Below are 109,678 nucleotides of genomic sequence, written 5' to 3'. Positions count from 1 at the left end.
AATCGGTGACCGGATCAGATTGGAATGGGTGACCGGATCAAATCGGAATCCCCGACCGGATCACCCCGGAACGCGCAGTCCACACCGCGCATCGCCCCGACGACGTCATTCCCGTCGATGTCGGGTGGGCTGCCGAGCATCAATGTCCGGATCGGACCGCCGATCTCGGTAAGGGCCAGATAGAGGATGTAGAGCGCGATGCCGATGGTGATCGCCGGGTCGACCCACCGCAAGTCGTAGAGGATGATCAGCGTGCCGCCCGCGACCACGGCGACCGAGGCGGCGGCGTCCGACAGGTTGTGCAGGAACAGCGCCCGGATGTTCACGCTGCCCTTCTGCATCGAGTAGGTGAGCATCGCCGTCAAGGTGTCGATCACCAGCGCCACCCCGCCCAGGATCACGACCGTCCAGCCCTGTACCTCGGGCGGGTCGATCATCCGCATGCCGCCCTCGTAGATCAGGTAGAAGCCGATCAGGACCAAGGTTGTATAGTTGATCAGCGCCGCGACGATCTCGACCCTTCCGTAGCCGAATGTCATGCGCTCGTCGGCGGGTCGCCGGGCGATCTTGCGCGCGGCGAAAGCGATGACCAGCGACGCCATGTCAGAGAAGTTGTGCAGGGCATCCGCGATCAGCGCGAGACTGCCGGACAGGATCCCGCCGACGACCTGCGCGACGGTCAGAAGGCCGTTGGCCCAGATGGCGATGGAGACGCGGCGGTCGCCGGACTCGGGGTCGATATGGGCGTGGCCGTGATCATGCGGCATTTCTGCTTCCTTTCATTGAATTCGGGGTCTCACATCACCTCTTCGAGCGAGAGGAGCAGAAGGAAACTGACGAAGAACATCGCCGCGGCGAAGACGACCCCGGCGGCGAGGTGCTGAATGGCGCTGACGAGGCGGGTAGCGCCGGGCCGCAAGTTGACCGCAACCAAGGTTCCCGGAATTGCAACCGCGACCGGTAAGAGCGTACGGACCCCGGGCAGCGGTCATTCGCCCTCATCATGCACCGCCTTGTGATGCTCGCCATGGGCATCGCGGAGAATCTTGACCCCGCCCCAGACGAACAGCCCCGCGACCGCAATGCCGACGGCCAGGTCCGGCCAGTTGCTGTCCAGCCACCAGACCAGCCCACCGGCGATGAGAATACCGCCGTTCGCGGCGAAATCGTTCCAGCTGAATGTGTTTGCGGCACGGACGTTGACATCGGGATTCTCGATTCTGGCCAGGAGCCAGACGCAGATCACGTTCACGACGGCCGCGATCAATGACATGGTGATCATCAGGCCGCCCAGCGGCTCCGACCCGGCGTAGTAGCGCCGCACCGCATCGACCAGAACGCCCGCCGCAAACAGCAGCAGCATCCCGCCCGAGACGTTCGCGGCCGCCCGTTTCCATTTATCCGCCCGCGACAGCGCAAAGAGGCTGATGGCATAGACGACCGTGTCGGAGGTGTTGTCGAGCCCGTTGGCGATCAACCCGCTGGAATCCCCGATCGTGCCGGTCACGAAAAAGCCGATGGCGATCGCCAGGTTCAGCAGCAGTACGATCCACAACGCGCGTCTCTGTTCTGCGGTTTCCGCTTCAATGGTCTCGGACAATATCCTGTTCCTCTGCTGTTGATCGCGCGATCCGGAAAGGGATCGCGGGAGTTGACCGAAATTCAGGGCAACAAATGCGCGCCTGGAAGATGCCGGGTAATGTCGCCGGAAACGATCGCCGCAGCGCGCCTCCACGTAGCGGTGCGGGAGAGCGCAAGAAGGCCGATGCCAAAGACGAAACTGTCCGACAGATTGTCGAGGCCATTGGCGATAAGCGCGCTGGAATCGCCGAAGGCACCGGATGTGAAGAAAGCGATTGCCAGCCCGACGTTGAGGCACAGAACGATCCAGAGCGTGCGTTTTTCCGAGGCGTTCTGCTGCTCTGCCATAAACTATTGCCAAACCTAGGTCCGTGCCGAAGCGGAACCACGAGCGACAAGATTTCGTTCCGGTCTCTTGCGTGAAGGACGGGCAACCGAATTCACTTGAGGCGGACAAGTCCACGCGTATTTCCTAACTTCCACGCGGCGCGGCAAGAATGATCGTTGCCCCCAACAGACAAACGGCTGTGCCCAGAAGATCCCATCTATCGGGCTTGTGCCCTTCGGCCAGCCACATCCACAGAACCGCGGCCGCAATATAGACGCCACCATAGGCGGCGAATGCGCGGCCCGCGGCGACGGTCTCCACCTGCGCCAGGAGCCAGCCGAACGCCACGAGGGCAGCAATGCCCGGCACGATCCAGAGTGTGGAAGCGCCCAGACGCCACCAGGCCCGGATGGCGAAACACCCTGCAATCTCGGCCAGCGCCGCAAGCGGATACGCTATCGCCGCAGGCAACTCAGGCGCCGATCTCTTCATGCTCGGTCAGGCATTCGGAATGATCACGCAAGACATCCAGCACTCGGCAATCGGACGTCTGCCCGCCGCTGCACTCGTGCACCATCCGCTCCAGTTCCATGCGGAGTGCCTCCAGCCGGGCCAATCGTTGCTCGACCTGTCTGAGCTGCCGACGGGCGATTGCATCCGCCTCCGCGCAGGGCTTGTCCGGGCGTTCGCTGAGATCGAGGAGTTCGCGGATCGAATCCAGCGAGAAACCCAGCTGCCGCGCGTGCCGGACGAATGACAGGCGGTCCAGTTCGGCGTCGCCATAGCGGCGCTGGCCGCCCTCGGTCCTGCCCGGCTCCGGCAACAGCCCGATCTGCTCGTAATACCGGATTGTCTGTACTTTCGTTCCGGTCTTCTTCGCCAGCGTCCCGATCGACAGCATTCCCGCTCTCCGCATTGTCTACAGTGTATGTAGCTTTAGGCCGTGCGGACCACAAGACACCAGCTGTCTTCACAGACAGGTGATCGCTGGGCGATCCGCTACGATGACGCTTGAATCTACAGCAGCTAGAGGATGTAAACGCGCAAAAAATGTGGAATCAGAATGGGGCGGAGCGGTGTGAGGCTTTCAGGTCTTCAGAAGGTATTGTGGGTGCTGGCGGGCGTGGCGGTGCTCGCTTTCATCTGGTTGTTGCTGTGGTCAGACGACCGTGTCGACCGCACCGGCGCCGAGAATGAACCACCGTTCTACGCTGACTTCGAACTGACCGATCATCAAGGCATGGTCCGCACGGAGGAAGACTTCGCTGGGCGCTGGATGCTGGTCTTCTTCGGCTTCACCAACTGCCCCGATGTCTGCCCGACGACACTGGCGGAGGTTGCGGCCGTGATGGAGGATCTGGGAGACGAGGCGGCAAAGGTGCAACCGATTTTCATCACGATCGATCCCGAACGGGATACGCCGGCGGCACTTTCCGAGTATGTGCCGCTGTTCGACGCCGGGATCATCGGGCTTACCGGCACTCCGGAACAGATCGCCGAGACCTCCGAGACCTTTCCGATCTTCTATGAACGGATCGAGGAGGCCGCGGCGCCGGGCGGATATTTCATGGCGCACACGTCACACCTGTTCCTGTTCGACCCGCAAGCAGGCTTCGCGGACTCCTGGTCCTACGGCACGCCCGCCGAGGAGATCCTCGCCGATCTGAGAGCGCGGATCTGATCGCCATGACCCGACTTTCCGGAGAGCGGGCTCCGGCCTGGATCATCGGGCTCACCGCGTCGCTTGCCGTGCTCTTCATGGCGAGGTGCTGGGGCAGGATCGCGCGAGCGGGGCGACTACACGATGAACCATACTGCGAGCGTTTTCCTGTTCGATGCCGAGGGGCATCTCGTCACCATGATCGATTATCACCAGCCGCGGGAGTTGGCAGTGCCGAAGATCCGCCGCGCACTACGAGAAGATGCTGAGGGAACAACATGAGGATCAAGCGCAAAGCAGCGGCAGCAGCGATCGCGGGCACGTTTTCGGTGACCGCCATCACTGTCTCTGACGGTCTGTCCAAGGAACCGGTGCCGCCTGCGCTTGCAGGAGCGAGCCTTTGGGCCCCTGATCCTCTTGCGCCGCCCCGGATTGTCGAAACCGGTTCGGTCCGCCCTGCGCCGGTCCAGGATGTGACGCCCGCGTTCAGACCGGCGCCTCTGCGGCCTGTTTCTCTCGCGGACGCCTTCGTGCCATCGTTCGAGCCTTCCTTGACCACCTGGTCGCGGGAGATCGCGTCGGGCGAAACACTTGATGCGGTTCTGGCCGATGCGGGGCTGCGTGCCGCGGACCGTGTGGAAATCGCCCTGGCGCTCGGCGCGGAATACGACCTGCGTCGTCTGCGTCCGGGGCACGTCATTACCGTGGTTACAAAAACGGACGGCAACCCGCGCCGGGTCGAGCTCGCAGTCGAAGACGGCATCCGGATCGAGGCGGTCTTCGGCGAGCAGCTTGCCACCCGCGTATTGGAGCCGGACCCGGACACGGTGACTTTCGCCGGCGAGACGGTGATCGAAAGCTCGATCTTCGCAGCACTCGACAAGGCAGACATCCCCGCCCGATTTGCGGTCGACCTGGCGCAGATGCTTGGCGGCACGGTTGATTTCCGGCGCGAACTTGCGGGCGGCGAGACGTTGCGTCTGCTGTGGCGCGAGGCGCGCGTCGGGGAGCAGGTGATCGGCGAGCCGGAACTTGCTTTCGCCGCTCTGGATCTCGGCGGTTCGGTCTATGAGATCATCTGGCCGGACGACGGCAGCGGACGGGCGACGATCTATGTCGACGGAGAGGTCTTGCGCGTCTTTGCACAGCCGGTCGAGGGCGCAAGGATAAGCTCGGTTTTCGGACGCAGGCGGCATCCCGTCTATGGAAATACACGCATGCATACGGGCGTCGACTTTGCCGCCGCACACGGCACGCCGGTTCGCGCGACCGCACCGGGCCGCGTCAGTTTCATCGGGTGGCGCGGCGGCTATGGCCGCGTGATCGAGATCGCGCATGGCTCCGGCACCCTGACCCGCTATTCACATCTGAGCGGCGTGACCGACGGGCTGGCGAAGGGCGATCGCGTCGCAGCGGGTGATGTCATCGGTCGTGTGGGGGCGACAGGCACCACCACAGGCCCGAACATGCACTATGAGGTCCGGGTAAACGGTCGTCCGACCGATCCTCTCACGGACGACAGGCTGGCCGAGGTGACCGAGCGCAAAACCGACGACGCGGCGGCGCTGACGCGACTGAGCGAGGCACGCTCGCTTCTGGCCAAACGGCTCGCCAGCGAATTCGCCCGTACGGCAACGGAAAGGCTGTGATCCATGAAACGGCATGCGTCCGATTGCGCGATCGCCTTTTTTTGGCTTCCCGTGGCACAAGACGTCGCCGGGGACGTTTGTACAGAGGTCCGCACAAGCTCCGCCGGCACCTGACCGACGTATCCGCAAGGCAGTAGACATTGGAACCTCTCTCCCCCATCGCCCTCGGCTTTCTCGGAAGCCTGGCCGCCGGATCGCTGACCGCCTTCGGCGCGCTGCCCGTGCTGGGAGGGCGTTTGCCCTCGCGGGCCACGCGCGACCTGCTGCTCGGTTTCGCGGCGGGGGTCATGCTCGCGGCCTCGTTCTTTTCATTGATCATCCCGGCGCTCGACGCTGCGGAAGTGCGCTTCGACAATGGCGCGACCCCGGCCGCCATCGTCTGCATCGCGATCCTCCTGGGCATGGGCGCGGTTCACCTGATGAACGAAAAGCTGCCGCACGAGCACTTCAAGTCGGGGCGGGAAGGGCCCGATGCGGCCTCGCTGCGGCGCGTCTGGCTCTTCATCATCGCGATCACGATCCACAACTTTCCCGAGGGGCTGGCGGTCGGCGTCGGGTTCGGGGCCGATGGCCTGTCGGGCGGGCTGCCGCTCGCGATCGGCATAGGCTTGCAGAACGCGCCCGAGGGCCTCGCGGTGGCGGTCTCGCTGCTTGGCGAGGGCTACTCGAAGGGCCGCGCCTGGGGCATCGCGGCCATGACCGGGCTCGTCGAGCCGGTCGGCGGCCTGCTGGGCGCCGGGATCATCAGCATCTCGCAACCGATCCTCCCGTGGGGCCTTGCCTTCGCGGCGGGGGCGATGCTCTACGTCATCAGCCACGAGATCATCCCGGAGACCCACCGTTCCGGCCATCAGAACAGGGCGACACTCGGCCTTGCGGTCGGACTGGTGATCATGCTGTTCCTCGACGTCTGGCTGGGGTGACCCGATGCGACAGATGAAACCGTTACTTCTCACCGGTGTGTTTGCGGCCCTGATAGCCTTTCTTGCAGATCAGGTGACGAAAGCGATCGTCGTCGCCAACGCGGCTGTCCTGAGCACCGGCGTGCCGGTGTTTCCCGGCTTCAATCTCGTCTACCTGCGCAACGACGGCGTCTCCTTCGGGCTTCTCGGCGGCGTGCCGTGGTGGAGCCTCGCGGTGCTGGCTCTCGCCATCTGCGTCTGGATGGCGGTCTTGCTGACCCGCGCCACAAGCCGGATCGAGGCGCTTGCCTATGGCGCGATTATCGGCGGTGCGCTCGGCAACGTCATGGATCGCGCGCGCTATCGTGCGGTGACCGATTTCCTCGATTTCTATGTCGGGGCCTCGCACTGGCCCGCCTTCAACCTGGCGGACGTGTTCGTGGTCGGCGGCGTGGGGCTGCTCCTTGCCGCGCCCTGGCTGAGTTCGATCCGCCGATACAGCCCGTGACCGCAATCCCGAACTTTCGTTCCGTCCCGGCTCCGTCTCCGGTCTGCTCCGGCCGGGAACGGATACCGGCTATCCGCCCATGATCGGGTATCTCATTCTCTACGATCCGCTTGGCTATGCGGTTTCGCCGGTATCGCTGGTCCTGGTCGGCATGGCCGCATGGGTCTACATGCGTGGCCTTGCGCGATCCGTTCGCATTCTCGGAAAGGTTGCCGCCTGGCGGCAGTTGCTGTTCTTCGCCGGTCTCGCCTGCGTCCTTGCCGCCACGAACGCGCCACTGGCCCCGACGGGGCACAGTCTCTTTCTTGCCCATCAGATGGAGCACCTGCTTCTCCGGCTTGTCGGCCCGTTGCTTGTTGCAGTGTCCCAGCCCTGGGCGATACTGCTGTGCGGGTTTGGGCAACGCGGGCGGCGGCAGCTCGGCGGCCTCGGGAAGTCCGGCAGTGTGCGGTTCCTGGCGCACCCGGCAATCGCCACCGCCTTGGTGGTGGCGGCGCTTTTTCTGTGGCAGATACCGGTTCTCTACGGGCTTGCGCAGCGCGTGGCGGCGGTCGAAGCCCTTGCGCATCTGTCCATGGTCCTGGCGGGGACCTGGTATTTCGCCATGCTGTTCGATCGCCGGGATCCGCCCGAGGGCGCGCGCCGCGGAGCGCGCCTGATCTCCGGTTTCGTGGTGATCGTTTCCAACATCTTGCTCGGCTCCCTGACGACGCTCAAGGAGATCGAGCTTTATGCGTCCTACCAAATGGCAACGAACAGGACCGGGCTCAGCGCCCTGGCCGACGAAACCATCGGCGGCTACACGATCTGGGTGCCCTCTTCGATGGTTCTGATCGTGGCCATCATCCTCGTACTGAACGGCTGGAACGCTTCGGAAAATCGGCGGTGGAACAGCCGATACGACCTGATGCGCGGCGCGAATTCGGCGGCGCTCGAATTTCCGGAAACGGCGCAAGAGCTGCGCCTCAAGGTCGAGAAGCCGAACCGCGATATGGGCCGGACGCTTGCGCTGGGCGCTGTTGCGATGTTCTCGGTCGTCACGATCACGGTCATGACGATCGTGTACGCGCTTTGAAAACGCCACCGACACCTACCGATGCGCAGGTCCTGGGCATGACCCGAAAGACAAGATATTCAGCAATCACGGGTTTGGTGACCGGGTTGCTTTCGGCGGCTTTGCCCGGCATCGCCCGGGCACATGGTGGACGCGATCTCGACGCGGGTGCTGTCTGGGCGGCGTGGAACCAGACACTCGCGGTCAGCGGTCCGCTTGTTCTGCTGGGCGTGATCTATCTTCGTGGCGCGATCCGACGGTCGAGGGCGCGCACGCGGGTCTCCACCGCGCGCCACATCGCCTTTGCCACGGGTCTGGCGGCGGTATTCCTGTCGCTGCAATCCCCCATCGACCCGATGGGCGAGAGGTTGTTCGTCGCGCATCAGATCCAGCACCTTCTCCTGCGTATGCTCGGCCCGATGCTGCTGATGCTGTCGCGCCCGGCGGCGATCATGACGGTCGGCCTTCCAAGGGGCCTTCGGACCGGCGCACTGTCGCCGCTGGCCTCGAGCGGCTTCGTCGGAGGCGCCTTTCGCTATCTGCAGCGCCCGTGGGTTGCCACGTTCCTGTTCGTGCTTTCGCTGTACGTCTGGCAGGTGCCGGCGATCCACAATGCCGCCATCGTCAACGATCTCGTTCACTGGGCGATGCACCTGACGATGCTGGTTGCCGGGCTTGTCTTCTTCGCGATGATATTCACCGAACGTGACCGACCGGACGCGCCATCGCACTTCCTGCGCATCGTCATCCTGTTCGTCACGATACTCTCCAACATTTTCCTCGGCGCCCTGACGACATTCAAGACGAGCGTTCTCTACACGGCCTACGACATCGACGGGCGGCTCTTCGGCATTTCACCGCTCGCGGACGAGACCGGAGGCGGCTTTGTCCTTTGGGTTCCCGGAAGCATGATGGCGATCATCGCCCTGCTGATCGTCATACATGACCGGAACCGTATCGAAGAGAAACACATCGGTCGCGGCCTGGATCAAAGCGGCGCGCGGCAGCAGACGTCCGGAACGCGCGTGGCCTCGGATCACGGCGCTCGAAATCGGCGCGTGGGCCTGGCCCTTGCGATGATCGTGCCGACAATCATCGCATTGATCCTTGGTGTGGCCTCGTTCGTGACAGTGGTTTCCTGAAGGACGCAACCCGAAACGCCGCCATGTGCCGCTTGCGGATTGCCGAAGCGGGGCCGGTGGTTACGATTTGAGATGCAGCGTCACCAGAACCGTAGCCCCAGATCCGGTCGCGAAGTCGGCGCGCAACCGCAACCAGTTTCCGAAATGGGAAATCCGGGCCATGGCGATGCCGCCCTCGGTTTCCGGCAACGCCAGCGCAGTTCCCTCCGGCAGCCAGTGCATGCCGTCTGGCGACATCTCGACAATGGCCCGGGGCTGCGGTCCGGTCGGCTCTTTCAGCGCCCGGACGAAGATCACGGCCTCTCGGGCCCAGCCGGCCTCGTAGGGTTCGGTCGCGGCGGTTCCGGTCCAGTCCTCGTTCCGCGCCAGGATTGCGGTGGTGCTTTCAGCGAGCATCAGAAATCACCTGAAACGCAGACGGAATCGACGTAGAGAAAGGCGCGCTTGGCGGCGTCGGTTTCGGCGAACAGGCAGAAATTCAGCATGCACCAGAGGTTTTTCATCGCCGGTATCCGGATCGGCTCGAATGCGGATACATCGAACTCGCGATCGTTGCATCGGAACGAGAGCGCCTGCATCGCGCGCAGATCGAAGTCGAACCGAATATAGCTCCAGTTCACCTTGGTGGCGATCTCGTTGTAGCACAGCCGCTGCTCGCCGCCGGGCAGGTCCTGCCAGTCATCGGGGGCCAGGTGGTAGTGGCTGGCGGTCTTGTTGCTGTCGCCGATTGCCTTGAAGTCGGTCGATTTCGACTTGAACTGCCACTTCTGCACATGGCTGCCGCCCATGGCATTGAGAAACCGCATGTGCGGCATGACCCGGTCGATCGGGCCGTCGCCGTCGCCGCCCTGCAGGTCGAACAGGAAGCCGAACGAGCGCACGTCTGTCTCGCTCAGCCTCAGCTCGGTGGCCTCGGGCTTGAAGGTGACGTAGGCCTCGAACCGGATCGGGCAGCGCTCGCGCATGGTCAGGCGCTTGATCGCCACGTTCTGTGCGCCGGGGCGCGGCCGCGTGGCGATCTTCAGCGCGTAGGAACTGTCGATGCCGCCGTGCGATCCGGCGTCCCAGTGACCGAGCGTCGAGAGCATGGCGCTGGTGTGCTGGGCATAGCCGGGCAGCATGGTGTCCAGCGTGTCCTCGTAGTTGCCGACAAGTTGCGACCAGCCGCAATGTCCGCGCGAGAAATCGTCATGCGAGATGATCCGCCGCATCGGGTCGAAACGGCTGAGCGCCGGATCAGCCAGGCGCAGCGCGCGCAGCATGGCGGATTCAAGGTCCGCTTGGGCGGAGGTCTGGTTCACGGCTTCTCGCTCCTTGCTTCGGTCACTCGGGGCTGCGCAGGCGGCGAACCGCGTCCCAGTCGATCGTCAGTCCCAGACCTGGGCCGGTGGGGACATCCAGCCGCCCGCCTTGCTGCCGCAGGCAGCCCGGAGCGAGATCGGCCAGCTCGGTCTTGAACGGGCTGCGGTCGCCCTCGCATTCCATCACCCGGAAGTTCGGCGCCGCGGCGGACAGATGCACCGATGCGGTTTCACAGACGATCCCGGACATGCCGACATGAGGGGCATAGGCCACGTCGTGGGCGTGGGCGAAATCCGCCATCCGCCGGGTCTCGGTGATCCCGCCGGCCCGGGCGACGTCCGGCTGCAGCACCGACAGCGTGCGGTTGGCGACCAGCCGCCTCGCCTGATCGACGGTGAAGTTGCTCTCCCCGGCGGCCAACGGCACGTCGCAGCGGCGGCGGAGCTCTTCGTAGCCCTGCTCATTCTCCGGCTCCAGCGGCTCTTCGAACCAGACATAGCCGTTGGCGGCCAGGGCGCGCCCCACCTCGACGGCCTCGTCCAGCCCGTACGCCCAGTTGGCATCGACGCACAGCTCGACATCGTCGCCGGCACGCTTGCGCATCAGCTCGATGCGGCGGCAGGCGTCGGCGACCGGCCTGGCCATCTTGACCTTGATCCGGGGGAAGCCTTGCGCCAGCAGCGCCGCCAGCTCGGCCTCCATGTCCGCGTCGTCGCCCCAGTTGACGGCGGCGGCATAGACGTCGATCTCGGAGCGCCCCATGCCGCCGAGCAATGTCGCGATGGGCAGGCCGGCGGCCTTGCCGTGAATGTCCCACAGGGCGATGTCGACGCCCGCGATGGCCTCGATCAGCATGCCGCCTGCCCGCCCCGACAAGGCGCGGCGCAGGGCGTGCCAGTGCGCGGCGATGGAGCCGGCCGGCTGGCCGACCAGACGTGGCTTCAGCGCGGTCTCGATCAGGTTGCAATAGGCGCGCGGGGCGAACCGCGCCAGGGTCTCGCCGACGCCGGTGATCCCGGCGTCCGTGCGGACCTCGACAAGGACAATGGACACCTGCTCGTACCGGCCCCACGAAGTGACGGTGGGTTTCGGCAGCCGCTGGGTCAGCGGGTGGGCGATGACGTCCGTTATGCGGATGTCGTGAGCTTTCGGCGGCACGGGAGCAGACGCGTGGGTCACGCCACATCCTTCCTTGCCAGGAATTCCATCGACGCCACCGCGTCCCAGTCGATCGACAGGCCCAGCCCCGGTTCCTGCGGCACCGCCAGGTTTCCGTTTGCCGCCCGCGCCGCGCCCGGCGCAAGATCGGCGAGCTCCGATTTGAACCGGTTGGCCGAGACCGGGCATTCCATGACCCGGGCGTTGGGCAGGGCGGCGGCGAGATGCAGGCTCGCCGCCTCGCAGATGATCCCCGACATGCCGACATGCGGCGCATAGGCGACGTCGTGCTGCGCCGCCAGCCGTGCCATCCGCAGCGTTTCCGAGATCCCTCCGGCGCGGGTGACGTTCGGCTGCAGGCACGACAGCGTCCGGTCCCGCACCAGCGGCGCGGCCTGATCGGCGGTATAGTTGCTTTCTCCGGCCGCCAGCGGCACCGGACAGCGGGCGCGCAGCATGCGGTAGCCGTCCTCGTCCTCGGGGCGCAGCGGTTCCTCGAACCAGGTATAGCCATTGTCGGCCAGCGCGCGGCCCACGGTCGCGGCGTCGTCCAGCACATAGGCCCAGTTGGCGTCCGCGGTCAGCTCGACGTCGTCGCCGGCCAGTTTCCGGACCAGGGCGATCCGCGCGCAGGCGGCGCGGACCGGTGTGCCGATCTTGATCTTCATCCGGCCGAAACCACGCTCGGCGAACCTTGCGACCGTCTCGGCGACCGCCTCGTCATCGCCGCCCCAGTTCACCGAGGCGGCATAGACCGGCACTTCGGGACGCGCCTCGCCGTGCAGCAGGCGCCAGATCGGCAGGTTGGCGGCCTTGCCCGCGATGTCCCACAGGGCGATGTCCACCCCGGCGATCGCCTCGATCAGCATCCCGCCGGCGCGGCCGGACAAGGCCCGGCGCATCCGGGCCCAGTTTGCGCCAATGGCCAGCGGGTCCTGTCCCAGCAGCCGCGGCGCCAGGGCGGCTTCAACCAGCTCGGCATAGGCGACCGGCGCGAACCGGGCGAGCGATTCGCCGACGCCGACCAGACCGGTGTCCGTCCGCACCTCGACCAACAGGATCGACACGGCATCATATCGGCCCCACGAGGTTTGCGTCGGTGCCGGAAGCCGCTGGGTCAGCGGATGCGCGATGACCTCGATGATTCTGTGCCGGCCGTTCTCGGGCAATGCAACGATCCTCTGCAGCTTGGGGCGCGACCGCCCCCGTTGTAGCGACAGCCCATCCTCTTGGCAACTAACAAACTTAGTTGCTAAGTTGCGAGGGGACTGCTAGACCAATTTCGAGCGAAGGGTGCGCGAATGAACGATTCCGCCGACGAACCGCTGTTTTCTGCCAAGCCGAGCGCGCCGCAGCGCCTGGCCGACACGGTGTCCGAGGCCATCGCCAAGGCGCTGTTCGACGGCCGGTTCGCGCCGGGCGATCCGCTGCCGTCCGAGGGCGACATCGCCAGGGAATTCGGCGTCAGCAAACCGGTCGCGCGCGAGGCGCTGCGCCAGCTGTCCGGGGTCGGGCTGATCCACACCCAGCAAGGCAAGGTCGCCCGCGCCAAGGCGCTGACCGGAGAGCCGCTGGACCGCATCTACGGCTACGCCATCCGCTCCAGCCTGACGCGGCTGCGCGAGGCGAACGAGATGCGCCGTGTGGTCGAAGCCGGGATCGCGAGACTCGCGGCGGAGCGGCGCTGCGCCGAGGGCGTCGCCGCGCTGGAGCGTGCGGTGCAAAGCATGCACGACACCTTCGGCCAGCCCGACCGGTTCACCGAGGCGGACATCGCGTTTCATCTCGGCATGGCGATGGCGACCGGCAATGCGATGATCCGGATGCAGGTCGAGGGCATGCGCTCGGTGCAGCGCGAAGTCTCGGAGCTGTTCTCGCGGCGCTCCAACCGCACCCCCGAGGACTGGCGCGATACCATCCGGCGGCACGAGGCGCTGTTCGAGGCGATCCGCGACGGCGACCCGGACCGGGCTGTGCACCTGGTCGCGCGGCACTACGAAGCGGCCGACATTGCCTCGCTCGAGGTTGCAGGCGACCTGGAAGATACCGATGACTGATGCCGCGCAACCGCTTTCCGGCCGCCGGGCGCTGGTGACTGGGGCCGACCGGGGGATCGGCAGGGCGGTGGCGCGCGGCCTGGCGGGGCAGGGCGCGACCATCGTCCTGCACCACCTTGGCAACGCCGAGGGCGCCCGCGAGACCGTCGCAGGGGCGGAGATATTCGAGGCCGATTTCACCCGGCCGGACGCCGCTGCGCATCTGGCCCGCGCCGCGCTGTCGGGCGGGCCGGTCGACATCCTGATCGCCAACGCCGCGATCGAGCGGCGCGGCCCGTGGGTCGAGATCGGCGCCGAGACGGTCGCCGACCATGTCGCGGCGAATTTCACCTCGCTCCTGACGCTGTGCCAGCAACTGGTGCCGCCGATGGCGGCCCGTGGCTGGGGCCGGGTGGTCGCAGTGGGAAGCGTCATGGCGGCGCGTCCGCGGTCGGAAACCCTGGTCTACGCGGCGCTGAAGTCGGCCCAGCTGACGGCGCTGCGCGCGATCGCCCGAGATGTGGCGGCGCGCGGCGTCACGCTGAACGCCGTCGCTCCCGGCGCGATCGAAACCGAGCGCATGGTGGAGCGCTACGCGGATCCGGTGTTTCGCGCCGCGGTCGAGGCCAAGATTCCGGCCGGCCGCCCCGGGCTGCCCGAGGATTGCGTGCCGCCGGTGCTGATGCTGTGCGGCGACGGCGCATCCTACATCACCGGGGCCGAGATCCCCGTCGATGGCGGCTGGACCATCGGCGACGCCCCCGGCGCACTGCCGGCCGCGTCATGATTGCGGGCTGGGGCGCCCGAACCGGAATGCCGCGACACGACACGGATGACGACTGCTTGACAACAGGGAGAGACCCAGTGACCAGACCGACCACGATAGCCTCAGCGGTTGCGGCGCTTGCGCTGCTGTCCGCGCCTCTGGCAGCGCAGGAATTGCGCTTCACCGTTTGGACAGGCAACGACGCCCATCTCGAGATGCTGAACGGCATTGCCGCCAGCTTCGCCGAGAAGCGTCCGGGCGTGACCGTCAACTACGAGACCATCCCGGCCGGCGAGTACGTCCAGAAGCTGACCTTCCAGCTTGCCGGCGGCAACCCGCCGGATCTCGGCTGGATGTTCGAGGATGCCATGCCGACGTTCGTCGGCGCCGGCGCGGTGCGCGAACTCACGCCGGCACTGGAAAGCGCCGAGGGCTACGATCTGGCGGACTTCTCCGAGCCGGCGATGGGCCTTTGGAAAAAGGACGACGCCATCTACGGCGTGCCGTTCTCGACCTCGCCGTTCATGATCTACTACAACAAGGACATGTTCGACGCCGCCGGTCTTGAAGACCCGCTGACCCTGGCTGGCAGGGGCGAGTGGGACATGGACAAGTTCCGCGAGGTCGCCAAGGCGCTGAGCGAAGCGAACGACGCCTACGGCTTCGAGTTCAAGGACGGTCAGGGCTACGACACCCGCATCATGCACGCCCTCATGCCGCCGATCCGCGCGTTCGGCGGCTTTGCCTGGCGCGACGGCGAATGCGGCTTCAACAAGCCCGAGGCGGTGGCGGCGATCACCATGCTGCACGAGATGGTGTTCGAGGACGGCTCGATCGTGCCGCCGGGAGAGCAGGGCGACTACTTCTCGGGTGGCTCGGCGATGACGATCAACCAGATCTCGCGCGCCTCGAAGATGCCCGAGGCCGGGTTCAACTGGGGTATCGCCCCGCTGCCGACCGGCCCCGCCGGCGCCTCGCCGATCATCGGGCAGGCCGGGCTAGTGGTGTTCTCGGAAAGCGAGTATCCGGAACTGGCGGCGGAGTTCATCGCCCACATGACCAAAAAGGAGAACGTCGCCGTGATGGCGCAGTTCTTCCCGCCGGCGCGCAAGTCGGTGCTGGAAAGCGATGCCTTCACCGACGCCAATGCCCTGATCCCGGCCGAGCAGATGCAGAACGTCAGCGCCGCCATCACCGAAGGCACGGTGCTGCCCAGCCACGAGCGCTCGCCGCAGATCAACGCCGCGATGAAGCCGCGCGTCGATGCCCTCTGGCGCGCCGAGGCCGATGTCCAGGCGTCGCTGGACGCGGTCTGCGAAGCCATTCAGGGCGATCTGTGAGCGCATGGTCGCGCTGAACGACACCGAGGCCACGGCGCGCAGGAACAGCGTGCCGTGGCTGACGCTTCGCCGGCGCGAGGCGATCGAGGGATGGCTCTTCGTGAGCCCGACCCTGATCGGATTCCTCATCTTCTTTCTCGGTCCGCTGATTGCGGTGGTGTTCTACTCGCTGTCCGAATGGAACCTGCTCAGCCAACGCGCCACCTATGTCGGCCTCGACAACTACGCCGATGCGCTGACCGCGAACCGGGATTTCTGGCACGTCATCCGCAACTCGATCTTCTTCGCCGCCGGCCTGGTGCCACTGAACATGGCGCTGGCGCTGGCGCTTGCAATCGCACTGTGCCGCCCGGGGCCTGGCGTCGTGTTCTTCCGCACCGTGTTCTTCGCGCCGGTCGTCACCTCGGCCGTGGCCTGGGCCATCGTGTGGCGGTTCCTGCTGCAAGGCGAAGCGGGCGCGGTCAACCAGCTTCTGGCCCATGTCGGGATCGACGGCCCGAACTGGCTGCGCGAGCCGAACTGGGCGATGGTCGCGGTGATCGTCACCCGGGTCATCAAGATGGTCGGGCTGAACATGATCCTCTACATCGCGGCGCTTCAGGCGATCCCGCGCGACTATGAACAGGCCGCCCGGCTGGAAGGCGCGTCCGGCTGGCAGATCTTCCGGATGGTGACCTGGCCGTTGCTGGCGCCGACCACGCTGATCATCATGGTCATCACCACCATCGGCTCGTTCAAGGTCTTCGACCACATCTACCTGATGACCGGCGGCGGCCCCGAGAACGGCACCCTGGTCTTGGCCTACTACATCTACGAGCAGGCGTTCGAGTTCTTCGACATCGGCTATGCCTCGGCGCTGGCGATGATCATGTTCGTCATCGTCCTCGCGCTGACGATCGTGCAGTTGCTGCTGCGCCAGAAAGGATCGGCGTGATGCAGCTGACCCGCCGGCAGACGCGCGTCGTCACCCGCATCTGCTGGGTCCTGTCGCTGAGCCTGGTGGCGGTGCCCTTCGTGTTTCCGTTCCTTTGGATGATCTCGTCGGGCTTCAAGAGCGCCACCGAGATCTTCGGCCAGCCGAGCCTGATCCCGAACGTCTGGCGCTGGAACAACTTCCTGGAGGTCTTCGACTATCAGCCCTTCGCCCGGCAGTACTTCAACTCGATCTACATCGCCTGCGCGGTGACCGGGATCACGCTGATCCTGTCGTCGCTGGCCGGATATGCCCTGGCGCGAATGCGCTTTGCCGGCGCCGGGCTGCTGATGCTGTTCCTGATCTCGGCGCTGATGGTGCCCGAAGAGGTGACGATCGTCCCGAACTTCTTCCTGATGCGTTGGCTCGGGGTGATGGACACCCATGTGCCGCTGATCCTGCTGCCGGTGTTCGGGCCGCACGGGGTGATGGCGACCTTCCTGATGCGGCAGTACTTCGTCGCCCTGCCGAAGGAACTGGAAGAGGCAGGCAAGATGGACGGCCTGTCGCGGCTGGGGATCTGGTGGAAAGTCGCGCTGCCGATGTCCCGGCCGGCGCTGGCGGCGGTGGCGATCATCACGTTCCTGTTCTCGTGGAACCTGTTCCTCGAGCCGCTGGTCTTCCTCTCCAGCCTCGAGAACTTCACCCTGCCGCTGGCGCTGTCGAACTTCACCGATCCCTACGGCGCGCCGCTGTGGCATCTGCAGCTGGCGGCGACCAGCCTTGCCGTGGTGCCGATCCTGGTCGTTTACCTGATCGCGCAGCGGCAGATCATCGAAAGCTTTGCAATGTCCGGGGTCAAGGGCTGACGCTCTGCCGGTCGGGAAGGGCATGACATGAGTGGTTTGAAACTCAGCAACCTCAGCAAGTGCTTCGGCAAGGCCGAAGTCATCCGCGGCGTGGACCTGGAGATCGAGGACGGCGAGTTCGTCGTGTTCGTCGGCCCGTCCGGCTGCGGCAAGTCGACCCTGCTCCGGATGATCTCGGGGCTCGAGGACATCACCGGCGGCGACCTGTGGATCGGCGACCGCCGGATGAACGAGGTCCAGGCCGCCCGGCGCGGCGTGGCGATGGTGTTCCAGTCCTACGCGCTGTACCCGCACCTGACGGTGAAGCAGAACATGGGGTTCGGCCTGAAGGTGCGGAAGGAAAAACCGGCCGAGATCGCGCGGCGGGTCGAGGACGCGGCGCGGACGCTGCAGCTTGGGTCGCTGCTGGACCGCTATCCGCGCGAGCTTTCCGGCGGGCAGCGCCAGCGGGTCGCCATCGGCCGCGCCATCGTCGGCCACCCCGATGTCTTCCTGTTCGACGAGCCGCTATCGAACCTCGACGCGGAACTCCGGGTGCACATGCGGGCCGAGATCGCCGCGCTGCACAAGCGGCTGCGCAACACCATGGTCTATGTGACCCACGACCAGATAGAGGCGATGACCCTGGCCGACCGGATCGTCGTGCTGCGCGACGGCCGGATCGAGCAGGTCGGATCGCCGCGGCAGCTTTACTCCCGGCCTGACAACATCTTCGTCGCTCAGTTCATCGGCAGTCCGAAGATGAACATCTGCGCCGCCAGCGATCTTGCCGGCCCGCTGTCCCGCGCCGGCGTCGACACGAGCGGTGCGGTGCAGGTCGGTCTGCGGCCGGAGCATCTGCGCCTCGTGCCGGAGCAGCAGGGACTAATGACCGGCCAGGTCGTGATCAGCGAGTACACCGGCAGCGGTTCGCTGCTGCACGTGGAGGTGGCGGGGGTGGGCACGATGCTGGTTCTGAGCGAGGGGCAGGAGGGACCCCGTCCCGATGATACGGTGTATCTGGCCATCGACCCGGGCAACGTTCACATGTTCGATGCGGATGGACTGGCCCGCCGGGCCGAGGATGCCGGGGTTTCGGCCTCGGGGGCCATGGTCGCGGAGCGGTAGGCGGCGCCCCCGGCGCTGACGCTAGTCGTTCCTTCGGGTCGCCTCGCGGTACCAGGCGACGATGGCTGCGCGGTTTTCCTCGGTCATGGTCGAGACCGCGTTCGGCGGCGGCATGGCGCGGCTCGCCCCCGCCTGGAGGAAGATCTGTTCCGCGTAGCGTGCGACGTCCTGCTCGGTCTCCAGCACCACGCCCTTCGGAGGCCACCGCATGCTGTCGGAATAGGATGGCTCGCGCGCATGGCACATGGAGCAGTTTCCAAGCACCACGCCGTACGCCTCCTCGAAGCCCGCGGCCGCGGCGAACCGCTGTTCGTGGGGCGTCAGCTCGCGGGCCTCGGTGGCAGCGTAGCTGTTGCGCATCGGCGCGACCGAAAGCCAGGCGATGAGGATCATCAGGATCACGGTCACCGCCCAGGTCCAGTGCGGTCCCGCGCCGGTGGCGTGCATGGTGTTGAAATAATGGCGGATGGTGACGCCGGTCAGGAAGATCAGGCTGGCGATGATCCAGGAATACTCGGTGGCGAAGGCCAGCGGATAGTGGTTCGACAGCATCAGGAACACGACCGGCAGGGTCAGATAGTTGTTGTGGGTCGACCGGAGCTTGGCGATCTTGCCGTATTTCGGGTCCGGCTTGCGGCCCGCCTTCAGGTCTTCGACCACGATGCGCTGGTTGGGCATGATCTGGAAGAACACGTTGGCGGTCATGATCGTGGCGGTGAACGCGCCGAGGTGCAGCAGCGCGGCCCGCCCGGTGAAGATCTGGCTGTAGCCCCAGGACATCGCCACCAGGATGGCGAACAGAAGCAGCATCAGCACGGTGGGCCGTCCGCCAAGCGGCGATTTGCAGAGGAAGTCGTAGGCCAGCCACCCGATCGCCAGCGACCCGCCGGAGATCAGGATGCCCTGCCAGAGCGCCAGATCGGCCTTGGTGGGATCCAGAAGGAAGATCTCGCCGCCGATCCAGTAGATGATCATCAGCAGCGCCGCGCCGGAAAGCCATGTCGCGTAGCTTTGCCATTTGTGCCAGGTCAGGTGCTCGGGCATGCGTTCCGGCGCCACGAGGTATTTGGTCGTGTGATAGAACCCGCCGCCGTGCACCTCCCATTCCTCGCCATGGGCACCTTCCGGCATGTCGGCCGCAGGTTTCAGCATGAGGTCCAGCGCGATGAAGTAGAAGGACGCACCGATCCACGCCATCGCGGTGATCACGTGCAGCCAGCGGACCGAGAAGCCCACCCAGTCCCAGATTGATGCCAGGTCGTACATGGCACGCCTCCCTTGATGTCGATTGCGGGAAGACTAGGCGGAACGGCATTGTTCTGGTATCGAGGCCAAAGGCCAAGCAGCATCAAAAAACCCGGAACAATGTCTTATCTCGACAACATCCGGACCTTCGTGCGCGTCTACGAGCTGGGCAGCATGTCCGCCGCAGGCCGCGATCTCAGGGTCTCGCCGGCGGTCACGTCCTCGCGGATCTCGCAGCTCGAGGAGCATCTGAGCGTCCGCCTGTTCCAGCGCACGACACGGAGCCTGACGCCGACCGAACAGGGCAAGGCGTTCTACACCGGCGCTTGCGAGATCCTCGAGGCCGTCGAGAACGCCGAAGCCCAGGTGGTGAACATCACCGAGAATCCGAAGGGCTCGCTCTACGTTGCCGCGCCGCTCGGGGTCGGCAGGCGGCTGATCGCGCCGCAGGTTCCGGAGTTCCTGAAGCTGTACCCGGAGGTGAACGTGCGGTTGCGGCTGACCGACCGCAAGGTCGATCTGACCACCGAGGGGCTTGATCTGGCGTTCTTCCTCGGCCAGCCCGAGGACAGCAACCTGCGCATTCGCAAGATCGCCGATGTCGAACGCGTCCTGTGCGCCGCGCCGGACTACGTCAAGGCGCGCGGCAACCCCGCGAACGGGGATGAACTGATCTCCGGCGGCCATGAATGCCTTAACCTGCGCTTTCCGGGCGCGACCGAATTCCAGTGGCGGCTGATGACCGAGGAAGGCCCGAAACGGTTCCGGGCGTCGGGGCGATACGAGTCCGATGATGGCGACGTGCTGACGGACTGGGCGCTCGGCGGGCACGGGATCGCGCTGAAGCCGATCTTCGAGATCGCCGAGCACCTGAAGGCCCGCCGTCTGGTCCCGGTCGCCACCCGGACGCCGCCCGAACCGATCCAGATGGCCTGTCTCTTCACCCATCGCAAGCGGCAGGATCCGAAGACGCGGCTGTTCATGGAGTTCATCATCGAGCGGATCAGCGCCGTCGTCCGCGACGCCGAGAAACGCGGTCAGCTGCCCCGATAGGTCGCGTAGCTGTACGGAGACAGCAGGAGCGGCACGTGATAGTGCGTCGCCTCCGACATGCCGAACCGCAGCGGGATCACGTCGAGGAAGCGCGGGTTCTCACGCGGAACGTTCGTGCCGTCGAGATAGGCGCCGGCGTGAAACACCAGTTCGTAGATGCCGGTCGCGAACCGGTCCGCCGGAAGGATCCGTTCGTCCGTACGCCCGTCGCTGTTGGTCGTCAGCGTCTTGAGATGCGTGCGCCTGTCCCCCTCGATCCGGAACAGCTCGATCTTCATTCCTTCCGCCGGGCGGCCGCGCGCGGTGTCGAGGACATGGGTGGTAAGATAGCCGGACATGTGGGCCCCTCCAAAACTCGAGTCGTTATAGCGGCGGCCACCGGGCTGCGGCAAAGCATGCCCGGCAGAAGGCTCCTTTCGATTTATTTTGAAAAAAACGGCGATTGTTTCGGATTACAAGGTATCAAATCCAACAGGGGTCCATCCGTGATGCGTTATCCGCGTGACTTGACCGGTTACGGCGCGACGCCGCCCGTCGCCAACTGGCCGAACGGCGCCAAGATCGCCGTGCAGATCGTTTTGAACTACGAAGAAGGCGGCGAGAACTGCGTGCTGCATGGCGATGCGGCGTCCGAGGCGTTCCTGTCCGAGATCACCGGCGCTCAGCCGTGGCCGGGCCAGCGGCACTGGAACATGGAGTCGATCTACGAGTATGGCGCGCGGGCCGGGTTCTGGCGCGTCCACCGCATCCTGAAGGATCTTCCGGTCACGGTCTACGGCGTGGCCACCGCGCTGGCCCGCGCGCCCGAGCAGCTTGCCGCGATGAAGGCCGCAGGCTGGGAGATCGCCAGCCACGGGCTGAAGTGGATCGAGCACAAGGACATGTCGCCGGACGATGAGCGGGCGCAGGTCCGCGAGGCGATCCGGCTCCACACCGAGGTCACCGGCGCGGCGCCGCGCGGCTGGTATACCGGCCGCTGCTCGATGAACACGGTCGGTCTGGCGGCGGAGGAAGGCGACTTCGCCTACATCGCCGACAGCTACGCCGACGATCTGCCCTACTGGACCCGCGCCGGCGGCAAGGACCAGCTGATCGTGCCCTATACGATGGATTGCAACGACATGCGTTTCGCGATCCAGGCCGGTTTCGTCACCGGCGAGCACTTCGAGACGATGCTGAGGGACGCCTTCGACGTGCTCTACGAAGAGGGCGAGGCGGGCGCGCCGAAGATGCTGTCGATCGGCCTGCATTGCCGCCTGATCGGGCGACCCAGCCGGGCCGCCGCGCTGCGGCGCGCGATCGAGTATTTCCAGAGCCATGACGACGTCTGGTTCGCGACCCGGCTCGCGATCGCCGAGCATTGGGCGGCAGAGCATCCGCCCGCCCGGCCGTCCCGCCCGTCGGAGATGGACCGCGGCACCTTCGTCGCGGAATTCGGCGGTGTCTTCGAGCATTCGCCGTGGATCGCGGAGGGTGCCCATGCACTCGAGCTTGGCCCGACGCACGACACCGCGACCGGCGTTCACGCCGCACTTGCACGCGTCTTCCGCGCTGCGCCGGAGGACAGGCGCCTCGGCGTGCTGACTGCACACCCCGACCTTGCCGGCAAGCTGGCCGAGGCCAGGCGCCTGACCGCCGAATCCTCCGCCGAGCAGGCCTCGGTCGGCCTCGACGCCCTGACCGACGAGGAGCGCGCCACCTTCACCGAACTGAACGACGCCTACGTCTCCAAGTTCGGCTTCCCCTTCATCATCGCGGTCCGCGACAACACCAAGGCGTCGATCATGGAGGCATTCCGGCGGCGTCTCGGCAGCGAACGCGTCACCGAGTTCGCGGAAGCCTGCCGCCAGGTCGAGCGGATCGCCGAACTCCGTCTGCGGGAAAAGCTTCCGGCATGACCCGTTCCATTGTCGCGCAGCCGTTGACGGCGGACGCGTTCGCACCCTTCGGCGACATCCTCGAAGCGACCGGGACGCCCGACAAGATCATCAATCGCGGTTTCTGCGCCCGGTTTCATGACCGGGCGCAGCTGGATTTCGGGTCAGGCGGGCGGGCGGGGATAAGCGTCTTTCGCGGCGCGCCGGTCGCCTGGCCGGTCGAGGTCGCGCTGGTCGAACGGCACCCGGGCGGAAGCCAGGCGTTCGTCTCGATGACCGGGCATCCGTTCCTGGTGGTCGTAGCGCCGGACGAGGACGGCACGCCCGGAACCCCCCGCGCCTTCGTCGCCGCACCGGGGCAAGGCATCAATTTTCACCGCGGCACATGGCACGGCGTGCTGACGCCGCTTCATGCGCCGGGGCTTTTCGCGGTGGTGGATCGGATTGGCGACACTCCGAACCTGGAAGAACATTGGTTCGACACCCCTTTCGTGGTCGAACCGGGAGAAGACTGCGCCAGTGCGGGGCTGGCCCAGGCATCAAGACAGGGAGAAAACTGATGACTGATGCATCCATCGGGACGCCGGAACAGCTCCGCGACCCGGATTATACACCTCCGCTTGCCAAGGCCGTACCGCTTGGCATCCAGCATGTGCTGGCGATGTTCGTCTCGAACGTCACGCCGGCAATCATCATCAGCGGCGCGGCGGGTTTCGGCTTTGGCTCGAATTCGCCCGATTTTCCGCAGATGATCTACATGATCCAGATGTCGATGTTCTTTGCGGGTGTGGCGACGCTGTTGCAGACCGTGACGCTGGGGCCGGTGGGCGCCCGCCTGCCGATCGTGCAGGGCACGTCGTTTGCCTTTATCCCGATCATGATCCCGCTGGTCGTCGGCAAGGGGGTCGAAGCCATCGCCGTGGTGATGGGCGGGGTGATCGTGGGGGGCATATTCCACGCGTGCCTTGGCCTGTTCATCGGCAAGATACGGTTTGCGCTGCCGCCGCTGGTCACCGGCCTGGTGGTGACCATGATCGGTCTCGCACTGGTGAAGGTGGGCATTCAGTACGCCGCCGGCGGCGTGCCCGCGATCGGGACCGAGCAATACGGGACAATGACCAACTGGTTCATGGCGCTGGTCGTGATCGTGGTGACACTGGGCCTGAAGTTCTTTGCCCGCGGCATGTTGTCGGTGTCCGCCGTGCTGATCGGCCTGCTGGTCGGCTACGCGGTGGCCTTTGCGATGGGTGAAGTCAGCCTGGGCAACGTTGGCAATGCTGCGTCCTTTGCGCTGCCGAACCCGTTTCATTTCGGTGTCGAGTTCACCGCAGCCGCGATCATCGGCTTCTGCCTGATGGCCTTCGTTTCGGCGGTCGAGACCGTGGGCGACGTCTCCGGCATCACCAAGGGCGGTGCCGGGCGCGAGGCGACCGACAAGGAAATCCAGGGCGCGACCTATGCCGACGGTATCGGCTCCGCCGTGTCGGGCGTCTTCGGCGCGCTGCCGAACACATCGTTCAGCCAGAACGTCGGCCTGATCGCCATGACCGGCGTGATGAGCCGCCACGTGGTGACCATCGGGGCGCTCTTCCTGATCGCGGCGGGCCTGATCCCCAAGATCGGGGCGCTGATTTCCTCTATCCCGATCGAAGTGCTGGGCGGCGGCGTGATCGTCATGTTCGGCATGGTGGTGGCGGCGGGTATCTCGATGCTGTCGGACGTCACCTGGAACCGCCGCAACATGGTGATCTTCGCGATCTCCCTGTCCATCGGCCTGGGCCTGCAACAGGAACCGGGTGCACTGCAATACGTCGAAGGCACTCTGAAGGTCCTGCTGACTTCGGGGCTGCTGCCGGCGGCGCTGATCGCCATCGTGCTGAACCTGATCCTTCCCGAGGAGCTTTCGGACGAAGCGACGGAAGAAGTGTCCGGCGGCATGTCGGGCCACGCCAAGGGCGCGCTGGTCAAGGACGACCACGCCTGATGCAACCGACTGCGGCATCCCGCTTGGGGTGCCGCGGCGCTTTTTCAGGTAATGCGCCAGTCCCCCCCTTGCCGGTACGATGCAAGATTTGCTCAAAAGTAGTGTGCCATGATTGGCGAGGCACTTTTCCTGGCCGCCGCAGCCTTTGCGGCGGGGGCGTTGAACACGGTTGCTGGCGGCGGCACCTTTCTGACCCTGCCCGCGCTTGTGACAGTCGGCGTGCCGCCCGTGGCCGCCGATGCCACCAGCGCGGTCGCCGTCTTTCCCGGATACATTGGCGGCGCGATGGGCTTCCTGCCGGAAATGCGGTCCTTCGACCGGCCCTTGTTGCTGCGACTGACCGGGGTGACACTGCTGGGCGGGTAGGCGGGCTCGCTGCTGCTGGTGTCCTCGGATGCGGCATTCTCCGTCATCGTGCCGTTTTTGCTGCTGCTGGCGACGGGCACGTTTTTCTTCGGGGACCGGCTGCGCGCAATCGCGGCACGTCACAGTCGCGGGGTTACGCCCTACGCGGCGCCGGGGCTTTTCGCGGTCAGCCTTTACGGCGGCTATTTCAATGGCGGTCTCGGCATCGTGCTGCTGGCGCTGTTTTCGCTTTGGGGCATGACGGATCTGCACCGGGTGAACCGACTGAAGAACCTGTTGTCCTTTGCCCTGTCCGGCATTTCGGTCGCGACCTTCGCCATCGCGGGGCTGGTGGAATGGCGCCAGGCGGTGGTCATGATGGTGGCCGCGACCCTTGGCAGATACCTGGGCGCGCCGCTGGCCCGGCGGATGCCCGCACGGATGCTGAGGCTGCTGATCGCCTGCATCGGCCTGGGCATGAGCGCGGTATTCTTCCTGCGACCTTTCTGAACCTGCATGGTGGCGGATCAGACAAATCCGCCGCCGCCGCTCAGAAATCGACCTCGATCGCAATGCCCTTTTCTACGGCGAGATCGACCACGGCCGCGGCCACCGCGAGGTCCTGAAGGCCCACGCCGGTGCCGTCGAACAGGGTGACTTCCGCCGCTGACGTCCGGCCCGGATGGGTGCCGTTGATCACCGCGCCGACTTGGTTGATGTCGGCTTCGGAAAGCAATCCCTGTGCCACGGCATGTTGCGCCTCGCCGATGCTGATCGACTGGGCGACCTCGTCGGTGAAGACCGTGGCCCTTGCCAGAAGGGCGGCCTCGACCTCCTGCTTGCCCTTCGTATCGGTGCCCATGCAGGCGACATGGGTGCCGGCGGCGACGTGATCGGACATCAGCGACGGTGCGAAGGCCGAGGTGATGGAGATGATCACGTCCGCCTCGCGCATCCCTTCCAGTTGCACTGCCTCGAAGGCAACGCCGGCGTCGGTCGCGACCTTTTCGATGTTGGGCAGCATGTCCGGGTGATAGTTCCAGCCGACGACCTTCTCGAATTCGCGCTGCTCGAGCGCGGCGCGGAGCTGGAATGCGGCCTGGTGTCCCGCGCCGATCATGCCGATGACCTTCGCGTCGGGGCGGGCCAGGTGCTTGATCGAGACGGACGACGCCGCGGCCGTGCGCAGCGCGGTGAGGTAGTTGCCGCCGACCATCGCCTTCGCCTTGCCGGTGTCGGCATCGAACAGGAACACCGTCGACTGGTGGTTGATGAGGTCGCGCCTTTCCAGGTTGTTCGGCCAGTAGCCGCCGGCCTTGAGACCGAGTGTCAGGCTTGTGCGGTCGAAGCCGCCCTTGAAACCGTAGAGCGCGTCTTCGTGCCCGATCGCCTCGCGAACCACCGGGAAGTTGTAGGCGTCTCCGGCCGCCATCGCGGCGAAGACCTTCTCCACCGCATCAAACGCGGCTTTCCGCGTGATGAGGTCGGCAATGTCGCGTTCCGGTACGATCAGCATGATGTTCTCCCACAAGTCATCGTGCGCCCGCGTGCCCTGCCGCAAGCGCGGCGCGCACACGGGCGGAATACCGGACGGATCCGGCCCGGCTGGAATGTCCCGTCATGAATGGTTGGTTCAGTACGCCTTGCCGCGCGCCGAGACCGGCCAGAGCGTTTCGACCTTTCCGTTCCGGACGCCGACATACCAGTCGTGCACGTTGGCGGTCGGGTCGCAGTGACCGGGGACCAGGCGCAGTTTCTCTCCGACCTTCAGGACGCCGTCGGGATCTTCGATCACGCCGTGCTCGTCCGAGCACTTGACGTACTTCACGTCATCGCGGCCGTGGATCACCGGCAGGCCGCTGTCGACGGATTGCGCCTTGAGGCCGGCGTCGCAGATCGCCTTGTCGGCCTTCGCATGGCTCATCACCTGGGTGAGGATGAAGAAGGCATTCTCCCACTCGCCCTGATCGATCCGCTTGCCGTCCTTGTCGAGGATGCGGCCGTAGTCCGCGTCCATGAAGGCGTAGGAACCGCACTGCAGCTCGTTGTAGACGCCCGAGTTCGACTCGAAGTAGTACGAGCCGGTGCCGCCGCCCGAGACCAGTTCGCAGTCGATGCCTTCGGCTTTCAGACCGTCGACGGCGTCCCTGACCATGGCGATGGCCACGTCGAGCTTGGCCTTGCGGTCGGAATAGCTGTCCATGTGCTGCATCGCGCCCTGGTAGGCCTGGATGCCCCTGAAGCTCAGCCCGGGGGCCTTCTGAACCGCCTTCGCGATCTCGACCACGGCCGAGGTGCTGGTCACGCCGCAGCGGCCGGCGCCGCAGTCGATCTCGACGAAGGCACCCAGGTTCGTGCCGTGCCTTTGCGCCGCCGCCGAAAGTTCCGCCACGTTGTCGACGTCATCGACGCAGACGATGATGCCGGATCCCAGGTTGGGCAGCTGCGCCAGACGGTCGATCTTGGCCGGATCGCGGACCTGGTTCGAGACCAGGATGTCGTCGATGCCGCCGCGGGCGAAGACCTCGGCTTCCGATACCTTCTGGCAGCAGACGCCGATGGCGCCGCCCAGCCGCTCCTGCAGTTTCGCGATATCGACGGACTTGTGCATCTTGCCGTGCACGCGATGGCGCATTCCGTGCGCCCGGGCGTAGTCGCCCATCTTCCTGATGTTCCGCTCGAGCGCGTCGAGGTCGAGCACGAGGCAGGGCGTCTGGATGTCGGACTCGTCCATGCCCGGCAGCGCCGGAACGTCGTAGCCGACCTGGAGGTCGTCGAGATTGAATTGCTTGTTCATTGCTGTGGCTTCCTTCACTGGATCCAGGGCAGCTTGTCGAGATCGACATTGCCGCCCGTGACGATGACGCCGACGCGCTTGCCCCTGAACGCCCCGGGATGCTTGAGGATGGTGGCCAGCGGCACCGCGCTGGACGGTTCCATGACCACCCGAAGATGCTTCCAGGTCAGTTTCATCGCGTCGATGATCTCGTCCTCGGACGCGGTGAAGATTTCCGAGACGTGGCTCGACACGAAGTGCCAGGTCAGATCCTTCAGCGGCACCAGCAGACCGTCCGCGATGGTCTTCGGCGCGTCGTCGGCGATGATGTGACCGGCCCTGAAGCTGCGACAGGCATCGTCGGCCTGTTCGGGCTCGGCGGCGATCACTTTCGTCTCCGGCGCCAGCGTCGACAGTGTCAGGCAGGTGCCCGAGATCATGCCGCCGCCGCCGATCGGCGCGACGACGATGTCGAGGCCGTCCGTTTGTTCCATGAACTCCCTCGAGCAGGTCCCCTGGCCGGCGATCACCCGCGGATCGTTGTAGGGGTGCACGAAATCGCCGCCGGTTTCTGCCTGCACCCTGGCGAAGGTCGCTTCGCGCGACGAGGTCGAGGGCGCGCATTCGGTGATGTTGCCGCCATAGCGGCGCACGGTGTCCTTCTTCGCCTGCGGCGCGGTGCGCGGCATGACCACGTTGCAGGGAATGCCGCGCAACATGGCGGCGTAGCTCAGGCATGACGCATGATTGCCCGAGGAATGCGTGGCGACGCCCTTGCGCGCCTTTTCTTCGTCCAGTCCGAACACCGCGTTGGCGGCGCCGCGCACCTTGAAGGCGCCCGGCTCCTGGAAATTCTCGCACTTGAAGAACAGCTCGGCGCCCGCCAGCTCGTTCAGATGGCAGGAGGTCCTGATCGGCGTGCGCCGTATGTGCGGCTTGATGCGCTCGTGCGCCGCCAGCATGTCGTCGTAGGTCGGGATGTACATCTCTGCGTCCCTCATCACGCGGCTATCAACGCCGAGACCGAAGGATTTGACCGGTAGTATTCCTGAGCCGCGGCAACGCCCGAGCCGAGCGTCACGTCCAGCCCGAGATCGGCCATGCACATCTCGGCGGTGGCGAGACCTGACAGCATCATCACGTCGGTCAGACTGCCGAGGTGACCGATCCGGAACACCTTCCCGGCGACCTCGCCGAGACCGACGCCGAAGGCGACGCCATAGGTGTTCGCCGCGTGCGTCACGATATCGGTGGCGTTGAAGCCCGTGGGTGTGCGGATCGCGCTGACCGTGTCCGAGTACACGTCCGGCGAAACCGCGCACAGCTCCAGCCCCCAGGCGTCGACAGCGGCGCGTACGCCCTCGGCGATCCGGTGGTGACGCGCGAAGACGTTCTCCAGCCCTTCCTCAAGCAGCATGTCGGAGGCCAGCTTCAGCCCGTTCATCAGGCCGACCGGCGGCGTGTAGGGAAACGCGTTCGCTGCATAGCCCTTGGTCATGTCCGCGATGTCGAAGAAGGTGCGCGGAAGCTTGGCGGTGGCGGCCGCATCGATCGCCTTGTCGGAGAAGCCGAGGATCGCGAGACCCGGCGGAAGCATGAAGCCCTTCTGCGAGCCGGTCACCGCAACGTCGACGCCCCATTCGTCAAAGCGGAAATCCATCGACGCGATCGAGCTGACGCCATCGACGAAAAGCAGGGCGGGGTGCCCGGCGTCGTCCAGCGCCTTCCGGACCGCGCCGATATCCGAGCGGACACCGGTCGCGGTCTCGTTGTGCGTCGCGAGCACCACCTTGATCTCGTGGCCGGTGTCGGCGGCGAGGATCTCTGCGTAGCGATCGGCGGGCAGGCCGGCTCCCCAGGGCGTCTCGACGATGTGCACGTCGAGCCCGTGGCGCTGGCACATGTCGATCCAGCGATGGCTGAACATGCCGTTCCGGGCCGCCAGCACCTTGTCGCCGGCCGACAGCGTGTTGGTCAGCGCGGTTTCCCACCCGCCGGTGCCGGTCGACGGGAAGATGAAGACCTGCGCACTGACCGACTTCAGGATCTTGCGCACGTTCTCCAGGCAGGGGGTCAGGATCCCGCCGAAGGTCGGCGACCGGTGGTCGATGGTCGGCATGTCGCAGGCCTTGCGGATTTGCTCCGGCATGTTCGTCGGGCCGGGGATGAAGACAGGATTCTGGAAGCTCATGGCCGTCTCCTTTTTCGTGCTGCCCCTGTCTACGGCACCTGACCTTTGCGCGATACTTTTGCATGGTGGCGGCTGTTTCACGTCCCGGACTGAAAAGAATTACCGTTGTCAGGGAGTTACATTTTTCATATCATGAATTCATATTTCATTGAATGCGAAAGGGATTTGATGGAATCTGCGAAGAATGCCGGCCGCAAGGCCCGTGGGCGGCCACGCGGATGGAACGACTCGACGGCTCAGAACACGATCAAGTCCCTCGACCGGGCGATGGAGATCTTCGAGCACCTCAGCGAGGATTCGGGTCAGACCCTCACCGCTCTTGCCACGAACCTCGGGCAGGCGCCGGCGACGGTCTATCGGGTTCTGGTGACACTGGAGAGCCGCGGTCTGGTCGAATTCGATCCTGTCGAGCAGCTCTGGCACATCGGTCCGCGGGCGTTCGTGATCGGCGCGCGTTTCCTGCGGCGAACGAGCCTGGTCGAGCGCGCCCGGCCGATCCTGCGCCGGCTGATGGAGACCACGGGCGAAACCGCCAATCTCGGCATCGTTCAGGAATCGTCGGTGCTGTTCGTCAGCCAGGTCGAAACGCACGCCAGCATTCGTGCCTTCTTTCCGCCGGGGACACTGTCGCCGCTGCATGCCTCGGGCATCGGCAAAGCCCTGCTTGCGGAAATGTCCAGCGATCGCTTCGAGCGGATCGTGAGGACCGGCGGCCTTCCGCGGTTCACCCAAAAGACGCTGACCGATCCGGAACAGCTGGTCGCCGATCTGTCTGCGACCCGGGAACGGGGCCATGCGATCGACGACGAGGAAAAGAACCTCGGCATGCGGTGCATCGCCGCCCCTGTCTTCGACGTTCATGATGAGGCCGCCGCCGGCATTTCCGTTTCGGGCCCGGCGAGCAGGATGGGGCCGGACAGGATTCCGGCCCTCGCGACCGAGGTGATGGAGGCGGCAGCGGCCCTGACCGCTGCCATAGGGGGCGTGCCGCCTACTCGGCCGCCGTCCTGAGAGCAGCCTGCGGTACGGACACACTTCCGAATGCAGGCCGAAGCGCCATGTGCCGGTTGACGTCCTTGTACAGAAGATACCTGAACCGGCCGGGACCGCCGGCGTAGCAGGCCTGCGGGCAAAAGGCCCTGAGCCACATGTAATCGCCTGCCTCGACCTCGACCCAATCCCGGTTCAGGCGGTATACGGCCTTGCCTTCAAGCACATAGAGGCCGTGCTCCATGACATGGGTCTCGGCGAACGGGATCACCGCGCCGGGCTGAAAGGTCACCACCGTCACATGCATGTCGTGCCGCAGGTCGGCCGGATCGACGAAGCGCGTGGTGGCCCACTTGCCATCCGTTCCCGGCATCGGCGTCGGCGGGACATCCTGTTCGGCGGTGACGATCACGTCCGGGTGGGGAAGCCCGTCGACGGCTTCGTACGCCTTGCGGATCCAGTGGAACCGGACCGCTGCGGCGGTGTCGTTCTCGAACGTCCACGTCGTCCGTGGCGGCAGATAGACGAAGCTTCCCGGGCGCAGGGCATGCCTCTCCCCGCTGATGACGATCGTCGCGGAGCCGTCGACGACGAACAGAACGCCCTCGGCGTTCGGATCGGTTTCGGGCTTCACGGACCCGCCGCCCGGCGCGACTTCCATGATGTATTGCGAGAAGGTCTCGGCGAAGCCGCTGAGGGGCCGGGACAGTACCCAGAGACGGGTGTCGGTCCAGAACGGCAGAAAGCTGGTGACGATATCCTGCATCGTCCCCTTCGGGATGACCGCGTAGGCGTCGGTGAACATGGCCCGATCCGTCAGCAACTGCTCTTGCGGCGGATGCCCTCCCGTGGGGGCGAAGTAGCGTGCGGTCATGACGGCTCCATTGATGGCGAGTGGCGTACAAATTGGGGCGTGCTGCCGTCCGGGACCAGCCGAAACCTGGCGACAGCACCTTTCGGAAAATCCGGCAAATCGCGTGGTTTTATCCAGAAATGCAAGAGCGCCGCGGCAGCCGCTCACATGCGGCCCCGATGCGACGCTTGCCGGATCGCCGGTACCGGCGGTCACGCCACCGCAATTCGGCGCCCGGCGCAAGCTTCACGGTCGCGGTGTTTGCACGCACGTCCGTTGACGTAGACCTCGTCGATGGCCCGGTCGTCGCCCATGATCTGCAGCACGAACAGCTCTTCGGCGAGGCTTTGGCACCGGTCCATCCGCAGGGCCATCGCTTCGGTCGCGTTGGAGTCCAGCACGACGACGTCGGCATGCGTTCCTTCGTCCAGGGTGCCGATGCGGTCCTCCATGCCCAGCACCGCGGCGTTGCCGCGGGTGGCCCAGTCGAATGCCTGCAATGGGTGCAGGGCCTGTCCCTGAAGCTGAAGCACCTTGTAACCCTCGCTGAGGGTCTGGAGCATGGAGTAGCTTGTGCCCGCACCGACATCGGAGGCAATCCCGCTCCGGATACCCCGCCGCTCCAGACGTGCACGATCGAACAGCCCCGAGCCGAGAAACAGGTTCGAGGTCGGGCAGAAGACCGGATGCGCGCCGGTGGCCGCCAGCGCATCCACTTCGCGCGGTTTCAGATGGATGGCATGACCCAGCAAGGTGTTGGCGCGCAGCAGCCCATGGCTTTCGTAGACGTCGAGGTAGTCGCGCGCCTGCGGATAGAGGCTTGCGGTATAGGCGATCTCGTCGTGGTTCTCGGACAGATGCGTCTGGATGTGGCAATCGGGATTTTCCCGGGCCAGCACCTGCGCCATCTGCATCTGTTCCGGCGTCGAGGTGATGGCGAAGCGCGGCGAGATGACATAGCGGCTGCGTCCGCGCGCGTGCCATTCGCCGATCAGCGCGGTGGTGTCGTCATATCCCGATTGCGGCGTGTCGAGCAGCGCCTCGGGGGCGTTGCGATCCATCAGGACCTTGCCGCCGAGCATGGCCATGTCGCGGCGCGCCGCCTCGGCGAAGAAGGCGTCGACAGACGCGCGATGCACCGAGCAGAAGGCCACCGCCGTCGTCGTGCCGTGGGCGATGAGCTGATCGAAGAACGCTGCCGCCATACGGTCGGCGTGCCCGCGATCGGCGAAGCGGGTCTCTTCCGGGAAGGTATAGGTGTTCAGCCAGTCGAGCAGCTGCGCGCCCCAGGACGCGATGACCTGAACCTGCGGGAAATGGATGTGGGTGTCGATGAACCCGGCCATCATCAGCTTCGGACGGTGATCGGTGACGGGCGCATCGGGCGCCGCGCGCGTGATCTCGGCAAAAGTTCCGCGTTTCGCGATCATTCCGTCGCGGATCAGCAGGGCGCCGTCTTCGTGATATGTGTAGGCGCTTTCATCGTTGCCGTCCGCCGGGGCGCGGTGAAACGTCAGAAGGCGGCCGCGTAGCACGGTCTCGGTCATGTTCGGCTTCTCTCGGTCGGAAGGGAACCGGGGCGGCGAAGGCACCGCCCCGGCAATCGGTCAGGCCTGCTGTGCGGGCGCGCCGGTGTCGAGCAGGTCGGGCTCGTCGGGAACGATCACGCGTTCTTCCAGGTCCTCCTTCGGCGCCACCATCGGGTAGAGCCAGAGGAACGCACCGATGATCAGGTAGCCGACCGTGATCCCGTCGAACTGCGGCAGTTGCAGCGTATGGGCGTGGATGATGCCGAGCGACGACATCGCCGCGGCCGCCATCGCGAAACCGCCCGCCGTCCTGAAACGTCCGTCGATCACGTCCGCCACGATGGCGCCCCAGATCAGGCCGGTGATGATCGCGCCCTGACTGAGCGCCAGATGCCCCTCGTAATGCGCGCCCTCCATCAGCAGCGCCGCGGTCAGGTCGGCATCGCCGAGCGACGGCAGTCCCTCGACGCCCGAGCTGCGCAGTGCGTTCATCAGCGATCCCCACTTGACCATCAGGAACTCGGAAATGTGGGGTAGGATCGCGAACGACACCGCTGCCATGTGCGTCGGCTTCACCGCCCATGCCGTGTTGGTGATCAGGCTTACCGACACGAACACCAGCACCGGCGCAGCGGCGGCGATCCGGATCAGGCCGGCGAGAAAGGACAGGAACCCCAGGAAGGCGGCGGCGGCGATCACCACCGCCACCCCGACGATGTAGCCGGCATGGGCGTCCAGCCGCTTGTAGGCGGGGTGGCCGATGTAGACCGTCGTCGGGAAGGGCGAGCCGAACACCGCGCCGATCATCGTGCCCGCGCCGTCGGTCACCTGGCACAGGCCGACCGGATAGCTGTCGCCCGCGGCCTCGGCGCTTTCGACGTTGTTCATCGTTTCGATGAAGTTGTAGATCTGCACCGGGATCAGCACGAGGAAAAGCTCGGGGTTCGCGAACAGGTACTGCACGCCGGCCACGAGATCGCCGAGATAGGGCACCGGCGGGTAGAAGCCGACGCCGCTGACATCGAGCTTCGATTCGCCAAGGATGATCGCGATGATCGTCCCGGCGCCGATGGCGACGAGGCCGGCGGGCACGTTCCCCGGCAGCCGGAAGCGGCCGATCAGGCCCCAAAGGATGAACAGCAGCGAGGTGAAGCCGATCACCGGGTTTTCGAAGATCTCGGCCAGCGGCACGGCCCCGATGAACACCAGCGCGATGCCGCAGAGCGTTCCCAACATGCCGGCGCGCGGCGTGATGCGCTTCAGAAACGGGCCGACGAGGGCGCCGAGCGCGGCGACGATGCCGCCCATGAAGCCCGCACCGATGCCGACTTGCCAGGCCAGCAGCGGATCCTGCGTCGCCCAGTAGATCGGCCCGATCACGCCGAACAGATAGACGAACATCACCGGCGTCGAGATGCCGTAGGGCAGGGCGGTCACATCCCGGCCCTGCCGCTGGGCGGCCCATTTGGCGAGGTTGGTATACACCACGACCCCCGCGAGGATGGCGACCGCCGCGCCGGGCACGATGCGGCCATAGACGATCTCGGCCGGCATCTGAAAGACGAACTGGCAGACCCCTGACAGGATCAGCAGATTGACCAGGTTGTCGGTGAACAACGCCCAGAAGGCGCTGAAATCGCTGCGCGAGAACAGCCTGTAGTTATATGTCGAGCCGTCCATGACAGTCTCCTCCTCCGTTGGGCCGCGGCGCGGCGCGGTCTTTCAAGCCGGCACTTCCAACCGGTCTTCTTGTTGGCCCGTCGCGGGCGCCCGCATCGCCCGCGCGGGGGCGGTAGCGGCAGTTTCAGAAGTCAGTTCAGCCAGAACCTCGGCCACCACGAAGGCAGCGATGAGGCTGGGGCGCTTGTCGCGGCTGCCGCTTGCCCCGATGGGACAGACCAGTTTGTCGAACGCGGAAACATCGCAGTGCTGGCGCATCCAGTGGTATAGTTTCGCCCGCTTGGTGGCAGAGCCGATCATGCCGACATACGCCGCGTCGCCCCGCTCGAGCGCGGCGGCGGTCAGCAGGAAATCCAGGCCGTGATCATGGGTCAGGACGATGAAGGCGCTGCCTTTCGGGGCGTTCATCACGTCGACTTCGGGTATGGCGCTGACACGGGTCTCGACGGCCGCGTCGCAAAGCGCGATTTCGTCCTGCCGCGGGTCGACGAGGATGCAGCGCACCGGCATGTGCTGAAACACGTCCGCCAGCGCACGGCCCACATGGCCCGCGCCCATGACATAGACGTGCGGCAGGTTTCTCGAGGCCTCGGCCGCCCGGGCAAGTGCCGCTCGCCTGTCGGACGCGCGCATCCGGGTCAGGGAAATCTCGACCCGCCCGCCGCAGCACTGACCGATCTCGGGGCCGAGTGGCAGATCGAGCGTCTGGCTCAGGGTGCCGTCGCGCAACATCCTGCGGGCCGCTTCGATGGCCCGGAACTCCAGCTGGCCACCTCCGACGGTGCCGCAAAGCGCGGCGGTCGAGACGAACATCTCCGTGCCCTCGTCGCGCGGCGAGGAGCCGCGGACGCGAGTGAGTTGGACACGGATCACACCCCGGTTCGCGTCGAGAAACTCGCACAACAAGGACGCAAGAGCGGCCATCACTCAGGTTCCCGCCTGAAGCCGGGAGACGGCCATCAGCACCCGCTCGGGGGTCGCGGGCGCGTCGAGACGGGGACACACCCGGTAATCGGCGACCGACGCGACCGCCATCGACAATGCCTCGAACACCGAGACCCCTAGCATGAAGGGCGGCTCGCCGACGGCCTTCGAGCGCTTGATCGTCAACTCGCGGTTCTCGGACCAGTCCGCCAGGTTCACGTTGAAGATGCGCGGGCGGTCGGAGGCCAGCGGGATCTTGTAGGTCGAGGGCGCGTGCGTGCGCAGCCGGCCCTCGGCGTCCCACCAGAGTTCCTCGGTGGTCAGCCAGCCCATGCCCTGCACGAAGGCGCCCTCGACCTGCCCCTTGTCCAGCGCCGGGTTCAGCGATCGTCCCACGTCGTGCAGGATGTCGGTGCGGTCGACCCGGTACTCGCCGGTCAGCGTGTCGATGGTGACCTCGGAGCACGCCGCGCCGTAGGCGAAATAGTAGAACGGCCGCCCACAGCCCTTCTGCCGGTCCCAGTGGATCTTCGGGGTCTTGTAGAACCCGGCAGCGGAAAGCTGCACGCGGGCCATGTAGGCTTGCCGGATGAAGGCGTCGAACGACAGGACGACGTCGCCGATCCGGACCTCGTTCGGAAGGAACTCGACCGCATCGGGCTCGACCTCCCACTTCCGGGCCGCGAACGCGACCAGCCGCGCCTTGATCTGCTCGACCGCGTTCAACGCCGCCATGCCGTTCAGATCGGAGCCGGACGAGGCTGCAGTCGCCGAGGTGTTCGGCACCTTCTCGGTCGTGGTTCTGGTGATCTTGATCCGCTCGAAATCGATCTGGAAGGCGTCCGCCACGACCTGCGCGACCTTGGTGTTCAGGCCCTGGCCCATCTCGGTGCCGCCGTGATTCAGGTGAACCGATCCGTCGTTGTAGACATGCACCAGCGCACCGGCCTGATTGTACCAGGTCGCGGTGAACGAGATGCCGAACTTGACCGGGGTCAGCGCGATGCCCCGCTTCAGCACCGGCGAGTTCGCGTTGTCGGCGATGATCGCCTTGCGCCGCGCCCGGTAGTCCGCACCCGTCTCCAGCTCGCCCACCAGGCGGTCGAGGATGTTGTCCTCGACCTGTTGGTGATAGGGCGTCACATCGCGACCGTCCTGCCCGTAGAAATTGGCCTTGCGCACGTCCAGCGGATCCTGGCCGGTGGCGAAGGCGATCTCCTCGATCATGCGCTCGGCGACGATCACGCCCTGCGGGCCGCCGAAGCCGCGAAACGCGGTGTTGGAGACTGTATTGGTCTTCATCGGGTGCGATTCCAGTCGCACGTTCGGGTAGAAATAGGCGTTGTCGGCATGAAACAGCGCCCGGTCGGTCACCGGACCGGACAGATCGGCGGAAAAGCCGCAGCGGGCGGCGAAGCTGGCATCGACCGCATGGATGCGCCCGGCCTCGTCAAAGCCGATATCGTAGTCGACCACGAAATCGTGCCGCTTCCCGGTGGCAGTCATGTCCTGATCGCGGTCCGGGCGGATCTTCACCGCGCGGTTCCATTTCTTCGCGGCGATGGCGGCCACCGCGCAGAACAGGTTCATCTGGCTTTCCTTGCCGCCGAACCCGCCGCCCATCCGGCGCACGTTGACCGTCACCGCGTTCGACGGAACGCCGAGTACATGCGCCACCATATGCTGGGCCTCGGACGGGTGCTGCGTGGAGCAATGCACGACCACGTCGTCATCTTCGCCCGGGATCGCGAAGGCGATATGGCCCTCGAGATACATGTGGTCCTGGCCACCGATCCGCATGCGCGCGGTTATCCGGTGCGGCGCGGCGGCAAGGGCGGGGGCCACGTCGCCGCGCGCCAGCTTCAACGGCGCCGTCACGTAGGGATAGCCCGCCGCGCGGGCCGCAACGGGGTCGAGGGCGCAAGGAAGCGCCTCGCAGTCGACTCTGGCCAGCGCCGCCGCGCGGCGTGCGGCATCGCGGGTTTCGGCAACGACGGCGAACAGGGGCTGACCGTGAAACTGGATCTTGTCCGTGGGAAAGACGGGCTCGTCGTTTAGGCCCGTCGGGCTGATGTCGTTGATCCCCGGAATATCGGCGGCGGTCAGGACGCCGACGACGCCGGGCGCCCGCCGGACGGCCGCAAGATCGAGCCCGAGCAGCCTGGCATGGGCCACCTGCGAGACGCCGAGGTAGGCGTGCAGCGTCCCCTCCGGCATGGCGATGTCATCGGTGTAGTCCGCTGAACCGGACACGTGCTTTGCGGCGCTGTCGTGGATGCGGTCGTGATGCACCGCGCCCGAGATGATCGACATGTCCTTCATCGGCTTGTCCTTTCTCGTTCGGTTACGCGCGCGCCAGTTGCGCGGGCGCGGTCTCGGCCGCGTCGTGCTCCAGGAAGAAGCGCCGAAGCAGGTTTCCTGCGGCCAGCATCCGGTAGTCCGCCGAGGCGCGCCAATCGCTGAGCGGCGTGAAGTCCTGGCGAAGGGCCTCTGCCGCTGCGGCGAAAGCGGCCCCGGACCAGGGTTGCGACAGGAGCGCGGCTTCTGCGGCCTTCGCGCGTTTCGGCGTGCCGGCCATGCCGCCGAACGCGATCCGGCAGGCGGTGATCCTGTCGTTCGTGACGGTCACGCTGATCCCGGCGGCCACGGAAGAGATGTCCTCGTCGCGGCGCTTGGAGATCTTGTAGGCCGCATCGCGCTGGCCGGGGCGGGGCAGGGGAATGCCGATCTGCTCGACGAATTCGCCCGGTGCGCGGTCCTGCTTGCCGTACTCGATGAAGAACGATTCCAGCGGCAGCATCCGGCGCGCGGCGCCGCGCCGCAGGGTGATCTCCGCGCCAAGCGCGATCAGGACCGGCGGGGTGTCTCCGATCGGCGAGCCGTTGGCGATGTTGCCCCCGACGGTGCCCATGTTGCGCACCTGCCAGCCGGCGATGCGGTCCCAGTAGGCGGCCAGGTGCGGGAAATGCCGGATCAGCTGGTCTTGGCACTCGGTGTAGCTGGCGCCGGCGCCGATCGTCAGGGTGTCGCCCGCGACGGTCACGGTCTTCAGCTCGTCCAGGTGGCCAGTGAAGATCGCCGGTCCGATGGGGCGCAGCAATTTCGTCACCCAGAGCCCGACATCGGTGGCTCCGGCGACGATGGTCGCGCCGGGATTTTCGACCAGGCACTCCGCCAGATCGTCGGTGTCCGCGGGCAGGATGCTCTGGTTGTCGGTAGGTCCCGTGACGACGCGGCAGCCATCGTGCAGGGCCTTGAGCCGGGCGGTGATGTCATCGCGCTCCCGGTTGATCGGGTCGGCCGCCGGCGAGCCGTAGCGGCTTATGGCGATCGCGGCGCGGATGATGGGGGAATAGCCGGTGCAGCGGCATAGGTTGCCCTGCAGGGCGGTTTCCACCTGAGCCTCGCTCGGCTCCGGCACCTCCATCCAGAGGGCGTAAAGCGACATGACGAACCCCGGAGTGCAGAAGCCGCACTGCGTTCCGTGGTGGTCCACAAGTGCCTGCTGCACCGGGTGCAGCTGCCCGTCACGACCTGCCAGATGCTCCACGGTGACGACATGGCAGCCGTCGACCGAGGCCAGGAACCGGATGCAGGCGTTGACCGGGGCGTGGACGAGGCGACCTTGCGTCAGGCGTCCGACAAGTACCGTGCAGGCCCCGCAGTCGCCTTCGGCGCAGCCTTCCTTGGTTCCGGTCAGGCGCCGATCGAGTCGAAGGAAATCGAGAAGGGTCCGATCGGCGCCGACATCGGCAAGGGCCACGTCGCGCCCGTTCAGAACAAATCGAATCTCGGAACGCAGTGTCATCCTCGTCTCCCGCTGAACGTGGTCGGAATGCTGATCTGACGAAGACCTTAGGCGAAATGATTACCTCTCAGAACATCCGGAAACGGCAAATTCTTTCAACGCTTCGTTGAAACTGAACCGGCGCTCTGCAAAGCTGGCGCCAGGCAGTCAGAGAGGGCGGACATGTCCTACGTCGAGAGTCTGCGCGTTTTCGTCCGGGTCGTGGAACTCGGCAGCATCACGTCCGGAGGGCGTGCCCTGCGGCTGACCCCGGCCGTGGCGAGCAAGCGCATCAAGGAACTGGAGAACCGGCTGGGCGTGCGGCTTTTCAATCGCACCACCAGGTCGATCACCACAACCGAGGTCGGCCGGGTGTTCTACGAGGATGCGCAGGCGGTCCTGGCGGCGCTGGAATCCGCGGAGGCTCGGGTCGCCAGCTTTTCCGAAAATCCCCGGGGCGCGGTGCGCGTCACCGCACCCCTGGGCGTGGGCCGGCGCATCGTCGCGCCGTTCGTGCCGAGCTTCAACGAGAAATACCCGGAGATAGAGGTGCGGATGCGGTTGTCCGACCGGCGGGTCGACATCCTCGCCGATGGTCAGGATCTGGCGTTCTTTGTCGGGGCGCCGCAGGACAGCAACATGAAGCTTCGGAAGATCGCCGACTGCGCCCGCGTGCTGTGCGCGGCGCCGCGCTACCTTTCGACTTTCGGGACACCGGCGCAGCCCGAGGACCTGCTCGACCAGAACCACAACTGCCTGTTGCTGCGCTACCCGCGCTCGCCGGAGTATTTCTGGACCCTCAACTCTGCCGGCGGTCCGATCAAGCTGGAGGTGCGCGGCAAGTTCGACGCCGATGACGGCGACGTTCTGACGGATTGGGCACTGGCGGGTTGCGGGATCGTCAACAAGCCCCGGTTCGACGTCGCGGAATACCTTGCGAACGGAAGTCTCGTGGAAGTGCTGCCGGACACCCCTCCGCTGCCGAGCATCTTCGGGTGCCTGTACCCGCACAAGAAGCTGCAGGACCCCAAGGTTCGACTGTTCGTCGAGCATATCATTTCCCGCAGCAAGGCGGTGCTTTCAGCCGGGAAGGTCGCGCCCGACAAGCGCGCCGAGCGCGGGGTCCACTCCGGCTGAAACCGGTGCGTCAGCCGGTCCCGCCTTTCCGCGCCAGAAGCTGACTTCGAAGGCTCGAGGATGACGGCTTCGCTTCCGAGAAACTGACCCCGGCCTCGAGATGTCGAAGATGTGCGTCCATGGCGGCGACGAGGCCTTCGGCATCGCCGCTTTCAAGGGCATCGACGATCGGGCTGTGATCGTCGTCCGCGCAGCTCGATCCCGGTCCGGTCCCGTACAGGCCGATGATCAGCGTCGTGCGCATCGTGAGCTCGGCGAGCATGCGCTCCAGCACCTCGTTGCCCGCGATGCGCGCGATATCGATATGGAACGCGCGGGACAACCGAAGCTCCTCAGGTTGATGCCCGTCCTCGTGGGCCCGCACCTCGGCGGCGATGTTGCATCGCAGCCGGGTGATATCCTGCGCGCTCGCGCGGCCGGCCGCCTTGCGCGCGATCGTCCGCTCGATGGCGCGCCGCGCCTCGAACACGTCCTTCGCCTCCTCCGGCGTCGGTGAGCTCACGAAGGCCCCGCGGTTCGGCCGCAGTTCCACGACATGCAGGGCGGCAAGCGAGGCGAGCGCGCGGCGGACGTTGGCCCGGTTGCACGCGAACACCTCGCTCAGGTCCTGCTCGCCGAGCTTGGTGCCTGCCGGCAGGCGTTGCTCCGAGATCGCGTCGATAACCGACGCGACGATCCTGTCTTCGGGCGATTCGCTCATCTCTGGTCCGTGTTTGCGCTCAGACCATGATTTAGGTCGCGCTCAATCTGTTGACAATCCTGAGAAAATAAAAAGCTTGCTTCGTGTCGTTCAGGATTGTTAACAATTTTGGATAACGAAGGAGTAGCCATGAACATTCTCGTCGTCAATCCGAACTCGACCGTGGCGATGACGCGCAAGATCGTCGCCGCGGCGCAGAAGGCCGCCGGAACCGGCGTCACCATCACCGGGGCGACCGCGTCGGGCACCCCCGCCAGCATCGAGGGCCACTACGACGAGGCGATGTCGGTGCCGGGCCTTCTCGCCTGCGTCGAGAACGCCGAGGCCCAGGGCGTCGACGGCATCGTGGTCGCCTGTTTCGACGATCCCGGCATCGGCGCCTGCCGCGAGATCGCCACCGGACCCGTGCTGGGCCTCTGTGAGGCGGCGGTGAAGGCGGCCAGCATGCTCGCGACCTCGTTCACGGTGGTGACCACGCTGCCCCGTTCCGTGCCCGTGATCGAACGGCTGGTTCACGGCTACGGCCTGTCGCATCAATGCCGGCGGGTCCGGTCGGCGCAGATCCCGGTGCTGGCGCTGGAGGACCCCGGATCGAACGCTCGCGACAAGGTTCGCGCCGAGATCCTGCGCGCCGTCGAGGAAGACCGCTGTGAGGCGGTGGTTCTCGGCTGCGCCGGAATGGCCGACCTGGCCCAGTGGCTCAGCGCGGAGACCGGCGTGCCGGTCATCGACGGCGTCGGCGTGGCAACCCGCATGGTCGAGGCGCTTGTCGCGTGCGGTCTGAAGACCAGCAAGATCAACGGCTATTCCCGCCCAAACACAAAATAACTTGACCCAGGAGGAAACCATGACGGCAACTGAACCGCATCCGGAGACGGCATTCGCCCCGCTCGGGGATCACGTGAGCCATATCGAAACGAAGGCCATCGGCGAGGAAAGCCTGGCGCCCCAGGAAACACGGATCATGGACCCGTGGTCCTATCTGTTCGCCTGGCTCGGCGGTTGCGTCTCGATCGGGACGTTCACCATCGGTTCGGGGCTGGTCGGAACGCTGAACCTGCTGCAGACCGTCGTGGCCATCGCGATCGGCTGCGCGGTGATCGGCGTCGCGCTGATGATCAACGGGCAGGCCGGGCACAAGTACGGCATCCCGTTCATGGTGCAGGCGCGGTCGGCGTTCGGATTCGCCGGAACCCGCATCCCGGCGCTGGTGCGCTCGGTGCCGGCGATCGTCTGGTTCGGTTTCCAAAGCTGGATCGGCGCCGGGGCGCTGAACCTCGTCTCGGCGACGCTCTTCGGCTACGACAACATGGTCGTCTTCTTCATCGGCTTCCAGTTCCTGCAGATCGGCCTGTCGGTCCTCGGCTTCCACGGCATCAAGTGGCTCGAGAACATCGGCTCGGTGTTCATCATCGGCTCGCTCGTCTATATGTTCTTCAGCGTGATCGGCAAATACGGCGACGAGATCATGACCAACCTCGTCAATGTCGAGGGGACCTGGGGCGCACCGTTCTGGGGCGCGACGATGCTGTTCCTGGGCATCTACTCCACGATGATGCTGAACGTATCCGACTATTCGCGCGAGCTGCGCCGCAACGTCGGCCCGTTCCGCCAGGTGGTGATCTACGCCAACTCGATCCTGCCGGCGACGCTTTTCATGGGCCTGATCGGCCTGATGGTGTCGGGCGCAACCGGAGAGGTGGATCCGATCAAGGTATTCTCGAGCGCCGTGGACAACAAGCCGCTGCTGGTCGCCACGCTCCTGTTCATCGCCTTCGCGCAGGTCACCACCAATATCCTCAACAATGTGGTGCCGCCGGCCTACGCGCTGATGGACGTGTTCAAGATCAACTTCAAGACCGCGGCCGTGATCGTCGGCCTTCTGGCCTTCGCGACCTTTCCGTGGGAGCTGGTCAAGGACGAATCCGCGGCAGGTCTGGGCCTGTTCATCCAGACCTACTCGGCCTTCCTGGGTCCGATCTTCGCGATCCTCGTCGTCGATTACTTCGTGCTGCGCAGGCAGACGCTGGACATCGACAAGCTCTACGACGCGGACGGCCCCTACCGGGGCGTGAACTGGGCGGCGGTCATCGCCATGGCGATCGGTGTCGGAGCCGCGCTGACCTTCTCGGCCCTCTCGTGGTACGCCAGCCTCCTGCCCGCAGGCATCGCGTACTTCCTGCTGATGAAGCACCTGCCGAGCGCCAGGCGCTTTCTAGACGCCTGAACGCTACGTCTCGAGGCCGAGCCTGCCAGGGCGGTGGGCTCGGCCATTCTTTTGTGCCGGGGCAGCCGTCCGATCAATCCGGCACGCCCGCACCGGGTTCGGCAGACCGGCTCAAGTTCCGGACAGTTGCCTGGCCCTACATCCCGGCCTTGTTGCGCGCCTTCCTCAATTCTGAAGCAAGGAAGCGATGATGACATCAGCATGTTCCGCGAAGTTACAAGCCGCGAAGCGGTCGCGAAGGTCATCGCCCGAAGGTACTTCGCCAAAAGATCGGGATAAGCTCGAGGTCGGCCAACACTCACTCTGCGGGTGGGAAGGGGATTTTTCGAAGGGCGATCGGAAAGCCAGGATCAATTTCCAAGCGCGGCGCTGACGATACCGGCAGACCTGATGGACTGATGGCGTTTTGCTCGCATCCGGAAGGAACGTACCCGTTGTATTTGTGAGCAAATTTGGTGTACGGTCCTCATTGCCGCAGTTGCAAGATTGAGAGCCCGAATGATCCGCCCCACGATCCACGATGTCGCCAGAACCGCCGGTGTCAGTTTGTCGACCGTCGACCGGGTCCTGAATGGCCGGCCCGGAGTGCGCTCGTCCACGCTTGCGCGCGTAGCCGAAGCGATGCGCGAACTGGGCTATGAGCGGGACATCGCTGCCGCGAACCTGTCCAAGCAGCGCATCTATCGGTTCAGCTTCATCATTCCTGAGGGTCCCAATACCTTCATGCGGGGGCTGCAATCCGAGATCGAGGGGTTCAGCGCGGAAGCGGCACGCAATCGCGTCGAGATCCGGGTGGAGACGGTGCCGCCGTTCGATGGCGCCGCGTTGGTCTCGCGGCTCGAGGCACTGAATCCGGCCGAGGTAGACGGCGTGGCAGTGGTCGCGACCGACGACGCCAGGGTGGCCGATGCCTTTGCGCGTGCGGTGCGCCGGGGAATACAGGTCATCACCCTTGTCTCTGATCTGCCGGCTTCGGATCGGCGTTATTTTGTGGGGGTCGACAATGTCGTCGCCGGCCGGACCGCCGCCGGCCTTCTCGGTCGTTTCTGCCGCGACCGTCCGGGAAGGATTGCGGTCGTTGCCGGCTCGATGGTCGTGCGCGACCATGCGGAGCGGCGGCTCGGATTCGAGCAGGTCATGCGCGGCGAATTCTCCCGGCTTGAGGTGCATCCCACGATAGAGGGGCGCGATGACGCGGATATCGTGGCGCGCGAGCTCGGCTCGGTGCTCGAAAGGCATCCGGACGTGGTGGGGATCTACAGCCTTGGCGCCGGAAATCGCGGGATCATTCGCGCGGTTTCGGCTGTGACGCCCGATATCCGGCCGGCAATCGTCGTCCACGAACTGACCCCTCACACCCGGGAGGCGCTGCTGTCCGGTCTGTTCGACGCCGCGATCAACCAGAACGCGGCGCGCGAGGTTCGCAGTGCGGTCCGTATCCTGCGCGCGCTGATCGACGGCGCTGCCATCGATCGGTCTCAGGAAAACATCGGCGTCGAGATCTTCCTGCGCGACAATCTTCCCTGACGTTGCCCGAACCGACAGGCCTCAAGAAAGGGGATTTTGTTTTGACTATTTTTGACGTACGTTGCTCAAAGTTGATTCCATGCGGTCGCCGCACTGGGTGCAGGCGGACCGCGACATCCGAGGGAGGAAAGCATGAAGAGGACTATGAGCCTGGCAGCGGTGTTCGCCGCCGCCGTCGGAGCCTGTTCCGCCGCAGCGCAAACCGAAGTGACGGTTCTGCGAGTTCAGCCCGGCGATCAGGAGGAGGCCTTCTACCGGCGCGTCGCGCAGGACTACGAGGCACAGAACCCCGGCGTGAAGGTGGTCTTCGAGTTCATTGCGAACGAAGCCTACAAGTCGAAGCTGCCGACTTTGCTGCAATCCGATGCGCGGCCCGACATCTTCTACAGCTGGGGCGGCGAGACGCTGGTCGACCAGGCCAATGCCGGATTTCTGGCCGATATCACCGAGCAGGTGCCGGCCGAGATCAAGGCCACCTTTCCGGAAGCGGCGCTCGAGGCCTATACGGTCGACGGCCAGCTGCGCGGCCTGCCGCTCTATGCGACCGAGGTCGTCTTCTGGGTGAATACCGACCTGACCGAACAGGCAGGCGTCGATCACACGGCAATCGAGACGTGGCAGGACTTCCTCGATGCGGTGACCGTCCTGAAGGAGGCGGGCGTCACGCCGATCATCGCCGGCGGTCAGGACAAGTGGCCGCTTCATTTCTACTGGAGCTATCTGGCGCTGCGCGAAGGCGGGCCGAATGTCGTGACCACCGCAATGTCCGGTGAAGAAGGCGGCTTCGAGAACGAAGCTTTCGTCGAGGCCGGCGCAGAGTTCCAGAAGCTGGCCGAGTTGGATCCGTTCCAGCCTGGCTTCATGGGGACCACCTATGAGACTGCGAGCGGCATGTTCGCCGACGGCAAGGGCGCGTTCCATTTGATGGGCGACTGGGATTACCTGCCCATGCGCGCTCGGTCCACCAGTGGCGAAGGCCTTTCGGACGAACAGCTTGCCATCATCCAGTTCCCTGTCGTCGAGGGCCCGGTTGCCGAAGGTGGTGACAAGGCCACGCTCGGCGGGATCAACGGCTGGGCGGTGTCGCACTCAGCCGAACCCGAGGCTGTCGACTTCCTGACTTTCCTTCTGAACGGAGAGCATCAGCGCGAGATTGCCGAGAAAGGCATCTTCATTCCGATCGTGAAGGGGGCCGGCGAGGCGCTGGAGAACCCGTTCTTCCAGAAGGTCGCGCAGGACATTGCAGAATCGAGCTACCATCAGGTGTTCCTCGACCAGTTCCTGGGTGCCTCTGTCGGCGCAACCGTGAACGATATCTCTGCGGACCTTGCGCAGGGCGCCATCACTCCCGATGAGGCTGCTGCCCAGGTCCAGGAGGCGTGGGACTTCCGCTAATCGCAAAGCGGCGCGCGCTGCCCTCGGCGGCGCGCGCTTCGTGCAACCACCTATGCAAGTGAGGATGGGCATGGCGGCTTCCGCCCCCAGTCAAGTCTACTCTGCACCCGGTCGGCGCCTGTCGTTGACCGAGCGCCTGCGCCTCGGGCTCAACAACGGCCGGATATCGGCAACGCTGATCCTGTTGCCGCCCGCGCTCATCCTGTTCACTCTGTTCGTGATGCTGCCGCTGGGCGAGTCGTTCTACTATTCCTTCTTCAACTGGAACGGCTATGGCGTGCCGACCGACTTCGTCGGGCTGCAGAACTACCAGCGGATCGCCGATCATTCTGTCTTCCATGTCGCGGTCGGCAACACCGTGAAGATCGTCGCCGTCTCACTTTTCCTGCAGATGCCGCTGGCGTTGCTGCTGGCACTGCTGATCTACCGCAAGACCCCGACCAACGCCTTTTTCCGGCTCGTGTTCTTCCTGCCCTATATCCTGGCCGAGGTCGCGGCCGGACTGATCTGGAGTTTCGTTTTCGACGGCAACTACGGGGTCAGCGCCTCGCTTGCGCAGTCTCTCGGCACCGAGCCGTTCTTCATCCTCGCCGATCGCGATTGGGCGTTCGTCGCCGTCATGACGGTCATCGTGTGGAAGTACTTCGGCTTTCACATGATGATCTACATCGCCGCCCTTCAGGGTGTGCCCGAGGATCTGGTCGAAGCCGCACGCATCGAGGGGGCGAAGCGACCGCAGATCGTCCGGTACGTGCTGGTGCCGCAGATCAAGCCGGCCATCATCGTCAGCGCCTTCTTCGCGATCATCGGCGCGCTGCAGGTGTTCGACCTCATCATCCCGCTGACCAATGGCGGCCCGTCGAACCAGACCCACACGATTGTCACCTATCTCTACACCTTCGGACTGACCCGGCTGAACATCGGCTTCGGCAGCGCCGTCGGCGTGATCCTGTTCATCGTGGCGATCACCGTGGCCGTGTTCTACCAGCGCTTCTTCATGAAACGGGGGCAATCGTGACCCGCGCCAACATCACCCGAAACATCCTGCGCGTGGCGTTCCTGTGCTTCGTGGCGAGCTTCGTGCTCGCGCCCATGCTCGCCACCGTCTTCGGCGGCTTCAAGACAAATGCCGAGATCCGTACCAGCGCGTTCGCTCTTCCCGACAGCTGGAACTGGGAATTCTACGGCGCAATCGTGAGCGACCCGGCCTTCTGGCGCTATCTCGGCAACTCGCTGATGATCTCGTCGCTGGCAGTGGTGTTGACGCTGATCGTGGGCGCGGCCGCCGCGTATGTGTTCGCCCAGATCCGCTTCTTCGGCTCACGGATGCTGTTCTCCTACCTTCTACTGGGGCTGATGTTTCCGTTTGCGACGGCAATCCTGCCGCTGTTCGTCAAGGTGCGCGACATCGGCCTGCTCGATACCTACTGGGCGGTGATCCTGCCGCAGGCGGCGTTCAGCCTTTCGCTGGCCATTCTGCTGTTCCGAACGTTCTTCGAGCAGTTGCCGAAGGAGCTGTTCGAGGCCGCCTATATCGACGGTTGCGGCTATGTGAGATTTTTCTTCCGCTTCACGCTGCCGCTGTCGACGCCGATCCTCGCGACCGTCGGGGTGTTCGTCTTCGTGCAGAGCTGGAACAACTTCCTGCTTCCGCTGGTGGTGCTGAATTCCCGCGAAGTGTTCACCTGGCCGCTCGGGATGATGCAGTTCCGCGGCGAATACGTGACCGAGTGGAACCAGACGCTCGCCTTCGTCACGCTGACCATCGTGCCGGCGATCATCTTCTTTCTGGCAGCGCAGAAGTACATCGTCGCGGGCCTGACCGGCGGCGCCGTGAAGGGATAAGGCCATGACCTCCATCGAAAATCCCATATTGCCGGGGTTCAACCCGGACCCCTCGATCGTTCGCGCGGGCGATGACTACTACATCGCCACATCCACCTTCGAATGGTTCCCGGGGGTCCAGATCCATCACTCGCGCGATCTCGTGAACTGGCGGGTGATTTCCCGCCCGCTCGATCGCGCCAGCCAGCTCGACATGCGCGGCGACCCGGATTCGGGCGGAGTATGGGCGCCCTGCCTGAGCCATGCCGACGGGCAGTTCTGGCTGATCTATACAGACGTGAAGCGGCGCGACGGCGCCTGGAAGGACTCCCACAACTATCTTGTCACCGCGCCCGCGATCGAAGGACCGTGGTCGGATCCGATCTATCTGAACTCGTCCGGTTTCGATCCGTCGCTGTTTCATGACGAAGACGGCCGGAAATGGCTGCTCAACATGATCTGGGATCACAACCGGACCGGCGGCGACCGTTTCGGCGGGATCGTGATGCAGGAGTACGCCCCTGCCGAGCGGCGGTTGGTCGGGCCGGTGACGAACATCTACTGCGGCACCGAACTCAGGCTGACCGAGGGGCCGCATCTCTACCGCCGCGACGGATGGTACTATCTGCTGACGGCGGAAGGCGGCACCGGCTACGATCACGCGGTGACGATGGCGCGGTCGCGCAACTTGACGGGCCCCTACGAGACCGATCCGGCCGGGCACGTCCTGACCGCGAAGGACGCGCCGGACGCGTTGCTGCAGCGTGCGGGCCATGCCGACATCGTCGAGACGCAGACCGGCGAGTTCTACATGGTACACCTGTGTTCGCGACCGCTGGACGAGACGCGCCGCAAGCCTGCGGGCCCTGGCGCGGGGATCCATGCCGACGACGTGCGGCGTTCGCCGCTCGGTCGCGAGACGGCAATTCAGAAACTCGTGTGGGAGGAAGGGGCCTTTCCGCGTCTCGCCCACGGCGGCAACGTTCCGGCGGCGCGCGTCGATGCCCCCGACCTGCCGGAGCACCGTTTCGACGCTGAGCCGACGTTGACCCGGTTCGCGCCCGGGCCGCTGCCGGACGGGTTCCAGTGGCTGCGCACGCCCGAACCCGCGCGCCTCTTTTCGCTCACGGACCGACCCGGCGCGCTGCGCCTGTTCGGCCGCGAGTCGCCTGGCTCGCAGTTCGAGCACGCGCTGGTGGCCAGACGTCAGACCGACCTGGCCTTCCGCGCAGAGACCGAGGTCGACGTCCAGCCCGGCGACTATCAGCACTTTGCAGGACTGATCGCATGGTATGGCCGCTTCAAGTTCCACTACCTTGCTGTTACGGCGGACCGCGCTGGCGACCGGGTTCTGACGGTCTACAGCTGCCCTGCCGACTGGCCGGACGCGCGGGTTGAGTACCCGGTCCAGCCGATCCCACTTCCGGCGGACGGGCCGGTGCGGCTGGGCTGCGACGTCGATGGCAGCGAACTCCGGTTCCGCTTCGCCGCGGGCGGCGACTGGCGGGATCTTGGCATCGTGCTGGACCAGTCCGCGATCTCGGACGAGGCCGGCAACGGGCCCGGCAACAACTTCACCGGAGCGTTCGTGGGCATGTGCGCCCACGATACCTCGGGCCGTGGTCGACCGGCCGATTTCCTCCACTTCCTCTACGAGGCCCGGTGATGTCCGGCGCAAGGAGTCGTCTATATGGCTGAAGTCCGCCTCCAGAACGTCAACAAGTCGTTCGGCAATGTTACCGTGATCCCGGATCTGAACCTGACGGTTCCGGACGGATCCTTTACCGTTCTGGTCGGCCCGTCCGGCTGCGGCAAGAGCACTCTGCTGCGCACCATAGCCGGTCTCGAAATGCCCACGTCAGGGCAGGTTCTGATCGGCGGCGAGGACGTGACTCTGCAGGAGCCGTCGAACCGGGGCATCTCGATGGTGTTCCAGTCCTATGCGCTCTACCCGCACATGACCGTCGAGCAGAACATTGATTTCGGCCTGCGCCTCGCGAAGATCCCGGCCGCCGAGCGGAAGGAGCGCGTGGCCGAGGCCGCCCGGATCCTGGCCCTGCAGGACCATCTGGATCGCAGACCGGGCCAGCTTTCGGGGGGGCAGCGCCAGCGCGTCGCCATCGGCCGCTCGATCGTGCGCCACCCCAAGGTGTTCCTCTTTGACGAGCCGCTGTCCAACCTCGATGCCGCACTGCGCACGCAGATGCGTGTGGAACTGGCGCAATTGCACCAGTCGATAGACGCCACGATGATCTACGTCACCCATGACCAGGTCGAGGCAATGACCCTCGCCGATCAGATCGTGGTGATGAACGCCGGTCGGATCGAACAGGTCGGCCCGCCTATGGAACTGTATGAAGCGCCGCAAACCGAGTTCGTCGCCAGCTTCATCGGCTCGCCGAAAATGAACCTGCTGCCGGGCTCGGCCATCGCGCGCGACGACGTGCGTACCGTCGGGATCCGGCCGGAACACATCCTGGTCGACCGGACCGGCGGCGACTGGGCGGCCAGGACACAGGTCGTCGAAACGCTGGGCGCGGATACGATCGCCTATATGGTCGCTGACGGTCTGGGCGACGTGACGGTGCGCCTGCCCGGACATGTACGCCTGAAAGCGGGCGAGCAACTTTATCTCACACCAGAACGGCAGAACCTGCATCTGTTCGGGCAGGACGGACGGCGAATGAAGGAGGCGGCATGAAACCCCTTGGAGTAGGGATCGTCGGCTGCGGCGTGATCAGCGACATCTATCTCGCCAACGCTGCGCTGTTCCCGCAGATTGCGCTTCGCGCCGTTGCCGATCTGCGCCCCGAAGCCGCGGCAGAAAAGGCCGCCGCCCACGGTGTCGACGCTGTGTCGGTCGCGCAACTCATGGCGCGCGACGACATCGACATTGTGCTCAATCTCACCATACCGGCCGCGCATGTCGAAATCGGCCTTGCCGCGCTGGAAGCGGGCAAACACGTCTACTCGGAAAAGCCGCTGGCGGGCAGCGTGAGCGAGGCGCGGCGCCTGCTCGACGCGGCCGAGGCACGCGGCCTTCGCGTCGGCTGTGCGCCGGATACGTTTCTCGGCGGCGGCCACCAGACCGCCCGCGCGCTGTTGGACGGCGGTCTGATTGGCGCCCCGACCGCCGGAACCGCGACACTGATGCTTCCCGGGCATGAGCGCTGGCATCCGAACCCGGATTTCTACTACGCCGGTCCTGGTGCCGGGCCGCTTTTCGACATGGGCCCATACTACATCACCGGCATGGTCAACCTTCTCGGGCCGGCGCGGCGCGTTGCGGCCTTTGGCGTGCGCGCACGCGATCGTCGGACGATCGCGACCGGCCCACGGGCGGGCGCAACCGTTCCGGTCGATGTTGCGACCCATGTCGCCGGCGTGATGGAGTTCGCGTCGGGTGCCGTGGTTCAGATCGCGACCAGCTTCGATGTTCCGGCGCACCAGCACAAACCGCTCGAGCTGTACGGAACCGAAGGATCGCTGCTGATCCCCGATCCGAACCGGTTCGACGGCGACGTCGAAATGTTCGACGGCGCCTGGGCGGTACAGCCGATGACCCATGGTCATGGCGACGGAAACTATCGCGGCCTGGGCCTTGCGGACATGGCGGCGGCAATTGCGGAGAACCGACCGCACGCTGCCAGCGGCGCGCTGGCGCTGCACGTTCTCGAGGCGATGGAGGCGCTTCTGGCTTCGTCGGACTCCGGCCGGGCGATTGAACTCTCGACAACCTGCGATCGGCCGGCAGCCCTCGCGCCCGGCGCAGCGGTCGGCGTAATTCGAACTGTGGAGACGATATGAGCAATCGACAGGCCCTTATCTTCTGGGGCGGATGGGAAGGCCATGAACCCGAGGCCTGCTCTCGGATAGTGGACGAAATGCTGACCGAGAGCGGCTTCCAGGTCCGTCGCGAGCAGGGCACGGACGTGCTTGGCGAGGGCGATCTTGGCCGGTACGACCTTATCGTGCCGATGATCACCCAGGTGCAGGTCGAAAAGGAGCCGCTGCAGAACCTCATCGCGGCGGTCGAAGCGGGCACCGGTCTGGGCGGGCACCACGGCGGTATGGCCGACGCGTTCCGGATGGAGCCGGCCTACCAGTTCATGGTCGGCGGCCAGTGGGTCGCGCACCCCGGCGACATCATCGACTATCGCGTCGACATCAACAGGCCGGACGACCCCATCGTTGCCGGTATCGCAGACTTCGACTACCGGTCGGAACAGTACTTCATGCACGTCGACCCCGGCATCGAAGTGCTGGCGAGCACGACCTTCTCGGGCGAACATGCTCCCTGGACCTCGGGGGTGGTGATGCCGGTGGTCTGGAAGCATCGCTACGGCGCCGGACGGGTCTTCTATTCGGCGCTCGGCCATGTCGCTGCCGAGTTCGACGTGCCGCCAATGAAGGAGATTCTGCGCCGCGGTCTGCTCTGGGCTGCGCGCTGATCCATGGCGAGGGTGCGTCCTCGATTCAGCGTCTCGTACACAAGGTAAACACCATGACCGACTTTTTCGCCGGCATCGCCCCCGTCGCCTACGAGGGAACCGAGAGCGGCAACGAACTTGCCTACCGTCACTATGATCCGAATGCGACGATCGGCGGCAAGCGTCTCGAGGACCACCTGCGCTTTTCGGTTGCCTGGTGGCACAGCTTCGCCTGGCAGGGCGGTGATCCCTTCGGCGGGCAGACCCTGCAACGGCCGTGGTTCGGCGACACGCTGGAACTTGCGAAAATGAAGGCTGACGCGGCGTTCGAGCTGTTCGCCATTCTGGGCCAGCCCTACTTCGCGTTTCACGATGCCGATATCCGCCCTGAAGGCGCCGATCTGGCCGAAAACACCCGTAACCTCGAAGAGATGGTCGACCACATCGGCCAGAAGATGCAGGCGGGCGGACCGCGCCTTTTATGGGGGACCGCGAACCTGTTCTCGCACCGTCGCTACATGGCCGGCGCCGCGACGAACCCCGACCCGGAGGTGTTTGCCTTCGCCGCCGCGACAGTGAAGACCTGCATAGATGCAACCCACAGCCTTGGAGGCGAGAACTACGTACTTTGGGGCGGGCGCGAGGGTTACGAGACGTTGCTGAACACCGACCTCGCGCGCGAGCGTGCTCAGGCCGGTCGGTTCCTTGCCATGGTCGTCGAATATGCCGAGAAGATCGGTTTCAAGGGGCAGATCCTGATCGAGCCGAAGCCGCAGGAGCCCACCAAGCACCAGTACGACTACGATGTCGCCACGGTCTACGGCTTCCTGAAGGAATTTGGTCTCGAAGACGTGGTCAAGATGAACATCGAGCAGGGCCACGCGATCCTCGCCGGGCACAGCTTCGAGCACGAGCTGGCGCTGGCCGGGGCGCTGGGTATCCTGGGCTCGATCGACATGAACCGCAACGACTACCAGTCCGGCTGGGACACCGACCAGTTCCCCAACAACGTGCCCGAGGTGGCGCTGGCCTACTACGAGGTGCTGAAGGCCGGCGGCTTCACCACCGGCGGCACCAACTTCGACTCGAGATTGCGTCGGCAGAGCCTCGACCCGGTGGACCTCGTCGCCGCGCATGTGGGCGCAATGGACGTCTGCGCGGCTGGTCTGAAGGCTGCCCATGCGATGCTGGAAGATGGCACGCTGGAGGCCATGCGCGCCGAGCGCTACGCGGCCTGGGACGATCCTGCCGCGCGGGCGATGTTGTCTTCGGACCTCGAGGAGATTGCCGCGCGCGTGGCTGCCGAAGGTATCAATCCCGCCCCCCGGTCGGGTCGGCAGGAGCGGCTGGAAAACATCGTCAACCGGTTCGTGAGCTGAGGCGGCGGGCAATTTCGATTGCCTGTCATGATTGGCGCTGCCGCGGCCTGCCGCGGTCAGCAATGGAGGTGCGGAAAATGGCATTGTCAACTCGACCCTTCGGGAGAACCGGCTGGAGTACGACAGCTATCGGTTTTGGCGCGTGGGCCATCGGCGGATCCTGGGGCGTCGTCAGCGAAACGGATGCGAAAGCGACACTTCATGAGGTGCTCGACGGTGGTATCGGTTTTATCGACACGGCAGACGTCTATGGCGACGGCCGCTCCGAACGGCTGATCGGCGATGTGCTTTCTGAGCGCGGTGGCGACCGGCCGCTCGTGGCGACCAAGGCCGGTCGCAGGCTCACGCCCCATGTCGCGGACGGCCACACTGCCGCGGCGCTGGAAGGATTTGTCGACCGCAGCCTGTCAAACCTTGGCGTTGACCGTCTGGACCTGTTGCAGCTTCACTGCCCGCCGACCGAGGTCCTCTACCGCCCCGAGGTCTTCGGCGCGCTCGACGACCTGGTCGTCAAGGGCAAGATCGCGCATTACGGGGCCTCGGTTGAGAAGGTCGAGGAGGGGCTGAAAGCGATCGAGTATCCGAACCTTGCTTCGGTGCAGATCATCTACAATATTTTTCGCCAGCGACCGGCCGGGCTGTTCTTTCCTCAGGCTTTGGCGAAAGGGGTTGCAGTCATCGTCCGCGTCCCGTTGGCCAGCGGGATGCTGACCGGAAAGATGCACAGGGACACCGCCTTCGCCGCCGATGATCATCGATCCTTCAACCGGGCGGGGAATGCATTCGATGTGGGCGAGACATTTGCCGGCGTTCCCTACGAGGTGGCGCTGGAGGCTGCCGAAGAAATCCGAGCCCATGTCGGGGCGGACGTGACCATGGCTCAGTTCGCCCTGCGGTGGATCCTTATGGAGGAGGCCGTTTCCGTCGTCATTCCCGGCGGGCGCAGCCCCGAGCAAGCGCGCGGAAATGCCGGAGCTGACGCGTTGCCGCCGCTATCCGCGGATGCAATGTCCGCCATGCGGGAAATTTATGCAGAGCGCATCGCCCCGCATGTTCATCAACGATGGTGATCAAGTGGTAGCGATCAGCTCAAACGGCCAAAGGAACCGAGGCCGGACCATGTGCGGTATGCTCTCGGCGCAGCGGGGCGGAGGGCCTGCTGTCCGACGGCAGGGCAATGCCTGATCGAGTCGGTGAAGATCATCGCATGCTGGAAGGAGGCCCGGTCGTTCCACGTACGATAAGCTCGGCAGGGATAACATGCTTGCGTGCCGGCGCTTCGTTGGTGACGGGGTTCTGCAGGATTTCCATGACGGCATCGACCATGGCTGGAACGTCGTGGCGGAGCGTCATGAGCTGTATACTTGGCCCACCTGCCTGGCTTGCGGCAGTGCGGGGCGGTGGCTCCTCCGTCGGGGGCCGTTCAGGCAGATGAACTGATCAGCTTGGCCCGCCAGCGATCGCCCGCGGGCATTGGTGCATGCCGCGCCGGCACGTTCGCCCTTGTATGCACCGTTATATTTTGATCTGATCGCTTTGCCGTTCGGCGACGTCGTGGCTGACAGACCATTGCCACAGTGGAAGATTTGGCGCGGGCGGATCACCACCGGCTCCTCCAAACGATTGGCGAAGCTTTTATTTTCAACCAACGTAAGCATTTTTTCCTTTGAATAGCCGAAAGGTGAGAACGGAGGCCATGGTGTCGTCCGGACGCGCAGGAGCCCATTTTGCGAAGCGGTGACGGTGCTGCCAGCAGGTAGGTTGCAGCATGGCGGCCACCGAATACCATGTTGACAGCTAAAAATCTTGCATACAAGATTGCTCCAGTTGCGCGCATAGATCAGCGTGCGGCTTACTGGGTGCGGATCTCCGGCGGGCGGCAGTGCCGTCGCGCGAAAGGCCACCGCTCGAGGTGGTGCCGCAACCGCCAAAGGATAAATGAGGGAGGTGCAAGACCGATGATGATGAGGAAACCGTTCAGGTGCCTTACGGCACTTCTGCTCGGCACAGCGTTCGTAGCCGGGCAAGCTCCGGCGCCAGCCGCAGCACAGGATGACCCGATCGCCGGCGAAATCCGCTTCAGCTGGTGGGGTGGGCAATCGCGGAACGAAAAGACCGACCGGATCCTGCAGCTTTTCGAGGAGGAGTATCCGGACGTCACCGTGGTGCGCGAAAATTCCGATTGGATGCCGCACTGGGACAAGCTGACCATCCAGTCGGCCGGCGGCAACCAGCCCTGCACGATCCAGATGCAGACCCGCTGGTTGGCGACTTACGCCAAGCCGAACATACTCAGGCCCCTCGACGACCTTTATGAGGCTGGCAAGCTGGATACCCGCGGCATCGCCGAGTCCGTGATCGAGTCCAGCCGCGGCGACGACGGCCAACTCTACATGATCCCGTCCGGGGTGTTCTTCTTCGGCATGATGTACAACAGGACGATGGCCGAAGAGGCCGGGATGCCTGTTCCCGAAACCTGGACCTGGAGCGAGTTCCGAGACTATCTGGAGGCTCTCGCGCCGAAGCTGCCCGATGGGGTCAACCCGACTCACAACATGGGACGAGAGGCCAATACCTTCGTCGCCTGGATACAATCCAACGGCTACGAGGTTTTCGACCAGGGCGAAATCGGGTTTCCGGTGGAGGTCGTCGTCGACTGGTTCAACTACTGGGAAGACATGCGCAAGGCCGGGTTGACCGATAGCGCCGAGGTGATGGTCGCGGATCTGGGCAGTCTGATCGAGGAGTCGAACATTGCCAACGGCCGGACGTTCATCACCGAGCGTCCGCCGAACCGGCTGGACTCGCACCAGGTCGTGCTCGACGCCGTCAAGCCGGGGCAGGAACTGGGTATCGCAACCTATCCGACCGGTGAGGACGGCACCACCGGAATGGATCTCGGGGCAAACGGCATCGCGATCGGCGCAACCTGTCCGGAGGAACTTTTGCCGGCGTCGGTCGCCTGGATCAACTTCTTCACCCAAGATGACCGAGCGGCGCAGATCTATGAATCCGACAACGGCGTAGTCGCCATCGATCGGTTTATGGAGGCGCAGAAGAACGCAGAAGATACCAGCCGCGGTCAGCGTGAGCAGATCGAGGTCTTTCAGCGCGTCGTTCCCGACGCGAAGCCGGTGAGCTGGCCGTCTGGCGGCTATGCGGCGCTGACGGAAGCCATCAATCGTGGATACGACGCAGTCGCCTTCGAGCTGATGACCCCGGAGGAGGCCGCCGAGCAGTTCATGACCGAGCTGGCCGACATGCTCGGCTAGATAGCCGGCGGCACCCGGCGCGGCAACTGCCGCGCCGGGACATATCCAGGCCGAGAAGCCGATCACCGATCAGACAGCAGGGCCTCGACGACAATGAAACCAGGACCCGGTCCCGAGAAATCCGCGGTGACGCCCGCGCCGCAAGGCGCAGCCGTGTTGCCGTCTGGCAGAGCCGTTCCCGCCGGCCGGGCCGGTACGAACATCCGGCGGTTGGAAAACCGCGCCGCCTATATGTTCCTGATCCCGTGGCTGGCGGGTCTGTTCGGTATCACGATCATCCCGGTGACGGTGTCGCTGTACCTGTCCTTTACCGATTACAACGTCCTCAGCGCGCCCACCTGGGTCGGCCTGGAGAATTACGAGAAGCTGATTTCCGGCGACCGGCGCTACGAGAACTCGCTCTGGGTGACGCTGAAGTTCGTGGGGTATTCGGTCCCGCTGGTGCTGGTGTTCTCGCTGACCGTAGCGGTGGTGCTCAACCGTGGGCTCGCCGGCCTGGCGATATACCGGTCGCTGTTCTACGTCCCCTCTCTGATCGGTGCCAGCGTCGGTATCGGCCTGCTCTGGTACCAGGTGTTCGGCGAACGCGGCGTCTTCAACGATCTGCTCGGACTGTTCGGCTTCGAAGGGCGCAGTTGGGTGACCAACCCGAGATATGCGCTGTCCACGGTCATCGCGCTCAATGTCTGGACCTTCGGTGCGTCAATGGTGATCTTCCTGGCCGCCCTGCGGCAGATCCCGGACAGCTACTATGAGGCTGCCTCGATCGACGGCGCGAACGGGTGGCAGAAATTCCGGCGGATCACGCTGCCGCTGCTGACCCCGGTGATCTTCTTCAACATGGTGCTGCTGACGATCCAGTCGTTCCAGTCGTTCACGCAGGCCTTCGTCATCTCGCGCGGGACCGGCGGGCCGGTGGACTCGACGTTGCTCTACACCGTGTACCTGTATCAGCGCGCGTTCCAGCACCTGGAAATGGGATACGCCTCGGCGATGGCCTGGGTGCTGCTGATCGCGATCGCGCTGTTTACGGCGCTGATCTTCTGGTCCGCTAAATACTGGGTGTTCTATGGCGACAAGTAAGACCACCGATGCCGTCGCCGCCCCCGTGTTCGAGCGCAGCTACGACACCGAAGCGCTGGCCGCAAACCGCCGCCGGCGGCGCAACAAGGCGCGCGCGAAGAAGCTCGGCCTTCACCTGATCCTGCTCGGGCTGCTGTTCGTCATGCTCTATCCGGTGATCTGGATGGTGTTCTCGTCCCTGAGGCCGGAGAACGAGATATTCGCCGATCTCGGACTGATCCCCGACACCTGGACGTTGCAGAACTATATCACCGGCTGGAACCTGTTCGGCGACAAGACCTTCGGCGTGTTCTTCGTCAACTCGTTCATCATCTGCGCCCTCGCCATCATCGGAAACCTTGTGGCCTGCTCGATGGCGGCCTACGCGTTCGCCCGCCTCAACTTCCGGTTCAAGTGGTTCTGGTTCGCGTTGATGCTGGGCACGATCATGCTGCCGATCCACGCGCAACTGATCCCGCAGTATGTATTCTTCCTGAAGATCGGCTGGGTGAATACGATCCTGCCACTGGTGGTTCCCAAGTTCCTGGCGACCGACGCGTTCTTCATTTTCCTGATGGTGCAGTTCATGCGCTCGCTGCCACGCGAGCTGGAAGAAGCCGCCACCATTGACGGCGCCACCTACTGGCAACGCTACTGGCGGATCATCCTGCCGCTGACAATGCCGGCACTCGCCACAACCGCGGTGTTCACCTTCATCAACACCTACAACGACTTCTTCGGTCAGCTGATCTACCTGACCGAAATCGACAAGATGACCGTGCCGGTGGCCCTGCGGCTGTTTCTCGACCCCTCGGGCGGCACTTCATCCTACGGCGGAATGTTCGCCATGGTGCTGGTCTCGATCGGCCCGGTGCTGGGGTTCTTCCTGGCTTCGCAGCGGCTGCTGGTCCGCGGCATCGCCACCACCGGCTTCAAATGATCTCGACGATGCGGAAGGAAAATCGCTAGATGGCACGCGTTTCGCTTCAGAATCTCACCAAAACCTACGCCGGTGGTTATCTGCGCGCGGTCGACGGGCTGAATGTCGACATCGCCGATGGCGAATTCCTGGTGCTGGTCGGCCCGTCGGGCTGTGGCAAGTCCACCGCACTTCGGATGATCGCCGGGCTTGAGGATATCACTGACGGTGCGGTGTGGATTGGCGACCAGTTCGTCAACGACGTCCATCCGAAGGACCGGGACATCGCCATGGTGTTCCAGAACTACGCGCTCTACCCGCACATGTCGGTATTCGACAACATTGCCTTCGCGCTGCAGATCTCGCAGATGCCGAGGTCCGAGATCGACGCCCGCGTGCGCGAGGCCGCGCGGATTCTGGAACTGACAGATTATCTGAAGCGGCGCCCGGGCCATCTGTCCGGCGGCCAGCGCCAGCGCGTCGCCATGGGCCGGGCAATCGTGCGCAATCCGTCGGTCTTCCTGATGGACGAGCCGCTCTCGAACCTCGACGCGAAGCTGCGGGTGCAGATGCGGGCCGAGATCCATTCGTTGCAGCACCGGCTTGGCGTGACCACGATCTACGTCACCCACGACCAGACCGAGGCGATGACCATGGGCGACCGCGTGGCACTGCTGAAGGACGGGGTGCTGCAACAGGTCGACCGGCCGACCGACATCTACAACCGGCCGGCAAACACATTCGTCGCGGCCTTCATCGGCTCGCCGACGATGAACCTCTACCATGCGGCCATAGACGGTGGTCCGACGCTGAAGCTCGGCAGCAGCGATATCCGGATCCCGCAATCCGTTTTTGACGCCCGCCCCGGTCTGTCCCGCTACAAGGGCAAGCCGCTGATCGCCGGGATCCGCCCCGAGGACATCGGCGACGCCGCCACCGCGCCGCAGCGGGATCCGAGCCGCGAGCTGACCGCCAAAGTGGAGCTTTTCGAGGATCTCGGATCCGATACCCTCGTGCACCTAGGTGTCGATGCCCAGGCTGCCGAGGTGCGCAGTTCCGACTCGCTCGACGAGATCAAGTCGAACGACGCCAAGGGCCGCTGCATCGCGCGCTTCACCGCCAAGAGCGAAGTTGCCATCGACCAGACAGTGACCGTGCAGCTTGACACCGAGCGGTTGCATTTCTTCGACGCCGAGACCGGCGAGGCGATCTGGACCTGAATTCCCAACCCAAGCAATCGAGGACAGAAATGGCCATCAGCCAAGACACCCTTGCGATCCTGCGCAAGGTTCGTACTTCCGACGTCACCGACGCGCTCGACTCGCTCGGCATGATGAACAGCTACGAGATGGATCCGCGCATCCGGCCGCTGTTTCCGGGCATCCGCTTTGCCGGCATCGCCACGACGGCGGCGTTCAACCTGATTGACGTGACCATCCCGCGGATGTCCTACGACGAGTTCGACGACCGGCAGTACAAGCGCAATCCTGACGGCAGCACCCATTCCGACGCGCTCTGGCCGGCGGGTCACAAGTTCGGCGCGCCGGACGAAGTGCATGTGATCGACTGCAAGCAGTCGCGCTGCGGGCTGCTGGGGTCGAACAATGTCCTGGATGCCGCCGTGAAAGGCACGGTGGGCCTGATCATCGATGGGGCATGCCGCGATTCCGACGAATGCATCCTGCAGAAATCGCCGGTGTTCTGCTCGGTCCGCTCGATGCGGCACATGGCCGGCCGGCTGGAGCTTGCCTCGACAAACCAGCCGATCACCTGCGGTGGCGTGATGGTGCGCCCCGGGGACGGCATCGTCGCCGACGGGGACGGGGTGATTGTCATCCCCCAGGCCGAGGCCGATGACGTCGCCAAGCGCGCCTGGAAGGTGCAGGACAAGGACCGGCGCATGCGCCGCGCGTTCTACGAGAAGCTCGGCATGCCCATGGACGAGACCGTCGCGCTGGAAGAGCGCCCCTGGTAGCGCCGCCAGCGACCGCCTGGACGGGGGCGACCGACGCCGCCCCCGTCATCCAGCCTGGCGCCGCGGTCGCACATCAGAGGGCGACCGCCTCCAGCATCAGTCCCCAATCCCGATGGTCCGGACGCGACGGCAATACGAGTTTGCCGTCCCGGCCAGCGGCTCCTGCCTCGAACCCGTCTCCCCACTTCCCGGAGCGCGGGTCAAACCATTGCCCGCGAAAAGCGGTGCCGTCGGTCAGCGACCGCAGATAGACGGGTTCTTCGCCTTCGGGCTCGAAATAGATCAGCACAAGATCCCGTTCCGGCGTTGCCGCCGCAAAGCGCCAGCCGGTGTAGCCGATCGCCTGCCCGGTCTGGCTCGGCACCACGAGGTTCGCATCGGGCACCAGTTCCCGATAGCGCGAGCCCCGCGCCTCGGCGAAGGTCTTGAGGTGCCGCACCTGGTCGCCCGAGCGCCACAGGAACGACTTCCACATCGGGTAGAGCGCCTCGTCCTCGGTATCCGCCTGCCAGATGCCCTCGGCACCATAGATCACTCCGCCGAAGCCGCCCGACAGGAAGCTGCCGTACAGACCCGACCGCACCTGCGCCAGATCGGTCTCGCTGTCCGGCTCTGCACGCAACGGATAAGGGTCACCCAGCTGATGCAGCCCGGCATAGTAGGGCTCGCCGTTGATCGCGGGCTTCGGCGGATGCTGGTTGAACATCTCGGTAAGGTGCCAGTACGAATGATGCTCGCGCATGTTGCCGATCTGGTGCAAGTCCAGCCAGCGGCACTCATTAGGGCCGCCGAAATTCGCCAGCGTCGAGGGGTTCGGGTTCGCCGACAGCAGCGTGCCGAACGGTGGCCGACCCCAGCGCTCCACCACCATGTTGCAGGGGGCATTGTAGTCCCGCCCGGGGATCGTCTGCTGGTAAGAGTCATAGTGGATCGGGCTGAGGATCGCGATGTTCGCCTGGTAGCGCGCGAAGATGTACTGGACGTATCGCGCATAGCTCTCCGGCCAGTCGTGGAACCTGCGCCACGCCTCGCCGGTATCGCGCCGCGCGGCCTCGATGAACGGCACGAAGCCCAGACTGTTCAGGTAGTCGACCTTCGCGTCGAGCACCTTGAAATACTTGGGATTGATCCGGTCGACGTCCGGAAAGACGTCCTCGAGTCCTGGAACCTTGCCCGGGAATTCAAACGGCCGGCCGCCGTCGTTGTGCATGTCCTTGGCCGACTGGGTGCCCGGCTGCCGCCAGGCCGCGCGGATCCAGGTGCCGTCTTCCATCTGGATGCGCGGCGGGTGGCCGTCGTTCGCCCAGCCCGGCTGCGCTGCAAGGATGGCGATGCAGTTGAACCCCTGCGTCCGGCGGTGATGTGCCAGATCGTTCAGTGTGGCGCCGGGCGCGACAGGTTTCGGGTTGTCCGGCATCCGCAACGGGAACCGGAAACTTGGCAGCGCCCACCAGGTATCGCCAAGCAGGAAGAACGGTGTTCCGTCGGCATACTGCAGGCCGCGCCCGTCCGGCGTCGCTTGCACCATGCCGCGGCGATTGGGATTTTCGGCCAGTTCCGCCTCGGACCAGGCGCTGGCGCTGAATGCGCCCGACTTGCCGGACAGCCCCGCATCCTCGGGCGCGCTGCCGCTCCGCCAGCGCCATTTCCCGGGCGCCGTCGCCAGCACTCTCACGACGAACTCCCGCCCGCCGTTCCAGAAACCCCGGATTCGGCCCGAGAATCCCGGACCCTCGAGGTCGACCCATACGCCGACTTTGGAATAGGGGTTGTCGTACTCGCATTCCGCGGTCAGCACGATCTCGTGCTTCTGCCAAAGCTTCAGATCGGTCATCGCGAGATCGCCTTTCTGGTCGTCGTTGCTCATTCACCTACTAGGTCCGTTGGCGCAGGCGCTGGGACGGACGGGCGCGGCCCCGCCCGCAGGTCTCGGGCTGGCACTGTCGTCCGTCGCGGGCCGGAAAGCCCCGACTTACCGGCCGGACCAGTCGGGCGGTTCCTTGTTCACGAAGGCCGCAACACCGTGCCGGAAATCATCGCTGCCATACGTCTCGGCGATCAGGTCGGCGCCGTCGCCGTCTTCGCCGGTTTGGATGCGGCGGATCGCCTCCTTGGTCACGCGCAGCGTTATCGGCGCGTTTCCAAGCAATCGATCCACGATTGCCTCTATTTCCCGGTCAAGCTCGTCGGGTTTGACCACCCGCACCAGAAATCCGGAGGCCAGCGCCTCCTCCGCGGTCAGGAATTCGCCCAGCATCAGCATGCGCTTGGAACTTGCGGCGCCGATGCCGTCGACCAGCCGCCGATAGCTGGCCATCGACAGGCAGTTGCCCACCGTGCGCGCGATGGGAATTCCCAGCTTCGTGCCGCGTGTGGCAACGCGCAGATCGCAGCAGGCCGCGATGCTCAGTCCACCACCCACCGCCCAACCCTCGATCGCCGCCACCGTCGGCACCGGTATCGCCAGCAGCCGAGCCATGTGCCTGTCCATGCTTCGTTCGTATTCCAGCCCGTCCTCACCGCAGGTGAAGTCGCGGAATTGCGCGATGTCCGACCCGGCGACGAACGACCGTCCGCCTGCGCCGCGGAAAACCACGGCGCGCAGATCCCGGTCCGCCGCCAGATCCGTGCAGATCTCGTCCAGCTGGCCGTACATCGCCCATGTCATGGCGTTGCGCGCCGCCGGTCGGTCGAAGGTCACATGCGCGACAGGCCCCTCGCGCTGCAGCGTGACCTCGCCGTCACCGCTCATGATCCGAAAGCCCCCGCCGCTGCCAGTTCGCCCTGCGCACTCTCCAGGCCAAGTTCGGCCAGCAGCTCGTCGCGGTGCTGATCCAGAAGCGGCGGCGCGCAATGGACCTGCGCCGGGGTATCGGAAAGCTTGGCAGCGAAGCCAAGCGCATTGAACTCGCCTTCGACCGGATGGGGGATACGGATCGCGGCCTCGCGCGCCTGCGCGTGGTCCGAACCCAGCGCGCGGTGATAGTCATTGATCGGCCCGGCTGGCACGCCGATGTCGAGCAGTGCGCTGACCCAATGATCCGCGGGCTTCTGAACGAATATCCGTTGCAGCACCTCGGCCAGTTCTTCCCGGTTGTTCATCCGGTCGACATTCTCCAGAAATCGCGGGTCGTCCCGGATGTCTGGCCGGTCGAGCAGCCCGCACAGTTTCAGCCACAATCTCTGGTTCGCCGCGCCAATCACGAAATATCCGTCGGCGCCGCGGAACGCCTGATACGGCGCGCTCATCCGGTTTGCGGTGCCCAACGGTTGTGGCGAGTTGCCGGTCGCCCAGTATTCCGTGGACTCCCATACCGACAGCGCGACGGCGGCGTCGAACAGCGAGGTGTCGATGTACTGGCCGCGGCCCGAGCGCTCGCGCCCGACCACGGCGCTGAGAATTCCATAGGCGGCGAACATTCCCGCCCCGAGATCGGCCACCGGAAGGCCGCACTTCACCGGATCGCCGCCCAGCGTGCCGGTCGCGCTCAGCACGCCGCTCATGGCTTGCGCGATCAGATCGAAGCCGGGACGCGTCGCCCATGGTCCGGTCTGTCCGAAACCGGAAATCGACGCATAGATCAGCCTCGGATTGATCTTCGAGACGGTGTCGTAGTCCGCGTGCAACCGCTTCATCACACCTGGTCGGGCATTTTCGACCAGGATGTCGGCGGTCTCGACCAGGCGATGGAGCACGAGGCGACCGGCCTCGGACTTGAGATCGAGCGCGATCGACCGCTTGTTCCGGTTGAGGGCGAGAAATCCCGGGCTGTCCTCGCCCTTCATCCGGAAGCCCATCGACTTGCGGGTCTGATCGCCCACCCCCGGAGGCTCGACCTTGATCACGTCGGCACCCATGTCGCCAAGGAGCATGCAGCAGAACGGGCCTGCCATGACCTGGCTCAGGTCGAGTACCCGCAGCCCGTCAAGCGGAGAAGCATCGGCGGGATGTCTGGATGAGGTGCTATCTGGCGGCAACGGCATGGGACCTTTCGGTGACGGTCGTCGGTCGCGCGCGGTTTCACCTGGACTGGATTCGCCGGCGCAGTTAAGGTATCTTGCATACAAGACTGAAGCCGGGGGAAAATCAAGTGTCGATCGCGACCGCGTTGATTCCTGTCGGGCAATACGACTAGGTTGATCCATGGAAGATGCCACTGGACCAAAGCACGACGGACCGGAGAGCGGCGGGCAGATCGACCGTCGCAAAGGGCGTATGGCGACAGACGTGGCGTCCCTGCTGCGGGAGCGGATCAGCACTGGCGAAATGCCACCAGGCGAGCGGCTGCGCGAGGTTCAGCTCTGCGAGGAATTCGGCGTGTCGCGGACGCCGGTCCGCGAAGCCTTTCGCACGCTGGCTGCTGAGGGTCTTGTGGACCTTCTGCCGAACCGCAGCGTGGTCGTGTCCAAGCTGCAGGCTGATGATGTCAGGCACCTCATCGTGGTCTTCGCAGAGGTTGAGGCACTGGCTGCACGCCTCGCATGCGAGCGCATCACGGATGATGAAATTAAAGAAATCGGAAGGCTCCTGAACGAGATGGTGGACTGCCACGGTCAGCGGGAGCGGGCCGCCTATCTCAAGCTGAACCAGAAGATTCATCGCCGGACGATCGAAATTTCAGGCAATCCCGTACTGCTGGCTGTCTGGCAGTCCCTGGCGCCGCAGATCGAACGCGCGCGGGCACTGCCGAACCTCGACTCCAGCCGCTGGACCGACGCGCTTTTCGAGCATTCCAAGATGTTCACCGCGCTGGCGACCCGCGACGGTGCACAGCTGGCCGAATTGACGCGCCAGCACTTTCTGAACGCTCTGCCGTACATCAATGAGTCGATCGCCGAGTCGGCCTGAGCCGCGGGGTTCGCTGCGCCTGCCGAACCGGCAGACGGCGCAGAGAAATCGTGACTGGGGCCACTGCCAGCGTCGCGTAGGCAGTTGACAGCCGCGAAACTTGCATACAAGAATGCTCTGAAGTGGCGACCATCGCGCACCGCCACGTCAGGCGTCCGCCTGCTATTCTGCCAATCGAACCCAGGGAACCCGCCATGACCACGCAGACCTTCACCGACCGGACCGGCCAGAGCTACGATCCGTTCGACCTTCGCAAGCACTACGAACCGCTACGCGTCGTCGACGTCTGCGACGCGCTCGACGGTATCGGTTATTTCAACATCGGCCTGGTGTCCGAGGAGATCCGTCCGCTCTGGCCGGGCATGAAGTTCTGGGGTGTCGCCTACACCCTGCGCTGCGTGCCTGCGAACAAGCCGATGTGGACGCTGGAGAGCACCGAGGACATCGTCGCCGCGCACGCCCGCTGGTTCGATACGGTCGGCCGCGGCGCGCTGGGCTTCAACGATCAACTGAAACCGGGCCACGTGGTGGTCACCGATGTCGGCGGCGCCGACAACGTGGGCCTCTGGGGGTCGGAAAATGCGATGGGCGTGCTGGAAAAGGGCGGCGTCGGAATCATCACGAACGGTCAGTGCCGGGATACGGGCGAGGTGACGCTGCAGAAGACGCCGATGGTCTGCAAGAGCCGTGGCCGCACGATCATCCCCGGCCGCATCGAGGCAGTCGAGACACAGGTCCCGGTCGGAATCGGCGGCGCGCAGGTGCGGCCGGGCGACATTGTCGGGGTCGATGACGACGGCGTTGTGGTCGTGCCATACGAGGTGGCGCCAGAAGTGGCGCGCCACGCCAAGGAGATCCTTCTTGCCGACATGCGTGCCCGCGGCAAGCGCTACGAGACGCTGGGGATGGAGCGCGACGAAACCGTGGATGCGGAGGCGATCGAGCGGTACTACGCCGGCCTGGCCGCCTGATCCCGACACGCCCTACGCGCCCGCCCTTGCCGGTGCTTTTGCCGCGGGCGGGCGTGATCCCCTCATTCCGACGGTAGTTCCGCATGAAGATCATCGACGCGCATCACCATTTCTGGGACCTCGACGCCAACTACCTGCCGTGGCTGAAGGACAAACCGGTAAAGTTCCGCTATGGCGACTATCAGGCGCTCAAGCGCAACTACCTGCCGAAGGATTATCGCGCCGACGTGGCGCCGTTCGAACTCGGCGGTTCGGTATTCATCGAAACGGAGTGGGACCCGATGGATCCCCTCGGCGAAGTCGCCTGGGTGGCTGGTGTGCGCGCTGCCTCCGGTCTGCCCTCGGTGATGGTGGCGCAGGCATGGCTTGACCGCGAAGATGCGGAGGAAGTGCTCGCCGCGCATGGCGCCACGGATTTCGTGCGGGGTATCCGCCACAAGCCGGCTGCGGCCCCGTCCCCGGACAAGTTCGATCCCGGTGCGCCAGGTTCGATGGCCGACCCGGCCTGGCGCCGCGGTTATGCGATGCTGGCGTCGAACGGTCTGACATTCGATCTGCAGACGCCATGGTGGCATCTGGTCGAGGCACGCGATCTGGCCGAGGCGTTTCCCGACACGCGTATCCACCTCAATCATACTGGTCTGCCGGCCGACCGGTCGCCCGAAGGCCTCGCCGGCTGGCGCAAGGCGATGAAATTGTTTGCCGCCGCGCCCAACGTGGCAGTGAAGATATCCGGCATTGGTGTTCCCGGCCACCGCTGGTCGGTCGAGGACAACCGGGCGGTGGTGCTGGACACGATCGACATCTTTGGCCCGGACCGCTGCATGTTTGCGTCGAACTTTCCGGTCGACAGTCTTGTGGGCAGCTTCCAGACGATCTTTTCGGGCTTTCTCGAGATCACTTCGGAATTTTCCGAGGCCGACCGCCGCAAGATGTTCCACGACAATGCCGCGAACTATTATCGCATGACTGCCGACGAACCGGTCTGAGGGAAAAATCCAATGTCTGACCGTCACGACAAATCCACCCGTATCGGCATGGTCGGGCTGGGCATCATGGGCGCGCCATTGGTGCGGCGGTTTCGCGAGATGGGCGCGCCGGTCACCGTATGGAACCTCGAGCCGGAGCGCTTCGACGAGGTGAAGGCGTCGGGCGCCGAATGGGCCGACTCGCCGGCCGAGGTCTGGTCGTCCAGCGATGTGGCCTGCGTCTGCGTGCTTGGGGACGACGCCATCGAAAGCGTGTGCCTGGGCGACAGGGGCTTCGCGACAGCACTCGGCGCGCAGGTTCTGGTCGACTTCTCCACCACCTCGCCCGAAGCCACCGCGCGGGTCGCCCCGGCGCTGAAGGATGCGACCGGCGCCGAATGGGTCGACGCGCCGATGTCGGGCGGACCGGGGGCGGCAGAAGAGGGCGACGTGACGCTGATGATCGGCGGCGACGAAAAGACCTGCGACAAGGTTATGCCGCTTCTCGATCTCGTCGCCGGTAACGTGACACGGATGGGCGATCTCGGCGCCGGGCAGAAGACCAAGGTGTTGAACCAGGCGATCGTCGGCGTCAACTATGTGCTGATGGCCGAACTTCTGGCCATCGCCAAAGCGGCCGGTATCGATCCGACCCTGCTGCCGGGCAGCCTGAAAGGTGGCATGGCGGACAGCACCATTTTGCAACGCATCTATACCCAGATGGCTCATGACGATTTCGACCCGCCGCGCAGCTATGCCCGCCAGCTGAACAAGGACCTGAAGGCGGTCAGGAGCTTCGTCGAAACGCTCAGGCTGGAGCTACCGGTGTTGGCGCGCGCCATCGAGCAGTATCGCGCATACACCGAAGCCGGCAACGAGATGCAGGACGGTGCGTCGGTCTCGCGCCTCTATGAAAGCTGATGCAAGGAACGCGCCCATGCTCTTTATCATTGCCGGTCGTGACCACCCGAACGGCATCGACAAACGGCTTGAATTCCGTCCGCAGCACCGGGCGCATTACGAGGCCCTCGGCGACGACCTGATCCTGTCCGGCCCGTTCCTCGACGCGGATGGCGAGCCCATCGGCTCGATGATCATCATGCGTCGGGACAGCCAGGCAGCGGCCGACGCACATGTCGCCGTCGATCCCTATGTTACCGAAAATGTCTTCAAGACTGTTCGCGTCGACCGTTGGGAATGGTTCATGAACCGGCCGGACGGCCTTCAGGACTGACGTGCCTGGTTGGCTCGCGCTGCGGTTACCCGGTGATGAAGATAGTGCCTCGGGGCATGGTGTAGCTGGCTCTGATCGTCACCGTGATGTTCGGCACGGCCCTGCTTGATCAGGTTGCAACGCGGGCAGGCTGATGACGGGATCATCGCCCATCGGCGCGATGGTTTCCAGTGCCCTGTAGCGGGCGCGCTGGGTGGTGTTCCCTGGGAAAAGACATGAGGTCAGCACGTCGCGCTCGGCGTGGTCCATCCTCGCCGCAAGCTTCGGAACCCTGGGCCGGATCTGGTCGGCGACGCCGCGCCATCGGATGCTGGCGGCTTCCGCCGCGTCCTGGGCAAAGGCTGTGGCGATGAAGGCGGGGACGACGCGTCGCCCGCTCCTGCCGGCATGGGCCGCGATACCAGGGCCAGGTGGTCGAGGAGGGGCCGATGTTGGAGGTTTTCCGCCGTTCCGAAGCACCCTACACGGTGGCCCTGCTGTCGGCGGTGCCTGTGCCCGACCTGAAACTGCGCGCGCGAGGTCATCGTGCTGGAAGGCGAGGTACCGAACCCGGTCACCCCGCCGGCGGCTGGCCGTTCCATCCGCGCTGCGCGTACGCCACCGACATCTGCCGGCGCTTTGAACCGGCCGTGCAGCAGAACGGGCCGGCCCGGGTGCAGTGCCCCACGTCGACCGGATCGAGCGGGGGGCATCAGCTGAAACGCCTGTCGGGATAGCGGCGCGGGGCACGGGTGGTGCCGGCACGGCAGCCCGCACATCAATGAACCGGCCGGATCCGCGCGGATCCGGCCGGTTCAGGCAAAGCTTTCCCGGCGGCTCAGGCCGCCTTTTCCAGCGAACCGTGGCCCGCGGCACCGATCAGCGCCTCGTGAAGCACCGCGACCGCCCGGTCGGCAGCTTCGCGCGACACCGCGAACTGGGCATCGACATTGCGCGGCGTCTGGTGCGCGGCGATCACCTCGATGTCCGCCGTCTCCAGCGCCACGAGACCGCGGCTGAGCACCCGCAGGCCGGACAGATCGCTGCCGATGGCCGAGACGATCGACACCGCCCGCGCGCTCAGATGCGCCGACGGGTAGATGGCTTCCAGATCGGAAATGACCCGGCGCACGGTCTTCAGCGACGCCTCGACATAGTGGGTGATCGTGTTCGCGTTCGAGGTCTTGGACACGATGCGGACGTTGTGGCGCTTGAGCACTTCCAGCGTCGTCGCGTCGTAGCCCTTCACCCCGACCATGTCCTGTTCGAACAGCTCCAGCGCGACCACGTTCAGGCCGGTCACGATCTCGACCGCGGGCGTGTTCGCCGGCTTGTCGTCGATCAGCGTGCCCGGATCGCCCGGATCGAAGGCGTTCGTCACCCGCAGCGGGATGTCCGACTGGCGCAGGATCTTGGCGGCGTTCGGGTGGATCGCCTCCATCCCCATGTTGGCCAGCTGGTCGGCCACGTCGTAGTTGGTGTGGCCCAGCTTGCGCACCGCGTCCGCGCCGACCAGCCTGGGGTCGGCCGAGGACAGGTGGAATTCCTTGTGGATGATCGCCTGCGCGGCGCCGGTCCAGGCGGCGATGTTCGAGAACGTGACTTCGGAATAGCCGCGGTCGTACTCGCGCATCAGCCCCTCGGCGCACTGTGCGTAGCCGGTGACGATCGGCAACTCGCGCGCCAGATCGACGTCGCGCAGGGCCGCGGCGATGCGCTGCTCCAGCGTGTACTCGTCCTCGTCGCGCCAGCCGCTCAGATCGACGAAGCGCGCGTTGACGCCGGCCCGCTGCAGCAGCAGGCTGGTGACGAAGGCGGAATGCGCCTCGCCCAGGCCCGACAGCAGCTCGCGCACCACCATCATGTGGCTCGACAGCCGGAAGTGCCCGTAGGAGCACAACCGCTGCAGGTCGAACAGGCAGCTGCGGGCGCCCTCGATCCGGTCGCGCACGAAATCGTCGGCAAGCGCCAGATCGCCGGCATCCGACAGCACGGCATGGTGCGCCGCGTTCATGGCTTCGGCCACCCGCGACAGCGCCGAAAGCCATCCGTGGTCGTCGTCGTCGTTGGCGAACAGGGCATAGACCCCGGGGGTGCCGCTTTTCTTGTGTTCCAGCAGCAGGTCGGTGATGCCGCCGAAGGCCGAGACCACGAAGATGCGGTGGTACAGATCGCCGCCCCTGCGGCCGCCAATGAACAGCGTGTCCACAAGCTCGTGGATGCGGCTCATGGAGGTGCCGCCGATCTTCTCGACTGTGTGTTCGGGAAATGTCACGTGTACTCTCCACCCAGCCGTGCGGCCGGGCCCTCTGTCAGCTGTGTTCGAGCGCATACGAGCCGTCGGCCTGGTGGACCTCGCGGCCGGTCACCGGCGGGTTGAAGCAGCAGGCCATCACCAGCTCCTCCTCGGCGCGCAGGACATGGCGGTCGTTCAGGTTCAGCGCGTACATCACGCCCGGCCGGATCTGGTGCGTCTCGCCGGTGGCGACATCGGTGATCGAGCCGGTGCCGCTCATGCAGTAAACGCTCTCGAAGTGGTTCTTGTACTCGAACTCGTGCTCCGATCCGGGCTGCAGCGTGGTGATGTGGAACGAGAAGCCCATGCCGTCGTCGGCCAGCAGCATGCGGACCGAGGTCCAGTGCGCATCCGAGACCACGCGGTTCGGCTCGTTCTTACGGATCTGGTTCAGGTCGCGTACGATCATCGGCTCACTCCGCGGCGATGGTGGCGTCGGACGCGGTGATCTCGCGCGCGGATTCGAGCAGGATCTCCAGACCCCTGGCAAAGGTCGCGTCAGGCGTGGTCAGCGGCGCCAGCACCTTCACCACCTGGTCGTCCGGACCCGAGGTCTCGATGATCAGGCCCTTCTCGAAGGCGCGGCCGCAGATGGCGGCGGCCAGCTCGCCGCTGCCGACGTCGACACCCTGCATCAGCCCGCGGCCCTTGAGGAACGCACCCGGCACCATGTCGGCCAGCTTGCGCAGCGCGCCGGTCAGCACCTCGGCCTTGGTGGCGAGCCCGTTCTGGAACGTCTTGTCGGCCCAGAACTTCTCGATCGCCACGCGAGCGGTGACGAAGGCGTGGGTATTTCCGCGGAAGGTGCCGTTGTGCTCGGCCGGTCCGAACACGTCCTGCTCGGGGCGGACCAGCACCATCGCGAACGGCAGGCCGAAGCCCGATGCCGATTTCGCCATGGTCACGACGTCCGGGGTGACGCCCATCTCCTCGAACGAGAAGAAGGTGCCGGTGCGGCCGCAGCCGGCCTGGATGTCGTCGACGATCAGCAGCGCGCCGTGGTCCTTGGCGATCTGGGCGACGCGGCGCACCCATTCGGGGCTGGCGGCGGTCAGTCCGCCTTCGCCCTGCACCGTCTCGAGCAGGATCGCGGCCGGCGCGTCGATGCCGCTGGAGGCGTCGTTCAGCATCGTCTCCAGCAGCGCGGCGGTGTCGGCCTCGCCCATGTAGCCGTCGTAGGGCAGGCGGGTGACGCCGTTCAGCGGCATCGCCGCGCCGCCGCGGTGATAGCCGTTGCCGGTCGCCGCCAGCGCCCCCATGGTCACGCCATGAAAGCCGTTGGTGAAGGCGACGATGTTGCTGCGGCCGGTGACCTTGCGGGCGATCTTCATCGCCGCCTCGACGGCGTTGGCGCCGGTCGGGCCGGTGAACATCACCCGGTGGTCCATGTCGCGCGGCTTCAGGATGTGACGCTCGAACGCCTCCAGAAAGCCGGCCTTGGTGTTCGTGTGCATGTCGAGGCCGTGGGCGATGCCGTCGGCGCTGATGTGCTCGATCAGGGCGGCCTTCATGTCCGGATCGTTGTGCCCGTAGTTCAGCGACGAGCAGCCGGCCAGAAAGTCGATGTAATCGCGGCCGCCGGCGTCGGTCATGATCGCGCCGCTGGCGGATGTGAAGACGGTATCGAAGCCCCGGCAGTAGCTGCGGGCTTCGGATTCGCGTCGCTCAAAGATGGTCTTATCGGCTGACGAGTCAGTCGGCATGGGTATGTCCTTTGTCGGATGGATTCGCTGCGCGGCGGTGGCGCAGGCGGGTCAGGCGGCCTTGCGCGCCTGTACCCGCAGGTCGATGGTGACCATGTTCTCGGTATCGTGCTTGCCCTGGAAGTGATCTTCCTCGGTGAAGTGGGGCGCGGACTTCAGCGTGCCGCCCTGCTTCTCGGCAAAACGGCGGAACAGCGCCCAGGAGGCGGCGTTGTCGCCGGTGATGGTGGTCTGCAGCCGCTCGATCCCGGCGCAGGCGTCGCGGTCCTTCAGGTGGGCCAGCATCTTCTGGCCCAGACCCATGCCGCGTGCCTTCGGCGAAACCGCGACCTGCCACACGAACAGCGTGCCGCTGTCGTCCGGCAGCATGTAGCCCGAAACCCAGCCGACGACCTGGCCGTCGGCTTCGGCGACGACGCAGGTGTCGCGGAAATGGTCGCACTGGATCAGGTTGCAGTACATGGAGTTCTCGTCCAGCGGCTTGCAGGCCTTCACCAGGTTCCAGATCGCGGCGCCGTCCTCGGCACGGGGCTTGCGCAGCGTCGCCTGAGGCTGCGCCGGCTTCCGAAGAAGTTCGAGCGATTTGACCATGTGGGGATGCCCTCCAAATTGCTTTGGTAGGCTAAATAGCATCGCCCCAACTTCCTTTCAATGGCTAAGGAAAATTTTGTGCGTTTGTCGGCGGATATGCGCATATTGCAGTGAAATCCGTTGGTTGGGCGTGAAAAATGCTTAGAAATACGAAAGTTTTCGCTTAGTCAATCTTGTTGATTTTCGACCGGCCATCTGCCAAGGTATGCGGTCTGTCGCAAAAGGGGATGGAATGAACCGGGCGGATGCCAGTCTGATCGCGATTCGGCGCATCCTGCGCGCGACCGAGCAGTTCGGCCGGGAACTGGCGCAGTCTGCCGGTCTGACCCCGGTCCAGTTCCGCGTGCTGCAGATTGTGGCCGAGCGCGGCGACAGCACCGCGACGGCGATCGCCCAGCGGATGCATGTGTCGCAGGCCACCGTGACGTCGCTGGTCGACCGGCTGGTGCGGCAGGGCATGGTGGTGCGCGAGAAATCCCGCACCGACCGCAGGCAGACGAACATCCTGATCACCGACAAGGGCCGGCGGACGATCGAGGACGCCCCCGACCCGCTGCACCAGCGCTACGTCGACGAGTTTCTGGCGATGGAGGACTGGGAGCAGGCGATGATCGTCGCCGCGCTGGAGCGGGTCGCCGCCATGCTGGACGCCAAGGACATGGACGCATCGCCGGTGCTCGACGCCCGCGACATCCGTCACGAGATCCGCGACGAGCCCGCCGAGGAGCCGCACGCGGCAGGCTGAACGACAACCGGGCTGCCGCGCTCGAATTCGTCTGCACCGTACGCCGAGCCGGCTCCTCCGCATGTACCGATCCAGCACCGACCACGGTAGTGCAACGTCACTCGCCGCCCTTGCGCCGCAGCGCGCCGCCGGTTAGCGAGAGGCCCTGTCCCGCCGTGCGGACCGCGCCGGGACATCGGGGGAGCGGCGGCCATGACCATATTCAACGTCGGATCGATCAACTGGGACCGCGTGCTGCGGGTGCCGCGCTTTCCCGCCCCGGGCGAGACGCTGAGCGCGGTATCGGTCTCCACCGGCCTCGGCGGCAAGGGGCTGAACCAGTCCGTCGCCATCTCCGCGGCGCAGGGCAGCGTCGTGCATGTCGGCGCGGTCGGCGCCGGCGACGAGAAGGTGCTGCGGATGATCGCCGCGTCGGGCGTGGACTGCGGCGCCATCGCCGAGGTGGACGGGGTCGAGACCGGTAGCGCGACGATCCTGGTCGACGCCAGCGGCGAGAATCTCATCGTCCTCGACGTGGGGGCGAACGCGCACCTGTCCGACGGCGCGGTCGCGGCCGCGTTGGCGGGGGCCGGCGCCGGCGACTGGCTGCTGTTCCAGAACGAGACCAACCAGGCGCGGTTCTGTGCCGCCGAAGCGCGGCGCCGGGGGCTGAAGGTGGCGTTTTCCGCCGCACCCTTCGTTGCCGGCACCGTCGCGGAACTGCTGGATCACGTCGATCTGCTGTCCGTCAACGAGGTCGAGTTGCGGCAGCTCGAGGACGCGGTCGGTGGCGCGGACCGGTTGCCGGCGGGCGTCGATCTGCTGGTCACCAGGGGGGCGCAGGGGGCCGAATATCGCGCTGCCGGGGGGCAGGTGGTCTCGGTGGCGGCGCATGACGTGACGCCGGTGGACACCACCGGCGCGGGGGATACCTTTCTCGGCTATTTCCTCGCCGCGCTCGACGCCGGAGATGACGTGCGCGCGGCGCTCGAGCTGGCCGGCGCGGCGGCGGCGCTGCAGATCGGCAGGGCAGGGGCCGCCGCGGCGATCCCGACACGGGCCGAGGTGGCGCGGTTCCTGGACGCCGCCGCCCGCGCGGTCTGAGGCAGGCCGCGGGGCCGCGTTTCACGATAGCTTCACTTGCCGGCGCCGCCATCCGCCCTTCCTTGAGTCACATGGAAAAGGTGTTGGAGGAACGAATGAGCGAGACAAAGGACTTCAGCCGGCTGGAGGCCAAGTTGCGCGACATCGAGAAGCAGATTTCGGAGATGGAGCAACACCCGTTTCCCGATCCGGTGGTGCTGGACCAGCTGAAGCACGAGAGGTCGGTGCTGAAGGACGAGATCGGACGGCTCGGCGGCCGATAGTCTTCCGTCCCGGCGGCAGGTCGCCCGTCCCGGTGGCGCCGGGGGCCCGTGCCGCAGTCAGGCCGTCCGGGCCCGCCACTGCGCCGCATAGCGCCGCCATGCGGCGTTCGGCTTGACCGGCCGCGACGGGGCCGGGGCGGCGTGCGTGCTGCTGCCGCAGGACAGCAGGGCGGCGCCGGCGCTGGTGCCGGTGGACTCGCCGGCGCTGAACACGTTGCGCCCGGTCGCCGTCGCCAGCATGTCCAGGTAGGATGCGTTGCGCCCGAACGGCCCTTCGACGACGATCTCGCCGCTGCCGCCGACCAGATCGAGACAGGTCGCCGTCATCAGCGCCAGATAGAACGATGCCGCCGCCGCACGCTGCCCCTCGGGCAGACCGGCCGGCGCGTTGCGCCATTCGGCGGCGCGGTGCGGGAAGGGACCGGAGCCGTGCTCGACGCCCGGCAGCAGCATCACCTCGGCGCCGATCACCGCATCGATGTCCCGCGCGCCGGGCACGACCTCGCGCCGGTTCAGGATCCGCTCGAATTCGCGCCCGCCCATGAACCGCGCCGAAGGCACCGGTTCGCCGGTGGCGGCGACGTTGATCAGCGTGTCGCGGGCCGGGTCCAGCGTCACCCGGCGGCCGCCGACGGCCATGCACACCACCCAGGTTCCCGTCGACACGATCGAGAACGGCGGCGTCCGCGCCAGCAGGTGCGGATACAGCGATGCGTTGCTGTCGTGGATGCCGCAGGCGACCGGCGTGTCTGCCGGCAGCCCGGTGCGGGCCGCGACCTGCGGCAGCAGCGGACCCAGCTGCGCATCGGCGCGGGCGATCGGCGCCATCCGGTCGGCCAGCCCCAGCGCGGCGACGAGTGCGCTGTAGCGGTTTGCGCCGGGCTCCCACAGGTCGGTGTGACAGCCGAGCGAGGTCAGCTCGCAGCGGAAGTCGCCGGTCAGCCGGCCGCTCCAGTATTGCGGGTAGGTGACCACCCGGTGCAGCCGTTCGTCGATCCCGGGAACGGTCTGCAGCAGCCAGTGCAGCTGCGCGCCCAGGTTCAGCCCGCCCGGAAGCCGGGGCGAGCCGGTGCGCGCGAACGGCGGGCGGATCGCGTCATAGCCTTTGGCCAGCCGGTCCGGGCCGTCGTGCTCGTAGTCCAGCATCGGCGCAGCAATGCCGCCCTCGGCGTCCAGCAGAACCGCCGATGCGCCGTGCGTGGTGACGCTGATCGCGTCGATCCCGTGCGCGGCGTGCAGCCGGGCCAGCGCGTCCAGCACGAAGCTCCAGAGCGCGTCCAGGTCGAAATGCGGGTAGGGCGGCCCGGGCCGCACCCGGTTGGCGGCGGTGCGCACCGCCACCTGCGCCAGGGTGCCGGTGTCGACCAGCGCGACCTTGGCGTTGGTCTTGCCGATGTCGATGACGGCGACGTGGCTCATCGCATGTGGAACACGGTGGTCAGCGGCACCGCCACGGGCTCGTTGTCGGCGCCGGTCTGCATGATGTCGGCCATGTGCGCCCACCAGCGCTGCATCACGGCGTGCTGCGGCAGTGCATCCATGCGGTGATCCGCGGTGCGCCACAGGACCGCGAACAGGGTGTCCGTCTCCTCGTCGAGGTGGATGGAATAGTCCGATATGCCGGCGTCGCGCAGCAGGTCGACCAGTTCCGGCCAGATCGCGTCGTGGCGGCGGCGATACTCGTCGCGGCAGCCCGGCAGCAGCCGCATCCTGAAGGCGTATTTCTCCGTCATCGCGTCCTCATCGCCCACAGGCGCGGCAGCGCGATCACGCCGATCAGCAGCAGGCCGATGAAGATCGACATCACGATCCCCGGCACGTTCAGCAGGCCCAGACCGAAGGTCACCAGCCCCATCACGAAGGCGGCGATCACCACCCCCGGGATCGAGCCGGAGCCGCCCAGGATGCTGACGCCGCCCAGCACCACCATGGTCACGACCTCCAGCTCCCAGCCGAAGGCGATCGACGGCCGGGTCGAGCCCAGCCGCGAGGTCAGGCAGATCGCGGCGATGCCCGACATCGCCCCGGTCAGCAGGAACAGGATGAACTTCACCCGCCGCACCTGGATCCCCGAGAACAGCGCGCCGGTGGGGTTGTTGCCGATGGCGAAGATCGCGCGGCCGAAGTTCGTCCTGTGCAGCACCACGCCGTAGACCAGCGCCAGCACGGCGAACAGCACGAACTCGAACGAGATCACCCAGGCGACGTAGCCCTGCCCGAAGAAGGCGAACTCCGGCGGATAGCCGCGGTAGGCCTGGTCGCCCAGCACGATGTACGAGATGCCGCGGAACAGGCTCATCGTGCCGATGGTCACCACGATCGACGGCAGGCCAAGCCCGGTCACCAGCGCGCCGTTGAACGCGCCGCACGCCAGACCGGTCGCCAGCCCGATCAGCACCAGCGCCGGCGCGCCAAGCCCCAGCTGCGCGGCCGCGCCCATCGCGGTCGAGGCCAGTGCGATGATCGAGGCGACCGACAGGTCGATCTCGCCCGAGATGATCAGCAGCGCCATCGCGAAGGCGATCATCGCCTTCTCGGTGAAGTTGAACGTGGCGTCGCTGAGGTTCCAGGCGTTCAGGAAATACGGCGAAGCGAAGCTGTTGGCCACGAAGATCGCCACCGCCACGGCCAGCAGCAGCACCTCCCAGCTTTTCAGCAGGCGCGCGGCGGCCGAGTGCAGCCGGTCCGGGATGTGGCGGGCGGAGGTGTCGGTCATGCGTGGCCCTCGGCGCGTTTCAGGATGATCCGTCCGCGGCGGCGGTTCTGCCGGACGTTGAAGGTCACCGCGACGATGATCGCGCTGCCCGAGATGGCAAGCTGCCAGAACGGCGAGATGTCGACCACCGGCAGCGCGTTCTTGACGATGCCCAGGAACAGCGCGCCAAGGATGGTGCCGACCAGCGTACCGGCGCCGCCGGCGATCGAGATGCCGCCGATCACGCAGGCGGCGACGACCTCCAGCTCGAAGCCGGCGGCGATGTCGACATAGGCCACCGCGTAGCGTGCCACCCAAAGATAGCCGGTCAGCCCCGCCAGCGCGCCGGACAGCACGAACGCCCAGAACTGCGTCCGCCCGACGACGATGCCGGTGTAGACCGCGGCGTGCGGGTTGCCGCCGACGGCGTAGAACGCCCGGCCCAGCGGCGTGCGGAATACCAGCAGCAGGAACAGCGCGGCGATGCCCAGCGCGATCCAGCTGAGCATCGGCAGGCCCAGCACCACCGAGCGGGGAAAGCCGGTGAACGCGGCGCTCATCTCGTGCGCGTTGACCCATTCGCCGCCCGAGATCACGAAGATCAGGCCGCGGAACACCGTCATCGTGCCCAGCGTCACCACGATCGGCGGGATCGACAGCTTCCAGACCAGAACGCCGTTGATCGCCCCCAGGATCGCACCCAGCGACACTGCCAGGACCAGGATCACCGCGATCGGCACACCCGGAGCGGCCGCGTTGAGCATCGCCACGACCATCCCGGTCAGCGCCAGGTTCGCCGCCACCGACAGATCGATGCAGCGGGTCAGGATCACCACGGTCTGGCCCAGCGCCAGGATGATCAGCGGCGCGGTGTCGTTGAACACGTTGAGCAGGTTGCCCGGGCTCACGAAGGCGGGAAAGCGCGTCGCGATCATCGCCAGCAGCGCCAGGATGGCGCCCAGCAGGATCGCCTCGCGCGACTTCAGATACTGGGTCATGCGGTCCCTCCGATCCCGGCGGCGTGGCGGACCAGCGACTCCGGCGTCAGCGCCGCGCCCTCGAGTTCCGCGGCGATCAGCCCCTCGCGCATGACGATCACCCGGTCCGACATGCCGAGGATCTCGGGGATCTCGGAGCTGACCATGATCACCGACAGCCCCTGCGCGGCCAGCTCGGCCATGAAGGCGTGCACCGCGGCCTTCGAGCCGATGTCGACGCCCTTGGTCGGCTCGTCGAGGATGATCACCCGCGGCCGCGTCGCCAGCCACTTGGCGATCACCACCTTCTGCTGGTTGCCGCCCGACAGCTGCCCCACGTCCTGGTCCAGCGCGGCGGCGCGCAGGTCCAGCCGCTCGGTGTATTCGCGGGCCAGGCGGAATTCCTCGGCCAGCCGCAGAAAGCCGCGGCGCGAGGTCTGCGACAGCGACGGCAGGGTGATGTTCTGGAAGATCGGCAAGCCGATCACCGCCCCCTGCTTGCCGCGGTCCTCGGGGACGTAGACGATGCCGGCGCGGATCGCCTCGGCGGGCGAGCGGATCGCGCGGATCTGGCCGTCGATCCGGACCACGCCCTTCGACGGGCGGGTGACGCCGAACAGCGCCTGCATCACCTCGGAGCGCCCGGCGCCGACCAGGCCGTAGAAGCCGAGGATCTCGCCCTTGCGCAGGCTGAAGCTGATGTCGTCGAACTCGGTCGGATGGGCATAGCCGACGACCTTCAGGCATTCCGCGCCGATCTGGTGCGCGCGGGCGGGGAAGATCTGGTCGACCGAACGGCCGACCATCAGCCGCACCAGCTCGCCCTCGTCGATCTCGGACATCCGGCCCGAGCCGACGTGCTGGCCGTCGCGGAACACGGTGTAGCGGTCGGCGATGCGGAAGATCTCGTCGAACTTGTGGCTGATGAACAGGATCGCGCGGCCCTCGGCCTTCAGGCGCTCGACCAGCTGGTACAGCTCTTCGATCTCCTTGTGCGACAGCGCGGCGGTCGGCTCGTCCATGATCACCACCCGCGCATCGACCGACAGCGCGCGGGCGATAGCCACCAGGTGCTTGCTGGCGATGCCCAGCTCGCGCAGCGGCATCCGGGGATCCAGATCGGCGTCGATGCGCCCGAGGATCTCGGTCGCCCGGGCGCGCAGCGCCGGCCAGTCGATCAGCCCCCAGCGGGTCCGCGGCGCATGGCCGATGAAGATGTTCTCGGCCACGGACAGATCGTCGAACAGCACGGTTTCCTGATGGATCGCGGTGATCCCGGCGTCGGTGGCGTGCTGCGCGGTCGGGAACTGCACCGGTTTCCCCGCCAGCGTGATCGCGCCGGCATCGGGCTGGTAGATCCCGGTCAGGATCTTCACGATCGTCGACTTGCCGGCGCCGTTCTCGCCGACCAGCGCGGTGACCTCGCCCGGGTACAGGGCAAGCGCGACGTCGGACAGCGCCTTCACCCCGGGGAACGTCTTGGTGATCCCGTCGAGGCTGAGAATCGGCACGGCGGTGGCGGCCCCGGCAGCGGGGGCCCGGACGCTGATCTGCATCTTCGGCCTCTGAGCGTTCTGGTTCGTCGGACGCCCCGGCGCGAACTGGTGTCCGCGCCGGGGTGGTCGATCAGAAGATGTCCTTGAAATCCGCGATGTTCGAGGCGTCGTAGACGAACGGGTCGGCCATCGCGCCCTCGCTGTTCTCGTCCAGGGTCAGCGTGCCCATCCGGCCCATCGGGACCTCGGCGCCCGGCCCGGCCTCGGCCTGGTCGGTGGCCAGCATGTACGCCAGATAGGTCGCCGAGTAGCCCAGGTCGATCGGGTTCCAGATCGCGAACGATTTCGAGGCGCCGCTTTCGATCGCGCCCGCCATTTCCGACGGCAGGCCCAGGCCGGTGACGTTGACCTGGCCGATCTTTCCGGCGTCCTCGACCGCGCGCGCGGCGGCGACGATCCCGACCGAGGTCGGGGCGATGATCGCGTCCAGATCCGGGTGGCTCTGCATCAGGCCCTGCGCCTCGCGGTAGGACTTGTCGGCAAGGTCGTCGCCGTAGACCGTCGAGACCACCTCGATGCCGGGATAGTTGTCCATCACCTTTTCCATCTCGGCGATCCAGGTGTTCTGGTTCGTCGCGGTGGTGGTGGCCGACAGCACCGCGACCTGGCCGCCATCGGGCAGGTGATCGGCGGCCAGCTTGATGATCATGTTGCCGATCAGCGGATTGCTCGACGGGTTGAGGTGCAACTCGCGGCCCTCGGGCGCGACGCCGGAATCCCAGCTGATCACGGTGATGCCGCGCTGCATGGCGCGCTTCAGTGCCGGCACCAGCGCGTCGGTGTCGTTCGCCGACACGGCGATGGCGTCGACCTGCTGCGCGATCAGCGAGTTGATCACCTCGATCTGGCCCTCGGCGGTGGTGTCGGTGGGGCCGGTGTAGATCACCTCGACATTGCCCAGTTCCTCGGCGGCCTGCTCGGCGCCTTCCGCGGCCGCCTCGAAGAAGCCGATGCCGAGCGCCTTGACCACCAGCGCGATGCGCACCGGATCGTCCTGGGCCAGCGCCGAGGTGCCCAGCAGGCTTGCCGCCAGCCCGAGGCCGGCCGCCAGGCCGGTGAAGTTCCGTCGTCTCATCATGGTCTTCCTCCCTTGCGATTTCCGGCCTGCCGTCCCGGGGCCGTTCCGGTGTCCTTGCCGTCTGCCCGGCCTATCCCGTCTTTCTTGCCCGGCTCGCCTCGGCCACGATCAGCCGCACTTCGGCCGCCTCGATCATCGCCGCGGCCCGGTCGGGGACGGCGTCGTCGGTGATCACCACGTCGATGCGCTCCAGCGGGCACAGGATCAGGCTGGAGCGGTTGTCGAATTTCGAGCTGTCCACCAGCAGCACAAGCTCGTCGGCCTGTCCGATCAGCTTCTCCTCGGCCTGGATCAGCAGCGGGTCGGCCTCCATCAGCCCCAGCGCCGACAGCCCGTGGGCGCCGAGGAACATGCGCCGCGCGTGGTAGTGGCGCGTCATGTCGTTCTCGAACGGGCTGAGGATGATGTTCTGCTCGCGGTAGATGGCGCCGCCCGGCACCATCACGGTGTTCTTCGAGTTCTTCAGAAGATGCTCGGCGATCGGGAAGCTGTTGGTCAGGATCTGCAGCTGCCGGCTGGCCAGCGGATGTACCATCTGGAACGTGGTCGTGCCGCCGTTGATGATGATCGGCTCGCCGTCGTCGCACAGCGCCACCGCCTCGCGGGCGATCGCCTGCTTCTGGTCGATGTTGATGGTCTGGTTGTACGAGAACGGCCGCCCGGCCAGCCCCGGCAGCGGCGGCGGCGATACCGCCTCGGCGCCGCCGCGGACGCGGCGCAGGCGCTTCTGCTGGTGCAGCGTGGCGATGTCGCGCCGGATCGTCGCCTCGGAGGTGCCGGTCAGCGACACCAGTTCCGAGACCGTGGCGATCGGCCGGTCCTGCACCGCGGACAGGATCACCTTGTGGCGCTCGGTCTCGTGCATCTGTGTCCTCCCCGTCCCGTAGCTTGGCCGATTCCCGGTTCAAGTCAATCAGAAAAATTCAAATTCAATCATGATGCGCCGCAATATGACTGATGATGATCGTTTGTGGTTGACTTGGGAACGCGGTTGGATCAGCCTCCACGGCGGGAATGCGGCTTTGCCGAACCGGACAGCTGGAGGATCACGATGCTGACGCGCGCCGAGGACGGCCTTGAAAACCTTTGGGATTCCAGGCGGGCCGCCGGCATGAGCGAGCCCGAAAAGCTGCTCTGCCGGTCGAATCTTCTCGGGTCCGACAAGCGCATCACCAACTACGGCGGCGGCAACACCTCGGCCAAGGTGATGGAGACCGATCCGCTGACCGGCGCGCAGGTCGAGGTGCTGTGGGTCAAGGGCTCTGGCGGGGACGTCGGCTCGATCCGCATGGACGGGTTCGCGACGCTCTACATGGACAAGCTGCGCGCGCTCAAGGGGGTCTATCGCGGGCCCGAGCACGAGGACGAGATGGTCGGCTATCTGCCGCACTGCACCTTCAACCTGAACCCGCGCGCGGCGTCGATCGACACGCCGCTGCATGCCTATGTCCCGCACCGGCACGTCGATCACATGCACCCCGACGCGATCATCGCCATCGCCGCGTCCCGCGACTCCCGCGCCCTGACCGCCGAGATCTTCGGCGACGAGATCGGGTGGCTGCCGTGGAAGCGGCCGGGCTACGAGCTGGGCCTGTGGCTGGAGCAATTCTGCCGCGACAACCCCGAAGCGAAGGGCGTCGTGCTGGAATCGCACGGATTGTTCACCTGGGCCGACGACGCCGGGGACTGCTATGCCCTGACGCTGGACGTCATCAACCGCGCGATGGCCTGGTTCGGGCAGAAGACCCACGGCACGGAGGCCTTCGGCGGCCCGGTCCGCACCAGCCTGGAGCCGCGCGCGCGCGCCGCGGTCGCGGCACGGCTGATGCCGGCGATCCGCGGCTTCGTTTCGGGCGGGCAGCACATGGTCGGGCACTTCACCGATGCGCCGGAAGTGCTGGAATTCGTCAACGCCCGCGACATGGCGCGGCTGGCGGCGCTGGGAACCTCGTGCCCCGACCATTTCCTGCGGACCAAGATCCGGCCGCTGGTGGTGGATTTCGATCCCGCCGCCCCCGACGTCGACGCGGTGCTGGGCGGGCTGAAGGCGTCGGTCGAGGCGTATCGCGACGACTACGCGGCCTACTACGGGCGCTGCAGGCGCGCCGTCAGCCCGCCGATGCGCGATCCGAACGCAGTGGTGTACCTGGTGCCGGGCGTGGGCATGATCACTTTCGCCAGGGACAAGGCGACGGCGCGGATCTCGGGCGAGTTCTACGTCAACGCGATCAACGTGATGCGCGGTGCCGATGCGGTCAGCGAATACCGCGGCCTGCCCGAGCAGGAAGCCTTCGACATCGAGTACTGGCTGCTGGAGGAGGCAAAGCTGCAGCGCATGCCGAAGCCGAAGTCGCTGGCCGGGCGGGTCGCGCTGGTGACCGGCGGCGCGGGCGGCATCGGCGCCGCCACCGCCGAGCGGCTGCTGCGCGAGGGCGCCTGCGTGGTGCTGGCGGATATCGACGGCGACGCGGTCGCCGAGGTCGGCAAGGGCCTCGCCGCCGGCCATTCCGCCGACGTCGTGCGCACGGTGACGATGGACGTGACCGACGAGGACGCCGTCGCCGCCGCCTTCGACCGTGCCGCGGTCGCGTTCGGCGGCATCGACATCCTGGTGTCGAACGCCGGCATCGCCTCGTCCGCGCCGGTCGAAGAGACCACGCTGGCGATGTGGAACCGGAACATGGACATCCTCTCGACCGGCTATTTCATCGCCTCGCGCGAGGCGTTCAGGCTGCTGCAGCGGCAGGGCATGGGCGGCGCGGTGGTGTTCGTCGGATCGAAGAACGCGCTGGCGGCCAGCCCCAATGCCGCCGCCTACTGCACCGCCAAGGCGAGCGAGCTGCACCTGGCGCGCTGCCTTGCGCTGGAGGGCGCCGAGAAGGGCATCCGGGTGAACGTGGTGAACCCCGACGCGGTGCTGCGCGGCTCGCGCATCTGGTCCGGCGAGTGGCTCGATCAGCGCGCCTCGACCTATGGCACCGACAAGGAGGGGCTGGAGGAGATGTACCGCAACCGCTCGATGCTGAAGCGGTCGGTGTTTCCCGAGGACATCGCCGAGGCGATCTATTTCCTGGCCTCCGACCTGTCGGCGAAATCGACCGGCAACATCATCAACGTCGACGCCGGCAACAAGGACGCGTTCACCCGCTGAGCCGAAACACCGGGCGCAGGCCCTGGGAGGACATCATGATCGACACCGACCTGATCGCGACCGAAAACCGGCGGCGCGCCGAGGACCTGCGCCGCGACTACGACGCGCTTGGCCAGCAGCTGGACCGGCGCGGCGTCGACATCGAGGCGGTGAAGGCGAAGGTCGCCGGCTACGGCGTCGCGATCCCGTCCTGGGGCGTGGGCACCGGCGGCACGCGTTTCGCCCGCTTTCCCGGGCCGGGCGAGCCGCGCGACGTGTTCGACAAGTTGGACGACTGCGGCGTGATCCACCAGCTGACCGGGGCGACGCCGTCGGTGTCGCTGCATATCCCCTGGGACAAGGCGGATCCGGCGCGCCTGCGCGACAAGGCAGCGGCGGTCGGGCTGCGGTTCGATGCGATGAACTCGAACACCTTCCAGGACCACGCCGGGCAGGCGCTCAGCTACAGGCACGGATCGCTGTCGCACACCGACGCGGCGGTGCGCCGGCAGGCGGTCGAGCACAACCTCGAATGCATCGAGATCGGCCGGGCGATCGGCTCGCGAGCGCTGACCGTCTGGGTCGGCGACGGCTCGAACTTTCCCGGCCAGACCGACCTGTCGGCGCAGTTCGAGCGCTATCTCGACGCGATGGGCGCGATCTACGACGGGCTGCCCTCGGACTGGCGGCTGTTCACCGAGCACAAGATGTACGAGCCCGCGTTCTATTCGACGGTGGTGCAGGACTGGGGCAGCAACCTGATGATCGCCCAGCATCTGGGCGAACGCGCATACTGCCTGGTGGACCTGGGCCATCACGCGCCGAACGCGAACATCGAGATGATCGTCGCGCGGCTGATCCACGCCGGCAAGCTGGGCGGGTTCCATTTCAACGACAGCAAGTACGGCGACGACGACCTGGACACCGGCGCGATCGACCCGTACCGCCTGTTCCTGGTGTTCAACGAACTGGTGATCGCCGAGGGCCGCGCCGACTTCGCCCCCGCGCACATGCTGGATCAGAGCCACAACGTCACCGATCCGATCGAAAGCCTGATGCTGTCGGCGATCGAGGTGCAGCGTGCCTATGCCCAGGCCCTGCTGGTCGACCGGCAGGCGCTGGCCGGCTATCAGCAGGACAATGACGCGCTGATGGCGACGGCGACGCTGAAGCAGGCGTTCCGCACCGATGTCGACCCGATCCTGGCGATGGCCCGCACCGAGCGCGGCGCCGCCGTCGATCCGGTGGCTGCGTACCGCGCGTCCGGCTACCGCGCCGCGGTGGCCGAAACGCGGCCGGCGGTCTCGGGGGCGGGCGGCGGCATCGTCTGACCGCGCCGCGGCGGTGCCGTCCTGCGCAAGGCAGTACAGACCGGTAAAGCGGTTGCCGCCGGCGATGCCTTCCGGCGTCGTGATCCGCCGCCTCAGGCGTGGCGGATCACCTTCTCGTCGGTGCCGAAGATGTGGAACTTGCCGCCCTCGAACGCCAGGTTCAGCCGGTCGCCGGCCGCAATCTTCGCCTGTCCCTTGATCTCGACCGTGACGGTGCCGCCATCGGGCAGGGCGACATAGACATAGGTCTCGCCGCCGAGTTGCTCGGCGATCTGGACCTCGCCCGTCAGCACGCCCTCGCCTTCGCCAACGGGGGTCAGATCCTCGGGGCGGATGCCCAGGGTGACCTCCTCGCCCGTCGTCGGCGGCGCGGGGAAATCGGTGGTCAGGCGCTGGCCGCCCGCAAGCTCGATATCCGCGTGGTGGCCGTCGACGCCGGTCACCCGGCCCTTCAGGAAGTTCATCCGCGGCGAGCCCAGGAAGCCGGCGACGAAGATGTTCGCCGGCTTGTTGTACAGCTCCAGCGGCGTGCCCACCTGCTCGATCCGCCCGGCGCGCAGCACCACGATCTTGTCGGCCAGGGTCATCGCCTCGACCTGGTCGTGGGTCACGAAGATCATCGTCGAGCGCAGCCGCTGGTGCAGGCGGTTGATCTCGACCCGCATCTGCATCCGCAACTCGGCGTCCAGGTTGGACAGCGGCTCGTCGAACAGGAAGATCCGCGGCTCGCGCACGATCGCGCGGCCGATGGCGACGCGCTGGCGCTGGCCGCCGGACAGCTGGCCCGGCTTGCGCTCCAGCAACTCGTTGATCTGCAGGATGTCGGCGGCCTGCTGGATCTTCTGAGCGATCTCGGCCTTGGGCGCGCCCATCGTCTCCAGCCCGAAGGCCAGGTTCTTGCGCACGCTCATGTGCGGGTACAGCGCGTAGGACTGGAACACCATCGCCAGTTCGCGCTTGGCCGCCGACAGGTCGTTGACGACGTCGCCGTCGATCATCACGTCGCCGTCCGAGATTTCCTCCAGCCCGGCGATCATCCGCAGCAGCGTGGACTTGCCGCAGCCGGATGGGCCGACGAAGACGACGAACTCGCCGTCCCTGATCTGCAGGTCGATGCCGTGGATCACCCGCAGGTTGCCGAATTCCTTGACCACCTTGTTGAGGACGAGTTCAGCCATGTGCGGTGTCTTCCTTCATGGTTTCCAGCCAGCCGGCATAGAAGGGATGTTCGGGGCCAAGGGGCAGGCGCACCGCTTCGCCGGTGCGGGCCGACCAGTAGGCCGCGGTCAGAAGCTCGATCGAGCGGCGGGCATCCTGCAGCGTCACCGGCAGCGCGGTGCCTTCGGTCATCGCGGTGTGCATGCGCAGGAACTGGCCCGGGAACCGCTCGGGCAGGGGGGCGAAATCGCCCAGCGCCTCCTCGACCGCGGCGGCGCGTGCGGCGTCGTCGTTCGGGAAGGTCCACGGCTCGTGCCCGGGGTTGTAGGGCGACAGGCCGCTTTCCGCGACCAGCCCGTCGAAGCAGAACCGCAGCCGCGACATTTCGTGCCGCGAGCCCAGCGTCACCGACGAGGACGCCAGCGCGCCGCTCTCGAACTCCAGGCTCAGCAGGCCCATGTCTTCGGTCTCGTTGCCGTTCAGGCGGTTCGACGCGCGCGCGTGAACCGACACCGGCGGGCCCAGCACCTCGCAGATCAGATCGTGGATGTGGATCGCGTGCGTGGTGAAACAGCCGCCAGTCTCGCCCTCCCAGGTGCCGCGCCAGGGCCCGGCCTGGTAGTAGGCCGGCCCGCGGTACCAGTGGGTTTCGGCGGTGGCGACCGACGGACGGCCCGCCACGCCCTTGGCGATCAGGTGGTGCAGCTTCTGTATGCCGTGGCCGAAGCGGTACTGGAAGACCGGGCAGGCGCGCCTGCCGCTTCTGGCCTCGACCTCGATCAGTGCGTCGACCTCGGCCAGCGAGCGCGCGACCGGCTTTTCGATCACCACGTCGAACCCGGCCTCGAGCACCTGCGTGGCCTGCGCGAAATGCATCCCCGACGGGGTGCAGATGTCGATGATGTCCAGATCCAGGTCGAACAGCGCCTCCAGCCGGTCGACCTGGGCGGCGATGCCGTAGCGCGCCGCGACCTTGCCGCGACGCTCGGGCTCGATGTCGCAGATCGCGGCGACCTCGTAGCACTCCGGCAGCGCCTGGAATCCCTCGATGTGCGACGCGCCGATGCCCGATCCGACGACGCCAACCTTCAGCTTGCTCATGCCGCTTCTCCCGCCGGGCGCTGACCGCCCAGCCTGATTGCCTGCTCGTGCGCCTGCAGCGCGAGATCCATCGCCAGGAAGCCGTGCGCCTGGCGCATGGCGGTTTCGGTGCGGTTGCGCACGTCGTCGCGCAGCCGCGCGCCGTAGGGCAGTTCGGTGTCGGCGCAGTCGATGTAGCGGGTGCCGCTGCCGTCGGTCAGGAACAGGTGATCGCCGCCCGGGCGGCCTTCGATGTCCATGTACTTGCGCAGCTCGATGGTGCCGTCGGTGCCCATCAGGAACATCCGCCCGTCGCCCCAGGTCGGGGCGCCCTGCGGCGTGAACCAGTCGACGCGCACATATCCCGTGGCGTGGTCCGAGGCGACGACCGCGTGGCCGTAGTCGCGGAACTCCGGGTGCCCGGGGTTGTCGAAATTCTCTTCGACGCTGTTCAGGATGCGCGCCTCGGTCGCGCCGGTGAAGGCGAGAAACTGCTCGAACTGGTGCGCGGCGATGTCGGTCAGGACCGAGCCGTTGCGGGCCGGGTCCCAGAACCAGTCGGGCCGCGGCGACAGCCCGATGCGGTGCGGCCCCAGGCCGACCGTGTGGAACACGCGGCCGATCGCGCCCTGGCGGACCAGATCCATCGCCCGCACCGTGGATTTCTGCCGGTAATGCTCGGAATAGAGGATCGAGCAGATGCGCCCGGTCTCGGCCTGCGCCGCGGTCAGGTCGCGGAACTGCGCGCGGGACACGCAGCCGGGCTTGTCCAGCATCACGTCCTTGCCGGCGCGCATGGCGCGGACGGCCATGGGCGCGCGGTCGGCGGGAATGCCGGCGCCGACGACCAGCAGGATGGCGTCGTCCTCGAGGATGCGGCGCTCGTCGCCGACGCGTTCCGCCTGCGGGTAGCGCGCGGCGAAGTCGGCCGCCAGATCGTCCTCGGGGGCGAGGAACCTGGTCAGGCGGCAGCCGGCATCGAGCATTGCATCCACCTGGCCGTAGATGTGGCCGTGGTTGATGCCGATGACGGCGAAGTCGAAGGGTTCGGTTGTCATGGATTATCTCTTCAGGGCGCCCAGGGCGACGCCGCGGATGATCAGCCGCTGGAAGGCCAGGAACACGATGAACACCGGCACCAGCGACAGCGTCGACATCGCGAACAGCTCGCCATACAGCGACTCTCCGCCCGAGCTGTCGACGAAGGCGCGCAGCGCCAGCGGCACGGTGTAGCTGTCGATGTCGTTCAGGTAGATCAGCGGGCCCAGGAAGTCGTCGTAGGTCCAGATGAACGAGAAGATCGCCGCCGTCGCCATCACCGGGGTCGAGAGCGGCAGCATGATCTTCCAGTAGATCCGCCACGGCCCGCAGCCGTCCATGATCGCCGCCTCGTCGATCTCGCGCGGGATACCGCGGAAGAACTGCACCATCAGGAAGATGAAGAAGGCGTCGACGGCCAGGAACTTCGGCACGATCAGCGGCAGGAAGGTGTTCACCCAGCCGAATTTCAGGAACAGCACGTACTGCGGCACCAGGGTCACGTGATAGGGCAGCATCAGCGTGCCCAGCATCAGCGCGAACCAGATCTTGCGGCCCTTGAACTCCAGCCGCGCGAATGCGTAGGCGGTCAGCGAGCACGCCATCAGGTTGCCGATCACCGCCAGCGCGGCGATGATGAACGAGTTCATGTAGAACGTGGTGAACGAGGTGCGCAGCGCGGTCCAGCCCTCGAAATAGCTCGACAGGTCGAGCGAGGTCGGCAGCGCCGCCGGCTCCGAGAAGATCAGCTCGTCCGGCTTGAACGAGGACATGATCATCCACAGCAGCGGGTACAGCATCAGCACGGCGGCACAGCTCAGCAGGATGTGGCGCAGCACCTGGGTGCGGGTGTGTCGGGCGCGTCTGCTCATCGCGACTCGTCCTCGTAATAGACCCAGTACTTCGAGGTGCCGAAGGCGATCGCGGTGAAGATCGCGATGATCACCAGCAGCAGCCAGGCCAGCGCCGAGGCATAGCCCATGCGGAAGTTGGCGAACGCCTCTTCATACAGGTACAGCGAATAGAACAGGGTCGAGTCGACCGGGCCGCCGGTCCCGCCCGAGACGATGTAGGCCTGGGTGAAGGCCTTGAACGCCTCGATCGTCTGCAGCACCAGGTTGAAGAAGATCACCGGCGCCAGCAGCGGCAGGGTGATCTTGCGGAACTGCCGCCAGCCGCTGGCGCCGTCCATCGACGCGGCCTCGTACAGGTCCTGCGGCACCTGCCGCAGACCGGCGAGAAAGATGATCATCGGCGAGCCGAACTGCCAGATCGCCAGCACGATCAGCGTCGACAGCGCGTAATCGGGGTGCGTGACCCACGCCGGCCCCTGAATGCCGGTCACCATGAACAGCAGCTGGTTGACCAGCCCGTCGGCGCCGAACAGCTGCCGCCACAGCACCGCGATGGCGACCGAGGCGCCCAGCAGCGACGGCAGGTAGAAGGTCGCGCGGTAGAAGGACACGCCGCGCACCGACCGGTCCAGCACCATCGCCAGACCCAGCGCGACCGCCAGCTTCAGCGGCACCGACCACAGCACATAGGTGAAGGTGACCTCGATCGCATTGCCAAGCCGGCGATCATAGAGGAACGCGTACTCGTAGTTCTTCAGACCGGACCAGCGTGGCGAGGTGAGCAGGTCGTAGTCCGTGAACGACAGGTAGAACGACGCCAGGGTCGGCCCCAGCGTCAGCCCCAGAAAGCCGATGAGCCACGGCAGCAGGAACATGTATCCCGCGCCGTTCTTCTGCCAGAACCTGGACAGTCTGCCAGAGGCGGTGGACGGCATGCGCCGCCCACCGATGGTTTCGTTCGCGCTGACCACTGTTGCCTCAGCTTCGCTCGAGGATCCGCTTGGCGTTCTCGTAGAACTCGGTCGCGCCGGTCTTGGCGTCGACCTGCCCGAAGGCGACCGACTCCCACGCCGGCCGCAGCGCGCGGTCGATCTCGCCGGCGTTCTGCGGCGGCGGCGGGGGCAGGGGGCCGACCCAGGTGGACACGAGGTCGAGGTACTTGATGATCTTCTGCTCGGTCTCGGTCAGGCCCGGCAGGATCCGCTCGCGGATCGAGGCGTCGCCGGTCACGCCGCGCTCGATCAGCAGGATGTCGTTCGCGTCCGGGTTGGTGATGAAATAGTTCAGCAGCTGCGCCGCGGCCGACTTGTCCGACGCGTTCTCGGACATCGACAGGAACATCGACGGCTTCAGGTACTGGCCCGGCTGATCGCCGGCGTTCGGGATCATCACGATCTCGATCTCGTCTTCCATCAGGTTCTGGTTGGCGACCAGCTGGTTGGAGTGGATGAAGCCGAACAGCGACCGTCCGATGACGTGCATCCGCTCTTCCATCTTGCCCGAGTCCTGGGCCTGCAGGTCGGCGGGCGGGGTCAGGCCCTCGTCCTGCATCATCTTCCAGTACTCGAAGTAGTCGACCATGTCCTCGACGTCGAAGGCCAGCTGGCCGTCGGCATTGTAGAGATCCTTGCCGCGCGAGCGGACCCAGGTCTGAAGCCGCGGCTCCTGAATGCCCATGTTCTCGGAGAAATAGACCCCCTCGGGCAGCTGGTCCTTCAACTCGCGGCCGATGGCGACGTAGTCGTCGGCGGTCCACTTGGTGCTGTCGGGCAGCTCGAAGCCGATCTTGTCCAGCATCGTCTTGTTGTAGACGTGGGTCATCGAGTTGGCGCCCATCGACACGCCATAAAGCTTGCCGTCGACGCGGCCCGATTCCATCTGGTTGGGGTCGAAATCGTCCAGTTCCAGCTCGTTGCCGACGAATTCGTCCAGCGCGGCAAGCTGGCCGCGGCGGGCGTACTCGAAGATGAAGCGGTAATCCATCTGGATCACGTCGGGCAGGTTTCCGCCGGCGGCCTGCGTGGCCAGCTTCTGCCAATAGTCGCCCCAGGCATAGGTTTCGGGCGTCACCTTGGCGCCTGTGGCGGCGATGTACTGATCGACCACGGCATTGGTGCGCTTGTCGCGCTCCGGGTTGCCCCACCAGATCAGCCGCACGTTGCCGCCGGACTGCGCGAACGCACGGTGCCCGGCCAGCGCCGAGGCCGCGATCGTGCTGCCGAGAAGGCCGCCGAACGCACGCCGATTAAGCTTGATCGTCATGTTTCTCTCCCTGTTTTGCAGTCTTTGCCGCGCGCGCGGGGCGTCGCGGGTGTGCTGTTGGTCGGTTCGAGCACCGGCTGATCGGAAAAGTAACTTGTTGGTTATTTGCTGGCAAGCGGTTTTGAGCAGAGGAAGCTCATCACCACGTCGATCGCATGCGCGCGGCGGTCCGCACGACCCTGTTCCGACTTGATGTCATCGTTGAAGGCGACCGAAAGCGTGTACATGTTGGAAAAATAGAAATAGCTCACCCCCGCGATCGTTATGTAAAGCTGCAGCGGGTCCACGCCGGTTCTGAAATCACCGGCCGCCTCGCCCGCTTCCAGGACTTCGCGTATCTGCATGATGATCGGGGAGTGCAGGTCCTTTATTTCCGGAACCTCGGCCAGATAGCGCGCGCGGAGCATGTTTTCCGTGGACAGCAGGCGGATGAACCACGGGTTCGCCTGGAAGTGGTCGAAGGTAAAACCGACCAGCCGTTCCATCGCGTCCCTCGGCTGCAGCCTGCCGAGATGCAGCTGGCGCTCACCCTTGCGGATATCCTTGTACGCCTCCAGCAGCACGCGCGCATACAGCGCGTCCTTGTTGCCGACGTAGTGATACAGCATCCGCTTGTTGGAGCCGGCGCGTTCGGCGATTCGATCGATTCGCGCGCCCTGATAACCATATTCGACAAATTCCTCGCGCGCCGCGATCAGAATGTTGCGTTCGGTGCGCTCGGGGTCGCGGGTCCGGGCCTTTCCGGAGGCGTTCGCGGCGTTCTTCTGATCCATGCGGCCGGTTCCCTCGCCCATCTGCGGGGCCCTCCGCCAGGCGCCTTGACACTCAGATCCCCGCGTACATAGTAACCGGAGAGTTACTTCTCCGGCAATGGATATTCCGATATGGGCACCAACAAGCGCCGCGTGGCGATCGTGGGCACAGGACACCGCGGGGTGGGGACGTGGGGCAGGGACGCGCCGGCGACCTGCGCCGACGAGATCGAGCTGGTTGGCCTGAGCGACACGAACCCGGCGCGGCTGGCCGTGGCGCGGGACAGGCTGGGCGGAAACCTTGCCGTCTCCACCGACCTCGACCGGATGCTCGCCGAGGCGCGGCCGCACACGCTGCTGGTCTGCACCCGCGACGACACCCACGCCGACATCATCGTCAAGGCGCTGGAGGCGGGGATCGACGTGGTGTCGGAAAAGCCGATGGCCACCACCGCCGCGGACTGCCGGCGGATTCTCGAGGCCGAGCGGCGCACCGGCCGCAAGGTGAACGTGGCGTTCAACTACCGGTTCGCGCCGACCTCGCGCAAGATCCGCGAGCTGCTTGCCGGCGGCCGGATCGGCACCGTCACCTCCTGCGATTTCCACTGGTATCTCGATACCGTCCACGGCGCCGACTACTTTCGCCGCTGGCATGCCTACAAGCGCCATTCCGGCAGCCTGTTCGTGCACAAGGCGACGCATCACTTCGACCTGCTGAACTGGTGGATCGACGCCGACCCGGTCCAGGTTTTCGCGCAGGGCGCGCTGCGCAAGTACGGCGCCAACGGCCCGTTCCGGGGCGCGCGGTGCAAGACCTGCCCGCACGCCGGCGAGTGCGAGTTCTACTTCGACATGGGCAAGAGCGAATGGCTCGAGTCGCTGTACGAGGCGCCCGCGGCCGAGGACGGCTATGTCCGCGACGCCTGCGTCTACCGCGAGGACATCGACATCTACGACACGATGAGCGCGACGATCCGCTATGCCAACGACGTCCAGGTGTCGTACTCGCTTAATGCCTATCTGCCGGTCGAGGGGTACCATCTGGCGTTCAACGGCACCCACGGGCGGCTGGAAGTGCGGATGTTCGAGCGGCAGGCGTTCGACGCCCCCTCGGGCCGGGACGAGATCCTGCTGCTGGGCACGGACCGCTCGGTCGAGCGGATCACCGTCGACCACGGGCCGGGCGGGCATTTCGGCGGCGACCCGCTGCTGCACCGGTCGCTGTTCGAGCCCCAGGCCGAGGATCCGGCCGGACAGCGTGCCGGCGCGCGGGCGGGCGCGCTGTCTGTCCTGACCGGCGTCGCCGCGACGCGCAGCGCCGAGACCGGCAAGGCGGTGGATATCCTGCCGCTGCTCGACAGCGACGCCTGATGCGTCACAAGACGGGGCCGGGCGATGGTCCGGCGCCGTCTACCAGCCTAGTGCGTACATCCTGAACGGCATCCACAGGCCCATCAGCACCATCATCACGTTCCCGGTCAGCGACACGAAGCCCAGCCGCACGTTGCTGCTGCCGCCGGCGCAGGTGCATCTCGACTCGCGCTTGTCGATGCAGACCGCCTTGAACATGTCCGCCGCGCCCTTCAGCCGCGCGGGCAGGCGGAGGCGTCGGCGGGCGTTGCCGGATACCCGGGACATTCGGCGTCCCGCAGCAGATCCGGCACCACGATAGCGCCGCCGACGAATGTCACGGTCGCGGTCTCTGTCCCAAGATTCCCCGAAACGTCGATCAGGTCGGGTGCCGCCGCCAGTACCTTGTCGACGCGCCCGACGATTGCCGGGCCAAGACCGGCCTGAACTGCCCCCCCTCGCTTTGCCGGATCTTCGCGGCGATGACCGGATCGCCAATTTGAGGCGCCTGTCAGCGCGAAGTCTCGGCCGCAATGGACGCGCTCGGTGTCGCGGTGCGTCCGACACCGGTATCGGCGCTTCGCGCTCACGCCACAAGGCGGGCGATCCAGTCGGCCGACCGCTGCGCCGCACGCGCGATGCTCGCGGCATGATCCTCGCCTGTCACGCGCTTGCGCGGTTTCAGGTCGTGGTCGCCGTCCTCCAGCCAGAAGATCTCGACCCGCCCGGACAGGCCGTAGGTGGCGAATTCCGAGCGCGTGCCGAACTTGTCCCTGGTGCCCTGGCAGATCAGTGTCGGCGTCCCGATCGTTTCCAGATGCGCGATCCGGAGTTTTTCGGGCTTGCCGGGCGGATGGAACGGGTAGCCAAGGCAGAGCACGCCGGCGATCCGGCCGGTTCGGTGAAGCTGATCGGCCACCAGGCTCGCCACGCGGCCGCCCATCGACTTGCCGCCGATGACCAGGGGCCCGGCGCGATCCAGGGCGGCCACCGCGGCGCGATATTCGTCGCACAGCGCCTCCGCCTTCGGCGGCGGGCGCCTGGCGCCACCGGCGCGGCGCGCGGCCATGTAGGCGAACTCGAATCGCGCCACGCGCACCCCCTTCGCGGCGATTCCGGAGGCGATCCGCTGCATGAAATCGGCATTCATCGGCACGCCCGCACCGTGGGCAAGCAGCAGTGTGCGCCGGCCGGGGATGTCACCGTCGAACAGGAATTCCATCACGCACCTCCGGCGGCCGGGTTGCCGTCATTCTACCCCTCTCGCTCGTGGGCGCAAAGCGAGGCCGGTCCGCGCGCCGCTTGCCATCCCCCACATCATCTGCGGCTTGCCGGGTTGCCCATGCGCATTTGATGACGCTGAACGCGGACGGCAGCTTCACCTATGATCCGAACGGCCAGTTCGAGGATCTCGACCCCGGCCAGCGCATCAACGACGGCGCGGTCTACACGATCTCGGATCCGTCCGGCCTTCGGGCCTTCGGCACGCTAGTGGTCACCGTCGAGGGGGCCTTCGAGCGGCAGGACGGGACGGACGGCAACGATGTCCTTACCGTCCGGCCGCGAGACCTGCAGGTGATCCAGGTCTTCGACGGCGGCCCCGGTATCGACTCCGTCGACTTCAGCCAGATCCTCGAGGACGTCGCGGTGGATGGCGCCGGAGAGGCCACCGGGCCGGGCATACGCCGCCTGTTCTTCGACGCCGAGCGTGTGCTGGGTGGTTTCGGCAATGATACGATGACGGTCGTCGAGCGCGGTCGCCAGGTGGTGCAGCAGTTCGACGGCGGCGCCGGCAGCGACAGCGTCGACTTCGGCGGCGTGTCGGGCGGCGTGGTCGTGCGCGGGCACGGCCTGGCGGTCGGCAGCGGCATAGCCCCGCTCGCCTTCGATGCCGAGCGCGTGGCGGGCAGCGGCCAGGACGACACGCTGACGGTCGTCGCGCGCGGCCGCCAGGTGGTGCAGCAGTTCGACGGCGGCGGCGGCGACGACAGCGTCGACTTCAGCGAGGTTGCGGGTGGCGTCGTGGTGCGCGGCCAGGGCTCGGCGGTCGGCAGCGGCATCGCCCCGCTCAGCTTCGACGCGGAGAAGGCGGTCGGCAGCCTCGACGACGACACGCTGGTGGTTGCCTCGCGCGGCCGCCAAGTGGTGCAACAGTTCGACGGCGGCGACGGCATCGACACCGTCACCTTCTCCAGCATCGCCAGTTCGGTGGCCGTCGGCGGTCAGGGTCTGGCGACCGGAAGCGACATCGCCCCGCTGACGTTCAACGGCGAACGCGTGGAGGGCAGCGCCCAGGACGACACGCTGACGGTCGTCGCGCGCGGCCGCCAGGTGGTGCAGCAGTTCGACGGCGGGAACGGCTTCGACACCGTGGATTTCGGCGGCGTGTCGGGCGGCGTCGTGGTGCGCGGCCAGGGCTCGGCCGTCGGCAGCGGTATCGCTCCGCTCGGCTTCGATGCCGAACGTATCGAGGGCAGTGCCCAGGACGACACGCTGACCGTCGTCGCGCGCGGCCGGCAGGTGGTGCAGCGCTTCGACGGCGGCGACGGCGTCGATTCCGTGGACTTCAGCGAAGCGCCGGGCGGCGTCGTCGTCCGCGGCCAGGGCACGGCGGTCGGCAGTGGCATCGCCCCGCTCAGATTCGACGCCGAGATGGTGGTCGGCAGCCTCGACGACGACACGCTGGTGGTCGCTTCGCGCGGTCGCCAGGTGGTGCGCGAGTTCGACGGCGGCGACGGCAGCGACGGCGTCGACTTCGGCGGCGTGTCGGGCGGCGTCCTGGTCCGCGGCCAGGGCACGGCGGTCGGCAACGGCATCGCCCCGCTGCGCTTCGACGCCGAGCGCGTCGAGGGCAGCGCCCAGGACGACACGCTGACGGTCGTCGCGCGCGGCCGCCAGGTGGTGCGCGAGTTCGACGGCGGCGACGGCATCGACACGGTGGCGATCGCCAGGGCGGTTGCGCACGTGGTCAACCTGTCGACCGGATCGGTCCAGTCAGGGGACAGCATCGTGCGGCTAAGCGGCGTCGAGGCAGCCATGGGCAATGCCGGCGACGATCGCCTCATCGGCGACCGCGTTGGCAACCAGCTGGTCGGAGCCGGCGGCGACGACATACTGCGTGGCCGCGCGGGCGGCGACGTGATCGCCGGTGACGAGAATGCCTCGGAGGCGGTGCCGGCATCCGCGGCGGCGACGGGCCTCGGCAAGTCCGCAGGCGCCGAGGACGCCGCGTTCGGCGACGACCGGGTGATCGGCGGCAGGGGCGACGATGATCTATGGGGGGATAGCGCGCAACCGTCTCATTGCCAGCTGGGTGGCGCCGATCGGTTCGTCTTCCGGCCCGGCGACGGTAAAGATGTCGTCCACGACTTCGAGCAGGGACGGGACCTTGTCGTGCTACGCGGTTTCACGCAGGCCGCCCGAGCGGACCCGGAATTCAGGGTCGGGCTTCAGGCGGAACCTCCGCTAGATTTCGACGGCCTGGACATCGAGGAAGAGGCCGGGAACAGCATCATCCGGTTCGACGGCAACAACAGCATCACTTTGCGCGGTGTCGTGGGACTGGCGGAAACAGACTTCCTGTTCTTCTGAAGATATCCCACATCGGGGTCGTGGCCCGTTTGCCGCCGGCGCCGCAAGGGCGCGTGCCGAGCGTCATGGAACGCGAAGCATCCTGCGCCAGGGCCGGTGCGCTGCGCCGGACGCTGTCGTTGCACCAGGGCACCAGGATCAAGGCGCGATGGGCGCGCCCAGGCCGGATGCCGCCGCCGACAATCTGAACGCGCTGCACGATGAGTTCGGCTTCACCGCCCCGACGCTGTCGCCCTGCCGCAGGCCGACGGCCACCGGGAGTCGCGGCCGAACCGCGCCGGCTTGGGGGCGAGATCGGCACGCAGGCGGCGACAGGCGCGAAGCTGTGGCCAGGCGGCATTTCCCGGCGCCGACTGTCCGGAAGCCGCGCCATGCCCGGCGGCGTCTACAGCTTCGGGATCTTCGGTCCGATGGCGCGCCGGATCCCGTTCGAGGACCGCGGCGCGGTTGTGGCCCGTGCCGAGGACGGCGGGAACGGGGGCTTGCCTCCTGCGCATTCACCGCCGATCTTGCGCTGGCCGAACGCTTGGCCGCCGGGCTGCGCTATGGCGAGGTGCAGGCGGACGGCGTGAAATGCGTTGCGACCTGCCGCGCGGCGGCATCGGCCAGTCAGGCATCTGACACGGTCGCTGGCGGCTGGCGCTCGAGGAATAACCGGTGGCCAAGCGCATCAGCCGCGCCGCCCGAGGAGGAAGCATGAAGATCACCCGCGTCACCAGCCATGTCCTGCAATGCGACATGCCCGAGGAACTGGGCTATTCGCAGCAGTACTACGCCAAACGCACCGCCCATCTGGTCGAGGTCGAGACCGACGCGGGCATCACCGGCTGGGGCGAATGCTTCGGCCCGGGCAACGTGGCGCTGGCCAACAAGGCCATCGTCGAGCGGGTGATCCAGCCGATGGTGCTGGGCATGGACCCGCTGGACCGCGACGTGGCCTGGCACAAGGTCTACAACCTGTTGCGCGACCACGGGCAGAAGGGGATGCCGATCCAGGCGCTGTCCGGCGTCGACATCGCGCTGTGGGACATCGCCGGCAAGGTCGCGGGCCTGCCGATCCACAAGCTGATCGGCGGCGCGCACCGCGACCGGGTGCAGGTCTACGGCTATGGCATGATGCTGAAACGCGAAAGCGTCGAGGATCACGTCGCCCGGTTCCGCGACGAGGCCGCGACGATCAAGGGCATGGGCTTTGCCGCGACCAAGATGAAGCTGGGGCTGGGTCCGCGCGAGGATGTGGCACTGGCCCGCGCGGTGCGCGAGGGCGTGGGTGACGCCTTTGATTTCATGGCCGATGCCAACCACGCCTACACCACCCACGACGCCTTCTATGTCGGACGCGCGCTGGAGGAGTTGGGCGCGTTCTGGTTCGAGGAACCCGTCGCCCCCGAGGATCTGGACGGCTATGCCGAACTGCGCGCGGGGCTTAAGGTCAACATCTCGGGCGGCGAGGCCGAGTTCAGCCGCTGGGGCTGGCGCAGACTGCTGGAATCGCGCGCGCTGGACATCGCCCAGCCCGAGGTCTGCGCGCTGGGCGGGATCAGCGAGTACCTGCGGGTGCTGGCGCTGTGCCATGCGCATTTCACGCCCGTTGTGAACCACGTCTGGGGCTCGGCGATCGCGGTGGCGACGAACCTGCAGCTGCTCGCCGCCATGCCGCCGTTGCCGGGCGGGCTGTTCCCGCGCGAGCCGCTGCTGGAGTTCGACACCACCGAGAACCGGTTCCGCGACCAGCTTCTGGCCGATCCGCTGGATATCCAGGGTCAGGTCGCGCGCTCGGGCGGCACCGTCGCGATCCCCGTCGGACCGGGGCTGGGGGTGGAGCCGGACCGGTCGTTCATTGCCGCCCACGCGGTGAGCTGAGACGGTCCGCGGGGCCGGTGCGCGCGACGGCGAAACCGGGCCCGCGGCAGCGTCGCGGCGCGGGCCGGGGACGCGGCCGGGCGCCGCGGATTTGTCGCCATGGCCGCGCAACATCGCCTCCAGCATCATTGCTGTCGGCGCCCGGTCCGCGGCCTCGCGCCGTCGGCGCCTTGCGCATGTTAGGCGGGATCGCCGGGTTGCCGAAAGACCTGCTCGTCGACCGCCGTAACTTATCAAATGATATAATTATTGACAATTGCAAAGCTTGGGGCGAAGCGGTAATCTGGCCGGGGAATGTGCTGCGGCCAAGGGTGGCGTGGAGGATAAAATGAACATTATCATGGTGCTGGTGGACAGCCTGAACAAGGACTGCCTGTCGATCTACAACCCGGAATCCGTGTGCCGCACGCCGAACATCACCCGTCTTTCGCAGCGCTGCCAGGTCTACGACGATCACTTCGTCGGCAGCCTGCCCTGCATGCCGGCGCGGCGCGAGATCCTGGCCGGCCGCAAGGAATTCCTCTGGCGTCCCTGGGGCGGGCTGGAGGTGTTCGACCCGCGCCTGCCGAAGGAAATCGCCAAGACCGGCATGATGACCGCGATGGTCACCGACCACTACCACTACTGGGAGGAAGAGGCGAACGGCTACATGCAGGGCTTCCAGTCGCTGCACATGGTCCGCGGCCACGAGGTCGACGGCTGGAAGGTGCCCGACCCGGCGCAGGAAGACCCGCAATGGGTCAGGAACGTCGCCAGGTACCGCGCCGCCGAGCACATCCGCCAGTACGCCGCCAACGTGAAGGACTTCAGGGGCGAGGAGGATTACTTCGCCCCCCGCGTCCTGCAGGGCGCCTGCGACTGGCTGGACGAGAACGCGCAGAAGGGGCCGTTCTTCCTGCATGTCGAATGCTTCGACGTGCACGAGCCGTTCGACGTGCCCGAGCCCTATGCCTCGATGTATACCGACGGCAAGAAGGACGATTTCAACATCTGGCCGCCCTATCAGATCTATGCCGACCTGGAGCGGTTCATGGACGAGACCACGCCGGAGGAACTCGATTTCCTGCGCGCCCAGTACATGGGCAAGGTCACGATGATGGACACCTGGCTGGGCCGGCTGATGGCCAAGATGGACCAGCACGGCCTGTGGGACGACACGATGATCGTGTTCACCACCGATCACGGCCACGACCTGGGCCAGCGTCGCGCCTTCGGCAAGCAGTTCCCGCATTACGACAGCCACGCCAACATCCCGATGCTGATCTGGCATCCGAAGAACCCGGGCAACGGCGCGCATGTCGGCGGTCTGACCCAGACAGTGGATCTGTTCGCGACGCTGATCGAAGCCTCGGGCGGCGCGGTTCCGGCGGCGAACCGGCATTCTAAAAGCCTGATGCCGATGGTTCTGGGCACCGGCGGCAGCCCGCACGAGGGGCTGATCTACGGCACCTTCGGGCAGGGCCTGTGCGTGACCGACGGCGACTGGACGCTGTTCCGCGCCCCGGTCGAGGGCAAGCCGCTGTTCACCTATGCCACGGGCATCTTCCGGCCGCTGATCGTGGACAACCCGGTCGACGGCAGGGTCGGCAAGCCGCCCGAGCCGCCGGCGGAGCAGGGGTATTTCGATGCCTCGGTCGACCTGCCGCTGTGGAAGACGCCGATCGCCATCGATCCGCGCACCTACGAGTGCTTCCTTTATGACCGCCGCGGCGATCCGGGGCAGGAACGGAACCTGTGGGATGCCGACCCCGCGCAGCGTCAGCGGATGTTGACCCTCGCCCGGAAGCTGATGGATGCGGAAGGCTATCCGCCCGAGCAGCTGGAGCGGCTGGGCATGACCGACGCGGCGCTGGCCGCCGCCTGAAGGCCCTCCGTGGCCGGCCGGTCACGCCTGGCGGCCCCCTTCGCGGGGCCGCCTTTTCGTTCCGGGGTCAGGCCGCGGCGGCTGCGCGGCCCGTCCAGCTGACCGTGACCATTGCCGCGCCACCCAGTACCGCAAAGCCGGTCACCAGCGGGATCACGGTGCCGTCGAACCCGTTTCCGATCGCCCAGCCCAGCGGCAGCGCCATGAAGGTCGAAAGCGACCCGACGAAGGCAGCGCCCAGGCCGGCAAGCTCGCCCAGATCCTCCATCGACAGGGCGGTCAGGTTTCCGAACAGGATACCGATGCAGAAAAAGCTGGACAGTTGCCATGCCATGAACAGCGGCAGCGGCGGGACGCCGTCGAATGCGGCCAGCGGCGCCAGGAAGGCGATGGACAGCGCCGTCAACCCGATCAGCGCCCCCCGGCTGAGGCGCCGCATGCCGAGGCGCATGACCAGCCGCGAGTTGACGACCGATGATGCGCCGACCGACAGCGCCGCGATGCCGAAATACAGCGGGAACCGCTCGCCGACCTGCAAGGTGGTCTGGAACACCTGTTGGGCCGAGCTGAGATAGCCGAGGAACGCGCCGAAGATCAGCCCCGCCGAAACCGTGTAGCCCATCGCGCTGCGGGTTCTCAGGATCTGGCCCAGCCCGGCGGTGATCCGGGCGACCGAGAACGGCGGCCGCTGCGCACGGGGCTGGGTCTCGGGCATGCGCAGGCGGAACCAGATCAGGGCGACCAGCGCGGGGACGATCAGCCCGGCGAAGGTTGCGCGCCAGCCGCCCAGGTGGACAAGGCCCTGTCCGATCGCGGGGGCAAGGGCGGGCACCAGGATGAAGACCGCCATGACGAAGGACATGATGCGCGCCATCGCCCGGCCCTGGTAGCTGTCGCGCACCAGCGCCACGGTGACCACGCGCGGGGCCGCCGCGCCCAGCCCCTGCAGCGCGCGGCCCAGCAGCATCACCGACCAGCTGGTCGTGACCATCGACAGGATGCAGCCCAGCACGAACAGGGCGTAGCCGGCATAGATCACCGGCTTGCGCCCGAAGCTGTCCGACAGCGGCCCGACGAACATCTGCCCCGCGGCGAGGCCAAGGAAGAAGGCCGACACCACCATCTGCGCATCGTTGGCGTTCGCGACCGACAGGTCGCGTCCGATGTCGTCCAGCGCCGGCAGCATCAGGTCCGTGGCCAGCGCCACGATCGAGATCATCAGCGCGACCAGGGCGATGTATTCGGCAAGGGGCGGGGTGTTCGGTCCCGGGCGCATGGCGCGAATCCTAGTGGCGGTCGCCGCGCGGCGGAAGCGGCAAGCCGCGCCGGACCGGCGGCACTCTGCCGCAGCCGCCGCGCCGCCGGCGGCTCGGTGCGGGCGCAGCAGTGCGGTGCGGGCGCAGCGGAACGGGCCCGCGGCGCGAACCGCGGGCCCGGGGCGTTCCGACAGGGAGGGATCAGAGCGCCTCGGCCTTGACCAGCGAATGCACGTCATCGACGCGGGCGGCATCCAGATCGCCTTCGGTGATGCCGAATGCCTGGCCGGTCAGATCCTCGATGCCCTCGACCAGCGCCAGCGCGTCCAGCCCGTAATGGCGCATCAGGTAGGCGCGCGAGCCGCCGTGGGCGTAGGTGTCCTTCAGCCCCAGCCGGATCAGGCGCTTGCCGGCACCGGCATCGGCCATCGTCTCGGCCACCAGCGATCCGACGCCGCCTTCGGTCACATGGTTCTCCAGCGTGATGACGCCGTGCCTGACCGAGCCGATGTGATCCAGCAGCGCCTGCGCATCGAACGGCTTGATCGTGTGCAGGTGCAGGTGCCGGATCGACAGGCCCGCCCTTGCCAGCGCCGAGCGGGCGCGCATCGCTTCCTCGGTGCAGATGCCCGAGGTCACGACAAGGATATCGTCGCCCGAGGACAGCTCGCGCATCTCGCCGACCCTGATCGGCGTGTCGAACAGGCGCGGGACGCTGCCGCGCAGAACGCGGCACCAGACCGGCCCGTCGATGCTGTCGGCGGCCTCGCAGATCGATTCGACCTCGGTCGCGTCGCCGGTTTCCAGGATCGTCATGTTCGGGATCGAGCGCATCACGGAGATGTCCTCGATCGACTGGTGGGTCATGCCGCCGGGCGTGGTCACGCCGGGCAGGAAGCCCATCAGCCGCACCTTGCGCCGCGGATAGGCGATGGACGCCATCAGCTGGTCATAGGGGCGGCGGTACATGAACACGCCGAAAGTGTGGATGAAGGGGCGATAGCCGGCCAGGCCAAGCCCGCCTGCGAAGCTCATCATGTTCTGCTCGGCCATGCCGAGGCTGAGGAACTGATCCGGGTGCCGGTCGCGGAAGCCGTCAACCTCGCAGGACGAGGTCAGGTCCGCGGAAAGGCACAGGATGTCGGGATTGCCCGCCGCGAAGGCCTCGAAGGCCCTGGCATAGGGGCGCGATACCATTTCCATCATGTTCTGGCCTCCTCAGTGGCTGTAGTCGACGGGTTCGACACCAAGATCGGCGGCGATGGACACGTTCATGCGGGCGCGCTCGTCCTCGGACTTGAAGCGCACGTAGTGCAGGCGCGGAAAGCGTTCCTCGAGGATCGGCATGGTGCGGTAGGGGCTGGTGCGCGCCAGGATGATCAGCGGCCGGCCCTCGTGGGGCTCGGCGACCGCATCGCGCATGGCCTGCACGTCATGGCCGTCGATCTCGACGCAGACGGCGCCGAAGGTGCGGAACTTGGTCTTGATGTCGCCGACCTCCATCACGCTGGACATCGCGCCGTCGCACTGCTGGTCGTTGACGTCCATGATCGCATAAAGGTTGTCGATGCCGTGGAAGGCGGCGGCCTGAACGGCCTCCCAGGTCTGGCCTTCCTGCACCTCGCCGTCGGACATGAAGACCCAGGTGCGGCCCGGCTCGCCGCGGCGCTTGCGGCCCCAGGCCAGGCCCGCGCCCGTGGACAGGCCGATGCCCAGGGTGCCGTTGTGCACCTCCATGCCCGGCGAGTGCTCGGCGCCGATCATCTCGACCGAGGAGCCGTCCTTGTTGAACATCTCAAGCCCCTCGGGCGCCATGCGGCCGACCTCGATCAGGGTGGCATAGGCAACCAGCGCGTAGTGGGCGGGGGCGATGAACAGGCGGTCGAATTCGGGCGCGGCGGGGCCGTTGTAGCCGGCGCCGGTGTGGTAGTCCGGGTTCGACGGCGAGGGCACGCCCTCGAACGGCTTGGGGATCATCGGCAGCGTCGGCGCGCCGAGTTTCAGCTCTTCGTTATAGAGCCATGCCAGCTGCTCGCCGGCCGAACAGGCCTGGGACAGATAGCCGCCGTTGTTGCGCATCGAGTGCTCGAACACGCGCCGCCGAATCCCCAGCGCCACTTCCTCGGTGGTTCTTTCATTGCGCATGTCGCATCACTCCTCCTCGGGGCGGGATCATTCCGGTTGCAAAGTGAGGTATCATATGACAATGTATTTTACAAATGTAAAGGACGAGAGGCTGGGCTGATGGCAAATCGCATGACCGCGGCGCATTGGGGCGCCTACCGCGTCACCGGCGCGGGCGACGCCATGCGGCTGGAGCCCCTGGCCGACGATCCCGCGCCCTCGCGGGTCGGCAAGGGCTGGCTGTCGGCGGCGCGCGATCCGCGCGCGCGGATCCAGCGGCCCGCCGTGCGCAAGGGCTGGCTGGGCGGTGACAAGGGCGCGGCGCGCAACGACGATGCCTTTGTCGAGATGCCCTGGGACGAAGTGCTGGATATCGCCGCGGGCGAGATGCGCCGCGTGATCGACACCCACGGCAACGGCGCGATCTATGGCGGCTCCTACGGCTGGTCGAGCGCGGGGCGGTTCCACCATGCGCAGTCGCAGATGCGGCGGTTCCTGAACCTGGCGGGCGGCTATGTCGCCGCGCGCGATACCTATTCGCACGCCGCCGGCGAGGTGATCCTGCCGCACATCACCGGCTTGACCAACAAGGAGGTCGAGGAAGGCCTGACCAGTTGGCCGCTGATCGCCGAGAACTGCACGCTGTTCCTGGCCTTCGGCGGCGTGTCGGGCCGGACGGCGCAGATCGCGGCGGGCGGGACCAGCCTGCACGAGGTCGACGACTGGATGGGCAAGGCGGCGGCGCGGGGCATGAAGACGGTCTGCGTCTCGCCCTTGCGCAGCGACCTTGCCGACCTGCCGAACGCGCGCTGGCTGCCGGTGCGCCCCGGCTCCGACGTGGCGCTGATGCTGGCGCTGACGCACGAGCTGTTCGCCAACGGCTGGCATGACGAGGCGTTCCTGAAGCGCTGCACCAGCGGGTGGGAGCGGTTCCGCGACCATGTCATGGGCGGCGATGGCGTCGCCAGGACCCCGGACTGGGCTGCGCCGCTGTGCGACATGCCCGCCGACGACATCCGCGCGCTTGCCGCCGAGATGGCGCGGGAGCGGGTCATGGTCTCGGTCACCTGGGGGATGCAGCGCGCCGATCACGGCGAGCAGGCGGTCTGGGCCGGGCTGGCGCTGGCCGCCGTGCTGGGGCAGATCGGTCAGCCGGGCACGGGCTTCGGCTTCGGCTACGGCTCGACCACGCCGCCGGGGCGGGCGAAGCGGTTCATCAGCTGGCCTTCGGTCTCGCAGGGGCGCAACCCGGTGCGGGATTTCATTCCCGTCGCGCGGATCTCGGACATGCTGCTGAACCCCGGCGGGACCTATCGGTACAATGGCGAGGAGCGGACCTATCCCGATATCAAGCTGGTCTGCTGGGCCGGCGGCAACCCGTTCCACCACCACCAGGACCTGCTGAAGCTGGAGCGCGCCTGGACCCGGCCCGAGACGGTGATCGTCAACGACCACAGCTGGACCGCGACGGCGCGGCGGGCCGATATCGTGCTGCCCTCGACCGTGGCGCTGGAGCGCGAGGACATCATGATCAACCGGCGCGACCCGTCGCTGATCTTCATGTCCAGGGTGCTCGAGCCGATGGGCGAGGCGCGGGACGATCACGCGATCTTTGCCGGGCTGGCCGAAAGGCTGGGCGTGGGCGAGGCCTTTACCGAGGGCCGCGACGTCGACGGCTGGATGCGCTGGCTCTGGTCCGGGTGCCAGTCGGTCGCGCAGGCCGAGGGCTTCGCGCTGCCGGATTACGAGAGCTTCCGGGCGCAGGGCCGGTTCACCATCCCCGACGCGGATGAGACCCGGGTGCTGTTCGGCGATTTCGTCGCCGATCCGCAGGCGAACCCGCTGCCCAGCGAAAGCGGCAAGCTGACGCTGTTCAACGAACGGATCGCCGCGATGGGGCTGGACGACTGCCCCGGCCACCCGGCCTGGATGCCGCCGGCCGAATGGACGATGAACGCGATCGGCGGCGCGCTGCACCTGATCTCGCAGCAGCCGGACACGCGGCTCCACAGCCAGTTGGACAACGGCGACGAGGCGGCGGCGGCAAAGCTGCACGGGCGCGAGGTGTGCCGGATGCACCCCGAAACCGCCGCCGCGCGCGGGCTGTCCGAGGGCTGCGTGGTGCTGCTCTGCAACAAGCGCGGCGGATGTCTGGCCGGGCTGCGGCTGGACGAGGCGATGCGCCGCGATGTGGTGGTGCTGCCGACCGGCGCCTGGGCGGATTTGCAGGACACGGCGCAGGGGCGGATCTGCGTCCACGGCAACCCGAACGCGGTGACGCTGGACAAGGGCACCTCGGCGCTGGCGCAGGGCAACATCAGCCACACCACGCTGGTCTGGGCCGAGAAATGGACCGGCCCGCTGCCGATGGTGCGCGCACTGGATGCGCCGCCGCTGGTGGCGCGGGACTGAGACAGGGAGGACGATTTGCCGGATCTATGGCTGGGGATCGACGCCGGGACCACCGCGATCAAGGCGGGGGTCTATGATGCGACCGGCACGCGGCTGGCCTTCGGCGAAGCGCCGGGCGTGGTCACCGTCGGCCCCGGCGGACGGTCCGAGCAGGACATGCAGGCGGTCTGGGCCGGGGTCTGCCGGGCGGTGCGCGCGGCGCTGGAGGGCATCGATCCGGGCCGCATCGCCAGCGTCGGCATCGCCGCGCAGGGCGACGGGCTGTGGGCGCTGGACGCGGAGCGCCAGCCGGTCGGCCCGGCGATCCTGTGGAACGACACCCGTGCCGCGGACGCGGTGGCGGATCTGTATGCCTCGGGGCGGGCGGCGGCGGTCAGCCGCGCCTGCAACACCGCGATCTGGCCCGGCACCGCCGGTACCATCCACCAGTGGCTGCTGGCGCATGAGCCCGAGCGGGCGGCGAGGATCGACCGGGTGCTCTACTGCGCCGACTGGGTGGGCTTCCGCCTGACCGGGGAACTGGCGACGGATTTCTCGGATGCCTCGATCCCGTTCCTGGACTTCGCGGCGCGGGAGTATGACCCGAAGGCGCTGGAGGCGCTGGATTCGGCCGCGCTGGCCGCGAAGCTGTCGCCGCCCCGCCCGGCGGACAGCCGGCTGGGCGCGGTGACGCCCGAGGCGGCGCAGGCGACCGGTCTGCCCGAGGGCGTGCCGGTTTCGGTCGGGACCATGGACCTGTCGGCGATGATCGTCGGCATGGGCATGGACCGCGCGGGCGAGACGATGATGATCCTGGGCACCACGGCGGTGGTGAACATCCTGACCGACCGCGTCGAGCCGACCGACCTGCCGGTCGGTGCGACAGCCTTTCACGCCAATGGCAGGCTGCTGACGCGCATTCTTGCGCCGACTACGGGCGCGGCCGCCTTCGACTGGTTCTGCGCGCTGCATCCGCAGACGCTGGGCGGCGAGACCCCGGCCGAGATCGCGGGCAAGCTGAACGCGCTGGCCCGCGACGTGCCGCCGGGGGCGAACGGGGTGACGTTCCTGCCGTACCTGAACGGCGAGCGCGCGCCCTTCGTCGCGCCCAAGGCGCGCGGCGCGTTCTTCGGCCTGTCCGCCGGCAGCACCAAGGCCGACATGGGCCGCGCGGTGATGGAAGGCGCGGCGTTCAGCCTGCGCCATTGCTTCGAGGAGGAAGGCGGCCGCCCCGACAAGCCGGTCCGCCT

The 109,678-nt window shown here is 66.3% G+C and carries 100 protein-coding genes and 5 pseudogenes (1 of these 105 cut by a window edge); 54 read left to right on the top strand and 51 right to left on the bottom strand.

The genetic code is table 11. The features are described 5' to 3' along the window. Window positions 1–77: 77 nt before the first annotated feature. The 6 genes and pseudogenes from GE300_RS07230 to GE300_RS07205 all read right to left on the bottom strand — a co-directional run. Window positions 78–767: pseudogene (locus GE300_RS07230) on the bottom strand (cation diffusion facilitator family transporter); the annotation flags it as partial. A 29-nt stretch (window positions 768–796) separates the two neighbouring features. Continuing rightward, window positions 797–934 carry a hypothetical protein gene (locus GE300_RS22885; RefSeq protein ID WP_233416841.1) on the bottom strand — a complete coding sequence of 46 codons (138 nt, stop codon included), beginning with the start codon at window positions 932–934 and terminating at the stop codon, window positions 797–799. A gap of 54 nt (window positions 935–988) precedes the next feature. Next, window positions 989–1,600, bottom strand: coding sequence for a cation transporter (locus tag GE300_RS07220; protein ID WP_154445872.1), 612 nt, complete (start codon window positions 1,598–1,600; stop codon window positions 989–991). A 62-nt stretch (window positions 1,601–1,662) separates the two neighbouring features. Beyond that, entirely contained in the window at window positions 1,663–1,929 is a 267-nt protein-coding gene (locus GE300_RS07215; RefSeq protein WP_407647694.1) for a hypothetical protein, read from the bottom strand. A gap of 124 nt (window positions 1,930–2,053) precedes the next feature. Further along, the gene (locus tag GE300_RS07210; protein WP_233416856.1) at window positions 2,054–2,380 is read right to left on the bottom strand and encodes a YnfA family protein; all 327 of its coding nucleotides are present in this window, start codon (window positions 2,378–2,380) and stop codon (window positions 2,054–2,056) included. Window position 2,381: 1 nt separating this feature from the next. Next, window positions 2,382–2,810: a MerR family transcriptional regulator gene (locus GE300_RS07205; protein WP_154445870.1), complete on the bottom strand. Its 429-nt coding sequence runs from the start codon at window positions 2,808–2,810 to the stop codon at window positions 2,382–2,384. A gap of 213 nt (window positions 2,811–3,023) precedes the next feature. Between GE300_RS07205 and GE300_RS07200 the strand changes: the two genes are divergently transcribed. The 7 genes and pseudogenes from GE300_RS07200 (at window position 3,024) to GE300_RS07170 (ending at window position 8,824) form a co-directional block, all read left to right on the top strand. Further along, window positions 3,024–3,590 carry an SCO family protein gene (locus tag GE300_RS07200; protein WP_154445894.1) on the top strand — a complete coding sequence of 189 codons (567 nt, stop codon included), beginning with the start codon at window positions 3,024–3,026 and terminating at the stop codon, window positions 3,588–3,590. Between the two features lie 117 nt (window positions 3,591–3,707). Next, window positions 3,708–3,851 (top strand): annotated as a pseudogene (locus GE300_RS07195) (SCO family protein); the annotation flags it as partial. Further along, entirely contained in the window at window positions 3,848–5,218 is a 1,371-nt protein-coding gene (locus GE300_RS07190; protein WP_154445869.1) for a M23 family metallopeptidase, read from the top strand. The pseudogene GE300_RS07195 and the gene GE300_RS07190, both read left to right, overlap by 4 nt. A 140-nt stretch (window positions 5,219–5,358) precedes the next feature. After that, window positions 5,359–6,141, top strand: a complete 783-nt coding sequence (locus GE300_RS07185; RefSeq protein ID WP_154445868.1) for a ZIP family metal transporter — start codon at window positions 5,359–5,361, stop codon at window positions 6,139–6,141. Between the two features lie 13 nt (window positions 6,142–6,154). Beyond that, on the top strand, window positions 6,155–6,628 hold the full coding sequence (gene lspA / locus GE300_RS07180; RefSeq protein ID WP_154445867.1) for a signal peptidase II: 474 nt from the start codon (window positions 6,155–6,157) through the stop codon (window positions 6,626–6,628). 79 nt (window positions 6,629–6,707) lie between these two features. Beyond that, the gene (locus GE300_RS07175) at window positions 6,708–7,703 is read left to right on the top strand and encodes a cytochrome c oxidase assembly protein (RefSeq protein ID WP_154445866.1); all 996 of its coding nucleotides are present in this window, start codon (window positions 6,708–6,710) and stop codon (window positions 7,701–7,703) included. 38 nt (window positions 7,704–7,741) lie between these two features. Further along, the gene (locus GE300_RS07170; protein ID WP_154445865.1) at window positions 7,742–8,824 is read left to right on the top strand and encodes a cytochrome c oxidase assembly protein; all 1,083 of its coding nucleotides are present in this window, start codon (window positions 7,742–7,744) and stop codon (window positions 8,822–8,824) included. Between the two features lie 60 nt (window positions 8,825–8,884). Here GE300_RS07170 and GE300_RS07165 read toward each other — a convergent pair whose 3' ends face one another. Genes GE300_RS07165 through GE300_RS07150 form a run of 4 tightly spaced genes read right to left on the bottom strand, consistent with a single transcriptional unit; the run spans window position 8,885 to window position 12,453 of the window. Beyond that, on the bottom strand, window positions 8,885–9,220 hold the full coding sequence (locus tag GE300_RS07165; RefSeq protein ID WP_154445864.1) for a hypothetical protein: 336 nt from the start codon (window positions 9,218–9,220) through the stop codon (window positions 8,885–8,887). Further along, a complete protein-coding gene (locus tag GE300_RS07160; RefSeq protein ID WP_233416840.1) occupies window positions 9,220–10,125 on the bottom strand; it encodes a DUF6772 family protein in 906 nt (301 codons plus the stop codon). The genes GE300_RS07165 and GE300_RS07160 overlap by 1 nt, the downstream gene beginning before the upstream one ends. Window positions 10,126–10,147: 22 nt before the next feature. Further along, a complete protein-coding gene (locus GE300_RS07155; RefSeq protein ID WP_325063138.1) occupies window positions 10,148–11,305 on the bottom strand; it encodes a mandelate racemase/muconate lactonizing enzyme family protein in 1,158 nt (385 codons plus the stop codon). Then, complete coding sequence (locus GE300_RS07150) at window positions 11,302–12,453, bottom strand: mandelate racemase/muconate lactonizing enzyme family protein (RefSeq protein ID WP_154445863.1); 1,152 nt, start codon at window positions 12,451–12,453, stop codon at window positions 11,302–11,304. The genes GE300_RS07155 and GE300_RS07150 overlap by 4 nt, the downstream gene beginning before the upstream one ends. A 132-nt stretch (window positions 12,454–12,585) precedes the next feature. Between GE300_RS07150 and GE300_RS07145 the strand changes: the two genes are divergently transcribed. The 6 genes from GE300_RS07145 (at window position 12,586) to GE300_RS07120 (ending at window position 18,315) form a co-directional block, all read left to right on the top strand. After that, window positions 12,586–13,341: a FadR/GntR family transcriptional regulator gene (locus GE300_RS07145; protein ID WP_154445862.1), complete on the top strand. Its 756-nt coding sequence runs from the start codon at window positions 12,586–12,588 to the stop codon at window positions 13,339–13,341. Then, complete coding sequence (locus GE300_RS07140; RefSeq protein WP_154445861.1) at window positions 13,334–14,107, top strand: SDR family NAD(P)-dependent oxidoreductase; 774 nt, start codon at window positions 13,334–13,336, stop codon at window positions 14,105–14,107. The genes GE300_RS07145 and GE300_RS07140 overlap by 8 nt, the downstream gene beginning before the upstream one ends. Window positions 14,108–14,184: 77 nt before the next feature. Continuing rightward, a complete protein-coding gene (locus tag GE300_RS07135; protein WP_325063137.1) occupies window positions 14,185–15,426 on the top strand; it encodes an ABC transporter substrate-binding protein in 1,242 nt (413 codons plus the stop codon). Window positions 15,427–15,430: 4 nt separating this feature from the next. Beyond that, the gene (locus GE300_RS07130) at window positions 15,431–16,360 is read left to right on the top strand and encodes a carbohydrate ABC transporter permease (protein ID WP_154445859.1); all 930 of its coding nucleotides are present in this window, start codon (window positions 15,431–15,433) and stop codon (window positions 16,358–16,360) included. After that, window positions 16,360–17,208 carry a carbohydrate ABC transporter permease gene (locus GE300_RS07125; RefSeq protein WP_233416839.1) on the top strand — a complete coding sequence of 283 codons (849 nt, stop codon included), beginning with the start codon at window positions 16,360–16,362 and terminating at the stop codon, window positions 17,206–17,208. The genes GE300_RS07130 and GE300_RS07125 overlap by 1 nt, the downstream gene beginning before the upstream one ends. Before the next feature lie 27 nt (window positions 17,209–17,235). After that, window positions 17,236–18,315, top strand: a complete 1,080-nt coding sequence (locus GE300_RS07120) for an ABC transporter ATP-binding protein (RefSeq protein WP_154445858.1) — start codon at window positions 17,236–17,238, stop codon at window positions 18,313–18,315. A 21-nt stretch (window positions 18,316–18,336) separates the two neighbouring features. Here the strand turns inward: GE300_RS07120 and GE300_RS07115 are convergent, their stop codons facing one another. After that, the gene (locus tag GE300_RS07115) at window positions 18,337–19,581 is read right to left on the bottom strand and encodes a urate hydroxylase PuuD (RefSeq protein WP_154445857.1); all 1,245 of its coding nucleotides are present in this window, start codon (window positions 19,579–19,581) and stop codon (window positions 18,337–18,339) included. 99 nt (window positions 19,582–19,680) lie between these two features. Between GE300_RS07115 and GE300_RS07110 the strand changes: the two genes are divergently transcribed. Next, window positions 19,681–20,613, top strand: a complete 933-nt coding sequence (locus tag GE300_RS07110; RefSeq protein ID WP_154445856.1) for a LysR family transcriptional regulator — start codon at window positions 19,681–19,683, stop codon at window positions 20,611–20,613. On the opposite strand, the gene uraH is transcribed toward GE300_RS07110, so the two are convergent. Continuing rightward, window positions 20,598–20,951, bottom strand: a complete 354-nt coding sequence (gene uraH / locus GE300_RS07105) for a hydroxyisourate hydrolase (RefSeq protein WP_154445855.1) — start codon at window positions 20,949–20,951, stop codon at window positions 20,598–20,600. The genes GE300_RS07110 and uraH overlap by 16 nt on opposite strands. A gap of 147 nt (window positions 20,952–21,098) precedes the next feature. Between uraH and puuE the strand changes: the two genes are divergently transcribed. The 4 genes and pseudogenes from puuE (at window position 21,099) to GE300_RS07085 (ending at window position 25,329) form a co-directional block, all read left to right on the top strand. Next, on the top strand, window positions 21,099–22,511 hold the full coding sequence (gene puuE, locus GE300_RS07100; RefSeq protein WP_325063136.1) for an allantoinase PuuE: 1,413 nt from the start codon (window positions 21,099–21,101) through the stop codon (window positions 22,509–22,511). Continuing rightward, window positions 22,508–23,050 carry an ureidoglycolate lyase gene (locus GE300_RS07095; protein ID WP_154445853.1) on the top strand — a complete coding sequence of 181 codons (543 nt, stop codon included), beginning with the start codon at window positions 22,508–22,510 and terminating at the stop codon, window positions 23,048–23,050. Before puuE ends, GE300_RS07095 begins: the two co-directional genes overlap by 4 nt. Beyond that, window positions 23,050–24,474 (top strand): uracil-xanthine permease family protein, encoded by a 1,425-nt coding sequence (locus GE300_RS07090; RefSeq protein ID WP_154445852.1) that lies wholly within the window; start codon window positions 23,050–23,052, stop codon window positions 24,472–24,474. Before GE300_RS07095 ends, GE300_RS07090 begins: the two co-directional genes overlap by 1 nt. A gap of 108 nt (window positions 24,475–24,582) precedes the next feature. After that, a pseudogene (locus tag GE300_RS07085) lies at window positions 24,583–25,329 on the top strand (sulfite exporter TauE/SafE family protein). 40 nt (window positions 25,330–25,369) lie between these two features. Here GE300_RS07085 and bhcD read toward each other — a convergent pair. The 4 genes from bhcD to bhcA all read right to left on the bottom strand — a co-directional run bounded on the left by bhcD (window position 25,370) and on the right by bhcA (window position 29,786). Continuing rightward, a complete protein-coding gene (gene bhcD, locus GE300_RS07080) occupies window positions 25,370–26,335 on the bottom strand; it encodes an iminosuccinate reductase BhcD (RefSeq protein WP_154445851.1) in 966 nt (321 codons plus the stop codon). Between the two features lie 117 nt (window positions 26,336–26,452). Beyond that, window positions 26,453–27,616: a 3-hydroxy-D-aspartate aldolase BhcC gene (gene bhcC / locus GE300_RS07075; protein ID WP_154445850.1), complete on the bottom strand. Its 1,164-nt coding sequence runs from the start codon at window positions 27,614–27,616 to the stop codon at window positions 26,453–26,455. Between the two features lie 14 nt (window positions 27,617–27,630). Further along, on the bottom strand, window positions 27,631–28,596 hold the full coding sequence (bhcB, locus tag GE300_RS07070; protein ID WP_154445849.1) for a beta-hydroxyaspartate dehydratase BhcB: 966 nt from the start codon (window positions 28,594–28,596) through the stop codon (window positions 27,631–27,633). After that, window positions 28,596–29,786, bottom strand: coding sequence for an L-aspartate--glyoxylate aminotransferase BhcA (gene bhcA / locus GE300_RS07065; RefSeq protein ID WP_154445848.1), 1,191 nt, complete (start codon window positions 29,784–29,786; stop codon window positions 28,596–28,598). Before bhcA ends, bhcB begins: the two co-directional genes overlap by 1 nt. A gap of 168 nt (window positions 29,787–29,954) precedes the next feature. Here bhcA and bhcR point away from each other — a divergent pair, with 168 nt between their 5' ends. Further along, window positions 29,955–30,797, top strand: coding sequence for an HTH-type transcriptional regulator BhcR (gene bhcR / locus GE300_RS07060; protein ID WP_154445847.1), 843 nt, complete (start codon window positions 29,955–29,957; stop codon window positions 30,795–30,797). Here bhcR and GE300_RS07055 read toward each other — a convergent pair. From GE300_RS07055 to xdhA, 6 genes are all read right to left on the bottom strand, one after another. Beyond that, window positions 30,778–31,650 (bottom strand): bifunctional allantoicase/(S)-ureidoglycine aminohydrolase, encoded by an 873-nt coding sequence (locus GE300_RS07055; protein WP_154445846.1) that lies wholly within the window; start codon window positions 31,648–31,650, stop codon window positions 30,778–30,780. The genes bhcR and GE300_RS07055 overlap by 20 nt on opposite strands. Before the next feature lie 191 nt (window positions 31,651–31,841). After that, window positions 31,842–33,176 carry a guanine deaminase gene (gene guaD / locus GE300_RS07050; protein ID WP_154445845.1) on the bottom strand — a complete coding sequence of 445 codons (1,335 nt, stop codon included), beginning with the start codon at window positions 33,174–33,176 and terminating at the stop codon, window positions 31,842–31,844. 60 nt (window positions 33,177–33,236) lie between these two features. Next, on the bottom strand, window positions 33,237–34,838 hold the full coding sequence (locus GE300_RS07045; protein WP_154445844.1) for a xanthine/uracil/vitamin C permease: 1,602 nt from the start codon (window positions 34,836–34,838) through the stop codon (window positions 33,237–33,239). Between the two features lie 42 nt (window positions 34,839–34,880). Then, on the bottom strand, window positions 34,881–35,762 hold the full coding sequence (gene xdhC / locus GE300_RS07040) for a xanthine dehydrogenase accessory protein XdhC (RefSeq protein WP_154445843.1): 882 nt from the start codon (window positions 35,760–35,762) through the stop codon (window positions 34,881–34,883). A gap of 3 nt (window positions 35,763–35,765) precedes the next feature. After that, complete coding sequence (gene xdhB, locus GE300_RS07035; RefSeq protein ID WP_154445842.1) at window positions 35,766–38,084, bottom strand: xanthine dehydrogenase molybdopterin binding subunit; 2,319 nt, start codon at window positions 38,082–38,084, stop codon at window positions 35,766–35,768. Window positions 38,085–38,106: 22 nt separating this feature from the next. Continuing rightward, on the bottom strand, window positions 38,107–39,570 hold the full coding sequence (gene xdhA / locus GE300_RS07030) for a xanthine dehydrogenase small subunit (protein WP_154445841.1): 1,464 nt from the start codon (window positions 39,568–39,570) through the stop codon (window positions 38,107–38,109). Window positions 39,571–39,732: 162 nt separating this feature from the next. On the opposite strand from xdhA, the gene GE300_RS07025 reads away from it, so the two are divergent. Continuing rightward, window positions 39,733–40,686 (top strand): LysR family transcriptional regulator, encoded by a 954-nt coding sequence (locus tag GE300_RS07025; RefSeq protein WP_154445840.1) that lies wholly within the window; start codon window positions 39,733–39,735, stop codon window positions 40,684–40,686. 10 nt (window positions 40,687–40,696) lie between these two features. Here the strand turns inward: GE300_RS07025 and GE300_RS07020 are convergent, their stop codons facing one another. Then, window positions 40,697–41,386, bottom strand: coding sequence for a GntR family transcriptional regulator (locus GE300_RS07020; RefSeq protein ID WP_154445839.1), 690 nt, complete (start codon window positions 41,384–41,386; stop codon window positions 40,697–40,699). A 129-nt stretch (window positions 41,387–41,515) separates the two neighbouring features. On the opposite strand from GE300_RS07020, the gene GE300_RS07015 reads away from it, so the two are divergent. The 12 genes from GE300_RS07015 (at window position 41,516) to GE300_RS06960 (ending at window position 55,238) form a co-directional block, all read left to right on the top strand. Next, window positions 41,516–42,214, top strand: a complete 699-nt coding sequence (locus tag GE300_RS07015; protein ID WP_154445838.1) for an aspartate/glutamate racemase family protein — start codon at window positions 41,516–41,518, stop codon at window positions 42,212–42,214. A 19-nt stretch (window positions 42,215–42,233) separates the two neighbouring features. Then, window positions 42,234–43,613, top strand: coding sequence for an NCS1 family transporter (locus tag GE300_RS07010; protein WP_233416838.1), 1,380 nt, complete (start codon window positions 42,234–42,236; stop codon window positions 43,611–43,613). A gap of 498 nt (window positions 43,614–44,111) precedes the next feature. Further along, window positions 44,112–45,140: a LacI family DNA-binding transcriptional regulator gene (locus tag GE300_RS07005; protein ID WP_154445837.1), complete on the top strand. Its 1,029-nt coding sequence runs from the start codon at window positions 44,112–44,114 to the stop codon at window positions 45,138–45,140. 144 nt (window positions 45,141–45,284) lie between these two features. Further along, a complete protein-coding gene (locus GE300_RS07000) occupies window positions 45,285–46,535 on the top strand; it encodes an ABC transporter substrate-binding protein (RefSeq protein WP_233416837.1) in 1,251 nt (416 codons plus the stop codon). Window positions 46,536–46,659: 124 nt separating this feature from the next. Next, the gene (locus GE300_RS06995; RefSeq protein ID WP_233416836.1) at window positions 46,660–47,553 is read left to right on the top strand and encodes a carbohydrate ABC transporter permease; all 894 of its coding nucleotides are present in this window, start codon (window positions 46,660–46,662) and stop codon (window positions 47,551–47,553) included. Next, window positions 47,550–48,380 carry a carbohydrate ABC transporter permease gene (locus GE300_RS06990; protein ID WP_325063135.1) on the top strand — a complete coding sequence of 277 codons (831 nt, stop codon included), beginning with the start codon at window positions 47,550–47,552 and terminating at the stop codon, window positions 48,378–48,380. The genes GE300_RS06995 and GE300_RS06990 overlap by 4 nt, the downstream gene beginning before the upstream one ends. Before the next feature lie 4 nt (window positions 48,381–48,384). Then, complete coding sequence (locus tag GE300_RS06985) at window positions 48,385–50,025, top strand: glycoside hydrolase family 43 protein (protein ID WP_154445835.1); 1,641 nt, start codon at window positions 48,385–48,387, stop codon at window positions 50,023–50,025. Window positions 50,026–50,049: 24 nt separating this feature from the next. Then, complete coding sequence (locus tag GE300_RS06980) at window positions 50,050–51,060, top strand: ABC transporter ATP-binding protein (protein WP_154445834.1); 1,011 nt, start codon at window positions 50,050–50,052, stop codon at window positions 51,058–51,060. Next, window positions 51,057–52,166, top strand: a complete 1,110-nt coding sequence (locus GE300_RS06975; protein ID WP_154445833.1) for a Gfo/Idh/MocA family protein — start codon at window positions 51,057–51,059, stop codon at window positions 52,164–52,166. The genes GE300_RS06980 and GE300_RS06975 overlap by 4 nt, the downstream gene beginning before the upstream one ends. Next, window positions 52,163–52,810, top strand: coding sequence for a ThuA domain-containing protein (locus tag GE300_RS06970; RefSeq protein ID WP_154445832.1), 648 nt, complete (start codon window positions 52,163–52,165; stop codon window positions 52,808–52,810). Before GE300_RS06975 ends, GE300_RS06970 begins: the two co-directional genes overlap by 4 nt. 53 nt (window positions 52,811–52,863) lie before the next feature. After that, a complete protein-coding gene (xylA, locus tag GE300_RS06965; RefSeq protein ID WP_154445831.1) occupies window positions 52,864–54,168 on the top strand; it encodes a xylose isomerase in 1,305 nt (434 codons plus the stop codon). Between the two features lie 77 nt (window positions 54,169–54,245). Next, the gene (locus GE300_RS06960) at window positions 54,246–55,238 is read left to right on the top strand and encodes an aldo/keto reductase (protein WP_154445830.1); all 993 of its coding nucleotides are present in this window, start codon (window positions 54,246–54,248) and stop codon (window positions 55,236–55,238) included. Between the two features lie 279 nt (window positions 55,239–55,517). Here the strand turns inward: GE300_RS06960 and GE300_RS22880 are convergent, their stop codons facing one another. Further along, window positions 55,518–55,826, bottom strand: coding sequence for a hypothetical protein (locus GE300_RS22880; RefSeq protein ID WP_233416835.1), 309 nt, complete (start codon window positions 55,824–55,826; stop codon window positions 55,518–55,520). Window positions 55,827–56,126: 300 nt separating this feature from the next. Between GE300_RS22880 and GE300_RS06955 the strand changes: the two genes are divergently transcribed. From GE300_RS06955 to GE300_RS06935, 5 genes are all read left to right on the top strand, one after another. Further along, entirely contained in the window at window positions 56,127–57,440 is a 1,314-nt protein-coding gene (locus GE300_RS06955; RefSeq protein ID WP_233416834.1) for an ABC transporter substrate-binding protein, read from the top strand. 210 nt (window positions 57,441–57,650) lie between these two features. After that, the gene (locus GE300_RS06950; RefSeq protein ID WP_233416833.1) at window positions 57,651–58,523 is read left to right on the top strand and encodes a carbohydrate ABC transporter permease; all 873 of its coding nucleotides are present in this window, start codon (window positions 57,651–57,653) and stop codon (window positions 58,521–58,523) included. Next, window positions 58,510–59,442, top strand: a complete 933-nt coding sequence (locus tag GE300_RS06945; RefSeq protein ID WP_154445827.1) for a carbohydrate ABC transporter permease — start codon at window positions 58,510–58,512, stop codon at window positions 59,440–59,442. The genes GE300_RS06950 and GE300_RS06945 overlap by 14 nt, the downstream gene beginning before the upstream one ends. Window positions 59,443–59,471: 29 nt before the next feature. After that, window positions 59,472–60,641: an ABC transporter ATP-binding protein gene (locus GE300_RS06940; protein WP_154445826.1), complete on the top strand. Its 1,170-nt coding sequence runs from the start codon at window positions 59,472–59,474 to the stop codon at window positions 60,639–60,641. Window positions 60,642–60,670: 29 nt separating this feature from the next. Next, window positions 60,671–61,396: an RraA family protein gene (locus GE300_RS06935; RefSeq protein WP_154445825.1), complete on the top strand. Its 726-nt coding sequence runs from the start codon at window positions 60,671–60,673 to the stop codon at window positions 61,394–61,396. Window positions 61,397–61,469: 73 nt separating this feature from the next. Here GE300_RS06935 and GE300_RS06930 read toward each other — a convergent pair whose 3' ends face one another. The 3 genes from GE300_RS06930 to GE300_RS06920 all read right to left on the bottom strand — a co-directional run bounded on the left by GE300_RS06930 (window position 61,470) and on the right by GE300_RS06920 (window position 65,380). Beyond that, window positions 61,470–63,263, bottom strand: coding sequence for an apiosidase-like domain-containing protein (locus tag GE300_RS06930; protein WP_154445824.1), 1,794 nt, complete (start codon window positions 63,261–63,263; stop codon window positions 61,470–61,472). Window positions 63,264–63,368: 105 nt separating this feature from the next. Then, on the bottom strand, window positions 63,369–64,148 hold the full coding sequence (locus GE300_RS06925; RefSeq protein ID WP_154445823.1) for an enoyl-CoA hydratase/isomerase family protein: 780 nt from the start codon (window positions 64,146–64,148) through the stop codon (window positions 63,369–63,371). After that, window positions 64,145–65,380, bottom strand: a complete 1,236-nt coding sequence (locus GE300_RS06920; RefSeq protein WP_154445822.1) for a CaiB/BaiF CoA transferase family protein — start codon at window positions 65,378–65,380, stop codon at window positions 64,145–64,147. The genes GE300_RS06925 and GE300_RS06920 overlap by 4 nt, the downstream gene beginning before the upstream one ends. A 160-nt stretch (window positions 65,381–65,540) precedes the next feature. On the opposite strand from GE300_RS06920, the gene GE300_RS06915 reads away from it, so the two are divergent. The 5 genes from GE300_RS06915 (at window position 65,541) to GE300_RS06895 (ending at window position 69,418) form a co-directional block, all read left to right on the top strand. Further along, window positions 65,541–66,245 (top strand): GntR family transcriptional regulator, encoded by a 705-nt coding sequence (locus GE300_RS06915; protein WP_154445821.1) that lies wholly within the window; start codon window positions 65,541–65,543, stop codon window positions 66,243–66,245. 194 nt (window positions 66,246–66,439) lie between these two features. Further along, window positions 66,440–67,216, top strand: a complete 777-nt coding sequence (locus GE300_RS06910; RefSeq protein ID WP_154445820.1) for an RraA family protein — start codon at window positions 66,440–66,442, stop codon at window positions 67,214–67,216. 83 nt (window positions 67,217–67,299) lie between these two features. Beyond that, window positions 67,300–68,205 (top strand): amidohydrolase family protein, encoded by a 906-nt coding sequence (locus tag GE300_RS06905; RefSeq protein ID WP_154445819.1) that lies wholly within the window; start codon window positions 67,300–67,302, stop codon window positions 68,203–68,205. Between the two features lie 12 nt (window positions 68,206–68,217). Then, window positions 68,218–69,105 (top strand): NAD(P)-dependent oxidoreductase, encoded by an 888-nt coding sequence (locus GE300_RS06900; RefSeq protein WP_154445818.1) that lies wholly within the window; start codon window positions 68,218–68,220, stop codon window positions 69,103–69,105. A 16-nt stretch (window positions 69,106–69,121) separates the two neighbouring features. Continuing rightward, window positions 69,122–69,418 (top strand): YciI family protein, encoded by a 297-nt coding sequence (locus tag GE300_RS06895; RefSeq protein WP_233416831.1) that lies wholly within the window; start codon window positions 69,122–69,124, stop codon window positions 69,416–69,418. 78 nt (window positions 69,419–69,496) lie between these two features. Here the strand turns inward: GE300_RS06895 and GE300_RS06890 are convergent. Further along, a pseudogene (locus GE300_RS06890) lies at window positions 69,497–69,817 on the bottom strand (hypothetical protein); the annotation flags it as partial. 11 nt (window positions 69,818–69,828) lie between these two features. Here GE300_RS06890 and GE300_RS06885 point away from each other — a divergent pair. After that, window positions 69,829–70,134 carry an oligopeptide/dipeptide ABC transporter ATP-binding protein gene (locus GE300_RS06885; protein WP_325063134.1) on the top strand — a complete coding sequence of 102 codons (306 nt, stop codon included), beginning with the start codon at window positions 69,829–69,831 and terminating at the stop codon, window positions 70,132–70,134. Window positions 70,135–70,235: 101 nt separating this feature from the next. On the opposite strand, the gene GE300_RS06880 is transcribed toward GE300_RS06885, so the two are convergent. Genes GE300_RS06880 through ectA form a run of 4 tightly spaced genes read right to left on the bottom strand, consistent with a single transcriptional unit; the run spans window position 70,236 to window position 73,987 of the window. Then, window positions 70,236–71,672, bottom strand: a complete 1,437-nt coding sequence (locus tag GE300_RS06880) for an aspartate kinase (protein ID WP_325063133.1) — start codon at window positions 71,670–71,672, stop codon at window positions 70,236–70,238. A 37-nt stretch (window positions 71,673–71,709) separates the two neighbouring features. Continuing rightward, the gene (locus GE300_RS06875; protein WP_154445814.1) at window positions 71,710–72,102 is read right to left on the bottom strand and encodes an ectoine synthase; all 393 of its coding nucleotides are present in this window, start codon (window positions 72,100–72,102) and stop codon (window positions 71,710–71,712) included. Between the two features lie 4 nt (window positions 72,103–72,106). Continuing rightward, window positions 72,107–73,396 carry a diaminobutyrate--2-oxoglutarate transaminase gene (gene ectB, locus GE300_RS06870; protein WP_154445813.1) on the bottom strand — a complete coding sequence of 430 codons (1,290 nt, stop codon included), beginning with the start codon at window positions 73,394–73,396 and terminating at the stop codon, window positions 72,107–72,109. A gap of 51 nt (window positions 73,397–73,447) precedes the next feature. After that, a complete protein-coding gene (gene ectA / locus GE300_RS06865; protein WP_154445812.1) occupies window positions 73,448–73,987 on the bottom strand; it encodes a diaminobutyrate acetyltransferase in 540 nt (179 codons plus the stop codon). Between the two features lie 232 nt (window positions 73,988–74,219). On the opposite strand from ectA, the gene GE300_RS06860 reads away from it, so the two are divergent. The 3 genes from GE300_RS06860 (at window position 74,220) to GE300_RS06850 (ending at window position 76,078) form a co-directional block, all read left to right on the top strand. Further along, on the top strand, window positions 74,220–74,732 hold the full coding sequence (locus GE300_RS06860; RefSeq protein WP_154445811.1) for a MarR family winged helix-turn-helix transcriptional regulator: 513 nt from the start codon (window positions 74,220–74,222) through the stop codon (window positions 74,730–74,732). Between the two features lie 192 nt (window positions 74,733–74,924). Next, the gene (locus GE300_RS06855) at window positions 74,925–75,815 is read left to right on the top strand and encodes a PfkB family carbohydrate kinase (RefSeq protein WP_154445810.1); all 891 of its coding nucleotides are present in this window, start codon (window positions 74,925–74,927) and stop codon (window positions 75,813–75,815) included. A 95-nt stretch (window positions 75,816–75,910) separates the two neighbouring features. Next, window positions 75,911–76,078, top strand: a complete 168-nt coding sequence (locus GE300_RS06850) for a YdcH family protein (RefSeq protein ID WP_233416830.1) — start codon at window positions 75,911–75,913, stop codon at window positions 76,076–76,078. A gap of 57 nt (window positions 76,079–76,135) precedes the next feature. Here GE300_RS06850 and GE300_RS06845 read toward each other — a convergent pair whose 3' ends face one another. The 7 genes from GE300_RS06845 to GE300_RS06815 all read right to left on the bottom strand — a co-directional run bounded on the left by GE300_RS06845 (window position 76,136) and on the right by GE300_RS06815 (window position 83,249). Beyond that, complete coding sequence (locus GE300_RS06845; RefSeq protein WP_154445808.1) at window positions 76,136–77,497, bottom strand: FGGY-family carbohydrate kinase; 1,362 nt, start codon at window positions 77,495–77,497, stop codon at window positions 76,136–76,138. Next, entirely contained in the window at window positions 77,494–77,811 is a 318-nt protein-coding gene (gene rhaM, locus GE300_RS06840) for an L-rhamnose mutarotase (RefSeq protein ID WP_154445807.1), read from the bottom strand. The genes GE300_RS06845 and rhaM overlap by 4 nt, the downstream gene beginning before the upstream one ends. Further along, the gene (locus GE300_RS06835) at window positions 77,808–78,794 is read right to left on the bottom strand and encodes an ABC transporter permease (RefSeq protein ID WP_154445806.1); all 987 of its coding nucleotides are present in this window, start codon (window positions 78,792–78,794) and stop codon (window positions 77,808–77,810) included. Before GE300_RS06835 ends, rhaM begins: the two co-directional genes overlap by 4 nt. After that, window positions 78,791–79,771 carry an ABC transporter permease gene (locus tag GE300_RS06830; RefSeq protein WP_154445805.1) on the bottom strand — a complete coding sequence of 327 codons (981 nt, stop codon included), beginning with the start codon at window positions 79,769–79,771 and terminating at the stop codon, window positions 78,791–78,793. The genes GE300_RS06835 and GE300_RS06830 overlap by 4 nt, the downstream gene beginning before the upstream one ends. Then, window positions 79,768–81,306, bottom strand: coding sequence for a sugar ABC transporter ATP-binding protein (locus GE300_RS06825; protein ID WP_154445804.1), 1,539 nt, complete (start codon window positions 81,304–81,306; stop codon window positions 79,768–79,770). The genes GE300_RS06830 and GE300_RS06825 overlap by 4 nt, the downstream gene beginning before the upstream one ends. 70 nt (window positions 81,307–81,376) lie before the next feature. After that, window positions 81,377–82,381: a rhamnose ABC transporter substrate-binding protein gene (rhaS, locus tag GE300_RS06820; protein WP_154445887.1), complete on the bottom strand. Its 1,005-nt coding sequence runs from the start codon at window positions 82,379–82,381 to the stop codon at window positions 81,377–81,379. 73 nt (window positions 82,382–82,454) lie between these two features. Further along, window positions 82,455–83,249 (bottom strand): DeoR/GlpR family DNA-binding transcription regulator, encoded by a 795-nt coding sequence (locus GE300_RS06815; protein ID WP_154445803.1) that lies wholly within the window; start codon window positions 83,247–83,249, stop codon window positions 82,455–82,457. 186 nt (window positions 83,250–83,435) lie between these two features. On the opposite strand from GE300_RS06815, the gene GE300_RS06810 reads away from it, so the two are divergent. Continuing rightward, window positions 83,436–85,535 carry a bifunctional rhamnulose-1-phosphate aldolase/short-chain dehydrogenase gene (locus tag GE300_RS06810; RefSeq protein ID WP_154445802.1) on the top strand — a complete coding sequence of 700 codons (2,100 nt, stop codon included), beginning with the start codon at window positions 83,436–83,438 and terminating at the stop codon, window positions 85,533–85,535. Between the two features lie 35 nt (window positions 85,536–85,570). Beyond that, a complete protein-coding gene (rhaI, locus tag GE300_RS06805; protein WP_154445801.1) occupies window positions 85,571–86,845 on the top strand; it encodes an L-rhamnose catabolism isomerase in 1,275 nt (424 codons plus the stop codon). A gap of 92 nt (window positions 86,846–86,937) precedes the next feature. On the opposite strand, the gene GE300_RS06800 is transcribed toward rhaI, so the two are convergent. From GE300_RS06800 to GE300_RS06770, 7 genes are all read right to left on the bottom strand, one after another. Continuing rightward, window positions 86,938–88,023: an ABC transporter ATP-binding protein gene (locus GE300_RS06800; protein WP_154445800.1), complete on the bottom strand. Its 1,086-nt coding sequence runs from the start codon at window positions 88,021–88,023 to the stop codon at window positions 86,938–86,940. Then, a complete protein-coding gene (locus GE300_RS06795; RefSeq protein WP_154445799.1) occupies window positions 88,016–89,104 on the bottom strand; it encodes a Gfo/Idh/MocA family protein in 1,089 nt (362 codons plus the stop codon). The genes GE300_RS06800 and GE300_RS06795 overlap by 8 nt, the downstream gene beginning before the upstream one ends. Continuing rightward, window positions 89,101–90,141: a Gfo/Idh/MocA family protein gene (locus GE300_RS06790; protein ID WP_154445798.1), complete on the bottom strand. Its 1,041-nt coding sequence runs from the start codon at window positions 90,139–90,141 to the stop codon at window positions 89,101–89,103. Before GE300_RS06790 ends, GE300_RS06795 begins: the two co-directional genes overlap by 4 nt. 3 nt (window positions 90,142–90,144) lie before the next feature. Beyond that, window positions 90,145–90,993: a carbohydrate ABC transporter permease gene (locus GE300_RS06785; RefSeq protein ID WP_154445797.1), complete on the bottom strand. Its 849-nt coding sequence runs from the start codon at window positions 90,991–90,993 to the stop codon at window positions 90,145–90,147. Then, entirely contained in the window at window positions 90,990–91,850 is an 861-nt protein-coding gene (locus tag GE300_RS06780; RefSeq protein WP_233416829.1) for a carbohydrate ABC transporter permease, read from the bottom strand. The genes GE300_RS06785 and GE300_RS06780 overlap by 4 nt, the downstream gene beginning before the upstream one ends. Window positions 91,851–91,953: 103 nt before the next feature. Continuing rightward, window positions 91,954–93,237: an ABC transporter substrate-binding protein gene (locus GE300_RS06775; protein WP_154445795.1), complete on the bottom strand. Its 1,284-nt coding sequence runs from the start codon at window positions 93,235–93,237 to the stop codon at window positions 91,954–91,956. Between the two features lie 101 nt (window positions 93,238–93,338). Then, window positions 93,339–94,010: a TetR/AcrR family transcriptional regulator gene (locus GE300_RS06770; protein ID WP_233416828.1), complete on the bottom strand. Its 672-nt coding sequence runs from the start codon at window positions 94,008–94,010 to the stop codon at window positions 93,339–93,341. Between the two features lie 111 nt (window positions 94,011–94,121). Here GE300_RS06770 and GE300_RS06765 point away from each other — a divergent pair, with 111 nt between their 5' ends. Beyond that, on the top strand, window positions 94,122–95,360 hold the full coding sequence (locus GE300_RS06765) for a Gfo/Idh/MocA family protein (protein ID WP_154445793.1): 1,239 nt from the start codon (window positions 94,122–94,124) through the stop codon (window positions 95,358–95,360). A 39-nt stretch (window positions 95,361–95,399) separates the two neighbouring features. On the opposite strand, the pseudogene GE300_RS06760 reads toward GE300_RS06765, so the two are convergent. Both GE300_RS06760 and GE300_RS06755 read right to left on the bottom strand, forming a co-directional pair. Continuing rightward, window positions 95,400–95,570: pseudogene (locus GE300_RS06760) on the bottom strand (glutaredoxin); the annotation flags it as partial. Between the two features lie 355 nt (window positions 95,571–95,925). Next, the gene (locus GE300_RS06755; RefSeq protein WP_154445792.1) at window positions 95,926–96,561 is read right to left on the bottom strand and encodes an alpha/beta family hydrolase; all 636 of its coding nucleotides are present in this window, start codon (window positions 96,559–96,561) and stop codon (window positions 95,926–95,928) included. Window positions 96,562–96,692: 131 nt separating this feature from the next. Here GE300_RS06755 and GE300_RS06750 point away from each other — a divergent pair, with 131 nt between their 5' ends. From GE300_RS06750 to GE300_RS06740, 3 genes are all read left to right on the top strand, one after another. Next, complete coding sequence (locus GE300_RS06750; protein WP_154445791.1) at window positions 96,693–98,930, top strand: calcium-binding protein; 2,238 nt, start codon at window positions 96,693–96,695, stop codon at window positions 98,928–98,930. Window positions 98,931–99,626: 696 nt separating this feature from the next. Beyond that, window positions 99,627–100,793: a mandelate racemase/muconate lactonizing enzyme family protein gene (locus GE300_RS06745; RefSeq protein ID WP_154445790.1), complete on the top strand. Its 1,167-nt coding sequence runs from the start codon at window positions 99,627–99,629 to the stop codon at window positions 100,791–100,793. Window positions 100,794–101,121: 328 nt separating this feature from the next. Continuing rightward, window positions 101,122–102,657 (top strand): sulfatase, encoded by a 1,536-nt coding sequence (locus GE300_RS06740; RefSeq protein ID WP_154445789.1) that lies wholly within the window; start codon window positions 101,122–101,124, stop codon window positions 102,655–102,657. 67 nt (window positions 102,658–102,724) lie between these two features. Here the strand turns inward: GE300_RS06740 and GE300_RS06735 are convergent, their stop codons facing one another. The 3 genes from GE300_RS06735 to GE300_RS06725 all read right to left on the bottom strand — a co-directional run bounded on the left by GE300_RS06735 (window position 102,725) and on the right by GE300_RS06725 (window position 106,058). Further along, window positions 102,725–103,933: a multidrug effflux MFS transporter gene (locus GE300_RS06735; protein WP_154445788.1), complete on the bottom strand. Its 1,209-nt coding sequence runs from the start codon at window positions 103,931–103,933 to the stop codon at window positions 102,725–102,727. A 181-nt stretch (window positions 103,934–104,114) separates the two neighbouring features. Next, entirely contained in the window at window positions 104,115–105,119 is a 1,005-nt protein-coding gene (locus GE300_RS06730) for a transketolase family protein (protein WP_154445787.1), read from the bottom strand. 12 nt (window positions 105,120–105,131) lie between these two features. Next, entirely contained in the window at window positions 105,132–106,058 is a 927-nt protein-coding gene (locus GE300_RS06725; protein WP_154445786.1) for a transketolase, read from the bottom strand. Window positions 106,059–106,157: 99 nt separating this feature from the next. On the opposite strand from GE300_RS06725, the gene GE300_RS06720 reads away from it, so the two are divergent. After that, window positions 106,158–108,449 carry a molybdopterin-dependent oxidoreductase gene (locus GE300_RS06720; RefSeq protein ID WP_154445785.1) on the top strand — a complete coding sequence of 764 codons (2,292 nt, stop codon included), beginning with the start codon at window positions 106,158–106,160 and terminating at the stop codon, window positions 108,447–108,449. A gap of 15 nt (window positions 108,450–108,464) precedes the next feature. Beyond that, window positions 108,465–109,678, top strand: partial view of an FGGY-family carbohydrate kinase gene (locus GE300_RS06715; RefSeq protein WP_154445784.1) — the 5' portion only. It continues 292 nt past the right edge of the window; 1,214 of the gene's 1,506 nt are visible here — the first part of the coding sequence; it begins with the start codon at window positions 108,465–108,467; its stop codon lies beyond the right edge, outside the window.

The organism is Halovulum marinum (genome assembly GCF_009697225.1).
Lineage (GTDB): Bacteria > Pseudomonadota > Alphaproteobacteria > Rhodobacterales > Rhodobacteraceae > Halovulum > Halovulum marinum.
The sequence above is the reverse complement of the archived record's forward strand: the minus strand, read 5'-3'. Positions and strand labels throughout refer to the sequence as shown.

Coding starts and splice junctions, on each gene's coding strand:
- GE300_RS07215 (WP_407647694.1), bottom strand. CDS start 1,929: ATGGCAGAGCAGCAGAACGCCTCGGAAAAACGCACGCTCTGGATCGTT.
- GE300_RS07205 (WP_154445870.1), bottom strand. CDS start 2,810: ATGCTGTCGATCGGGACGCTGGCGAAGAAGACCGGAACGAAAGTACAG.
- GE300_RS07190 (WP_154445869.1), top strand. CDS start 3,848: ATGAGGATCAAGCGCAAAGCAGCGGCAGCAGCGATCGCGGGCACGTTT.
- lspA (WP_154445867.1), top strand. CDS start 6,155: ATGAAACCGTTACTTCTCACCGGTGTGTTTGCGGCCCTGATAGCCTTT.
- GE300_RS07175 (WP_154445866.1), top strand. CDS start 6,708: ATGATCGGGTATCTCATTCTCTACGATCCGCTTGGCTATGCGGTTTCG.
- GE300_RS07170 (WP_154445865.1), top strand. CDS start 7,742: ATGACCCGAAAGACAAGATATTCAGCAATCACGGGTTTGGTGACCGGG.
- GE300_RS07165 (WP_154445864.1), bottom strand. CDS start 9,220: ATGCTCGCTGAAAGCACCACCGCAATCCTGGCGCGGAACGAGGACTGG.
- GE300_RS07145 (WP_154445862.1), top strand. CDS start 12,586: ATGAACGATTCCGCCGACGAACCGCTGTTTTCTGCCAAGCCGAGCGCG.
- GE300_RS07140 (WP_154445861.1), top strand. CDS start 13,334: ATGACTGATGCCGCGCAACCGCTTTCCGGCCGCCGGGCGCTGGTGACT.
- GE300_RS07130 (WP_154445859.1), top strand. CDS start 15,431: ATGGTCGCGCTGAACGACACCGAGGCCACGGCGCGCAGGAACAGCGTG.
- GE300_RS07125 (WP_233416839.1), top strand. CDS start 16,360: ATGCAGCTGACCCGCCGGCAGACGCGCGTCGTCACCCGCATCTGCTGG.
- GE300_RS07120 (WP_154445858.1), top strand. CDS start 17,236: ATGAGTGGTTTGAAACTCAGCAACCTCAGCAAGTGCTTCGGCAAGGCC.
- GE300_RS07115 (WP_154445857.1), bottom strand. CDS start 19,581: ATGTACGACCTGGCATCAATCTGGGACTGGGTGGGCTTCTCGGTCCGC.
- GE300_RS07110 (WP_154445856.1), top strand. CDS start 19,681: ATGTCTTATCTCGACAACATCCGGACCTTCGTGCGCGTCTACGAGCTG.
- uraH (WP_154445855.1), bottom strand. CDS start 20,951: ATGTCCGGCTATCTTACCACCCATGTCCTCGACACCGCGCGCGGCCGC.
- GE300_RS07095 (WP_154445853.1), top strand. CDS start 22,508: ATGACCCGTTCCATTGTCGCGCAGCCGTTGACGGCGGACGCGTTCGCA.
- GE300_RS07090 (WP_154445852.1), top strand. CDS start 23,050: ATGACTGATGCATCCATCGGGACGCCGGAACAGCTCCGCGACCCGGAT.
- bhcD (WP_154445851.1), bottom strand. CDS start 26,335: ATGCTGATCGTACCGGAACGCGACATTGCCGACCTCATCACGCGGAAA.
- bhcC (WP_154445850.1), bottom strand. CDS start 27,616: ATGAACAAGCAATTCAATCTCGACGACCTCCAGGTCGGCTACGACGTT.
- bhcB (WP_154445849.1), bottom strand. CDS start 28,596: ATGAGGGACGCAGAGATGTACATCCCGACCTACGACGACATGCTGGCG.
- bhcA (WP_154445848.1), bottom strand. CDS start 29,786: ATGAGCTTCCAGAATCCTGTCTTCATCCCCGGCCCGACGAACATGCCG.
- bhcR (WP_154445847.1), top strand. CDS start 29,955: ATGGAATCTGCGAAGAATGCCGGCCGCAAGGCCCGTGGGCGGCCACGC.
- GE300_RS07055 (WP_154445846.1), bottom strand. CDS start 31,650: ATGACCGCACGCTACTTCGCCCCCACGGGAGGGCATCCGCCGCAAGAG.
- guaD (WP_154445845.1), bottom strand. CDS start 33,176: ATGACCGAGACCGTGCTACGCGGCCGCCTTCTGACGTTTCACCGCGCC.
- GE300_RS07045 (WP_154445844.1), bottom strand. CDS start 34,838: ATGGACGGCTCGACATATAACTACAGGCTGTTCTCGCGCAGCGATTTC.
- xdhC (WP_154445843.1), bottom strand. CDS start 35,762: ATGGCCGCTCTTGCGTCCTTGTTGTGCGAGTTTCTCGACGCGAACCGG.
- xdhB (WP_154445842.1), bottom strand. CDS start 38,084: ATGAAGGACATGTCGATCATCTCGGGCGCGGTGCATCACGACCGCATC.
- xdhA (WP_154445841.1), bottom strand. CDS start 39,570: ATGACACTGCGTTCCGAGATTCGATTTGTTCTGAACGGGCGCGACGTG.
- GE300_RS07025 (WP_154445840.1), top strand. CDS start 39,733: ATGTCCTACGTCGAGAGTCTGCGCGTTTTCGTCCGGGTCGTGGAACTC.
- GE300_RS07020 (WP_154445839.1), bottom strand. CDS start 41,386: ATGAGCGAATCGCCCGAAGACAGGATCGTCGCGTCGGTTATCGACGCG.
- GE300_RS07015 (WP_154445838.1), top strand. CDS start 41,516: ATGAACATTCTCGTCGTCAATCCGAACTCGACCGTGGCGATGACGCGC.
- GE300_RS07010 (WP_233416838.1), top strand. CDS start 42,234: ATGACGGCAACTGAACCGCATCCGGAGACGGCATTCGCCCCGCTCGGG.
- GE300_RS07005 (WP_154445837.1), top strand. CDS start 44,112: ATGATCCGCCCCACGATCCACGATGTCGCCAGAACCGCCGGTGTCAGT.
- GE300_RS07000 (WP_233416837.1), top strand. CDS start 45,285: ATGAGCCTGGCAGCGGTGTTCGCCGCCGCCGTCGGAGCCTGTTCCGCC.
- GE300_RS06985 (WP_154445835.1), top strand. CDS start 48,385: ATGACCTCCATCGAAAATCCCATATTGCCGGGGTTCAACCCGGACCCC.
- GE300_RS06980 (WP_154445834.1), top strand. CDS start 50,050: ATGGCTGAAGTCCGCCTCCAGAACGTCAACAAGTCGTTCGGCAATGTT.
- GE300_RS06975 (WP_154445833.1), top strand. CDS start 51,057: ATGAAACCCCTTGGAGTAGGGATCGTCGGCTGCGGCGTGATCAGCGAC.
- GE300_RS06970 (WP_154445832.1), top strand. CDS start 52,163: ATGAGCAATCGACAGGCCCTTATCTTCTGGGGCGGATGGGAAGGCCAT.
- xylA (WP_154445831.1), top strand. CDS start 52,864: ATGACCGACTTTTTCGCCGGCATCGCCCCCGTCGCCTACGAGGGAACC.
- GE300_RS06960 (WP_154445830.1), top strand. CDS start 54,246: ATGGCATTGTCAACTCGACCCTTCGGGAGAACCGGCTGGAGTACGACA.
- GE300_RS22880 (WP_233416835.1), bottom strand. CDS start 55,826: ATGCTTACGTTGGTTGAAAATAAAAGCTTCGCCAATCGTTTGGAGGAG.
- GE300_RS06955 (WP_233416834.1), top strand. CDS start 56,127: ATGATGATGAGGAAACCGTTCAGGTGCCTTACGGCACTTCTGCTCGGC.
- GE300_RS06945 (WP_154445827.1), top strand. CDS start 58,510: ATGGCGACAAGTAAGACCACCGATGCCGTCGCCGCCCCCGTGTTCGAG.
- GE300_RS06940 (WP_154445826.1), top strand. CDS start 59,472: ATGGCACGCGTTTCGCTTCAGAATCTCACCAAAACCTACGCCGGTGGT.
- GE300_RS06935 (WP_154445825.1), top strand. CDS start 60,671: ATGGCCATCAGCCAAGACACCCTTGCGATCCTGCGCAAGGTTCGTACT.
- GE300_RS06930 (WP_154445824.1), bottom strand. CDS start 63,263: ATGAGCAACGACGACCAGAAAGGCGATCTCGCGATGACCGATCTGAAG.
- GE300_RS06925 (WP_154445823.1), bottom strand. CDS start 64,148: ATGAGCGGTGACGGCGAGGTCACGCTGCAGCGCGAGGGGCCTGTCGCG.
- GE300_RS06920 (WP_154445822.1), bottom strand. CDS start 65,380: ATGCCGTTGCCGCCAGATAGCACCTCATCCAGACATCCCGCCGATGCT.
- GE300_RS06915 (WP_154445821.1), top strand. CDS start 65,541: ATGGAAGATGCCACTGGACCAAAGCACGACGGACCGGAGAGCGGCGGG.
- GE300_RS06910 (WP_154445820.1), top strand. CDS start 66,440: ATGACCACGCAGACCTTCACCGACCGGACCGGCCAGAGCTACGATCCG.
- GE300_RS06905 (WP_154445819.1), top strand. CDS start 67,300: ATGAAGATCATCGACGCGCATCACCATTTCTGGGACCTCGACGCCAAC.
- GE300_RS06900 (WP_154445818.1), top strand. CDS start 68,218: ATGTCTGACCGTCACGACAAATCCACCCGTATCGGCATGGTCGGGCTG.
- GE300_RS06895 (WP_233416831.1), top strand. CDS start 69,122: ATGCTCTTTATCATTGCCGGTCGTGACCACCCGAACGGCATCGACAAA.
- GE300_RS06875 (WP_154445814.1), bottom strand. CDS start 72,102: ATGATCGTACGCGACCTGAACCAGATCCGTAAGAACGAGCCGAACCGC.
- ectB (WP_154445813.1), bottom strand. CDS start 73,396: ATGCCGACTGACTCGTCAGCCGATAAGACCATCTTTGAGCGACGCGAA.
- ectA (WP_154445812.1), bottom strand. CDS start 73,987: ATGGTCAAATCGCTCGAACTTCTTCGGAAGCCGGCGCAGCCTCAGGCG.
- GE300_RS06860 (WP_154445811.1), top strand. CDS start 74,220: ATGAACCGGGCGGATGCCAGTCTGATCGCGATTCGGCGCATCCTGCGC.
- GE300_RS06855 (WP_154445810.1), top strand. CDS start 74,925: ATGACCATATTCAACGTCGGATCGATCAACTGGGACCGCGTGCTGCGG.
- GE300_RS06850 (WP_233416830.1), top strand. CDS start 75,911: ATGAGCGAGACAAAGGACTTCAGCCGGCTGGAGGCCAAGTTGCGCGAC.
- GE300_RS06845 (WP_154445808.1), bottom strand. CDS start 77,497: ATGAGCCACGTCGCCGTCATCGACATCGGCAAGACCAACGCCAAGGTC.
- rhaM (WP_154445807.1), bottom strand. CDS start 77,811: ATGACGGAGAAATACGCCTTCAGGATGCGGCTGCTGCCGGGCTGCCGC.
- GE300_RS06835 (WP_154445806.1), bottom strand. CDS start 78,794: ATGACCGACACCTCCGCCCGCCACATCCCGGACCGGCTGCACTCGGCC.
- GE300_RS06830 (WP_154445805.1), bottom strand. CDS start 79,771: ATGACCCAGTATCTGAAGTCGCGCGAGGCGATCCTGCTGGGCGCCATC.
- GE300_RS06825 (WP_154445804.1), bottom strand. CDS start 81,306: ATGCAGATCAGCGTCCGGGCCCCCGCTGCCGGGGCCGCCACCGCCGTG.
- rhaS (WP_154445887.1), bottom strand. CDS start 82,381: ATGAGACGACGGAACTTCACCGGCCTGGCGGCCGGCCTCGGGCTGGCG.
- GE300_RS06815 (WP_154445803.1), bottom strand. CDS start 83,249: ATGCACGAGACCGAGCGCCACAAGGTGATCCTGTCCGCGGTGCAGGAC.
- GE300_RS06810 (WP_154445802.1), top strand. CDS start 83,436: ATGCTGACGCGCGCCGAGGACGGCCTTGAAAACCTTTGGGATTCCAGG.
- rhaI (WP_154445801.1), top strand. CDS start 85,571: ATGATCGACACCGACCTGATCGCGACCGAAAACCGGCGGCGCGCCGAG.
- GE300_RS06800 (WP_154445800.1), bottom strand. CDS start 88,023: ATGGCTGAACTCGTCCTCAACAAGGTGGTCAAGGAATTCGGCAACCTG.
- GE300_RS06795 (WP_154445799.1), bottom strand. CDS start 89,104: ATGAGCAAGCTGAAGGTTGGCGTCGTCGGATCGGGCATCGGCGCGTCG.
- GE300_RS06790 (WP_154445798.1), bottom strand. CDS start 90,141: ATGACAACCGAACCCTTCGACTTCGCCGTCATCGGCATCAACCACGGC.
- GE300_RS06785 (WP_154445797.1), bottom strand. CDS start 90,993: ATGAGCAGACGCGCCCGACACACCCGCACCCAGGTGCTGCGCCACATC.
- GE300_RS06780 (WP_233416829.1), bottom strand. CDS start 91,850: ATGTTCCTGCTGCCGTGGCTCATCGGCTTTCTGGGGCTGACGCTGGGG.
- GE300_RS06775 (WP_154445795.1), bottom strand. CDS start 93,237: ATGACGATCAAGCTTAATCGGCGTGCGTTCGGCGGCCTTCTCGGCAGC.
- GE300_RS06770 (WP_233416828.1), bottom strand. CDS start 94,010: ATGGATCAGAAGAACGCCGCGAACGCCTCCGGAAAGGCCCGGACCCGC.
- GE300_RS06765 (WP_154445793.1), top strand. CDS start 94,122: ATGGGCACCAACAAGCGCCGCGTGGCGATCGTGGGCACAGGACACCGC.
- GE300_RS06755 (WP_154445792.1), bottom strand. CDS start 96,561: ATGGAATTCCTGTTCGACGGTGACATCCCCGGCCGGCGCACACTGCTG.
- GE300_RS06750 (WP_154445791.1), top strand. CDS start 96,693: ATGACGCTGAACGCGGACGGCAGCTTCACCTATGATCCGAACGGCCAG.
- GE300_RS06745 (WP_154445790.1), top strand. CDS start 99,627: ATGAAGATCACCCGCGTCACCAGCCATGTCCTGCAATGCGACATGCCC.
- GE300_RS06740 (WP_154445789.1), top strand. CDS start 101,122: ATGAACATTATCATGGTGCTGGTGGACAGCCTGAACAAGGACTGCCTG.
- GE300_RS06735 (WP_154445788.1), bottom strand. CDS start 103,933: ATGCGCCCGGGACCGAACACCCCGCCCCTTGCCGAATACATCGCCCTG.
- GE300_RS06730 (WP_154445787.1), bottom strand. CDS start 105,119: ATGATGGAAATGGTATCGCGCCCCTATGCCAGGGCCTTCGAGGCCTTC.
- GE300_RS06725 (WP_154445786.1), bottom strand. CDS start 106,058: ATGCGCAATGAAAGAACCACCGAGGAAGTGGCGCTGGGGATTCGGCGG.
- GE300_RS06720 (WP_154445785.1), top strand. CDS start 106,158: ATGGCAAATCGCATGACCGCGGCGCATTGGGGCGCCTACCGCGTCACC.